Origin of the sequence: Lacibacter sp. H375 (assembly GCF_037892425.1) — a bacterium.
Taxonomy (GTDB): domain Bacteria; phylum Bacteroidota; class Bacteroidia; order Chitinophagales; family Chitinophagaceae; genus Lacibacter.
Window position 1 is genome coordinate 1,384,118 of the sequence record NZ_JBBKTT010000001.1, and the last position, 115,343, is coordinate 1,499,460.

Consider the following 115,343-nt stretch of genomic DNA (forward strand, 5'->3'; position numbering starts at 1 on the left):
ACATTCGAACCATGAAGAAACTGATCGTTACAGTTGTTGTATTAGCCTTTATGCTTGTTGCTTTATCATTCAGCAACAAACACAGCAATCCTTATTTTCAGTTTCATGAAAATCTCAGCGAATACAATTTCTTCAAAGGGAAACTAAAAGAATTACAGCCTGCCGATGGCATAATTCCTTATGATCTTAATACGCCGCTGTTCAGCGATTATGCAGAGAAGGCAAGATTTATAAAAGTCCCAGCAGGTAAAAAGATCAATTATAATGCTGCATCCGTATTCGAAATGCCGTTGGGTACAGTGCTAATCAAAAACTTTTATTACTATAATGATGTGCGTAAGCCTGCTCTTGGCAAACGCATTATTGAAACACGTTTACTGGCGAACATGGAGGATGGTTGGCATACCTATCAATACATTTGGAACGAAACACAAACAGAAGCGGTGTTTGAACCCATTGGTGATGTAACCACTGTTGAATACATTGATGCAGCAGGAAAGAAAATAAAAGCACGGTATGTCGTTCCCAGTCAACCGCAATGCAAAGGTTGTCATGGTCGTAAGGATACCATCATTCCGATTGGTATAGCTGCACGTCATCTTAATGGCGACTATGTTTATGCAAACGGGAAACAAAATCAATTGCAGTATTGGCAAAAAATTGGACTAATTGATCTGCCATCAACATCTATTCCTGCCAATGCAAAGTGGAACGATGAGCAAAGCGGAACACTCAACGAGCGTGCAAGAGCGTATCTTGATATTAACTGTGGAAATTGTCATAACCCCAATGGCCCGGCAAATACATCCGGGTTGTTCTTAGATATTCATACTACAAATTCAACTGCACTTGGCATCACCAAAACACCTGTGGCTGCAGGTAGAGGAAGTGGCAATCTGAAATATGCAATTGATCCCGGCAAGCCCAACCAATCATTTATGATTTTTCGAATGAACAGTATTGATCCTGGTATTGCGATGCCTGAACTTGGTCGCAACAGAATTCATAAAGAAGGGGTGGCGTTGATTTCGAAATGGATAAAGGAAATGAGGAACTAAGAGTTTAAAGAGGGAAAAAAGGAAAGGAAAACAATATCTAGACTATTTCTTCACGGCCTTTATTGTTGAAGACACGGTGGATTCCATCTTTCATAAGGGGCACTTTGAAATTAAGAAGCAAACCATGTTTCAGATTTGTCAGCACCAGATGTGTTTGTAATTGATTGAAGTAAACAGGAGGAAGTGGATTTACAGATTTTAATTCAACAATTAATTTATCTTCAATTAACAGGTCAAGTTTATACGCATTCTTTAAATATAAATTCTCATATTCAACAGGCAATAACAGTTGACGCTCTACTTTTACGTTAGCTTGAATTAATTCATAATAGAGAATTTCTTCATAAACTTTTTCAAAGCAACCGGGACCGATGCGTGTGTGCATTTTAATACATAGGTTAATCACGAGGTTAGTAAGATCATCGATATGCATAAAATAGAATTGGTGTTTCTCTTTCTTCTCTTTTCCCCCCCTTCAAACTCTTAGCTTCTAACTTCCATGCTCATGCGGATTTTCTACCGGATTCATTGATCCAAATTCGTTTGTATAAATTTTAAACAACAGCATAAAATAACTGATGAGTAGTGGACCAAAAATGAAACCCCAGAAACCAAACAAACTTAATCCCACAATAACACCTAATACCGTCACCAGCGGATGAACATCACCTAAACGTTTCATAAGTGTGACCCTTGCGAGGTAATCAACATTACCTGTTACAAGTAAACTGTAGATCAATAAGCCGATGCCTTGGCCGGTATTTCCTTGTGAAAACAGGAATACAACCAATGGTGCCCAAATCAACGTAGTTCCCACAATCGGGAAGAACGCAAACACACCGGTAATAAAACCCCACAGCACAAATTCATTGATGCCAAAGATCCAGTAACCAACGAGTGCAAAAATCCCTTGTATCAACGAGATCAGGGGAATGCCGATAGCATTTGCTCTTACCACGCTGATGGTTTCTTTGGCAAGGATATCAATGTTCTCTTCATGCAAGGGTAAAAAATAATCGAACGATCTTTCCATTTCTTTACCGTTGGTGAGCATAAAGAAATAAACAAACAACATCATCGCCAGGTTAGAAAGGATCATGGCTGTGCTGTTAAGAAACGCAGGAAAAAAATTAGCAACCCGCTTCTGTAGTTCAGCTACGTTCTCATCTGTAAATAATTCCTGACCAGTCCATTCTTTTATTTGGGCCGAAACAGATTTTAAACCCTGTACTACTTCATCTGAATGGCTGAATACTTCCGTAATTTTTGGGGATAATAAATTGATGATATAATAAACGGGCAAGCCAAACAGCACCAGGAAGCCGAGCATAAAAGCTGTTGCTGCTAAACCTTTGTTCCATTTTTTCTTAATGGTAAGATAGCGGTACCAGCCTCTGCTGAGAATATAAAGTGTAATAGCGCCAAGAAAACCCGGCAGAAAAATATAAAGCTCCTTTACAAGTAGTAAGCCAAGTGCAATTAAAACAACTAAGAGAATGATTTGCCGTAAACGGCTGCTGAATGATGCCATGAAATGAAATTACAAATAAAAACAGCAAATGATTTCAGGCATAAAAAAACCGGGCAAAGCCCGGCTTTTTTTATAAGAATTTTTGTTATCGAATTTGCCCCCTTACAACTCCACCCGTGAAAATAGTAGAATGTGCATTTACATACAAAGGACCTGTGCCATCGATTGCTGTTTTTTGTACATCGGTTAATTGTAATTGTTTATCGACGTCAAAATCAGCTAAGGAACCTGCTAATAAGATCAACACTGATCCATTTGCCCCCGCTGCACCATTATGAATGTGGGCAGCACTAAGAGTTCCATCACCTGCCGTTAACCCGGTAACAGTTACTCTGTAAAATAACTTACCATCGGAAGTTAAACGAAAACGTGCAATACCCGTTGCCGTTGTTGTTACTGCAGGAACCTCATTGGCACCGGAAAGAACAACATCCTGTGCCCACTGAACAGTACTGTTTAACTGTGCTCTTACCAAGCCGCTTCCCACTTGTGTTGAGTGAACGTTTACATATAACTCAGCAACACCATTTTTCATACTGTCTAGTAATGTTGGGCGCACATTTGCAACAGAACCAGCTGCAGTGCTGCCAGTAAATGTAGGTGCGAAATTTAAAATAACTCCTCCGTTTACACCCGGGTTGCCTGTATGAATATGTGCCGCAGTTAATGCATCACCACCCGTAAGACCAGTAACACTGATATTATACTGTACAGAGTTATCGCTCATAATGCGTAACACAAACGTTCCTGTTTCGTTGCGACCTGCAGGTGCAGGGTTTTCATTTTTTGCACTCAGATTAAGCGTCCACTCCTTTACAGTTGTTACTGTTGGGCCATCATCTTTATTTTTTTTACAAGAAATAATAAATGCTGTGCAAGTAAGCAGCATTACCGATTTTAATACCAGTGTTCTCATGCCAATATTTTTTTTAATGATGAAATAACTGACCTAAAGAGGTATAAACGGAGAAAGTAAGATATTAGTTGCCTCTTATTCGATTAAGATAAGTATTAGATTAGAAACCGGGCGATAAAATGAATTGATAGAAACTTAGGAGACCTATTCTTCCCACACTTTTAATCCTTCGCTGCAATTGGCGCAGATGTCGATATTCTTTCGACTGGTCATGAGTTCCCTGCGGAACTGTTTGTAGTTATCGTTATGCCAAACTTCTTTGAATGATTGCATTTTTAAGTTACCGAGCTGATGCATGGCATCTTTATCAAAACAACAGGGAACTACCAATCCATCCCAAGTGATCACATTGGCATGCCACAGTTTCCAGCAATGATTCTGCAATTTGTTTTTGGGTTCATATGAACCGTCAGCGTTCTTTTTATACCTGCTGTATTTATTTAAAGTAGGGATGAGTTTGTTTGGATCATTCTCATAATCGTATACCTGTGCAGTTTTAAACCACACATCATCAACACCCACTTCCTTTGCTAACTGTTTTACCTCTTCCATTTGATGTTCGTTCGGCTTCACCACCAGGAACTGAAACACAACAAATGGTTTTTTGCTGTTGAGTTCTTTCTTCCACTTAACAATATTCTTTGCACCTTCCAAAACTTTTTCAAGCTTGCCTCCAACTCTGTATTGCTGATACACATCCTGAGTGGTGCCATCAATAGAAATGATCAAGCGGTCCAAACCACTTTCAACAGTTTGCTTTGCTTTTTCGCTTGTTAAGTAATGAGCATTGGTGGATGTAGCTGTATAGATCTTTTTCTGGGCAGCGTATTTCACCATCGGCAAAAACTCAGGATTGAGATAGGGTTCGCCTTGAAAATAAAAGATGAGATAAAGAAGGTCTCTATGAATATCGTCGATGGTTTGTTCAAAAAAACTTTTCTGCAACATACCTGTTGGTCGTGTGAACTCACGTAAACCACTTGGGCATTCGGGACAACGCAGATTACAACTTGTTGTAGGCTCAAACGATATAGAAATTGGATAACCCCACTGTACAGGCTTCTTTAAAAAGCGGCTCAACTGGTAACTGCTCCACACCTTCGTCATATTCCAGGCACGACGGGGTGTGATCTTTGAGAAAAGGTTGAGTATATCGTTTCGGTGTAATTGCGGCATTGAGGGGTCAAAGATAGCCCGCAAAAAGAGTATTTGCATTACTAGTTCAAAAGAACAAAGCCTGTTGTGTGATCATACAACAGGCTTTGAAAATTATTTTACAAACGGCTGCCTCTTCCAATACGTTAAGCTTCGCCAGCACCACTCCAGCGGTCCGAAGCGGAAGAACCGTAACCAGATATGGCTCCATATAATTTGTAATAACCAGGTTGCCCCAACAACATAGTACATTTCAAAACGACTGAGTTTGCCATACATGCCAAAGCCAACACCATAAAAGAACAGTCCAACTAAAAGCGATTGCATGAGGTAATTGGTAAAAGCCATTTGTCCAACAGGACGAAGTAATGCAAAGAACCATTTGAACCAGCCCGATTTATAGAGCAGCATGATCAACCCAAAAATACCAATGGCACGAAAGGTCCTTGAAATTTCATAAAACTCAAAGAGAACATTTTTCTTGTAGTCAAATTCGTTGAACTTATAATCAATGTATGGTTGCAAACGGAAATAAGAAAACACCAGGCCGATGCCGAGTCCGCCAATAAACAGAACCCAATAAACTTTTGTTGAAGCCAGCCCGGTTAAAATGCCTGATTTAAAAAAAGCCATGCCTAAAAACATAAAGAGCAGAATATCCCAGATGCCGAAGTAAGTATAAAAAATTTCGCCCCGTAAACTTCTTGCACTTTGATAATCATAAAAACCCGAATAGTTGCCTCTTACAATTGCAAGATTTTTATTCGTTTCTTTCAACTTCGCTTTCTCTGTTGTTTTTTCTTTAAAAGAAATCATTTCCCCGAGATCTTCTTTTTGCTGATCATTTAGTTTGATCGATGTTGTATCCATCTTAGCGATCAACTCGCCTTTAGCAATCATTTTCCGATCACGGTAAGCATCTACATTCTCTCTTGCTGTTTGCAGAACAAGACAAACAATTGCAGCAATAATCAGCGCTTTAGGGGTCATTCTGCGAAACGCAAATGCGATCATACCAATACATGCATAATGAAACAGGATATCCCAAAACCACAACAACACAAAGGCGTTAAACAATCCAAATACAAGTAGCCATAGCTGACGACGGAAAAAATAATCGGCAGGCCAGAGTCCATCATTCTTCTTTTCCTGCCTGCTGATAAATAAGATAATACCTGCGCCAAATAACATGGAGAATAAAGCACGCTGACTTCCTTCCATAAACCAATCGATAAAATACCATGCTTGAAAGTTGATGGTTCCCCACTCGTTTAACACCGATGGGTCGTGATAAACCGGGTCGGGCAATGCAAAACCCGGAATGTTCATTAATAAAATACCAAGGATGGCGATACCTCGTAAAGAGTCGAGTAATACAATTCGTTCTTCCTGCGACACAGGCGCAGCCAGTTGAGTGCTCATGCTGATTGGTTTTGGTTTGTGAAAAATGGGAAAGCTTTCGCAGGGAAAGAAAAATGATTTGAGAAGGTACTCATTTTAGCAAAAAAAGTTGCGCATTTTCCAAAAACTATTATTACATTTGAGTAGTTGCATAAACAACTATATGCCAAACAACCAATTTAAAAAAGGGGAATTATACAGCTTCATGACGGGTAAAGCCAGCACGGCTATCGCACGGCGTTTACAAAAAAATATGAAGCAGGGCGGAATCGAGATTACCGTTGAACAATGGAGCGTGCTCTATCATCTGTGGAAGAACGATGGGTTGAGTCAGCAAGATTTGTGCAATGCCACTTTTCGTGATAAGCCCAGCATTACACGTTTAGTGGACAATCTCGAAAAGCTGAAACTCGTGAAACGGGTAGCGAGTAAAAACGATCGTCGTATCAACCAGGTGTTCTTAACTGATCAGGGTCGTAAGCTGGAAGAAGAAACGATGAATGTTGCCAACAACACATTGAACGAAGCATTGCTCGGAGTACCTGCTGATAAAATTGATATCTGTAAAGAAGTGTTACAGATAGTATATGATAATCTGAAATAAGAATCATTTCAAAAAAATAATTCTACACACTTTAAATACTATTGATATGAGCACCGCAACGATTGCAACAAAACTGAAAGGTGGCGAATGGTTAATTAAAACAAGCACACCCCAGGATACTTTTACTCCTGAAAATTTTAATGAGGAACAAGTGATGGTAAAAGAAATGTGTGCAACGTTTCTTGATACCGAGGTTTTGCCGGTTGTAGCACGGCTGGATAAAATGGAAGAAGGGTTGATGCCTGCACTGATGGATAAAGCCGGTGAACAAGGTTTACTTGGTACATCTGCTCCGGAAGAATTTGGCGGACTTGGTAAAGATTTTATCACGGCTACATTGGTGAATGAAGGATTAGGTGGAGGCTATTCTTTTTCTGTGGCCATTGCTGCACACACGGGTATCGGAACATTGCCTATTCTATATTTTGGCACACCCGAACAAAAAGCAAAATACATTCCCAAATTAGCAACGGGTGAATGGAAAGGTGCTTACGGTTTAACCGAACCCAACAGCGGTAGTGATGCATTAGGTGCAAAAACAACAGCTGTGTTAAGTGAAGATGGTAAGCATTACATATTGAACGGACAAAAATGCTGGATCACCAATGGTGGTTTTGCAGATATCTATACTGTGTTTGCAAAAATTGATGGTAAAGATTTTACCGGCTTTATTGTAGAGCGAGGCATGGAAGGCTTTACACAAGGATCGGAAGAACATAAGATGGGCATTAAAGGCTCATCAACTGTGCAACTCTATTTTCAGGATTGTAAAGTGCCGGTTGAAAATCTGCTGGGTGAAAGAGGCAAAGGTCACATCATCGCTTTCAACATATTAAACATTGGTCGTTTGAAGTTGGCAGCGGCTGCATTAGGTGGTTCAAAACGTTCATTGAATATTGCATTGACCTATGCAATGACACGTGAGCAATTCAAGACACCCATCGTCAATTTCGGCGCAATCCAATACAAGCTGGCAGAAATGGCAACCCGAATCTGGGTTTGTGAAAGTGCATTGTACCGCACCAGTAAGTGGATCGATGATATGGAACATGATCTCTTAGCAGCCGGCAAACCTTTCAACGAAGCATTGCTTGGTGCCGCTGAAGAATATGCCATTGAGTGTGCGATGTTGAAAGTAGATGGCAGTGAAGTGTTGGATTATGTGGTGGATGAAGGCGTACAGATACATGGTGGAAACGGATTCAGTGATGAGTATGATATTTCAAGAGCTTATCGAGATAGTCGCATCAATCGTATTTACGAAGGAACAAACGAGATCAATCGTTTATTAACCGTTGATATGGTGTTGAAGCGTGCCATGAAAGGTCGTTTGGATATTATGACCGCTGCCATGAACGTACAAAAAGAACTGATGAGCATTCCTGATTTTGGCAGCGAAGATGAAACGCCATTTGCAAAAGAATACAAAGCTATCGCCAATTTCAAAAAAGCCATCATGTTAACAGCGGGTGCTGCGGTACAAAAATTCATGATGAAAATTGAGCATGAACAGGAAGTATTGATGAATATTGCTGATATGGCCATACAAACCTTTAATGCTGAAAGTGCATTGTTGCGTGCTGCCAAAATGGTTGAAGAAAAAGGTGAAGCTGCTTGTCAGTTTGAACTGGATATGATGCATACGTATTTGTATGATGCGGCCGACCGTATCAACAAATATGGTAAAGATGCCATCAATGCATTTGCAGAAGGTGATGAACATCGCATGATGTTACTGGGCTTGAAACGTTTTACAAAAGTTGATCCTTACAATACTAAAGAGGCCAGAAGGCGAATCGTAGCAAAGCTGAGAAATGATGGGAAATATCCATTGTGATCATTTCCTTGACCGGTAGCTCCAACTACATAAGCGAGCAACCATTTAAAAATCCTTTGCCTAATTTGCAAAGGATTTTTTATTCAACTTACATTATGAAGGTTCTTTTTCTTTTCATTTTTTGGTTTCTGTTTCAAACAGCACAAGCACAACAGGTGTTTCTCCGGCTGAATACACCTGCAAAAAATCAGAACAGCGTTACATCTTCAAAACAATTTGTTACGGGGCTTACTTGTAAGACTTGTACCGTAACGATGAATGGAAACGAAATTAAAGTGTGGCCAACGGGTGCCTTTGCTGCTGAGTTGCAGTTGCAGTTAGGTGACACCAGTTTCCTGTTACAAGCCACGAATGCAAGTGGAGCAAAAGAAACACAACGGATATTTTATAACTATCAATTGCCTCAGAAGGAAAAAACACTAACAACAAATACTGTTGCCTATTGGCGGGTAGAACCACAAGCCGATCTTTTATTGGTGAAGCCGGGTGATAAATTAAAGATGACAGTTAAAGCACTACCCGGTGATGTAGTGCAACTTGAAAACGGCACATCATTCAAAGAAATTTATGTGAAGGATTCGAACGGCGTAAAAGGCGTCTATCAAATGGAATATGTGGTAAAAGAAAAAGATGACCTGTTTGCTGATAAGCCCTCCAAACTAAAACTAATGGTATGGGCTAAAGGAACAGATGATCCTATTGAAGCCACGAGCAAAAGTAATTTCGCAATGATGCCCGCGAATGGTTTGTTACTTGAAACAAAAGGAAAGATACCTTACATTCTTGTGGGACTTGGTGAAGACAGATTGGGAGGAACAAAGTTGGGTTATGTTGATTCGCTTGTTCGGCTAAAAGCGGTTAGCAAGGTTGGGAATAAATATTGTGTGCAGTTGAGTAAAAACCGCCAGGCTTATATTGAAGATGAACATGTGAATGTGCTTGAACATAACTACACACCATCATCACTAACTGGCAATATGCGTGTATGGGGCGATAGCAGTTTTGATTATGTATCGCTTTCATTAACTGAGCGGTTGGCTTATCAAACATTTCAGCAGGTAAACCCATCAAAGATCGTGGTAGATGTATTTGGCGCTGCATCCAACACAAACTGGATCACACAAATGGGCAACACCAAAGAAATCAGCGACGTTTACTACAATCAAATCGACCAGGATATTTTCCGCATCAGTATTGATCTTAAAAACAAACAACACTGGGGTCATCGTATTTATTACAATGGCAACAATCTCGTCATTCGCATCAAGCGTCAACCACAACTACTTTCACTCAACAATCTGGTTATTGCAATTGATGCCGGACATGGCGGTGGTAATAAAGGTGCTTTTGGTTTGACTGGTGTGATGGAAAAAGATATGACACTGGCCATTGCGAAGGAACTTCAAGCTGCACTGGAAGCAGAAGGTGCAAAAGTGATTACCACCAGAACAAGGGATACCACCTACGATAACCACGATCGCTATACCGTGTTTCAACAGGCGAATCCTCATATGCTCCTTAGCATACACCTTAACAGCAGTGCCGATCCGGTAAATATCAAAGGCGTGAGCACCTATTACAAACACATTGGCTATAGACCGCTTACACAAACCATTCTTCAACGAATGCTCGATATGGGGTTGAAGGAATATGGTAATGTCGGAAATTTCAATTTTATATTAAATGGTTTCACCGAATTCCCGAACGTCTTGGTTGAAACGTTATTCATTAGTCATCCCGAAGATGAAGCAAACGTACTTGATCCAGCTTACCGTAAACAAATGGCCGATGCAATTGTAAAAGGCATAAACGATTGGTTGGAACAATGTAAAAAACAGTAAAGTCGTTTCCATTCATCCTTTGCGGTTTTACCATTCTTCAAGGCAGTCGGCATTTATCATTTCTTTAAGAGTATCTGAAACCCTTTCCTACAGGGTGTTTCATCATTTGCCAATGTCGATGTTACACATGTTGCATCCGTTCATCACTATGAAGGATGTGTTAACAGCCTTTTGTCAAGATTAGGTTGCACTACTATATACAGCAAACTACATTTGGCTCATCAATGATTTCTGTAAAAAGAGTCATTAATCATTAAACCTTAAAAATGTTAATTATGAAAAAAGTATTTGTAATGCTGTTTGCAGTTATCATCGCTGTATCAGCCTCGGCTAAAGTTGACCCTGCTCCAGTAGAAAATGAAAAAGTAATGGCTGCTTTCGAAAAGCAGTTTACAGAAGCAAAAGATGTTACGTGGACCGAAAAACAAGGTTACTATCTCGCATCTTTTAAATTGAATAATGATCGCATGCTGGCCTGGTATACAGCAGATGGTGAAGTGGAAGCTGTTCACCGTTCTATTCAACAAAAGCAAATGACATTCCTTGCATCGGAAGCTGTAACACAGCTCACGAAAGACAAACAAATATTGAACATCGCTGAAATAAGTAAGCAGGGCGAATTGTTTTACCTCGTAAAAACTGATGAAGAAAAATGCTTTTCTATTTACAAAGTTTCTGCATCAGGTGATTATACACGCATCAGTAAAACAAAAAAGAGAAAATAAATACACTACAGGTGTTGTTTTGGAATAGGGCTCCCCGGATTAAATCAGGGGGGCTTTTTTATTGATAAATTAATCATCCTAAACCACCATAATCTTTACTTTTGCAACTCTTTCGCAAAGTCTCCCGCCGCTACGGTTGGGATCTGAAGGCGGTCACTTTTAAAAATTAAAAAATGAACAAAGGACCCGTTTCACAATTCATTCAACATCATTACCGTCATTTCAACGCTGCTGCATTGATAGATGCTGCCAAAGGTTATGAAACACACCTGAACGAAGGTGGCAAGATGATGATTACGCTGGCTGGTGCCATGAGTACTGCTGAACTTGGCTTAAGCTTAGCAGAAATGATCCGCCAGGATAAAGTGCAGATCATCAGCTGCACAGGGGCCAATCTTGAAGAAGATGTGATGAACCTGGTGGCGCACAGCCATTACAAGCGTGTACCCAACTATCGTGATCTTACCCCGCAGGATGAGTGGGATCTGTTAGAGAACCACTACAACCGTGTAACTGATACCTGTATTCCTGAAGAAGAAGCTTTCCGTCGGCTGCAAAAACATTTGCACCGTCAATGGGTGGAAGCAGAAGCAAAAGGTGAACGTTATTTTCCACATGAATTTTTGTATAAAACTGTTTTAAGTGGTGATCTCAAACAATATTATGAGATCGATCCAAAGAACAGCTGGATCGTTGCCGCTGCTGAAAAAAATATTCCGATCGTAGTACCGGGTTGGGAAGACAGCACTACCGGTAATATCTTCGCCAGTTACGTGATCAAGAATGAACTGAAAGCAAGCACGGTAAAAAATGGTATTGAATACATGGTGTGGCTGGCCGATTGGTACCGCCAGAACAGTGGTGGCAAAGGTGTTGGCTTTTTCCAGATTGGTGGTGGTATTGCAGGTGATTTCCCGATCTGCGTTGTACCGATGATGTACCAGGATCTTGAATGGCATGATGTTCCTTTCTGGAGTTATTTCTGCCAGATCAGCGATTCAACCACATCGTTCGGTTCTTACAGCGGTGCAGTACCAAACGAAAAAATTACCTGGGGTAAGCTCGACATCAACACGCCAAAGTTTATCGTAGAGAGTGATGCTACTATTGTGGCTCCGTTGATATTTGCATGGATACTTGGTTTGTAATTACGATCATTTAATTTGATTAAGGCGGCACATTCAAAAAGTGTCGCCTTATTTTTTATCTTGTAAGCAAATGGATAGTTATGAAAAAACTTGCATTGTTTGCTTTTCTTTTATCAATAGCTCTCAGTTCATCAGCACAAACTGATACTTCTAATAAAAAACCTGGTTATAAGCCTCTGCTTAAACAACAGGTAAAACTGAAAGCAATCCCGGCTTCAAGAGCTGTGTTGGTTCGTAAAGATGTTGGTAAACTGCAATTGCAAATGAGTCAATTCAAAGATTCGCTTGTTGTAACAAGAGCGGAGATCGATAAGTTATTGAGCGAGATGAACCAGAAAAAAGATGATATGAGTGAGATGGGCGAAATGGAGAGCTTGCGTTTGCAGATGGCGATGGACAGAATGAGTAAAATGATGAGTACCTTAAGCAACCTCATGAAAAAGATGAGTGAAACTCAGAGCAGCATAGCACAAAATCTAAAATAGCTGCGCTGTTGAAATGACAGTTTTAGAAATATACTGCTTATAAAAAGCCTGGATACTGATTTTGGTTGGTTGAACAACTTATAACCCGCTACTACTTTTACTGCATTATGAATTGGTTTATAAAACTTCTCACGGAAGAAAGTATTCCTCAAACCGTGATCATCTATGGAATTGTCATCGCTATCGGTATCTGGCTGGGCCGCTTGAAAATTTTCGGCATTTCGTTGGGCGTCACCTGGATATTATTTATGGGGTTGGCCGTATCTTATTTCGGTATACACATTAATAAGGAAACAGAGCATTTCTTAAAAGAGTTCGGCTTAATTCTATTTGTTTACTCAATAGGCCTGCAGGTGGGGCCGGGTTTCTTTTCGTCACTTAAAAAGAATGCAGCTGTTACTAATGGATTAGCAGCAATGGTAGTTTTTTTGGGTGTACTCATTGTAGTTGCCTTTTATTTCCTGTTGCAGCAACCAATCACCACACTTACCGGTGTAATGAGTGGTGCAGTTACTAATACACCTGGTCTTGGTGCGGCACAGGCTGCTGCAAAAGATCTGCATCTTGCTGCAAACGACACTTCATTTATCACATTAGCATACGCAGTAGTTTATCCCTTTGGTGTATTTGGCATCATTGGAGCAATCCTGATTTTGAAAGCGGTGTTTCGGGTGAACCTCGATAAAGAACGGGAATTGCACCGTAAGCTTGACGTGATCAAATCAAACAAACCTGTCTCCATTCATTTGGTAATGCAGAATAAACAACTGATCGGCAAACCGCTTCGTACAATTTTTGAGTTGTTGAAAGAGCCCATTGTTGTTTCAAGATTATTTCACAACGGAACAGTTGTTACGCCAACACCACAAACACATTTAGGGGAGAATGATGTATTGCTGATTGTTGCACATAAAGATCAGCTGGATGTGTTGAAGATGATCATTGGCGAAGAAAGTAAAATGAATCTGAAAGAGATTCCGCAAAACGAATTGATCTCACGCATCGTTGTGGTAACACAGGCCGATGTTACGCATAGAAGGTTGGGTGATATTGCTGCATTGCATCAACACGATTTTACATTAACACGTTTAAGTCGTGCAGGGGTGGAGATGGTGGCACACGGCGATATTGTGTTACAACTCGGAGATCAACTGAAAGTAGTTGGTACAAAAGAAGGTGTTGATCTTGTTACGAAAACGATCGGTAATCAGTTGAAGCGCCTTGATGTGCCTGATCTGGCACCCATCTTTATTGGTATTGTAGCTGGTGTATTGCTGGGCAGTATTCCCATGTTCTTCTTTAATATGCCGGTACCGGTGAAGATCGGTTTGGCAGGGGGGCCGCTGATCATTGCTTTATTGTTGAGCCGTTACGGCGGTAAGCTTTATTTGAATCAATATACTACCTACAGTGCCAACTTAATGCTGCGTGAATTAGGCATCAGTTTATTCCTTGCCAGCGTAGGCTTAAGCAGCGGAGCTAATTTGCAAACAGCATTATCCGGTAACAATGCGTGGTTATGGATCGTGATGGGACTTACTATTACGATTGTTCCACTGTTGATCGTTGGCATGATCGCTCACTACGTATTTCGTAAAACATTTTTTGAAGTGTGTGGATTGCTTTCAGGTGCAAGTACCGATCCGCCTGCATTGGCATTCTCAGCACAGTTAGCAAAAAATGAAGTGGCCTCTGTTACGTATGCAACAGTTTATCCGTTAACAATGATCTTACGGATCATTGCAGCGCAATTGCTGATCTTGTTCTTGTCCTGAAAAACAGAAAATAAAACCGTCTACTATTGATGATGTATAGGTTTAAAAACCAAAAACCCCGACATTTCTGTCGGGGTTTTGTTTTTATCTCAATTCAATGAATTATCTCGGAGGAACATTCAACGGAATATCTCTTACAAACATGTTATTTCTGTTAGCTGCATCCCATGCAAGGAAGAACACCAAACGTGTGCGTTTCTCATGCAGATCGTAATTGATCTTATCAGGTGTATCGCTTGGTTTGTGATAATCTTTATGAATGCCATCAAAGAAAAATACAATCGGAACTCCCTTCGCTGCAAAGTTGTAATGATCGCTGCGGTAGTATAAGCGATTCGGATCTTTTGGATCATTGTATTTTCTGTCGGTAATAATTTTGATGTACATATTGTTGATGCTGTCAACAAAACGTGGCAACTCACTGCTGAGTTTATCATCACCAATTAAGTAAACATGATTGTTTGTATCGAGTGATTTGATATTATCATCTTTACGTCCGATCATATCAATATTGATATCGATGCTTGTTTTTTCTAATGGAAACACAGGATGATCTGCGTAGTAAGCACTTCCCCACAAACCTTTTTCTTCGCCACTTACGGCTAAAAATAAAATGCTACGGCGTGGTCCTTTGCCTGCTGCTTTTGCTTTTGCAAATGCTTCAGCAACTTCCAACACACCAACAGTACCACTGCCATCATCATCAGCACCCGGATGAAGTTTGCCATTGATAATACCCACATGATCGTAGTGTGCAGAAATAATGATCCACTCATCTTTCTTATCTGTTCCTTCGATCATACCTAACACATTTGATGCCTGTGTGATCTCTGTTTCTTTACGGAAATCAAGCATCAGTTCTGTGGCCACTGTTTTTGTTTCAAGTGTTTGTGATTTCGCATTTGCGAAATCGCCTTTTAATAAAGTTTCGCCTACAGCTTCAGAAACACGAACTACCAATGGGGTTTGACGGCTGCGGTATAAACTGAATGTTAAACGACCAGCACGTGGTGAAGGTTGTTTGTCAATATTGTTCACCACAAATAAAATAGCAGCCGGTTGACGGCTGTACAGTTTATTGATATCATTAAATGCAGGAAGTTGTGTGCCGTTCTTTGCAACGATCACCACTGCTTTACCACGGATATCAGTTGTTGTATCAACCTTGCTCATATAAACCACTTCACTGAAGAACTGTTGTGAAGTGATAACGCTGTTCAGAGTTGCTGAAAAGTCTTTTCCAAATTCAAATTTCTTTCCATCTACTGCTACAGTTGCATCTTTCAATGTGTCTTTGTACAAAGGATAGAACTGTTCATAGTTGCCATTGTTGGCCGGTGCAATACCAATACGCTGAAACTGTTGTTTCAAATATTCGGCTGCTTTGCGTTGACCTGCAGTACCAGTTTCTCTTCCTTCCATTTCCGGTCCGGCAAGGATGTAGAGATGGGTTTTAAGATCATTTTCAGTAATGGTTTTCGAAAACTGTTCAGCCGTTTTGTTTTTCTTTTGGGCCGATACGGAGAAGGCAAGCAAACTAAGTGCTGCCAGTAAGAATGTCCTCATGCTTTATTTTTTTAGAATGCCGAATATAAAAGAAAATCCCGCCATTGGCGGGATAGATATATGAGCGGTTGCGTAAGTAGTCAATTATCAGGCACAGGCAATTTTACCAACTCTCAGTCCATGACGGCCACCTTCAAATTCAGTCGTCATAAAGGTATCCACCATTTTTTCAGCATCACCCTCACGAACAAAACGTGCAGGAATACAAATGATATTTGCGTTGTTGTGTGCACGAACCAATTGAGCAATTTCTTCGCCCCAGCAAAGACCGGCACGAATACCCTGGTGTTTGTTTGCTGTGATGGCAACACCGTTAGCACTGCCGCACAACAAAATACCAAAGGCAGCCTCGCCATTCTCAACAGCTGAAGCAACAGGATGAGCAAAGTCTGGATAATCAACACTGTCTTTTGAGTAAGTGCCGAAATCTTTGAAAGCAATGCCCTTACCTTCAAGATAAGAAATCAGGTCTTCTTTGTAATCGAACCCTGCATGATCGCAACCAATAGCAACGGGCTTACTCATATCGAAAATTTGCATATCGAATAGTTTAAAATTGATGATCTTTTACAAAGGTAGCACCTCTGTTTAAGTTGTAGACAATATCAATTATTCATTTTAAAATTATCCATTAAGAACTAACTCCACTCTTCAATATCTTCTTGCTTGATCTGGCGTCTGTAAATACGCATACTCAGCATAATGCTGAATTCATACAAACCATACAAAGGAATGGTCACCAATGCAAGACTGAATGGATCGGTTGATGGCGTGATGATGGCCGCCATAATAATGATCACTACGAATGCATACTTGCGGATCTTGCGAAGAGTAATAGGCGTAAGCATGCCCACTTTTGTAAGCAGCATCACTACTACCGGCAACTGGAATAACAAACCCACACCAACAGTTAAGTATATCAGGTTTTCAAAATAATCGCTGATGGTTGGACGAAACTCGATTAATGGACTGAGTGAATAGTTTGAATAAAAATTTACCATGAACGGTGTGAGAACAAAATAACCAAACGCCACTCCAAGGAAAAACAAAGAAGATATCCAGAAGATAGCACCGGTTGTGCCGCTGCGTTCTTTATCGTTCAACGCCGGACGAACGAATTTCCAGATCTCCCAAAAGATATAAGGGAAGGCTAAAATGAAACCTGAAGTAAAACCAACTGTGAACGTAGTAAGGAATTGTTCCGTCATGGCATTACTCTGGAACTTAATGCTGAAATCAGAAAGGCAAAGAGCATCAACATGCATCCATTTCCCAAGATCACACAACCAACGGTAGGTGATAAAATCTTTATGTGCCGGTCCCATAAAAATATTATTCACCACATAATCGATATTGAACAATACAATAAGGGAAGCAATAATAATGGCAATAACGGCACGCACCACGTGCCAACGCAGTTCTTCGAGGTGATCAATAAAACTCATTTCAGCTTTTTCTTCGCCTCTTGCACCACGGATGCGTTGTATAATTGATCTGCGTTCTGATTTTGTTTCGGCCACGGTTAATGATTTCAGTTGCAAATGTAACCCGAAATGGATGAGCAAAAAAAGGGTTGCCAACCTTTCAACAATTCCTCTGCACCTGCGGGAATAAATCCAGGTTGGCAACCCTGATACGACCACAAAAAAAGCGGTCCACAAGGACCGCTTTCAATCATCAGATAAAGTCTGTTTATTTTACAGCCAATGCTTTATCAATCAAAAATGTGAGCATGCTGCGGTGAGCACGTGTTTGCTCGTTCGGCGAAACGGCTGTAGCAAGCATGGTTCTTACCTTACGTAAAGTGTTGTAAGCAGCACTTTTTGAAGGGTTATCGAAACCGGCTGGAGCTGCCACAATTGCTGCCGCACCCTTAACAAATTCTGTCTGCAGGTTTTGGCGGTACACATTTACTGCACCCGCTGCATCTGCTTTAAAGATGGCATTCATAATGTCATTCATTACATCAGCCACGCTGTAAGTATTACCATACAATGCACTGTTGTTGATACGACGCAACGTAGTTGGGTGCAACAGTTGTGCAAGAATATTCGTTTGGAAATTCTGCACAAGTGAAGTGTGCTTAGGATCTTCAGGCGCACCGAAGAAATTATAACCACGACGCTGAACCTGCAGGTAAGGCAATAATTGCTGATCTGCTTCAAATGCATTTGGTGCAAATACATAAGTTGCCAGGAAGTTCATTGCTTTTTTCTGATAAGCAACCGGCGTGATCACAAATGGTTTGCTGCCATTGTTCTGGCCGGGGAAACTTCTGTCAACCTGAACACCACCAATATAACGGCTGATGGCATTGGCCATTGAGAAACGTTGGCCGTTCAAAACATTGTAGCGGATCAATACTTCCTGGTAGCTCTTGTCGCCTTTCGCATATTTGCTTACCAGTTTACTCATAGCACTGTTCACAAATTTGATACGGTCTTCGCCATAAGCAACCATATCATTACTCATGTCATTGATCATAACACGTGGATCAATACCATTACCGGGGCTACGCATATCATCAGCATCATTACCAAACGTAAGATTTGGTTCATGACTGCGACGGAGAATTTTATTCAGCTCTGTTTGCTCCTGGCTGGCAGGAAACTCACGGTAACCAAATTCAATTGCCCACAGATCGTATGGTCCGGGTTTCATAGTGTAATAATCACCCTGCTTGCTTCTGTCGCTATTTATATTGATGGAAGGATAATCCATTACAGAACCCTGCAATCCTAATTTTTGTGTGATAGCAGTGTTATGTACTTCTGCCGGGCTCAGCATCTGGCTGGCTTTCATGTTATGGTTCAAACCAAGGGTATGACCCATTTCATGCAGAATGAGATAATACAAAAACTGTTCGTGTGCTTTTCTCACTTCTCCGGGAGGAGCATCAGCAGTTGTAATAAGTGTTGAGCCTGCCATGTATTGTTTTGCCAACTCACTGCCAATAGTGCAGGTAGCCCAATGCTTGCGCATGTGCGATGGCATGTTCTCCATCATTTGCTGTTGCAGATTGAGCGTTACAGCAGCTGCATTGTTCTCTTCTGTTACATCGAGGAAAGGAGTTTCAGCACCGCTTGCCCACTCAATGGTAATATCGCTGCCAAGAATCTGACCTGTTTTTGGATTTACAAAACTGGGTCCGATGGCTCCATAAGGAGGATAAGGAGACGATACCCAACGGATCACATTGTAACGGATATCTGAAGGATCCCAAGTAGCATCATCAGGCATGATCTTCATCACCACTGCGTTTTTGAAACCTGCTTTTTCAAACGCTTCGTTCCAGCGTTCGCCTGCTGCTTTTACAATTTCACGGTATTCAACAGGGGTTGTGTTTTCTACCCAGAATGTGATCGGTTCAACCGGTTCGCTCAATGCCGCAGAAGGATCTTTCTTCTTCAAATGCCAGCGGTTGATCATATCACGATAGTTGATGATCTCGTTCGAAGTAAGATCATCCACTTCCTGTGTAAAGAAACCAACACGAGGATCATCGAAACGTGGTTTGTAATCGTTCACCGGCATTTCAATAAATGTGTGCTGGAGTTTGATGCGCACAAAACGGGCATCAGTAATATCTTTTCCACCCTGGTTGAAAGGCATCGGGTTATCGTAAGCCAAGTCAACAACTACATCGCTGTTGTTGGGATAAGAACGGATATTGCTGTACTTGCTTTTTGTTGGATTGTAACCGCCAAGATTAAAAACAGCTCCCGGAGGAATGGTGGGAGGGAAAATCGGTTTCACCGGATCGAGTTTATCACTCAGGAATAATTGATCAACACTTACCAGGTAACCGCTTGAATCTTCTGCACCTACTTTATCAGCATAAAAAACCGCATCGGCCACATCTACATTAGCAGCTTTGCTTACTGCGTTTTTTGAATCGTAGTAGAAGTTGGTGTTTACGGTAGAGAATTCAATCTTGTCATAGGCCTTTTTCATTTTAAACACCAGTGTTGCACGGTGCATACCCTGATGAAGGAATAAACTGGTTGGGCCGCTGAGGGAGAAACTCTGGTAAATAAAATCTTTGTTCAACTGATCTTTCCTGATGTACATCTGTACACTGCCAGTTACGGTATCCTGGTAAAGAGTAAACAGGCCGGAATGTTTTTTACTTGCTTTTACTTTGTCGGTAATACCGGCAGGTTTTGGGGGAGCCTTTTTTGTTGTGTCAGCGGGAGCGGGTGCTCCGGGTTTTGCTTGGGCTGAAATTTCGGTGCCCAGTAACAAACAAACAGCTGATAAGGCTAATGCGAAACGCTTGTTCATAATTCTTGTTTTGTTGTTAACTGATAAGAAAAGGTAAAATAAAGTTTTCGTAGATGGGCGGGGTTTGTATAAGCGGACAAAGCTTCCTGTAACTGGTTATTACGAATGAAATCAGCGTAGGACTTTCATTTTTACAGTCTCAATTCTTGTTTCGCTTACGGAGAGGATATCAAACTCGTAGTCGTCAATAATGATACGGTCTTTTGCAACAGGTATGGTTTCATGGTGTTCAACAATATAGCCCGATAAGGTTTCGGCATCGCTTTCTTCCTTAAACTCGAGATTGTATTTTTCGGCGAGATAATCTGTTTCCAGGCGGCCACTGAAAATAAATTCATTGTCGGAAAGTTGTTTTTCAACAAACTCTTCAATGTCGTACTCGTCCTGAATTTCCCCAAAAATTTCTTCCAGCAAATCTTCCATGGTTACAATACCGCTGGTGCCGCCAAACTCATCAACCACCCACGCAATACTTTTGCGTTCACGGGTAAATTGGCTGATTAGATCGGTAAGCCCCATGCTTTCAGGTACGGCAGGGATCGGTAATAAAATTGATTTGATGTCTTCCGGTTTTCGAAACAGATCGAGCTGGTGAACGTAACCAAGAATATTGTCGATGTTACCTTCGTACACAATGAGTTTGCTGAGTTTAGTTTCTACAAACTTTTGTTTTACTTCTTCAACACTGGCCGACGATTCGACACCAATGATCTCTTTACGTGGAATTAAACACTCACGCACTTTTACACCGGGCAACGATAATGCATTTTCAAATAATTCCGTATTGATGTCTTGTGATTCCTCGTTATCGTCTTTTCCCTGTTGAATAAAATGTTCAAGGTCAACTTTTGTGAATGCTTCTTTCTTATCACTGATCCGCACATCAAATAAGTATTTCAGTATCCATTCGGCCAAACCAACAAATAAGGAAGCCACAGGAGAAAATATGCTGTAAAGTAAACTAACGATGCGTGCAAAAAACGAAAGAACAGAGTTGCTTTTTTTACGGAAGACGGATTTAAATACAACCTGTATCAACAAGGCAAGCAAACCCGAAGTAAATAACTCGATGGTAATGCGCAAAAAAGCCGAATTGCGGATAGGTGTTGGCATCTGTTTCCATAACGGATCAAAGAAACGGTTCACCAACAATACAAATACCACCAATGATAATGTTACTGCAACGAGTAAAGCACCAATAAAACGGCTTTGATTTTCGATAAAGAAACTAAGGATGCGGCCACTTGCAACACCTTGTTTTTTCTTAAGCTCCACGGAGAAACGATTGAGCGAACCAAATGCTGTTTGCAATCCGGCAAAAAAGCCAACAAACAACATACTTACCCCGATCCATATCAATAACACCCAATTCATAGTAATTAAAAATAGTGTTTTTGCAGGAATTACAAAGGCCGATTACTCAGCCTTGATGAATGCCCCTACAATGGCCGTTGCTTCTGCAATAGCTTTTTCAAGATTGTCGTTAACGATCACGTGTTGAAACGAATGTTTAAAAGATATTTCGTAAGATGCTTTACTTACACGTGCCTGGAGTGAATCGGATGTTTCTGTACCACGACTTTCTAACCTTCGCTTCAACTCTTCAATGGATGGCGGTTCAATGAAAATAGTGAGTATTTGTTTGGGATACAGGTCCTGAATATGAATAGCACCTTTTACATCAATATCAAGAACAGGAATTTGCCCATTGCTCCAGATACGTTTCATTTCCGATTTCAGTGTGCCGTAATAGTTTCCTTCATAAACCATTTCCCATTCCATAAATGCATCTTCATGAATTTTTTGCTGAAAAGCTTCGGTGCTCATGAAATGATAATCAACACCATCTTTTTCGTGGGCTCTCGGTTTACGGGTAGCTGCTGATATAGAGAACGCCAGTTGCGGGAAATTTTTCATCAATTGCCTTGTAATGGAAGTTTTTCCTGCACCTGAAGGAGCTGTAATGATGATGATCTTGTGGTATTCCTGTTCCATAAAGCTTCAAAAATAAATGAATAGCTGTAATGTTAACAGAAACATTATCGGCATTGCGCCTGCTGAAATAAAACTGAGCTAATTAAGAAAAGATATTCCGGCCTTAAACAACATCACGCCAGTCCCAGTGACCTGCGTATATTATTGTGGAATTCACGGATGGCTTTGGTGTGGAAGAAGGGATAAATTATTCTATCTCTCAGCCATGAACCGCTTTTGTAAATCGTATGATGTGAAATTTCAGTGAAACCATCCTTACAGGTTTTTAACTGAATGCGCTGGCTGCCCAACGATTTTCCTTTCACGAGATAGCTCGTTTCAAGACACATTTCTTTTTCATGCACCGCTGTAATTTCGTGACCCACGGCCACTTTTGCCAAACCACCCAATGCTTTTACACGAATAAGAACGATCTGCCCGGCTTTTGCGCCAGCATATTCATCATCAATATAAGATATGGAATTATTCTTGCGGCAGTACTGCATACCAAACTGTAGCATGTTGCCACACCAGGCTTGTTTTGGATGAATGTTTTTATAAGCCTCCCATACTTTTTCGATCCGCTCACGGATGTGAAATGTTTTATGGTGCGTATAAAATGCCTTGGTACAATTTGATTTAGGACAGAACGATTCCAATGCTGCAAAATCATTCAGCTGGTACAACCGGTTATCATGTATAAAAGAAACAACCTGTTTACTGGAAATTCGATCAAGATTTACGTCCTGTGTGTGTAGCAAGCTCAAGATATAGGAATTGGCTTTTATAATTATTACGAATATAAACAGTTTCAACGGTCAGACAAGAACCTGTGCACGTATAACGCTCATTTTCATAAACAGTACTACAAAAAGCATGTTAAAGATGACGGATATGACCAGAAAAGGCATAATTGCGACCTGTGGTTGGCTTTGCATCTTCCTTTCCCAATGCTTCAAAGAATCAGCGAGGCCCTCTTTGTTTGGCGTTAAATTGAAATGAGGTTAACCGAAATCCTTTAACTTGCAACCCTTGAATTGAAAATTATGGAATACGGAAAATTAATTGCAGTTACCGGAATGCCCGGCTTGTTTGAACTCGTTAGCAGCAAAAGCGATGGTGCAATAGTGCGTTCGCTCGATGATAACTCAACAAAGTTTGCATCTACTCGTCAACACCAGTTCTCACACCTGGAAAGTATTGAAGTTTACACTGTTCGTGACAATGTAAACCTTACAGATATTTTTAAAGCCATGGAAAGTGCAGGTGGCAAGTTGCCCGATGAAAAAGATGCAAAAGCCATTAAAGCTTATTTCGAAAAAGTATACCCCGATCTGGATTTTGAACGTGTATATACCAGTGATATGAAGAAAATGGTGAAGTGGTATGGCATCATCAGTGCAAAAGGAATTGAAATTAAATTAACAGAGGTGGCTGAGGAAGAAACACCGGTTGAAGAAGCAGTAGTTGAAGAAGAAGCGAAGCCTGCAAAGAAAGCAGCGAAGAAAAAAGCTGAACCCAAAGCAGAAGAAGTTGCTACTGAAGAAGCACCCAAAAAGAAGGCAGCTGCAAAAAAGAAGAAAGAAGATTAATTTATACTCATCACATTTGTGCCGGTAAGACGGGGAGCGGGAAGTTAAACTTCTTATCTGCTTACCGGTTTACCGGCATCATTTTTTAAACAGTTTTTGATTATGACGTTGACAGCAGATATTAAACCTATTGAGCGGAAATTCTTACCGAAAGATTTCACCATTACAACTTGGGAAACTCTTGAGCCTTATTTTAAACAGCTGCTTGAGCAACCCATTAACAGTAAGGCAGAGCTTGAGCAATGGTTGCAGAACAGCAGCGAACTGGAAGCAGTGATCAGTGAAGATGCCTGCTGGCGCCAGGTACGTATGACCTGCGACACGGAGAATAAACAACTGGAAGAAGCCTTCAACTATTTCTACATTGAGATCGCACCAAAGATGCAACCTTATGCAGATAAGCTTAACCGCAAACTGGTTGAATGTGCGTTCACCAAAGAACTGGATGCAGATAAATATTTTACTTATCTGCGTTCAATTAAAAAGAGCATTGATCTTTTTCGTGAAGCGAATATCCCGATCATGAGCGAACTGAATGTAATGCAACAACAGTTTGGACAGATTGCCGGTAAGATGACGGTGGAAGTAAATGGCAAGGAATACACCTTGCAACAGGCAGGTAAGTTCTTAGAAAATCCTGATCGTAAGTTGCGTGAAGAAGTGTACATGAAAATACAGAACCGTCGTTACCAGGATCGTGATGCATTGAATGCATTGTTTGATAAACTTGTAGAAAAACGTCATCAATTAGCATTGAATGCCGATTTTAAAAATTATCGTGATTATAAGTTTAAAGAACTTGGTCGTTTTGATTACACGCCACAAGATTGTTTCAATTTCCATGAAGCAGTAAAGCAACATGTGATACCGCTGGTAAAAATTATTTACGAAGAACAACGCAAAGCGATTGGTGTTGATCAGTTACGTCCATGGGATATGGATGCAGAGCCGGAAGGCATTGTTCCGTTACAACCGTTTACTAATGGAACAGAGTTGACAGAAAAAACAATTGAATGTTTCGAACAACTCAATCCTTTCTTTGCTGATTGCTTGCGCAAGATGAATGAATTGAAACGCTTTGATCTCGACAGCCGCAAAGGAAAAGCCCCCGGCGGTTACAATATGCCGTTAGCTGAAACAGGTGCACCGTTTATTTTTATGAATGCTGCCGGTACGTTGGATGATGTTACCACAATGGTACACGAAGGTGGTCATGCTGTACATTCATTCCTTACACATGATCTTGAACTCACAGGCTTTAAAGAATATGGTGCGGAGATTGCTGAGGTGGCGAGTATGGCCATGGAACTCTTCAGCATGGAGCATTGGGATATTTTCTTTAAGGATAAGGAAGAGTTGCGCCGAGCAAAATTCAAACAATTGGAACGTGTGCTCACCATTTTACCCTGGATTGCTCGCATTGATGCATTTCAGCATTGGCTCTATGAAAACCCAACACACACTGCTGAAGAGCGTGGTGCAAAATGGATGGCGCTGGCAAATGAATACAGTACGGGACTGATCGATTATAGTGGTCTTGAACAATTCCGCCCATACGAATGGCAGCGTCAATTGCATTTGTTTGAAGTGCCGTTCTATTATATTGAATATGGAATTGCCCAGTTAGGCGCCATTGGTTTGTGGATGCAGTTCAAACAGAACCAACAGGAAGCATTGCAGAATTATATCAATGCATTGAGCCTGGGTGGTACGAAAACATTGCCCCAATTGTATGAAGCAGCAGGACTCAAGTTCGATTTTTCACCGAACCACATTAAAACCCTCATGGATTTTACAAAAACAGAAATGGATAATCTTAACTAATTAATACCGATATTTGCACTGCTAAATCAGAACATTAATCATGTCCTGCCGTTTCTACGGGAGGGCATTTTTATTTTTAGCTAAGAGAATGAAAGAGTGGAAGGAGGGAAAGAGGAAATGATAGGTTACGATATATGACAATTAGTATTAATAAAAAAGAGAACCATTGGTACACTTCTCTTTCAAGTCTTTTCTCTTCTTTAAACTCTTAGTCTAGCTTCTGCAGTCACTGCAAAAACCATTCACCACCATATTGCTTTGCTGTGGTTGAAAACCCGTTGGCAATTTTACTTCCGGCACTAATACATCATCAAGACAAATAGTTTTACCACATTGATCACATACAAAATGTACGTGGTTATCGTGATGATGACCTTCGGCACATTGATCCTTACACAATGCATATTTCACTGAGTTGTCGGCGGTTGGTATTGTATGAATGATGCCTTTTTCTTCAAAGGTTTGTAAGGTGCGGTAAATGGTAACACGGTCAATTTTGTCGCTGGCTTTCTTTTCAATATCGGCATGCGCCAATGCACCGGGCGCATGATAAAACATGTCGAGTATCTGCAACCGGCTGTCGGTTACACTCATGTGATTTTTTTTCAGCAACTCTTTGATCGCTTCGCTCATGTATGAAAATTACTTAATTCGGGTTATTTTGAAAAATTCCGTTCACAAAACGTGGGCCATCGTAACCTTCTTTTAAAATGAGACTGATGTCTTCATTCAGCTTTGTCAATTCCTGTTTTTTTAGTCCGTCATAAATACCTCGCAGCTTACCGCTTTTATCCACTAATGCAAAAAGCTGGGTATGAATAAACTGATCAGCTATTGGATCAAGACCGTTCTTCTGATCATCCAGCAAATAACTTTTGCGGGCTGCTTCGTATAATTTTTCTTTGGTGCCTGTGAGGAGCATCCATTTTTTTGGATCGATCTTCATCGAATCGGCATATTGCTTCAAACGGGCAACAGAATCTTTGTCGGGATCAACCGTGTGGCTCAGAATGATGAAATCTTCTTCATCAGCAAAATCTTTGGCAATCACGGCCATGTTGGTGTTCATCTTTGGGCAAATACCGGTGCAGGTCGTAAAGAAAAATTCCACTACCTGTACTTTGCCCGCCACATTATTGTTAGTGATGGTGTCGCCCAATTGGTTTACAAACGCAAAGTCTTTTACCTCGTTCATTGTGGGCAATTTTTTACGCCACAGGTCTGTACCCCAGAAAATAGCGAGAAAGAAAACACCCGTTAACAGCACGAAGAAACCCAGGTAGAACCACAACTTTTTGGACATATCATTAAAATGAACCGCAAAGGTACGGAGCGAACCGAGGCGAATTTCAATTCAAAATAAAATTTGCAACATAATTGCAAATATGTATTTTTGCTGTCCTTTATGAATATGCGTATTAATTGGGAAGCCTTGGGAATCGCCGCATCTGTAGCCTGTGCCATCCACTGTGCTGTTGTGCCGTTATTTATCACCAGCCTTCCTCTCTTCGGAATCAACATCATCCACAATGTGTTTGTGGAAATACTTTTACTAGGAACCGCCTTTGTGATCGGTTTCTCAACCTTGTGGCATGGTTATAAAAAACACCATCACCATTGGGGAACGCTCGTTCCTTTCTCTATTGGTATGTTACTGTTTACGCTCAACCAGTTTATAAAGTTTCCTTACTCTTCATTTGTATTTGTGATACCGGCGGTTGCATTGGTTATTACTGCGCATATTCTCAATCATCGTTTTTGCAGAAAAGCAAATCATTGTCATACGACAGATTGTAATCACTGATCTGTTTATTTCTTTGTAACATGAATCTGAAACCGATCCAACTTTTACGCAAAACAGGAATTGCAGAAGGTATTTCTTTTCTGGTGCTGTTGTTAATTGCTATGCCCTTGAAATACATATTCGATCTTCCCTTGGCCGTTAAGTATGTTGGCTGGGCACATGGTTTATTGTTTGTAGTGTATGTTGCACTGGCTTTTTATGTGAAAGAGGTTTATAACTGGCCCTTCAAAAAGTTTGTCTTTGCCTTTATTGCTGCCTGGTTACCACTAGGCACATTTGTTTATGATAAGCAATTGAAGAAAGAAGAGCAGTTGCTTGCATCAAACAAATAATTCTTGTTTATAGTTGTTCTTACTGCTTAAACATTTCCGGATGTACATCATCCCAACCTGTTGCCAACTGAAACGCCTTTCCCAATTGTAACAATGTTGCTTCATCATACAACTTGCCAACTAAGGTAATACTTGTTGGAAGTTTGCGTTGGTTAAAACCTGTCGGCATCACCAATGCAGGATGACCTGTAAGATTGGTGATAGCCAATTGACGGCCGCCATAAGTTGGTGTGATGACAATATCAACTGTTTCAAAAAATGTTTTCATGTGTTGCATCAACAAATAGCGATGCCGGTTTGCATTGATATATTCTACTGCCGGAATTAACCGTGCGATACGGAAAGAGTTCGGCCAATCATTTTTGTTTTGACGTGTCAGCAGATCATCCATATCTGTTCTTGTTAATTCGTCGAATGCAGCAGCACTTTCTGCACTAATCGTGATCCCAACTATATCAAAAGGATAAGCTGCACTGTCAGGGAAATTAACAGGAATAAGTTTGATGCCCATTTGTTCAAATGCCTTTAACACTTTCCATTCATTAGCACTTGTATCACGGATACGATCAAAAAAATTCTTTGCATAACCGATGCGGAGTTTTTTGATATCTTTTTTTACACTGTAATTGAACGGCATATTCACTGCACCGGGATCTTTACCATCTGTTCCATGAACATAGTTGAACACAACAGCGGCGTCTTCTGCACTTCGACAAATCGGTCCTGCTTTATCAAGACTCCATGAAAGCGTCATTGCGCCGCTTCTGCTGATGCTGCCGAATGTTGGTCGTAAGCCTGTTGCGCCACAAACAGTAGAGGGTGAAATAATTGAACCCAGAGTTTCTGTTCCAATAGCAAAAGGTACAAGCCCTGCTACTGTTGCAGAAGCCGAACCTGCAGATGAACCTGATGAACCGAAGTTGAGATTCCATGGATTTTTTGTACGACCACCAAACCACCAATCGCCCATTGCTAAAGCGCCGAGCGTAAACTTGGCAATTAATACTGCACCTGCATCTTTCAGCCTTGTGTACACATAACTGTCTTCGTCAATTGTTTGGTCTTTGTAAGGTGTAGCACCCCATGTAGTTTTAGTTCCTTTTACAGCAAACAGATCTTTTAATCCGTATGGGATACCATGCAATGGTCCACGGTATTTTCCTTTTGCTATTTCTGCATCAGCGGATTTCGCTTGCTGCATGGCGATGTCTTCAGTAACAGAAATAACACATTGTAACGTGTCGCCATACTTGCGGATACGTTCAATAAAAAATTTTGTCAGCTCAACAGATGTGATCTTTTTGTTTTTGATGAGTGAGGCTAAATGCAGTATATCATAAAAAGCAAGATCGGCTTTGTTTATGGGCATGTTTACATTAACAGGAATGTTCCATTGTACAGGCAATTGCTTTGTATCGAACTGCATACCCGGCAGCACCGGACTTTGCCAAAGACTCATGGGCACATTGTTATTGAGCGGAAGGCTACGCATCCTTGCATACTCCGAATAATTATCCCTCACATCACGCAACATACTGTCACGTTCAGGTTCTGTAAAATCAAGTCCAATCACTTTTGCAGCGATCTTCAAATCTTCTTTGCTGATGGTATCTTTTTGTTGTGCTGAAAGTGTAAGTGATAATATACTGGTAAGAAAAAAGAACAATGATTTTCTCATGCGTTGTGGTTTAAGAAGTGGAAACTACTAAAACTACAAATGCAACCAACAGATTGTTGATTGCATTTGACGAATGGAAAGACTTTATGTTTAACTCTTGATTAAGCGAGCTCCTAAAACCTGGTTTCAAGATAATGCGGCAATAAAGCACGCCAGGTATTCCAATCGTGTGGCCACTCTTCGCCCCAAATATCCAGTTCGTAGTTAATGCCTTTATCGTACAGAATTTTTGCAAAACGTCCGCTGCTCGATGGGTCCTCATATGCACCACTTCCACTGAAAATATGAATATGATTGCTTTGGCGAATCTGTTCCAATACTGCATGATCAGTTAAGTTGGGCATATAATGCATGGGGCTGTTGTAATACACCTGTTCATCATAATGTCCTTTACTGTATTCCATCAGATCATACACACCACTCATGGCAATGACACCATTGATCAAATCAGGACGTTTCAAAAATAAGTTCATACTGTGCAATGCACCGAATGATGCACCGCAGGTGATAATTGGCGTATCGAATGATGTGCTTGTTTTGATGAACGGCACCACTTCGTTAAAAATATATTCATTGAACTGGTTATGTCGGATGGCCTTATGTGCGCCTTCCATTTCATTGTGCATCCAGCTTTCTGTATTGATGCTGTTTACAGAAAATATTTTCACCTTACCAGCTTCCACCCACGGACGCAACGTGTCCATCAATTGAAAGCGTTCATACTCTAAATAATCAGCTGCTGCAGTGGGCACTAACAATAACGCAAAACCATAATGTCCATAAGTGGCAATAGGCATTTCTTTATTCAATGCGGGGCTATACCATCCGGATAATTCTCTATGCATATAATCAGTTTTGTTTCGGGAATAAAATATCATTCGCTCACCTTAATGAAGTTAAACGATAAGCATGTAAACACAAATAGAAGTGTTGAAAGATCAATGCCTGCCACCGCCGGTAGCTGCTGGCCCACCCATCGTTGATACATCACGATCGAACATGTACAAACCACTCTTATCAGCACCAATCAATTTCAGTTTATCCATGATATGTCTTGCAAGTGATTCTTCTTCGATCTGTTCACTTACATACCATTGCAGAAAATTATGCGTAGTGTAATCTTTTTCTTTCAAACAAATATCAACCAGTTTGTTGATCTCTCCACTCACCAGTATTTCATGATCGTGCACCTGCTGAAATAATTCCCGCACGCCTTTGTATTTGGTTGCAGGCGCTTTTAATTGTGGAATGACACCGTGGCCTCCCCGTTCATTAATAAATTTCACCAGTTTTAACATGTGAAGACGTTCCTCGTCGCTATGTTTATAAAGAAAGGCCGCAATACCGCTGTACCCCTCTACTTCTGCCCAACTGGCCATGGCTAAATAGATCTGAGATGACTCTGCTTCGAGCAAAACCTGCTCGTTAAGCGCCTTTTCAATTTTTGGGGATAGCATATTTGTATGTTTTAATTACTCTAATTTACGATTACGGGAGCTTTTTGGCTATGATTCGTCATAAATGTGCTAAAATGGGAAAACCTCAACCAAAACCCGCCGTTTGTTGCTAAATTTGCTGCTTAAAGTTTCACCAACATGATACAAACAGGTAATCCCGTTATCAGCATCTATACAGAAATGACGCCAAACCCGGAAACAATGAAGTTTGTGGCAAACAAACTCTTGTATCCCGGCAAAAGCATTGACTTTCCTGAAGTAGCAGCAGCAGATGCCTCTCCACTTGCGCAGGAACTCTTTGGTTTTCCGTTTGTGAAAGCCGTGTTCATTGCCAGCAATTTTGTGACGCTCACCCGTTCTACACCCGATACTGATTGGCAGGAGTTGATCCCTACCATCCGCCAGTTTTTGAAAGATTACCTGGAAGAAGGCAAACCAGTTATTGACGAATCGAAAATAGTTGAGCCGGTGAAGGACGAAGTTGTATTGAGTGGCGATGAAAGCGATGTGGTAAAGCGCATTCAGGAAATACTCGAGAACTATGTGAAGCCTGCGGTTGAAATGGACGGTGGTGCTATCCAGTTCAAAAGTTTTAAAGATGGTAAAGTAAATCTTGCATTGCAGGGAAGCTGCAGCGGATGTCCTTCGTCAATGATTACGTTGAAAGCAGGTATTGAAGGAATGATGAAACGTATGATTCCTGAAGTGGAAGAAGTAGTTGCAGAGGCAGAATAAGACCGATGATGAAATGAATTAAATGATTTGAATGATAGAAAGCGTTGCAGTAATTGCAACGCTTTTTTGTTTTTATTAAGGTTTGAAAAAGTAGTTTAGTAAACATGAAACAGCTTTCAATTTTATTTCTTCTGTTTTTCTGTACTGATGTTTTTGCACAAACACAGAACGATTATACTATTCGTCAGCTAAAGAACGGCGAATTCACCAACGATGAAACATATGTTTATGCTCTGCCGTTTGAACAAGGCAAGAAAGTTTATTTGGTACAAGCTTATGATAGCAAACTAAGTCATAAAGGAGAGTTTGCTCTTGATTTTAAAGTGAAAGAAGGAACAACAATCTGTGCAGCAAGAGAAGGAACTGTCATTGCAGTAAGAAGTGACAGTGATAAAGGCGGATTAAATCCTGATAATTTATCAGATGGGAATTATATCAGTATTCAGCACGGCGATGGTTCAGTTGCACATTATTGGCACTTGCAGAAAAATGGAGTGAAGGTCAATGTCGGAGATACAGTTTCGAAAGGTCAGCAAATTGGCAACAGCGGTAATACAGGTTATTCTGCTTTTGCGCATCTTCATTTTGAAGTCGTACAAAATGGGAAACAACAACCAACAAGATTTCAAACAAAAAAGGGAATAAAGTATTTAAGGCCATCAAGATTTTATAGAGCAAATTAGTGTTACGTCAAAACCTTCCCAACTCCTTCTTCGTAAACTCATTCTCTACATTACCTGTATTCAATGTAGTGGCTGGTTCAAATAACAACACATGCACTTCTTCTTTTGCATTGGGCCGGTGTTCAACACCTTTTGGAACAATGATGAATTCACCTTCGTTAATGGTAATCGTTTTATCGCCTAGCTCCATATCAAAACTTCCTTTCACTACATAAAACAGTTCATCTTCATGATCGTGATGGTGCCAGGTAAACGGTCCTTTGAACTTTACAAGTTTAACATGTTGTCCGTTTAACTCACCGGCAATCTGCGGACTCCAGTGTTCAGTAAAAAGGTTGAATTTTTCTGCAAGATTTATCTTTTCCATACTGTAAAATAAAACAGCCGGCCTTCAATTGAAAACCGGCTGTATAAATAATGATCAATAATTTATGCAACCAGTGTTGCTGTGCTGCTGATCTCTAAACCCTTTCCTAATAATTTTGAAATAGGACAGTTTTGTTCTGCATCTTTTACACACTCCTGGAATTTCGCATCATCAATACCCGGCACAGAAGCAGATACAATGAGGTGAGATTTAGACAATGTTCCATCAACAAAGGTGATCTCACATTTAGTATCTATTTTTTCAGGAGTAAATCCTGCAGCACCCAATACAAAACTCAACTTCATGCTAAAACAACCTGCATGTGCCGCTGCTACCAATTCTTCTGGGTTGGTACCGACACCGCTTTCAAAACGGGAGAGATAAGAATATTGTGTATCAGTTAAAACGGTGCTTTGTGTAGTTAGGTGTCCGTTACCTTCTTTACCCGAGCCATTCCAAACGGCAGATGCGTGACGTATCATAATGTTTAAGTTTTTATTTTTTGTAAAAAGTAAAACTAAGGCAAAAACGGGTTCATCACAAACGATAAATCTGAAAGTTTTTTATACTTTCTTCACCCAGCAAACACCCCTGTCTTGCAAATAGCTCAACACAAAATCAAAACATCTTTTATCATCACCCAATAGCTCGGGCGGAAATACCCCTTTCTTCGTAACCATGTTTTTAGCTAACAAATGAACAGCTGCAGTGCAAGTGTAACCTGTTGTGCGAGCCATGGAGGATGTTTGTGTGGCTGTATCATATTTATCGAGCAGGTTGTATTCAATTGTTTTTCCTTCGCCGTGAAGAATTACTTTCATCACAGTCAACTCTTCTTCTGTTTCACCCAACTTCCATTCGTTGATCAATAGTTTTGAAGTGAATTGTAATGGTGATAGTTCTTTTCCATCCACCATTATTTTTTCTTCGCTGAAAAAACCACTTTGTTTTAATGCAATGATTAGATCGATATGCCCCGGGTAACGAAGTGTTTGTTCAATTTGTGTAGTAATATGCGGCATGGTGAATAAGAGTGAACGTAAACCATCGGTGTTAAATGCTTCCAATATTCCTATACCATCAAAACTCATCATCTTTCTGTCTGTTAATGCAGGCTTGGTAACAATCTTACCGTTTTCTTTCAAACGTGCAGGTCTTGTATATTCTTCAATTACATCAACAGGAGAGAACGGAGCTTTATAAAAGAATGGAGGTTTTGGATACAAGGGTAGCCCTCCAACATAAATTTCAAATCCATCGATCTTCATTTCTGCATTGTAGCGGCCGATGATCCAGTTGCTCATGCCGGGCGCAACCCCACAATCAACAATGGCGGTTACATTTTTTTCTTTGGCTAAAGCATCTAATTGCAATGCATCTTCAGGAAAGAAAGAAATGTCTGCAACATTCTTTCCCGCATTGATCACCGCTTTTAACGTTTCAAAACCCATAAAACCGGGAACAGCAGTCACTACAAGATCAAAAGGTTGAAGTAGTGATGAATAGGCTGCTGTATTTTTCAGGTCAGCAACAACTGTTTTTATTTTGGTTGATTTACGTTGTAAGTGCTGAAGGTTCTGTTCACTTACATCAAAGGAAGTAACATTAAATTCTGCAGAAAGATCAAGTGCAATAGCACGGCCCACCATACCGGCACCAAGGACAGCAATCGACATACGGCAAACATTTTTGCAAAGATGACCGAAAATTTTTTAGCACTCAATCTGAAAATTTCAATGCATTTTTGAAACATGATCGAATCTATCTGGCAACAGTTTGTAACAGGGATGAAGGCAACTACGGCCCTTGAATACACTGGTGTTGTGTGTGGAATTGCGAGTGTTTGGTTCAGCAGAAAGGAAAACATTCTTGTTTACCCGGTAGGCCTTGTAAACACGGTTATTTATATTTATTTGAGTTACAAAGGGCATTTGTTAGGCGAAGCAGCAGTAAATATTTATTATACAGTCATGAGTATTTATGGCTGGTGGCTATGGGCAAAAAAGGACAAAGAACATCAGCAGGTTTTACACATCAGTTATTCTAATACCAGGTGGATCATTTATCAGCTTTTATTCTTCGCCGGTTTTTACCTTGCATTATACATTTCGTTATATTATCTTAAACAGAGCTTTGCGCCGGGTGCAATTCCCTGGGCCGATTCCTTTGCAGCAGCCACAGCGTTTACAGGTATGTGGTTGATGGCAAAAAAGAAAGTAGAAAGTTGGTATTGGTGGATCGCTACCAATATTGCTTCAATTCCCTTGTACTTTGTGAAACAATATGTGTTTACCAGTGTTTATTATGTGGTGTTATTGATCATGGCTTTTTTTGGATTGGCAGAATGGATGAGAAGAGTAAAATTACGATAGCAGAATTACCCTTGTTTTGTATTGCATCACCCGTTATTTTGCAACCTTTATGAATTTCCCGAAGAAAGTTGTTCTACTCGGCCCGGAATCTACAGGTAAATCTTTTTTAAGCGAACGTTTGGCGAAACACTACCAATCGGTATGGTGTCCTGAATATGCAAGAGAATATTTACTGATGTTGGGAAGGCCATATAATGCGGATGATTTATTAGTGATCGCCAAAAATCAAACCGAGCTGGCAGAGCAATACACGGTTGACGCCCTTACAAAACAAGTAAATACGATCTTTTTTGATACAGATATGCATGTGATGAAAGTATGGAGCGAAGTAGTATTTGGCTCCTGTGATCCGTGGATACTCCAGCAGCTTAAACATCAGAAATACGATCTTTATCTTCTCTGCAAACCCGATATTCCCTGGGTGGAAGATGAATTAAGAGAATATCCCGAACAAAAAGTACGCAATGATCTGTTTGCGGTGTACAAGGAATTGTTGCATCAACAAACTACAGCATGGACGATTTTGAGCGGAGATTTTGAAGAACGTTTCAACAAAGCAGTGAAAGCTGTTGATGCCTTACTTCGCTGATACTTTTTTCCTCTTGTCTTTTTTGGGCTGAATATCATCATGGATCAGCTGCTGAATATCCTCATCACCTTCAAGATTATTCATTTGACGAACTACCCAACCTGTGCGGATTGCAACTGCTTTTGATAAAGGCTTTACAGTATATTTTTTGGGGTTCCGTAATGATGACGCAATTTGTGCGGCCTCCACCCGTGAAAGTTGTATGGCCGGTTTTGAATAAAATTTTCTTGCAGCAGCTTCAATGCCGTAAACACCCTTTCCCATTTCCACTACGTTGAGATACACTTCAAGGATGCGCTTCTTTCCCCAAATCCACTCGATCATTTTTGTAAAATACATTTCCAGTCCTTTGCGGAACCAGCTGCGGCCCTGCCATAAAAAAACATTCTTAGCTGTTTGCTGCGAAAGTGTGGAAGCTCCACGGATACGTGTTGGTTTTTTTTCATTATGATCAATGGCTTTTTCAATCAGCTTCCAGTCGAAACCACTATGATCGGGAAACAGTTGGTCTTCTTCTGCAATAACTGCCAACCTCGCATTGCTGCTCATTTGTTCGATGTCAATATAATCACGTTTTAAGCCTTCGCCTTTAAGTACACTTACAAGTTGCGTAACAGTAATAGGAGGATCGACCCACTTAAGTAAAATAATATAAATAAACTGAGCAATAAACAGAACGATAAATAAGCGTTTCAGGAAACGAAACGTTTTTTGAAGAAATGTCCTGTTGGAGGAATTGGATTTCTTTGCGGCCATGGTTGCAATATACGTTACAGCTTTTTTTCTGGAAGTTTTTCTGATGGATAAAGATCAAGAACCTGCAGATCATATTTATTCCCGATCCTGTATTTTTTATTGCCGTTGAAAATAAGTTGTTGAGCATTGTACAACAGCACGGGAACGTAAACCAATGCCACACCTGAAATAGCAGAGTTTAAGAAAGGCTCTCCGCTGATGACCAAACCGGCAGTAAATAACGGAATACCAAGATTGCTGTATAAAAACGCCTGGCCATTAAACGGAATAAAGCGGTGCTTTTTCTTTTGTTTCTTAAACACAATGGCAATGTCACGTTTGTGAATACCGCCACCAAGAAAATAAATGCTGTCGTTCTGGATCAAATAGATAGTGCCGGTGTACCGCAAACCAAGTTTTGTTTGCAGCGTAATAGTTGCACCTTCTGCATATCGTTTTTTAGCGATGCCGTTTTTGCGCAACACCAATTCATTGAATTGTGCGTTGGCAACAGACGCAACTAATAAAAGCAGTACAAGAATGGCTGGTTTCATCTGTCTATTTATGATTGTTTTTATTGCCAGATGTTTTTCGCCATAAAGATTGTGACCGCCTGTATATAATTTGCTCTATAATTTTTATGGCTCATTTCATAACAAGCCTCAAAAGAACATCAGAAAAATGAAATTGTATGTTAAGAAGGTACAGCTTATTTATTTCCTGTAAAATAAAAGCCCAACGATCAGGATAATTCCGAACACGATCAGAATAGTGCCTGATATTTTATTGATCAATGTGATGGTTTTTAATGTGAGCCTGCTCCGGAGTTTGTTTGCAAGGAATACTTTCAACAGATCGAAAATAAATACAACAGAAAGACAAACAGCGAAGGTGGCAATACGTTCATTCACCGGAATGGTGATGAAAGCAGTGGCCCAGGTAAACCAGAATGCAATCACACTTGGGTTAAGTGTATTCATGAAATAACCGGCAAAAAAGATCTTTACATAATCGCCGGCACTGCGTTTCATTTCAATACCATCGCCCAGCTCATTCATTTTTATTTTTTTGAAAAAGAGAAAATACACACCGATACCAATAAGCAAAGCGCTGCCACCGAGACCAATCACTTTTTCAAACTTCAACAGCCGGTTAAATAGTTCAGTGAAGATATTGCTCACAAGAACCAGCGTAAGATCACTGGCCGATACACCAAACACAAATGCCAACCCACCTTTGTGACCGTTACTGATGCTTTGTTTAATGATGGAGAAAATAACCGGGCCCATACTGATGGCCAGCAATAAACCTAACGCCAAACCTTTGATGATTGCTTCGGTCATGTCTGATGATGGATTGATAGAAACACCGATCACAAGGATCAATTGCTTACAACTTACCTGTTGTTAAAAACTGTTGCCAATCGGCCAGCATTTTACCTTTCAACACACGGGGAAATTTATGCTGGGCACCGATCTTTCCTTTCAGCTTCATAAATTCCATGAAGGTTGACTCGGGCATAATATCAAGAAAAACATCTTTTAATGCACTGCCACGTTCAACTGCATAATCATCATTAATTTCTTTCAACGCATTATCTAGGGCAACACGCAACTCTTCCGTGTTAACACGATCATCGCAGGCAACATACCAATGGTGCGCAAAGAAATTGCCGTGAGGTTCACCAACAACTGTGTATTCAGGAATCGAAATATTCATGTCTTCACTAACCACCTGAATAGCTTTGTTCATATTATCAACACTCAGATGTTCACCTACAAGGCTTAAGAAATGTTTGGTGCGACCGGTGATAACGATTTCACATTTTTCTTTATCGGTAAAACGAATGGTATCGCCAATTAAGTAACGCCATGTACCGGCACTTGTACTGATCAGTAATGCATAATCCTTTCCTTCTTCCACTTCATGGATCATCAAAGCTTCCGGCTTTGCCACAATATTGCCATCGGCATCAAAATTTTTATCTTCAAACGGAACAAACTCAAGAAAGATGTGCTCGTTCATAACTAAACGCATACCCACAGCGTCTTGCCTGTTTTGGTAAGCGATAAATCCTTCACTTGCCAGGTATGTTTCAATATTAATAAGCGGTTTTCCTAACAATTTTTCAAACCCATGCTTATATGGTTCAAACGATACGCCACCGTGTACAAAAAATGCCAGATTGGGCCATATCTCATGAATATTTTTGAGCTGGTAACGTTCAATGATCATTTCCATGCACATCTGTATCCAGGCAGGTACGCCCACCACAAAACCAATATCCCAATTGGGCGCTTCATTTACAATATAATCGAGCTTAATATTCCAGTCTTTGGTTTTGGCGATCTTCTTTCCAGGTTTATAAAACGGGCTGAACCAGAAAGGCATTTTCTTGGCAGTGATACCACTGAGATCGCCGGCATAATAACCCGGTCCTTTTTGCAGATCGGTACTGCCACCCAACATGAGCCAACCTTTTCCTAAACTACGCACCGGCAGGTTTTCATAAGTGCGTAAAGAAATCAACTGTTTGATCATGGCAATGCGGTTGCCTTTCATCAGATCGTTGGTAATGGGAATATATTTGCTGGCAGCTTCGCTGGTGCCTGAGCTCAGCGCAAAATATTTGATCTTGCCCGGCCAGCACACATCAGTATTGCCTTCCAGTGTTTTATGCCACCAATCTTTGTAGATCTTATTATAATCATGAACCGGCACCAGTTCCTGGAAACGTTTTCCGGGATGACGGCTATTCAATACTTCGTCGAAATGATATTTCTGACCAAATTCGGTATGCTTCGCTTTCTTCAACAGCTTTTTAAGCACTTTGATTTGCTGGCGTTTAGGAGAATTGACCGGCAAATTGAGCGCCTTACTGATTGACTTGGGGAGATTGATTTCAATTAATGACATGCTTACCGTTCAGTGTTGACAAATGTAACAACTCAAGGCTTTACTTACTGCCTAATTTTTGATAATTCGCAAAGATGGTTTTGAGATCGTAAACGGCTTCATACTCCCGGGCATACCATTCGTCGGCCAATAAAAGACCCTCTTCTTTCAGGTGTGATAAATGATGGGGTTGCCCGGCAGGTCCTAATACAGATGCAGGAATTGAAGGCAGATGTTTACGTGAAGTTGAAAAACCAACCCATGTTTTTCGACCAGTGAAGACAGCAACGCTCTGTTGCAATAAACCCAATGCATGTCTGTTGATGATAAAATGCAATGGAAAGCTGAGTAAAAAGAGTGCTGATGTACTCACATCGATCAGTCGTTTCAAACGAAGATTTACTTCTTCACTCAACTGCAGTTTCTCCCGATGTAAAACTTCACCTGCTTCATTCTTTGAATCGCTGCCGATAATGCTTTCACTATGTTGAGCATGTAAACGCAATTTTACACGTTTGCCCGTTTGCTCATATAGAGTAATGATCTGTGAGAAGGAAAGGTCTTTGCTTTGGCACAGGATCAATTCATTCGCCGGCGTGTTTTGCAAAAGTTGTTGCAGTTCATCGACACGGCCAAGTGATTTTGGTTCGTTCAACGGACTTACAAATCCCTGTATAGTTTGACTACGACCATGATGGTGTAAGAGGTTGTTTACTTTTATCAAATCGGCTTCAGTGCCTGCCACCAAAGAAAAATAATCATCTTCATCAATCGCTTTCTCCAGTATATCTGCATATAACAAAATCCTTCGCCATAAGTAAAGGAAAAAGTAACTGTACATTGCCCCAAGTAATACAAGACCTCTTGAAAAACGATATTCTTCAGGCAATAATGAATAAACAGCCAGAATAATAAGAATGGAAACCAAGGATGATTGCCACAGATTTTTATAGCGGAACTTTTGCTCGTATAAACCAGTGTAATAACTCACCAGCAAAAACAGGAACGAAAAAACGACAAACGAGATCCACAACAATTTATTCATGTAAACGATCTCTGGTCTTATATAACTTGTCCATACAAATTTTGCAAGCATGTAACTGAAGAAGATGAGCACGGCATCGAGTAAAGGCAAACCAACACGCTGTATAAAACGCTTCATCAAACTCATTAGAGCTCTTACCCAAATAGCTGCATTGATCAGTGAGCTGAAAACACCTGCACGTGATGAGGAATAATGCTTGCGCACAAACAAACTCATAGCATCGTAAAACATCCGTACATAATTCACGGATGATTTTTTTGTGCTTTCACCTTTGAAGTGAAGAATGGAACGATCACTGAAATAATAATTCTTAAATCCAAGCTTTTGTATGCGGTAACTAAGGTCCACATCTTCGCCATACATAAAAAAACTTTCATCGAAACCGCCTGTTTGCGCAAGGACATCTTTTCTGATCATCATGAAAGCTCCTGCCAATACATCTACTGCGTGGTTCTTATGCTCATCAAGATAGCCAAGATGATAACGGCCAAATGTTTTTGAATGTGGGAAAAGGAATGACAAACCGCTCAGCTTATAGAATGAGGTAAGTGGCGATGGGAATGACCGTTTGCTTTCCGGCAAAAACTTTCCGCTGCCATCAAGCATTCGGATGCCGATAGCACCTGCATCGGGTGTTTGCTGAAAAAAATTGAAGCAGGCAGTAAAACAATCTTCCGGAACAACAGTATCGGGGTTCAGGAACAGTACAAAATCGCCACTTGCCTGTTTAAGTGCCTGGTTACAGGCTTTGCCAAAACCAATATTCTCTTTATTCCATGCAAAATGAATGTTCGTGAACTTTGGTTCGAGGTATTCACGGCTACCATCAGACGAAGCATTATCAACCACAAACGCTTCCGCATCTATCCCCTCGACAGCCTTTTGCACCGACAGCAAGCATTGCTCCAGGAAAAACTTCACATTATAATTGACGATGATAACCGAAAGCTGCATAGGCTGTAAAAGCTCAAATCTAAAATCTTAAATCTGCAATCTCAAATCTGTGTTGCGGGGTTATCTTTGCGCATGCTTAAACAAACCCTAATTGCTGCTACCAAGGCAGGCGCAGAACAACTGACGCATTTTTTTCATGGTGATTTTATTGTTCATAACAAGGAAGGCGTGAACAATCTTGTAACGGAAGCTGATCATGCAGCGGAGAAAGCCATTTTTGAAGTCATAAAGAAAGAATTTCCTGATCATTATATTTTAAGTGAAGAAGCGGGAGAGATGGCACAGGATTCAAATTACAAATGGATCATCGACCCGATCGATGGTACAGTGAATTTTGCAAATGGCATCCCTATATGCTGTGTAAGTATCGGTATTGAGAAAGATGGGAAGATGATAATGGGAGCTGTGTTCAATCCGCTCATGAATGAATTCTTTTTTGCTGAACGTGGTGAAGGTGCATATTTGAATGATAAACCCATTCATGTGAGTGAACAGAGCGAATTGATCAAAGCATGTATGGTTACGGGTTTCCCCTATACTTATCTTGATATGCCGAACGGTCCATTGCAGGTGTTTGAACGTTTTATTCGCAAGGGTATTCCTGTTCGTCGCTTAGGTAGTGCCGCAATTGACCTGTGTTGGGTGGCTGCTGGTCGCTTTGATGGCTTTTATGAACACAAGTTAAATGCATGGGATAGCGCAGCTGGTTTTCTGTTGGTAGAAGAAGCAGGCGGTAAGGTTACCGATTTTAAAGGCGATCATTATTCACCTTATCAACCACATATTGTTGCAACCAACGGAAAAATTCATGATGATCTGGTGGAAGTGATTAATGACAGGAAGAAACTATAACATGTACGATGTTCGTTGTACGATGTACATGGGCGTGTTATTTTTGAAACATCTTAATTTGCTGACATATGGATGCCGAAGAAATGAAAAGGCGAACAAAAATGTTTGCCATTAACGTTGCAAGACTAACACAAAAAATACCTGATAGCCCAATTAACAGGGCGTATAAAAACCAGATCATTCGTTCTTCAAGCTCAGTAGGTGCAAATTACCGGGCAGCAAGGAGAGCGAAATCGAAACCCGATTTTATTAATAAACTAAAAATAGTTGAAGAAGAATTGGATGAAAGCTTGTTCTTTTTAGAGTTATTGCAAGAGTTTAACAAAGATTTTGAAAAAGAAATAACACAGCACTTTCACGAAGGAGAAACTTTATTAAAGATTATTGTTAGCTCGATTGTGTCGTCCCGTTGAGAGAGGCGTACATCGTACATCTAACATCAAACATTCTAAAATTATGAGCGAAGAACGTACAGAACTATCCTCCCTTGGTGAATTTGGTCTTATCGATCATCTCACAAAAAATATTGAGCATCAGAATGCATCAACAATTCTTGGCGTGGGAGATGATGCAGCAGTGATCGATCATTTCGGAAAACAGACTGTTGTTACAACTGATCTGTTGATCGAGGGTGTGCATTTTGATCTGATGTATACACCACTTAAACACCTTGGTTATAAAAGTGTGGTGGTAAATGTGAGTGATATTTATGCTATGAATGCAACACCAACACAGATCACTTTAAGCTTGGCTGTGAGCAATCGTTTCAGTCTTGAAGCGTTAGAAGAATTTTATGATGGTGTATATGTGGCTTGCGAAGAATATGGTGTTGATCTGGTTGGCGGCGATACCACTTCTACTACCAAAGGTTTTGTAATAAGTGTAACAGCTATTGGAGAGGTGGCGCCTGATAAATTTGTAAAACGGAGCACAGCAAAACCAAACGATCTGATATGTGTAACCGGTTATCTTGGTGGCGCATATCTTGGCTTGTTATTACTTGAAAGGGAGAAGAAAATTTTTCTTGAAACAAAAGGAGTACAACCTGATCTGGAGAACAGGGATTATATCGTTGGCCGATTACTGAAACCAGAAGCGAGAAAAGATATCATCGATTTTTTAGAGAAGGAGAAAATTGTCCCAACGGCAATGATGGATATCAGCGATGGACTCAGCAGTGAAATATTACACATCTGCAAACAAAGCGAAGTGGGTGCATTGATCTACGAAGACAAGATACCTGTACATCCGGATGCAAAGGAGTTTGCGTATAAATTAGAATTGGATCCAACTGCTTGTGCATTGAGTGGAGGTGAAGATTATGAACTGGTCTTTACCATTGCACAAAGTGATTATGATAAGATAAAAGATGTGAACGGCATCAGGATCGTAGGGCATATTACAACAGCTGCAGAAGGTGCTCACATCATAACAAGAGGTGGCAATAAGCATCAGCTGACAGCTCAGGGCTGGAATGCATTTGGTAAATAGTTTTATGAAGAAAAACATCTTTTTTATAGTTGCAGTAGTAATGCTGTATGCACTAAGTTCCTGTTCCGCAACAGGAAGTGTTGCTTATACACCTGAACGTAAGTACAGCCCGGAGCAGTTGAAAGAAGATGTGCAGGTGATGGAAGAAACATTCAAAAAAAATCATCCTTCACTTTACTGGTATAGTTCAAAAGAAGAAATTGAATCATCATTCAAACTTGCATATGAACAACTCAATGATTCTTTGAATGAGATACAGTTCAGGAATATAGTTGCAGAAACAATTTTTCCGATACGTTGCGGACACACCAGTGTGCGGTTTTCAAAAAAATACAATCAGTTTATAGCGGGAAAACGATTACCCACGTTCCCGTTTGTTGCAAAAGTAGTTGATGATTCAACATTGGTGGTAACTGCTAATCTCAACCGTCGTGATTCATTGATCAGAACAGGAACAACCATTCTTTCTATCAACGGATTAACGGCAAGACAGGTGATTGATTCGCTTTTGCCGCTTGTATCAATTGATGGTAATGCAAAAAACTTCAGCTACCAGAACATCAGCAACAACTTTACTACGTATTACAACATACGCTTTGGTTTGCAAAAGAATTATACCATCAACTATGTAAATACAAGAGGTGAAGTAAAACGAACCGTACTGCCGTTGTTTGATCCTGCAAGAGATACCACAAGACGGAGGCCGGTTTCCATCACTCCACAAACCCCACCACCCTCACAACCGGAAATTTCAGAAAGACAGCAACGTTTGCAACGTACACGTTCATTCAGTATTGATTCATCAAAGAAGTTTGCCACTTTGCGGATCAGCAGTTTTGGCCCTTCATTGCACAAGCATTTCCTGAAAAAAGCATTCAGGCAGTTAGAAATAAAAAATATTCCGCACCTCGTGATCGATGTGCGGAACAATGGGGGAGGGCTCATTAAAAAATCATTATACCTCACACGTTTCATCAGCAAGGAGTCGTTTGTATTTACTGATTCTATTTATTCTGTCCGGAGAAAAATTCACAGCGATGCAAAAGTGAGCCGAAGGTTTGTTTATAATCTTGGTCTATTCTTTTTAAACAAGAAGGAAAAGGATGGCATGTACAGGTTCAGGTTTTTCAATGATAGGATATACGAACCATTGTCACGACGTTATAATGGGCAGGTGTACCTTCTCACAGGTGGGTTTTCATTTTCTGCCACGACGTTGTTTGCAGCTGTTGTAAAAGGACAAGAGAATGTAACTGTTGTTGGCGAAGAAACAGGTGGTGGTTATTATGGCAATAATGGTGTGTTTATTCCGGAGATGATCTTGCCGAACAGTAAACTTCGTGTGCGGTTGCCGCTTTACCGCATTGTAAACAATAAGAATTACCCCAAAGATGGCCATGGCGTTTTGCCCGATGTAGAAGCAAAAGCCAGTGCTGAAAGCATCAGGCAGAACCGTGATCCGAAAATGGAAAAAGCAATTCAGCTCATCATGCAACGGAAAGGTTAGTACATCTGTCAGAAATAATATAAACAGGCCTTGGCTAGCATTAACGGCAAACAACAATGGTCATGGCGAATGTTAAGTGGCAAATTTCTAAGAATTAAAAAGTGTACATGAAACAGATTTTCCTGGTACTGATGACCTTCTTTCTTTTTACAGCATGTCAAAAAGAAAGAAACTGTAAGGATACTACTTGTATTGATGGAACAATTCAATGGGGCGGTGAGCCTGCTGTTGACGGGTTGGGCTGGTATCTTCAGTCGGATGAATTTACAAAACCGGTGAAACTGAAAAATCTCAGTTCAACTTACCAGGTAGATGACTTGGCTGTATCGGCTTGTTTGGTGAAAACAGATGAAAAGTATCAATGCTTTTGTGCAGAACCGCTGGATGTGTATGAGATCAAAAGCATCAATAAAAAATAACTACAGTAACTGTTTCCCGGAACGAAATACTGATCGCACTTCACGTGTTTTAGATAGCACAACAAAATCAGCAATATAACCTGTTTCAATTTTTGCTGATTGCGTTATGCCGGCTACTCTTGCAGGATAAAGCGAAGCCATCCGCAACGCTTCATCAAATTCAATACCTGCCTTGTTTACACAATTGTTCACCGCTTTTATCATGGTTAGTGCAGAACCCGACAATGTTCCATCGGGCAATACATATCGATCATCTTTTAATAAGTGCTGGTATGCTCCTTCCCGTGTTTCAGTTACTGCATCGGTGATCAGGAACAAACGTTCCTGCATCATTTTTTTGCTGATACGAATTGCAGCAAACGAAGTATGAAATCCATCACACACAATACTGCTGTGTGCGGTTGCATGATCATAAATTGCACCCACCATGCCCAACTCTCTTCCCTGCAATGGCGACATGGCATTAAATAAATGTGTTGCAGTTGTTATGCCTTTGTTGAAACCGGCTGTTGCCTGTTCATAAGTTGCGTTACTGTGACCAGCGGAAACAACTATATTATTATTAAGCAGGAGTTGAATCACCTCATCACTGCACTGCTCTGGTGCAAGCGTCATCATCTTTACAATGCCTTCACTTTTATCAAGCAATAACTTTACTTCATCAAGTGTGGGTTGTTTGATGTATTCCAGTAAATGTGCACCACGTTTTATTGGATTGATATACGGTCCTTCAAGATGTAAACCCAATAAACCACTATTTGCATTTTGTTGGAGGAATCTTTTTACAACATCAATTCCTTTCACAAAAACATCGATGCTGTTGGTAGCCATCGTTAAAAGAAAACGTGTACACCCACCACTTACACAATAAGCATCTGTTGCATGTATTGCCTCTTCATTCAACGCCTCTGAAAACAACAAACCATTGCCGCCATACAATTGCAGATCGATAAACGCAGGCACTAATAAATTTCCCTGCAGATCGTAACGATCAATATCAGCAGCAAGATCGGCGGCAGGTACTATGGCTTCGATTATCCCATTATTCACCAACACTGCATGACCGTTTATAAAACGATCACCGGTAAAAACTGTTCCGTTGTAAAATGCCAGCATATTGTATTATGGAAGAATGCTGAACGCATCTCCGTCTTTTAAGAAAGGAAGTTTATGACGTATCTCTTCAAGTTTTTCTTTGGAGAGTGTAACGGTGAATACATCTTCGTCATGTTCTTTTTCAAAAATCACTTCACCCATTGCATCAATGACCATACTGTTGCCACTATGATAAATGCTGTTACCATCATTACCTGTACGGTTCACGCCAATTACATAGCTTTGATTTTCGATGGCTCTTGCAGTAAGTAATGTTTTCCATGCATGCACTCTTCGTTCGGGCCAGTTCGCAACATAGATCAATACATCATACTCGGGTTCATCATCTTTTGATTGCTGCCTTGCCCAAACAGGGAACCGCAGATCATAACACACCATCAGGTTGATCTTCCAGCCATTCACAGATGCAATCAAACGTTTTGTTCCTGCTGTATAATGTTTGTCTTCATCTGCATAAGCAAACAAGTGACGTTTATCATACACGCCGTGTTGGCCATTTGGTAACATCCAGATAAGGCGGTTGTAATAATGAGTTGGCCCTGCTTCGCCGGTTTCACTTGTTTCAATTTCTTTCACCATCAAACTACCCGTTATAATCACACGTTTTTCTGCGGCGATCTTTTTCATCCATTCAACTGTTGGACCATTCATGTCTTCAGCCAGTTCTTCAGGCTTCATACTGAAACCGGTGTTGAACATTTCCGGAAGCACAATGATCTGCGTAGGATGTTGAATAGAATTGATCGTCTCTTCCAGCATCTGCAGGTTGGCTGCCTTATCTTCCCAATGAAGATTTGCTTGAATGAGTGTGAATGTAAGATGACTCATGCCACGAAGTTAACGAAAGCGGATGCTGATTGCAAAAGCACCGTACACTTCAAACGGTTCGATCATAGTTTTTGCTTCCCGTTGTTTGATATGATAGTAAGCTGAGAAGGAAGTCTGACGGTTTGAAAGTATGATCCCTGTCTTAACGATATAAATGAACGGATTCAGCTCTGACGTATAGTTCCCTTTATCCTCACGGAATAGACCGCCCTGCACAGTTGCATTATACGCCTGCGCCATAAGTGTTGGCTCTAGGAAAAAGATGAATTCAGTTTTATTACGCTGCTGTTGTTTGCTTTGCCCGAGTCGGCCAGTCCAGTATGCGCTGTACTGTTCATCTTCCAGCTTGCCAAGCTTTAATAACACACCGGCGGATGCATTGGTAAATGTATTTCCTAATGTTGCTTTACCAGCTGCATGAAGACTAAAGTTTTTTGTAGCAGCGATCAATGGTTGATAATAACGAACCGATGCGTTTACACCCATTTCGTTTTGCAACTGGTTTTCCCAGCCATAAAGTTTATACAGACCAATGATCTTATGATAGTTTGTTTGTACTTCTTTTCCTTTTGCACCGGGACCAAGAATACCAACTGTTCCATCGAATTGCAAGACACGCTCATCGTTAAACACATTTGTTTGTCCGTAGCTGGCGTACAACCAGCCTGCATAAGGACGGTCCTGTTGCTCAAGCACCTGTTCCAGAGAACGACGATTGAGATGAGGATTATAGATCATTTGTCCCGCTTCAATACGATGCAGTTTGCCAGCCAGTCTTGAGGATGAGCGATTTTTTGCCAACCACTGATAGCGTAGAAAAAGCCCATTGGAATAGTAACGATCCTTCTTAGTGAAATTGTAATTATCATTCTCGGTTATTAATGTAAACTCTTTTGTATAAACATTGGCTGAATCCTGAGCCCGAACAAAGGCAAAACAGGAAATAAGAAGGAGGGTTACAATGGCTGGTTTCAACATGCGGTTACAAGATTACAAAAAATCAGAACATGGAACTTAACGTAACAATTCGCTAATGATGTTTTGTTCATAGCCTTTTTGCATTAAATAATCGGTGAGCTTCTTTTTGCGGATGAAGATGTTAGTTTCGCCTTTCAGTTGTTTCAATTTCTGGTCAAACAGTTTTTGTGCTGTAGCCCAGTAATCTTCTTCATCAATAGCTTTCATAGCTTTTTTGATCAGGTACTCACTTACATACTTTTGTTTGAGTTCATACTTGATCTTTACCCGTCCCCATTGCTTCATGCGGAAACGGCCACCGGCAAACTGTGTGGCAAAACGTTCTTCGTTAAGGTAATCTTCCTCAATGAGTTTCGACAACAACTCCTCCACATCAGATTTACGCAATCCGAAGCCATATAGTTTTTCCTTTACCACACTGTGGCAACGCTCCTGGTAAGCACAGTAATGCTTTGCCTTCTGGTGTGCCTGTTCTTTGGTGAGCTGTTGTTTGTACATGCAGAACGAAAATAAAAAAGTTCCTGTGAAGGAACTTTTTTTAATCTCAGGATTGTTTGTTGTTAGCGGATATTACCGACACTGTTTTTAGCGGTATCATGTTTTGTTTTAAGCACGTTGGAAATACTTGTGTATGCTGCGCCAAGAGAATTTAGAGAGGTTTGTAAATCCATAAACTGTGTTTGCAGGGTTTGCATTTTTAATTGAGCCGCTGCTGTGTTTCCGTTTTGAAGATCGGTATTGATCGCAACAATGCTGTTACTCACCCGGCGAAGATTACTTCTTGATGTACTGATACCTGCTTTTGTTGAAACAGCGTCATTCTGCAATTGTGTATCCAGTTCTGTTAATGTGGTCAGCAAACTGTTGAAAGAGGATGTGGCCAGGCCGGCATTTACCTTTTCACCAAAAGTGGCACCTTGTGTTTGTTTTGGTGTGGTTGTTTTTAATGTTGTGTTGTTTTGTGTACCATCTCCATTACTGTCATCGTCATTCAAATCAATATCAGTTTCATCGCTGATGATATATCTAGCTTCAACAATGAATGTATAATTCCCCGGATCAAGATTTGTGAATTCAAATTCGCCCAATGAACTGGTACGCATACGGGCGGTATCACCCCCGGGATTTTTTCCGCCTTTGATGTTTAGCCCACCAATCGGGTTGCCAGGCTTCATCGCTGCACTGATAACAGCTCCACCCGGGAGAGCTCCTCCCAATAAAGAAGCGCTCTTATTTCCAACAACAAGTTCACTCACAGCATCTCCATCCACATCAGCAACTGTAACTGCAAGATTTTTGATATTTGAACGTGATGTATTGATGATGGCTGTTGGCAACTCATTTACATTGATGTTATTTGTTCTGGCATTTAGACCAATGTTACTGCGTGGGCTCCAGATTAAATCACTCATACCATCACCATCCACATCAGCTACTGCAATGCTGATCTGTATTACACCTGGTTGTTGTTTACTGTCGCAGTATTCAGTAATATCTTTTGTAGTTCCGTCACTAAACAAACCACGCACAGTAATATCAGCCACGCCATCAGCATTTACATCTGCACTTGTTATGGTGAAGTTTTTGATATTAGAGCGTGAAGTATTGACGCCTGTTTTTTGTTGATTGTTTTCTTCAAACGGAATTGTAATCACAGTTGCATTCGCACTAAGCGAACCTTCAGCAATTATTTTACTTGTGCCATCACTGTATGTAGCGATTGCACGGTAATAATCAGCAGTGCCATCTCCGTTTACATCACCTGATGCAACGGTAATACTGTTCCTGGTTCTGATATTACTCCGTGAAGTACTGATCCCTGCTTTTGTTTGTGGCGTGTTATTATTGTGCATGATATGCTGCCATGTTTCATCGGGCATCAACACTTCGCCGGCAATATCTGTTCTTGTATTCGACTGTGCCTGGTAATAATCATATCCTTTCTTGCTAAGGAATGTACCACTCACCTGCACACTGTAATTTCCATCGGGCACATTGGCAAACCAGTATTCACCACACTTGTTTGTTTTTGTTCTGGCTACTGAAGCGCCTGTGTTTCGATCGATCAAATAAATATCAAACCCCTCTGCTGCGCCATCACAATCATCATCAGCAGTTGTTTGTTTGCTTTTAAAAAGAGGATTATGTCCCTGTCCTTTTTCTTCATATAAAGGATTCTTTACTTCGGCCATGCAGGGATTACAAACTTCTCCCTGCGTCTGTCCATCAAAAAATAATGGTTGGTATTGTCTGCGGCCAGTTGCCATGCCACTGCCTCTTTCCCGTTTCCCGCTTGCCATTCCGCTACCGGCTTCTCTTGCAAAGAGATTCAAATGAGGACCGTTATTAACAACCATACCTGTTGCAGCATAACTCGCAGCAGCAGCCCCGCCGCCACTATGCGTTTTATTTGTAACAATGCCACCTGCACCACCACCGGCACTATTGCGTACAATTTTTCCTGAAACAAGATGTGATCCGGCTGCATGCAAGCCTTGGTTTACTTTTTCACCAAATGTTGCACCCTGCGTTTGTTTGGGAACTGTTACATTCATGGAAATACGGTTGGGCATGCCACCATCAATTTTTAATTTATAATTCACTGCATCATCGGGGCAACTGAAAGTTTGCTCTTCCACCGTACCATCAGGATGTGTTGTTTTAGTTGTAACCGGTCCACAACTTTTTGACACGCTGCGGTCATTACTCTGGTTACTTTTTGTTTTGGTTTTCACCACACGTTTATTTTCAGGATCAATAATACTGGTACCATCATCTACATGCGGATCACCATGTACACGATCATTACTTTGATTGCTTTTTGTTTTCGTTTTCAGCACACGGTTGTTATCGTTACCATCGGTAACGGGTTCGTACTGACGACGACCGGTTGCCAATCCGCTTCCTCTTTCCCTTTTTCCACTACTCTGTCCGCTGGCAGCATCACGTGGCGATTTAATACCAAATGTTTTGATGAATGTAATACCGGCGTTGATGGTTTGCATTTTCCGTTTTTGTTCAACTGGTATATCAATGCCTTGCTGCGGATCATATAATTGAATGGAAGAAGAAGAGTGTAAAAAATCAGTTGATAATAAAAGGGACGATGTTGCACCAACGGGATAAGAAAATGAAAGCGATCCATTTAAACCGGGGAACAATGATTTGGTTCCTGCATCGAAACGATACAAGGGACGTACTGCTCCCTGCTGACCAATGATCAATCCGCCGCTTTGATTAAAGAACATACCGCCTTTAACAGAAGCAATCAGTTGTGTCCGTTGCCCCAATCTTAATGAAGGCCCAACTAATAAGAATGCATTTTGTGAAGGAGTTGTGGTCACAAGGCTTGTTTGTGGAAACTTGCGATCAATCATAAATTGATTAATGGCAGCGGTACTGAGTTTGCTGTTCATGAAACCTCCGCTTACACCCAGGCCCAACGGACCAAAAAAGTATTGGCTGTTGAGACCAGTCACAAGCCCGTTACCACGAAACAGTGATGCTTCATTACTGTTGAGACCAAAGGAAGCTCCTGAACTAAGACCAAAATCCCAGTTGTCGTTTCCATTGAATAAACTGCGGTTGTTCTGGCTGCGTGTTGCTTGTGAGCATAGCAGTAACAGAAAGAAAATCATTTTCTTCATTGCTGGTTGCTTTAGTGGTTATTAACTGCTTTGGTTGTTGAACAGGAAGATTGCTACTGTTTATACAACGAAGGCAGTGGTCGGTTGATTGAACTGTCTTACTGATTTGTATATACAGATCAACCCGTTTTTGTTACCGTATAAGCCAATATATTTTTGAAAGGAAAATAGTAGCGTACGTGGAAGAGCTATAACATGTGGCATGCATTTCCTCATGAAGCAGAATTTAATGGTACTGTAAAATACAATTTAGTTGGGGGTATTGCAAAGAAGCTACTGTAAAAAAGGGTGAACATCTTCACCCTTACTTTTAATTGTTTAATTTCTGCATTGCTCAAGCATAAGCATGTTCAGTCTCACCGATGTACACATAATGAGCAGGATAAACCTTTGGTTTGCCTTCCTTGAAACCATTTTTCTCAAGAAGAGGGATTAATGTTTTACCAAACTCATCAAACGCTTGTTGCGATTCCCAAACATCAACAACGCACCAGTTCCCATCAGGTTTTGCAAAACCTACATGTGAAATGATTCCTCTGGGATGTTCATGTCCCGCAGCTTTGAGGTCTTCCCAAATTTGTTCATATTGCCTTGCTGTACCACCGGCAGTATTGAACTCAACTACGATCTGGTTCATGGTATTTGTTTTTAGTGAATAAATCTGAGAAATGAATTTCAGAGTTATCACAAAGCAGGATCTGCTTTCAGGGGGAAAGAGGCATAAAGTTAGAATGTTTTAGAGGAGAAATGCAAGTGAAAGTTTTGCACCGTGACAGCTTTTTTGTTGCAATTTTTGCGGCAGTGGCTAACCCAGGTATTCGTTCAAAGTGGATGTATGAGGGCTTGGTTTTCAACTCTACGAAACTCCTTTCTCCGGTGTTGATCCTGTGTTTGAATATGGCTTGCGGATAGATGGTTTGCCGAAAGGTATCTGCGGTACAGGCGATAGTTTTGAAATTAATCATGCTGTAACAGAATACAGCGTTGTGGACATGGAAGCTTATTCACTTGCACTCATTACATATAAAGAAAACACCCCCCTTCTCTGCTTAAAATATATTTCTGATGGTGCTGATGGTTCCGCTGCAGATGACTGGAACGAACTGGTCCATAATGCAGCCAGGGCGTTTCGCTTATTGTTGTTTGGTGTTTAAAAAACAGGTAGTAGTGAAGAAACAACCCCAAAACCTTTCGTATAATATATCACTCATCATGCCTGTAAACCAGTACAACTATTTTAGAAATTAGTATTTTAGCAGCCTTGTATCTTTTGAAAAGCCAGACAATGACAAAAAACTATCTCTTCTTTTTTCTTTTTGTTACGTTCTTCTCAGTAAACGTTTCATCTGCACAAACGGAAACTGAACCGAATAACAAGTTTGAGCAATGCAACCAGTTAACATTTGGTTCGTCTTTAACCGGCACTTTTAACAAAGCCAACGACAGTGATTTTTATTGTATACAGGTGCCCAACATCAGTGCACTTAATATTACTATCGACCAGGTAACTGGTAATGCACCGGTTACCATTCATGTGTTTAATCCCGATAAATCATATTTGGGTGTATCGAGTGTTTCGGCCGGCGGCACCATTAATTTTTCAGTTTTGGCTTGCGGAGCTGGTACTTATTATTTTATGGTTTTTGAATCAAGCAGAACCATGGCCGGACCAACCTATCGGTTAGGGCTTACAACCAACAGTGCGGATCAATACGAATGCAACAACACACTGAACACAGCAACATCCATTGGGAACTCGTCACCCATCAGTGCATCGATTGATTACGACAACGACGAAGACAATTTTACTTTTGATATTACACAAGAAGAGTTGCTGACAGTAACAGTAAACCCTGTTCCTTCTAATGTGCAGATAGGAGTGGCTTTATACGATAATACAAAAACCAAAATAGCGGAGACGATTGGTTCATCGAGCGGCAGCAACGTAAGCTTAAACAAACAAATACAACCGGGGAAATATTATATCCGCTTACGTAGTCAGAACATCAGCTGGAGTTCTTCACTCTACACATTTAACATGACACATTCGGTTATAACAAGTGTAGGTGAAAATGAACAGCGAACTGCAATCAAACTTTACCCTAACCCAACAAAATCAGATCTGTTTGTGCAGTTCAATAATGCTGAACTTTTTTCTTACCGTAGAATAAAGATTTACGATGCCAATGGAAAACTTGTGTATTCAGTTGATAAACCAATTGCAGTAAATTCATTTGCGATCAAAACAGCAATGTTGCCGGCAGGTGTTTATCTTTTGCAGGTGATTGGCGGAAAGAAAGTGGAGGTGAGGCAGTTTGTGATTGCGAAATAATTGTTCAATATGTCTTTTGATAAAATAAACTCTGCGCTCTTTAAACTTATGTGCGAGACGAATTGTTTACGCTGTTAAACAGAGAACGCAGAGTTAAGACCTTTACAGAACCTGATTCAAATATTCTTCCAGTTGATCAAGCGTACCTGTGAATCCTTGGTTCATACTTGCAAACATCGAATAGTAAGTTTGTTCTTCTTCTTCACTTGCATTGATAGGGTAACCTGTTAAGTGCAACGTAGTAAAACCGTTTTCTTCCGTGAGGGTCATGATGTTCATCACTTGTTTTGGAAAAACCAATCCCGGAAAAGGTGCCTGTATAATTTCACCGGCTTCGTTGGCGAATGAATTGATCCATTCAATGCGATTTGGTTCTTCAATTGCCACATAATGAAAAATCCCATAACCAATGTTATCGGCAACTTTCATGCTGTAATGGAAAATTCCTTTTGCACGAAAATCGAGTTGCAACACATCAACAGACATACCTTTTGGTCCCCACCATTTGGCTAATGCTTCTGCATTTGCAAATGCATCAAACACCTGTTGTTTACTTGCTTTGAATGTACGTGTAATTGAAAACTGTTCTTTAACTGTTGACATGATGATAGCTTTTATTGTTTATTGAGATATTGTTCAAGACTATTGAGGATAAGTTCGTTCCATCCGCTTACAAAATTGTCACGTACCAATGCAGATTCATTTGCATCAAATGCTTCAGCAAATTCAAAACGGAAATTGAGTTTGGTTGTCGCTGCATCTATTTCAGTAAGTTCCCAATAAGCAATGGCTTTGCCGCTGTACCCGGGATAGGTCCAAGTGTGTACTAATTTTTTATTGGGGATGATCTCCAGCATTTCACCACGATGCAGCCATTGTTTGTCTTTGAGATCACCGGCATACCAATCGAATAAATGTCCAACGTTTAAGTGAAACTGTCCTTTAAAATCGAAATACCAGTTACGCATGTGTTGCTCTTCAGTAATGGCCTGCCATACAATAGCAATGGGTGCTTTGTAAATTTTTTCGAGTACAATATTTTTTGCTGCCTGCATAAAATAGAGTTTAATCGTTAAGCATTTTATTTATCTCACTTCTGTTTCGGCAATCGCTTTTTTGATGGTTGCTGTTGAATTTTTTCGAGATAGGTTTCCAAAGCATCCAGCTTCTGTTCCCAGAATTGTTTGTACTGTTCGATCCATGCTGATACTTCGTTGAGTGCATCCAGTTTTGCTTCGCAATAACGCTCACGCCCCTTCTGCTTAATAATAATGAGGCCGCACTCGGTTAATATTTTTACATGCTGCGAAATTGCGGGCCGGCTTACATTAAAATTTTCGGCGAGGGCATTCAGGTTCTGCGGTTGTTTTACAACCAGCCCGATTATTTCCCTGCGTGTTGGGTCGGCAATTGCCTGGAACACATCTCTTCTTGCTTCGTATGCCATATTAATGCGTAAGTGTTTACTTACACAAATATATATGTAAGTATTTGCTTACGCAAATTTTGGAGAATATTTTTTTGATGGATTTAGGTATGCCCTCCTATATCTTATAGTATTGTTTGTCGGTTTCCAATAGGTATGGCATACCTATCGATGACTTGCGCCAGATGAACTATTTTTGCCGGATGCGTTTGTTACTCACCACCCTTAATGCAAAATACATTCACCTCAACCTGGCGATCCGGATCTTGTATGAGTTGAATAAGCACCACGAAGGTTTGTCGTGGAAGGAATTTACCATACGCATGAATGTGGATGAGATCGCTAAAGAATGTGCTGATAACGATGTAGTGGCGTTCAGTTGTTATATCTGGAATATTACGCAAACACTAAAGGTGGCAGAACGCATCAAAGCCATTAATCCCAACTGTAAAATTTTATTGGGCGGACCGGAAGTGAGTTACGAATGGGAAGAGATCATTGCACGTGATTGTATTGATTATATTATTTGTGGCGAAGGTGAAATTCCATTCCATGAATTTTTAACACATTACCCGAATGTAGAAGCAGTTCCAAATCTTGTTTATAAAGTTGATGGCGAAGTTCGTTACGAAGAAAAGTCTGTGACATATGATGTAAGTAATTTCATTGGCGTAAATCCCTACATCAACGATCCGATTGAAGACCTGTACAATAAGGTTTGTTATATTGAAACGAGTCGTGGTTGTCCGTACAAATGTGGATTCTGTTTAGCAAGCCTCGATAACAATGTGCGTTACCTGCCAATGGCTGATATAAAAAGCAACCTGCTTTATTTAATGAAGCATGGCCGTGTGATCAAGTTTCTTGACCGTACGTTTAACATGAAGCGTGACTTTACACTGGATGTGTTTCAATTTATTCTCGACAATCATAAGCCGGGCAATGTTTTCCAGTTTGAAATTACGGCTGATATTCTGCATGCAGATATTATCAAGTTCATTAATGAGAAAGTACCGAAAGGTTTGTTCCGCTTTGAAATAGGTATTCAAACAGTCAATCAAAAAGCAAACCTCGAAGTAAGCCGCAAACAGAATTTCGAAAAAACAAAAGGCATCATTAAGCAGGTGCAGGATGTGGTGGATCTGCATCTCGATCTTATCGTTGGTTTACCGCTCGATTATTTTGAAGATATCAAATACAGTTTCGAAGAAGTATTTAAACTCTTTGCACCCGAATTACAATTGGGCTTCCTGAAATTCTTAAAGGGAACACCAGTGCGTAAAACAGCAGCTGCACATGGTTATATCTACGATCCTGTTGCGCCTTACCAGATCATTGAAAGCAAATACATGAGCAGGGCCGAACTGGAGCAGGTAGTATTGGCAGAAGAAGCATTGGAAATGTATTGGAACAAGCCACGTGCCATCAACACATTGAAATATGTAACGTCTTATTACAGTGTGTTCGATTTCATGCAAGGTCTTGGCAATTACTTTACCGAGCATTGTGATCTTCATAAACATGATCTGAAAGATGTATACACGCAGTTGTTTGCTTATGCCAAAGAAGTCTATCCAGAAGATGCAGTGTTGCAACAACTCCTCAGCATTGATTATTATTTGCAGCACAAAATAAAACCGGTATCACTTTTATTGCCGGAAGTAGATGCGTCTGCAAAACAGCAGTTGATCGAAGAACATAAACTAAATCATCATAAACTTCGTTTTGCAATGCTGTCTCTGAGTTTTAACTGGGCTGAGTTTGTTGAGCATAACCATATTCTGCCTGCAGAAGCAACAATGGTGATTGCGTTTGATGGAAAAAGCAAGCCGCAAGTATTGGAAGCAATCGGTATTGGTCGGCAGCGTTAATAAAAAATTGTTTGATTTTCGTAATCAATCCTTTGAAACCGGTTAACTGAAGAACCCTTCATTTCTTTGTTTTGCATTTGTAAACAAGAGTCATGAAAAAAGTATCTTCTTGCCATTGTCTTACCGTTATTGCAGTTATACTGCTTCTGCTGAAAACCACAAACGCTGTTTGCCAGGAAAGCGACAGTGTACAAAAAGTGAAACATTTTGGCGGCACCATCACCGCAACACAAAACGGCATTTCACTCATTCCTTCTTTTTCATTAGGAAGACCTGCAGTCATGTTTGATATGAATATTGGCGGTAAGAAGTTAACGTTTGAACCTTTCTTCCGTTTCGGAACGGATGGTAAGCCATGGTCTTTTGTTTTTTGGTGGAGATATAAATTCGTGAACAACTCTAAATTCAGAATGAGCATGGGTGTTCATCCGTCGTATATATTCCGGACAGTACCTGTGAGCAACAATGGCACAAGTGTAAACATCAATCGTGCAGATCGTTATGCTGCAATGGATTTAACACCAAGTTTTGTTCTTTCAAAAAATATAACTGTTGGTGTGTATTATTTGTATTCACACGGATTGGATAAAACATCAGTGCAAAACACACATTTCATCACACTCAATGCCAACTTCAGTCATTTAAAAATTGCAGGGAACGTTTATGCAAAGTTTGTTCCGCAGGTTTATTATCTCAATATGACGGGCAGAGACGGCTTTTATGCTACACACAGTTTAACACTGGCACATGAAAAATTTCCGCTGAGCCTGCAAACCATTATGAACAAAGCGATCAAAACTGAAATTGCGGGTAACAGTTTTGTATGGAACCTCAGTCTCATCTACTCCTTTAATAAAAACTATATTCGGCACCTGTAAACAAAAACAAACTATAAGCTTGTGAGAAATGCTGCAGGCAGAGCCATAGTACAGTGTTTTGTGCTGATCATTTATATCTGATATTGCAACGGTTCACTTTTTGATGATCTTCAGGTCTTTAAAATATCCTTCTGTACCAACATCAACCCATAATGCAATACCACCCGATGAAGTTGATCCATGCTTCAGATCATTTACGATCAATGATGGTTGTTGATTGTTGTTAAGAAAAAGTTTTGCTTGCGTTCCGTTCACTTCAATGCGCATAGTGATCCATTTATTCAATTCCATATCGGCATAGGCTTCATAACGCTCAGGTGATTCCTTACGCAAACGATCAAACTTATAATCAGGATACGAATAATATTGAATGGAATGATTACGCCGAACCTGATCAATTGCCCTTCCATTTGTTGGGCGCAAGTAAATACACTCAAACTTTGTATTGTTATCGTTGATCCGGAAAGCAATACCAATAAATCCTCTTGCGAACTCCGACGCATTTTTCAACAACCTGCTTAATACTTTTACTTCAATAATGCCGTTGCTGAAATCAACGTCTTTGATCCTTACAAAGGTAGGCTCATCCACAGCTTTCACACTTGAATCTTTGATCACTTTTACCACCTGGCTTCCCATAAATTTTTCCATTGACATGAAAACCTGCACAGCTTCAAGTTTGTTACTTTCCAACTTGATCGTTTGTGCATTTGAATTGATTGATAGAAAAATTACAAGTGAGAGTACAAATCGATTCATATTACTAAGGTATTAAAAAACGGGACTAAGAATGCCAATACTCAATATGACCTCGAATGCATTTATGCTGGCATCATATTTTATATAAGACCTTAGTCACCCTTTCTTTATTTTTATACAAACATTCAGTTCATGCAGACTCACTTCATTGAATACGTTTATCTCATCCTCATCATTCTCGCATTGGTGATGATTGCCAACAAATTGAAGCTGGCATACCCGATCGTATTGGTGGTAGGTGGATTGCTGCTGAGTTTTACCAAACTGTTTTCCAATATCACCATCGATCCTGAACTCATCTTTCTTATTTTCCTTCCGCCTTTATTATACGAAGCAGCCTGGCAGGTATCATGGAAAGAATTCTGGAAGTGGAGAAGAGTGATCACTAGCTTTGCATTCCCGATCGTTATTCTTACTTCCTGTGTTATTGCATTTGTATCCAATGCATTCATTCCCGGTTTTACATTAGCATTGGGTTTTTTGTTGGGCGGCATCATTTCTCCTCCCGATGCTGTATCTGCCACCACCATCCTGCGTCATGTAAATGTGCCCAAATCAACGTTGAGCATTCTTGAAGGGGAGAGCCTGTTGAATGATGCTGCATCACTCATTGTGTTTCGCTTTGCGTTAGCAGCCATCATTACCGGGCAATTTCATTTGCAGCAAGCCGCCGGCAGTTTTGTATTGGTTATTGGAATGGGTGTAGCTATTGGTTTATTAGTTGGCCTCATCTTTTTTGTTATTCATCGTTATTTGCCTACCACACCCAGTATCGATATTGTGTTAACGCTCATCACACCATATTGCATGTATTACTGTGCGGAATATTTTCATTTCTCCGGCGTACTTGCGGTGGTAAGCGGAGGATTGTTCCTATCGGGCAAACGACATAGCATGCTCAGTTATGAAAGCCGCCTGCAAAGTGTGAATGTTTGGAGTAACCTTGTGTTTGTGTTGAATGGTATCATCTTTTTGCTCATTGGTCTGCAGTTACCTTATATCACAAAACAGCTTGGCGACATAAGTGTAACCAAGGCCATTGGTTACGGACTGCTTATTTCCCTGGTTCTTATTATCACCCGTTTGCTTTGCACATTAGGTGCTTCTGTTTTTACACGGTTGATGAGCCGGTTCATTACTGTTGCCGATAATAACCCGGGTTGGAAATCGCCTTTTATTATCGGGTGGGCAGGCATGCGTGGTGTGGTTTCGCTGGCGGCGGCACTATCCATACCGTTGTTCATTAATGGTAGTACCCCATTTCCTCATCGTAATCTTATTCTCTTTATTACATTCATCGTCATTATTGTTACACTGGTGTTGCAAGGCTTATCACTTCCCTGGATCATCAAAAAAATAAACCCGGAAGACAGGCATACGGTTATAACCGATGAAAGACAGGAGCTGATCATTCAAAAGAAATTAGCCTTTACTACACTGCATACATTAGAACAGAAATATGCTGATGAAATCAGAACAAACAAGCATGTAAGTAACATGCGCACAAGGTTGAAACTGGATCTTAATTTTTTTGAACACGAGCTTGATGAACTAAATGATACAAAAGACCATTCGTTGCAACAGTATCAAAACATCTATATCGATCTGCTGGAACACCAGCGTAACATACTAAGTAAAATAAATCACCGTGCAGAGTTTAATGAGGAGCTTATCAGGAAATATCTTGCCCTGGTTGATCTTGAAGAATTCAGAATGCGTGAAAAACTGACGGAAGAAACGGGAACTGAGTAATACATTGAAAAGAGCAATCCTTTCTGAGAATAAAGTATTTTAGTATCATGCTCCGCTTTCTGCAGAAATACAAACAGGTCTTCCTCTATGCTGCTTCGCTGGTAGCTATTCTGTTGTTGTTGCAGTTGTTGCAGTATAAGTTTGTACTCGTCAGTCATTCCTTTGAGATCTACGTTCTCAGCATTGCCCTGCTCTTTACCGGCTTGGGTATTTGGCTTGCATTAAAACTGGTAAAACCGAAGAAAGAAATTCAAACCATCATTGTTGAAAAAAATGTGTTTCAAAAAGAGTTAACAGCAGAGGAGCAGGAAGCAATTGAACGTGAAAAACAAAAACTGGGTTTAAGCAGTCGTGAAATGGAAGTACTGCAACTGATGGCCGAAGGATTGAGCAACCAGGAAATAGCCGACCGGTTATTTGTATCGTTGCCAACAGTGAAAACACATTCATCGAAGCTATTTGAAAAACTGGATGTGAAACGAAGAACCCAGGCGGTTGAAAAAGCCCGTCAGTTGAAATTGATCGATTGACCCTCAAACTTTCGTATGATTTACAGGCCGTTTCAATGATTTCATACTTTAGTATGAGGCATTTCGAAAATAGAACTCCCATTTTTGCAGCATAAAAAACTACACATGAAAAAGAATGTACTTGTCTTCGGTCTTATTGCCGGGTTGTTGGTATCAGTATTTATGGGCGCCAGCATGATCTATATGAGCAATAATTCCAATGCCGCTCATGGAACCAGTTCGATGGTTGTTGGTTACCTGAGCATGCTGATCGCTTTCTCTCTAATTTTTGTAGCAGTAAAAAATTATCGTGATAAACAGAATGGAGGCGTCATCAGTTTTGGAAAAGCATTCAAGATGGGTGTACTCATCGCATTGATCGCTTCCACTATGTATGTGATTATGTGGGCCTTGGTTTATAATTTCTATATGCCCGATTTTATGGATAAGTATTGTGCGCAGATGATCGAGAATGCAAGGGCTACTTCCACCCCCGCTGAACTGCAAAAAACAATTGATGAAATGAATAAAAACAAGGAATTGTACAAGCAGCCGATCTTCTTTGTACTCTTTACTTATGTAGAAATATTGCCGGTTGGTTTGCTGGTTGCATTGATTACCGCACTTATTTTAAAGAAAAAAAGTGATAGTCTTGCTTAAAGCACCAGATGCCGTAACGCAGCATCAGTTATGAACTTACCTGTTTATTAATGATCTTTAAAAATAGTGTTGGACTTATCCTGTATCCATAACGCAGCAGTTTACTGATGCCTATAGCAATTTCTGGTTTGTCTTGTTCTAATCCTTTCATACTTTCTGAAGCAACTATTGCAGCAGTTATTCCTTTGTTTGTTTGGCCCCTGCGTTCCCGTGCTCCTTTATCGAGATCAGTGTCAACAATAGGAGGAATAAGTTCATACACTTTTACAGATGTATTTTTCAATTGTTTTCTGAGTGAAATAGAAAATGAATGCATTGCAGCCTTTGTAGCAGAATAGACCGGAACAATTACCAGGGGCACTAATCCCAAGCCAGATGATACGTTGATTATAGCAGCAGAAGATTGCTTCATAAGATGTGGAGTGAACAAAGCTGTTAAATGAAATACAGCCTCAATATTGATAACAGTTTCATTGCCTCCATTAATATAAGCTTCCTCGCCCTTACGAAAATCGATCTCACGCTGAATCCCGGCATTGTTGATCAAAACATTCAGCTTGGGATATTCTGTAACACAGAAATTAAAAAGTGAACGTCGTTGTTCAATATCAGAAAGATCGCATTGCTGTGTTATAAGCTGAGGTAAAAGCTGTTTGGCCTCATCCAGTTTATCAGTTCGCCTGCCGCAAACAATTACGGTATTACCTCTTTGAATAAATAGTTTCGCCAGATCAAGACCTATACCCGTTGCGCCACCTGTAATAAGGATAGTGTTGTTGTTTAGGTTCATTGGTTATTTTTTTGAAATGCCATTACACAAAACATTTCTCATAAGTACGTTTGAATAATTATTTTACTTTATTAAATTATAAAAAGAGGGGCTGCTTCTTTTAGAAGCAACCCCTCTTTATCTTTTTTACTTTTCAACTCTTAACTTAATCTTTAAACAACTTCAACGGCGTACTTTCTGCCAATTTTCTGTAAGCTGCCCATTTGCCGTTAATAAATTCGTTGATCTTCGTTACACTTTCTGTTACTGCTGTTTCAGCCTCAGCTACTAAACGTTCTGTTTGTGCAGTAGGTGCTGCCAGTTTGCCGCCAATTTCCTGGCGTGCATTACCTAAAATACTTTGTGTAGTGATATCAGCAAAACGGGTAATGCCTTGGCGATCTGTTGCACTACGACCAAAAATACTTTCACGTATCTTCTTGATCTCATCACGGATCTTGGTTGTTTCTTTACGTAAACTGTCGATCTCTTTTCCTTCGCCACCACGTAACTGTGCATCAATTTTAGTAAGTGTTTCTTCAGCGTCAGTGATCTTATCAATTGCTGCAGTAAGTTTATCGGCACTAAGCTGCAAACGTTCAGTCATTTTCTTTTTTGCATCGTACACTGCACGTGTCACAGGCATGCGTGGATCATCTTTTACAACGATCATGGTAGAGTCGCTTGCTTTACCCAATGTAATAACAGCTTTATATGTACCAGGGTAAACAGCATAACCACCACCTTGCTCAGGAGCATTTGGTCTTGGTTTTGGACTACCGGGGAAACGACTTCCTTTCGTATCGAAATTCCAGTAGAAACGGTTGAAACCAGTATCGGCTTTTACACGTAATGTGCGGAGTTGTTTTCCTGCATCATCATAAATTTTTACCGTTGCACTATCCATTTTTGCTTTGCTTGTATCGGCAGCATGATTTACAAAGAATGAAACCATGGCACCTCTGCGTTTGTTCTCACCTTCATACAAACCCCAAGTGCTCCATTCGTAGCCGGGAGCATTACGGAAGTTAGCCTGGTAAGCAACAGGTGCTTCAAACATTTTTACTTTTGTTGTTTGAGATGCACCGTTAGCTTTTGCAGCAGCACGCAACGGGCGAATATCGTCCAACACCCAAACAGCACGACCGAATGTTGCGATCACAAGGTCAGCCTCACGTTCCTGGATAGCAAGATCATACGTTGATACACTTGGATATCCATTCTTCCACTGCTCAAATGTTTTGCCGTTATTATAGCTCACCCACAAGCCATGTTCTGTACCAACAAAAATTAAATTAGGTTCTGCAGGGTCTTGAATCATACAAAGTGCATAACCTTTCAGTCCTTTATTGGCTAACATGTTTTCCCATGTTTTTCCAAAATCTTTTGTGCGGAAGATCGTGATGGCAAAATCACCACGACGGTAATCGTTGCTCACAACAAATGCTTCACCTTCATTATAATTACTTGCACGAACCTGTGTAATCCATGCACCCGTATTCATGCCGCTAATTTTTCCACGGAAGTTGGTCCATGTTTTACCGCCATCTTGTGTTAATTGCACATTACCATCATCTGTACCAACCCAGATCACATTTCTGTTTTTGGGTGATGGTGCAATAGCCATAATGGTAGTGAAATTCTCAGCACCGGTAATATCCAATGTTAACCCACCTGTTTCTTCTTTCTGTTGTTCAGCATTGTTGGTCGTAAGATCAGGTGAAATGATGCTCCAGGTTGTTCCTTTATCAGTACTCTTGTTTAAGAACTGGCTGCCGAAGTAAACGGTATTTGGATCGAACGGATCAAGAGCAATTGCACTGTTCCAGTTGAAACGCATTTTTGTGCGTGCAGCAGGAGCAGGCGGACGAATAGATTCTGCTGCACCTGTTGTTACATTATAACGACCAACAGAACCGCCCTGGCTCATTGCATAAACCCACTTGCTATCGGTAGGATCGGGCACAACATCAAAGCCATCACCACCCCATAAACTTTCCCAATAGTAGTTACGGATACCACCATCAACCCATGTGTAAGCAGGTCCACGCCAGCTGCCATTATCCTGCAAACCACCCATTACATTATATGGAAGTTCATTGTCAACATTAATATGATAGAACTGTCCGAATGGTAATTGTTCATCGAAGCGCCATGTTTTACCACGGTCTTTGCTGATGCCGATACCGCCATCATTTCCTTCAATAATTAAATTCTCATTTGTTGGATGGATCCACCATGCATGATGATCGGGGTGAATACCATTGTAAGGAATCAATGTAGTGAAACTCTTACCGCCATCTTCACTCATTGTTACTGTTGAGTGAATGTCGTAAATGCGGTTTTCATTTTTCGGATCAACATAAATTTCATTGTAATAGAACGGACGATCGGTTACCTGTGCAGGATCACTATTCACCAGCTTCCAAGTAACGCCACCATCATCACTTTTATAAAAACCATTTTTTGTTGCTTCCACTTTTGCATACACAAAATTTGGACGACCGGGTGCAAAGGCCAAACCGCAACGTCCGATAGGATCTGCAGGCAAACCATCTTCCTTACCTAACTTCTTCCAGTTCTTACCGCCATCAACAGTAATATAAAGTCCGCCGCCCGGGCCGCCACTGTTAAAGTTCCAGGGTTTGCGTTGGTGCTGCCACATATTGGCAATAAGTTTATTAGGGTTCGATGGGTCCATCACCAACTCAGCACAACCACTTGTATCGTTCGTATAAAGAATACGTTCCCATGTTTCGCCGCCATTGGTTGTTTTGTAAACACCACGTTCGCTATGGATGCCGTAAGGATTCCCTATAGCTGCTGCATAAACTGTGTTAGGGTTTGTTGGATCGATCAGGATACGATGAATGTTTTTTGTTTTTTCAAGACCCATCCGCTTCCATGTTTTACCACCATCTAAGGTTTTGAAAATACCATCACCAAGATTGAGTGAGTTGCGGGGGTTACCTTCTCCCGTACCAACCCAAATCACCGATGGATTACTTTGCTGCACTTTAATAGCACCAATGTTCAGTAATGGCTGATCATCAAACAACGGAGCCCATGTGGCACCGCCATTGTCTGTTTTCCAAACACCGGCGCTGGCACCACCCACAAAAATTGTTTCGGGGTTGCTATGCAACGCATCAATAGCTGTAACCCGTCCACTCATACCGGCAGGGCCAATGTTGCGGGGTTTCAGGTTTTTAAACTGTTCATTTTTAATTTGTGCCGTAGCCGAAAAGCACAGCAAGGCCGTAGCGGCCAAAACGATTATTCTCATACAAGCTTGTTTTAGGAAAACTGAAATTGAGAAAACAATACTGCCCCTCCAAATGTTTTTGATAAACGGCACAAGAATGGAACAGTTTTAGCGACTAACCTCATTATCATTGTTTTATTCTGTTGAAAACTGAGTTTAGCACGCTTTTTTAACAGGACAACAAGGATTAAAACTTTATTTTTGATGTTCAAACACTAAAATTCCTAAACACAATCACAGTATGAAACATTTTTTTCTATCGGCAGTTGCCATTGGTTCTTTAGTTGTAATGGCGGCTTTTCTTCCTAAAGAAAACACAAACAACAGCCAACCATCTTCAGCGAATGTACAAACGCCAACAAAGTGGACGCTAGACAGATCACACTCAAACCTGAAGTTCACTGTAACACATATGGTGGTTTCTGAAACAGAAGGTTCTTTTAAAATCTTTGACGGCACTATCGAACATACAAAAGCCGACATGAGTGATGCGAAGATCAATTTTTCGGTTGATATGAACTCGATAAACACGGAAAACGAAAACCGTGACAAGCATTTGAAGAGCGATGATTTTTTCAATGCTGAGAAATTTCCAACGGCAACATTTGTTGGTAAATCATTCAAACCACTTGGTGATAACAAATATGAACTCGTAGGCGATCTTACCATCCGTGACGTAACAAAGAGTGTAAAGTTTGCTGTAAGATTTGGCGGTATTGCCACTAGCACACGTGGTGATAAAGCAGGTTTTAAAGCAACAACAACTATTAACCGTTTTGATTACAACCTTAAATGGGATCGTGCAACAGAAGCAGGTGGCCTGGTAGTAGGTAAAGATGTTGATATTACTGTTTTACTTGAAATGAATAAAGCAAAAGCACAATAATCAATTACGATTGTGATGAAAAAAGGAAGCCTCCCACAATAGCGGGAGGCTTCCTTGTTAATAGCACTCTTAATATTACATTTAAATAAACATGAAGCTAAGAGTTATCGTTTGCTATTATGTACATCTGTGATCTTCGCCAGTTTTATACTGCCATCTTCACTGATCTGGTATACTTTCTTTTGTCCATTTTCTTTAAATACAAACAAGTAGCTTGTTTCCCCCATCATTTGTATCTGTTCTATGGTTGCAAGTGCGCCCGAAGCGTTAACCTTGTAAAATGATCGCCTAACCTGTACCGGCAAATCTTCTTCCAAAAAGCTTTTCACAATTGCCAGATAGTTTCCTTCTTTGTCAAAGTAAGCCATCATTGCTTCACGGTCATATACAAAACGCACAGCATATACATCACTGTTGTCAATTTTTATCCATGTAACATGTGTTGCTCCCGGAAACTCTGACTGAAAGGAACGTTCTATGTTTGTTTCGACGTTGCCTGTGGCAAAAGCAGTAATAAAAAACAGCACTGCTGTAATTGTTACAATAATTTTTTTCATCATAATAAGGTTTAATGTTTTTGTGTTTTTTGTTTTGTCAGCAACGGGTCTCTAAAAAGGGGCAGCAAGAATCAACGCTGCCCCATAAAAAACCAGTGCCCGTTTTTAAGTTCTTTCAAGTGTTAGCAAGAAGTCATTAATCAAAAAATCTTTTCATGGCTAGCGTGCACTTTATTTTAAAAAGACAAGTTGATTGACACGGTTGCCTACTTTCATTCCTTGTTCCATGCCTGATACTGCTGTAAAATGATAATGAATACCACCAAGCACTCTTGACATGGCTGCTTCTTCAGCATATTTCTGAAATGATGCGTACACACGTGTTCCATATTCAACATCATAAGTGCTATCGGTAAACATGTAATTGTTTCCAAACCTTGCTGCAAGAATCTGTGCTGCCGCAGATGAAATGACTGCATGGTTAGATGCATATTCCGGATGTGGCGGTGTAGGAATAACCGGGTTCCAGTTCGTTTCTTCAAAAACTGCTCGTATGTAAGAAACCGGACGTAAAAGATTATACTGGTATTTCGCTTTGAATGACGAGATCAATGCATCACTGTAAGCAATACCATGTTTGCAATAAAGAATGGCGGCATCATGCAGCGATAAATTTTTACGAAGCACCAGCTGTGTTACAATATTGGTTGCATGTGTAGGTGCATTGTAGTTGCCTGGTATATCGCCCCAAAATTTTACTGTAACAGAATCGCTGCCGGATAATTGTTTCGACAGATCAAACAAATGTTTCACCTCATTAAAGAAAGCACTTCCGGGTTGTGTTGAAAATGCAACAGGCGGCGCAGGTTGTGTTTCTGTAACAATGTTTTTGATAAAACTCCTGTTGTTGCCCCAGTACGGATGTAATGGCTTTCCAAATGCAGGTGGCGTTGGCACCCACATTCCCGCACCTGTAGGAGGTACGTAAGAAGCTGATGTGGTATTGTTATACGCTTCATGTCCACCATCTGTTTTTGACCAATCGAAAATGATTGTTGCAACCTGTTTGCCAAATGCTGTTGCAAGTTGTACTTCTTCAGCCGTTGCTTTGTTTTGAAAACGGTTGTTCCAATCATTTTCAAGAGAGTCAATTACTGTAACCATTGCTGCAGATGCGTTGCCAAATAATTTTTTGGTGATGCTTGCCATTGCTGCATTTGCACTAGCCGGCCAATAGTATTTCTTTTCATTTTGTATAGCAGGTATCGAAGGTGCATCGTTCAATTGCGGCATGATCGATTGTAAATTCTTGTTACCCTGTGCTACTGATTCATATAAAGCCAAACCGGCATATGCATAAGCACGTGTAGCTACAACAGAATTAAACCCGGGTGTTACTTTGGTCAAACGCAAATACAGGTTCATCCATGATGTGGCAACTTCTGAACTATATTGATTTTGCGTTTGAAAGGGGGTTGCTTTTTGACAGGCAACCAATACACTGAATATAGAAGTGTACAACAGGATGCCTTTAAAGATTGTTTTTTTCATGATTGTTTTTTTGATGTCAGGAAAGCGGTTACTTTTCTGCGATGAACAAGAGGAATCTGTTTTGAAGGAAAAAGATATCGTCAGTGATATGAAACGGTTTGAATGCCTGTTCAATCGTTTCTTCAACTGTTGCTTTGCTATGACTGTTCAATGCAATAGCTGCAGGACCTGTACCCATGAATGCTTCTACACCATGACGCAGATTACTGAACAGGAACGGACAAGGGATGTTTGATTTATACAGCGGCTTCAGATCTGCATTGATAAATGCCTCTTCAATTCTTCCATCTTCAGAAAGTGCAAAAGGGCCGGGTTTGCCGGGAGGCGGAGGCGGTAATAATGAACCAATCGCTTTCAATACTTGTGTTGCTTCACTGTACTGCGGTTGATCCCAGATACCGATCACAATTCTTCCACCAGGTTTCAATACACGTGTTGCTTCTGCTAGTGCTTTTTCAAAACTGCCTGCATACTGAAAGGAGTTGAAGGCGGCTACTACATCAAAACTACTATCTTCAAAAGGGAGTGCTTCCAGATCTTCTTCTAAAAAATTGTTGTTTGGGTTACGTTGTCTTGCTACTTCAAGCAAGCCGGGTGCCGCATCTATGCCAATTACTTCGGCGCCTTCGTTCACAGCCATAGCCGTAAACATACCGGAGCCGCAGCCTGCATCAAGCAATAAATGATCTTCATTTAATTGCAATTGACGAAGTGCAGTTTTGTACATGGGCAGAAACCATGGTTCAAAATGTTGCGACCATTTCTGTGGAGCTACACTCCAAAGTTGTCCTTGAGTTGTTTTTGTACTCATTGTTGTAAGGTTTAAAGATGAATATGTAATGATTAATTTTTCTTGGTGAAACGATAGATAGCAGTGTAATAAACAACGGCTGTATCTGATAAACCTTGAGGCGCCGTTGCAGGTGCTTTGCCACCTTTTGTAGCAATGCGTTGTATGTATGCAATATTGCTGAAAACGCCGGTAGGAGTTGTGCCTGTTTTTGGCATCAACAAAAGCCAGGGAATACTATTAGCATCAGGACTTGCTGTTTTAGCCGGAGTAAACTGTTGTGCAAAAATTGAATCGGCAGCACTAAGCGCCCAGTATGGCCCTGCACCATGTGTGCCGACTTTTTTATTTGTTACATCAAACAGGTCTGCTTGCGGTGCAACAAATACCCATTCATAAATACCAGTCTCACTACCTGCTTTTTGCTGGGCCTTATACTTCTGTACACCCGTTGCATAATAAGTAGCGATCCGTGCATTTCCAAAAGGAGAATTAATAGGTAACTCTATTTCAGCGGGGATGGATAGTTTTTCACTTGCTTTAATTTGATAAGCCGGTGTAGTGCTGTTGATGGGTTCGTTTTTTTCACAAGCCAACATTGTGAAGATGAACAGCAGGGGCAACAGCATTGCTGTTGTGTTTTTTTTCTTTTTCATTTTTAAGGTTTAATGGTTAATGCTGCTTTATTGCAACATGTAATTTCTAAATCGGGTACAAACATAGATCAGTAAATAAGTGCTGTTGAGCAGGAATGAATAAACGGCGCTGTAAAAACAATAGAAGAGCAGAAGCAACTGTGTAAATGGTTTTCTACAGTTGAAAGCTGTTTTGTTGATGATTTTGAGTGGCTGAATTTTATTTTACTGTATTGTTTGAACCAACGGTTTGGCTATTGATACGAATGACGATGGCTGCTGAACAAACGGCGGCGATTGTAATTCATCACGCTTAACCCCTTTCAATTTTCAGAATATGGATTTACCTTAGAATATGCGTTGGCTCTCCCTTACTGTACGATATTTCTTCTTCGTTTTCTTACTACTGCTTTACTCGGTTACAGCGGCACAATACCGTTCTTCTGATTTTACCCTTTATTCAATTGAAAACGGTCTTAGCAGTAACCTGCTTACAAGTATTGTACAGGATGAACAAGGTTATTTATGGATCGGCAGTGCAAACGGATTAAATCGTTTTGACGGCAACCAGTTTGTTCAATATCATCCAGGGAAAGAAAAGAATTCTATCCCCGATGAAAATGTAAGGATGCTGAAATGGTTAGAACCCGGTAAAATGGCTGTTGCAACAAATACAGGTTTGCAGATAATTAATACACGAAACAGGCAGTCAAGAAATTTGTTTATTCCCACAACATTCAAAGAATATGCGTTTAAATACAATGATGTGTTTGATGTTGCTGCTGATGATAAAAAACATGTTTTTATAGTTACCCGTTCCGGGTTTTATCATTTTGATAATAACGATAAATTGATCTTCCGATTTGATAATTATAAAACAGAGCAGGAGCAATCACAATATTTCATCTTCGGTCAGCTGTTATTATATTATTCGAAGAATGAATTGTTACTGTCAACAAGTGAAGGCATTTTTCTCTACAACATCAGCAAAAAACAATTAAAGAAAGCACAGAAGGGAAATGATCATGCTGTGCCTTTTGTGGCCGATATGCACCGTGATATTGCTACCGTAAGACAAGCAGATCATAAAGGGTATATGATCTTCAAAACAAATTCAGATAGCATTATTTATGTCAACACTTCTTCAAAAGATGGAATTGTTTCAAAAGCACCAAACAAAAACATCAACAGTGAATTTAACTGGCGCACAAGTCTTTTCCGCTATAACGATTCTACTTATTTTGTTACTTCCAGTACAAATGGTTTTTATAAAATAATCCATCAGCCAAAAACGGGAAAGCTTACGTTGTATACTGAAAAATATTTGGCTGATTATTTCTGCGCCGGTTTTTTAAAAGATAAAGAAGGAAGATTGTGGGTCACCACAAGTTCGGGCTTGTTAAAGCAAAACATGATCAACAACTCTGTGACATTTAAATTGCTACCGCAGGAAATTTTGCAGCAAGCACCTGCCGCTACCATCAGTTATGTGTTTGTTTCCGGAGACAAAATATTTATCGGATGCAGGAGAGAGGGCGGGTTGTTGGTGTTTGAGAAAAGCACGCTCAACTTTATTCGTAGAATAAGGTTCAAAAAACACGGAACTATTTCTGACGATATTATCAATGTATCATATCCAGGCGGGGATACATTATTCATTGGCACAAATGGTCCGTTGTGTTGGCTCAACATGAAAACCTATGAAACAGGTGTGTGCAAGTTGGAGAAATGGGTAAATACAAATTGGGTTTCTTCACAGTTTAAAGATCGTGCCGGCAACATCTGGGTTACAAGTAACGCTAACAGGGTTTATTATTACAACAGCAGGCAAAAGAAGTTTTATTTAAAGGATATGGCTCATCCATATATGACTAAGCTTCTCATAACAAATATGATCACAGAAGATACAGCAGGTCACATATGGTTTGCAGGACAGGGACTTTGTCGCATTAACCGGCTAACTCATCGACCGGATTTTTTTATTGACACGTTCCCGGAAATTCTTTTTCCACGCAAAGCAGTATTGGGTTTGTATTGCGACGATAAGAATAGATTATGGTTTGGTAATGTCAGTAACGGATTGGTGAGTTATTCCATTAGCGAAAAGAAATTTGAACACTACACTACAGAAAACAAACTTCCTTCCAATAATATTTATACAACAGGCATCTACAATAACATGTTGTGGATGGGTTCTGAAACAGGCATTGCAGGCCTTGATCTCGTTACAAAACAAATCTCTTCCTTTGATAAAGATGATGGTTTCCCTTTGCAGGCTGTTACATCTGTAAATTTTTATCATGATAAAGAGGCCAACTATCTCTATTCAGGTTTTGGTACTGCTATTGTAAAATTTTGTGCAGATAGCTTGTTGTACACCACCGCACCACCGAAAGTATTTATTGAAAGTATCCGTTTTAATAATGATTCAAGCGTTTATTTACCGGGCTCATCATTAATAACTGATTACAATCATAACGACTTTACGGTTAAGATCGGCAGCGTTTATTTTTATAAGAAGGTTAGCAACTATTTGCTCAGCTACCGGATAGTAAATTCGCATGACAGCAGTTGGAAAACCATCACCGGCTCTGAAGTAAATTTCAACAACCTGCCTCCCGGTACTTACAAGTTTGAAATAAGAATGACAGCAAAAAATGAACGCTGGCCAGCGCAGGTAAAGCAATTCAATTTAACGGTGAAACCTCCTTTTTGGAAAACAGGTTGGTTTATTACAATCATAACCGTACTCATCTTGTTCCTGGGTTACCTTTTCTATCGCTGGAGAATTTATTATATCCGTAAAGCTGAAAGTGAAAAAGCACGAGTGCAGGAGCTGCGTGCTGAAAAGTATAAAACCCAGTATGAGCTGGAGCAGATCAGTAATTATTTTTCATTATCTCTTACTGATAAGAAGACTACTGACGATGTGTTGTGGGATGTTGCAAAAAACCTGATCGGCCGAATGGGTTGCGAAGACTGTATGATCTATTTATGGAACAAAGACAAAACAAAAATGCAGCAACGTGCGGGTTATGGAAATAAAAATTCACCTGAGAAGCTTACTGAACATTTGTTTGAAGTGGAAATGGGTCAGGGTGTGGTTGGTTATGTAATGCAAACAAAAGAACCGGTGATCATTGCTGATACAAGAACCGACAAACGTTACAGGGTAGATGATATGCATCGCCTCAGTGAAATTTGTGTTCCCATTATCCATGAAGGCGAGTTGATGGGCATTATTGATTCAGAAAACAGCAAACTAAATTATTTTCAGGAACGTGATCTTCAAATAATGACCACTATCGCCACACTCACAGGTAATAAAATAAAACAGGTAGAAAGTGAGCAGGTATTGAATGTGAAGAAAAAAGAACTTGCTGCAACGAACGAACATTTAGCAGAAGCACAACTCTCAGCATTGCAGGCGCAAATGAATCCGCATTTTGTATTTAATGCACTCAATAGCATTAAGCGTTTGATATTGGATGATGAGAAAGATAAAGCATCCCGTTACCTCAGCAAGTTTGCGCAACTCATTCGCTTAACATTGAATCACTCACGTGAAACGTTTGTAACACTTCGTGAAAATGTGGAGTATCTCAACACATACCTTGAAATGGAGCAGTTGCGTTTTAAAGATTCGTTTAATGCCACAGTTAAAGTTGATGCTGCCATTGATGATGAGGAAGTAGTTGTTCCGTCACTTATGATACAACCATTGGTGGAGAATGCTGTGTGGCATGGCCTGCTTCACAAAGAAGGAAAGAAAAAAATTACGGTTCGCTTCTCAGCCAACGGGCCATACATTATTTGTTCTATTGAAGATAATGGAATTGGAATACGTCGTTCCGAAGCCAATAAAAACGTACAGCATGCAACGCACAAATCAGTTGGGCTTGATAACCTGCGCAACCGTATTGCTATTATGAATGAAAAATTTGATATGGACTGCAGTCTCACCATTACTGATCTAAATGAAACAGATGCAACAATTACCGGCACGCTGGCGGTATTAAAATTTAAAAACAGAGATCTTGTATGAAACAGTTACGTGTAATATTAGTAGACGATGAGGCAGACGGCGTTGCCACGTTAAGCCAATTGCTTCGGTTGAATTGTCCCGAAGTGGAGATCATTGCCACTTGCAACAATGCAGAAACAGCCACACAACAGATACTGGCATTGCAACCCGATGTTGTGTTCTTAGATATTCAAATGCCCGGCAAAAGCGGTATTGAAATGTTGGCCGATATGCAGGAACGAAAGTTTGAAATCATTTTTGTAACAGCACACAATGAATACATGTTGCAGGCGCTGCAGTTCAGTGCTGCAGATTATTTATTGAAGCCGGTTGATGAAGACCGTTTAATTGAAGCGGTGAATCGTGTGAAAGAGCGTATTGAACAAAAAACAGAACCAGATAATATTGATGTGTTGCTGCACAACCTGCAAAAAAATAATCGTCAGCAGGAAATGAAACTCGCTGTTCCCACACTCAAAGGTTTTTCTGTACTAAAGCTGGAAGAAATCGTAGTGTGTGAAGCGGAAAAAAATTACACCATCTTTCATTTGCAGAATAAAAAAACAATTACTGTATCACGCACATTACTGGAATATGAAAAAATTCTTCAGAATACTTCATTCTTCAGGGTGCATAAAACATTTATGATAAATCTTGAGCATGTAGTGGAATATCAGCGTGGAGAAGGGGGAGTGGTGGTAATGGCTAATGGAATGGAAGTGGAAGTGAGTCGCAGAAAAAAGGAAGAGTTTATGAATAAGATAAAAGAGGTGTTTAAGTATTAAAAAAGCGGGCTCTGATCAGAGCCCGCTTTTTTAATATAGATAATGTTGTTGAGTATTATAATACCAATACACCCTTCGCAACAAACTGCACTTCTTTCTTTGCTTCTTTGATCTTGTTTATTTCTTCTTTGCTTTTGCCTGCATCTTCAGCATAATGCTTTTGCTGTTTTACACTTACTTCTTTTACCGTTGCATCACCTTCAAGCACCACGGTTTGGCCAGCAAGATTCTTTGGCATAAAGAAAGCATAGTCCTTAAACTTCACCATAATGGTTTCGCCATTTCCTTTGTCAACTTTCATCCAGCAGCCTTTTTCCTGGCATACTTCAGTTACTTTACCCGTGATCTTTCCACTGAATTTACCGGCACTTTGCACCTGTTCTTCCATGTTGGCAATTGTAACCACATCTTTATTTTCTGTTCCAGCTCCGTAGGTTGCGCCTTTTTCTGCAGGCTTCGGGCTGTTTTGGGCAAGGGCAGCTAAGCTCATGAACGCTGCCATCAATAAAAAAGAAAGTTTTTTCATAATCAAAAATTTGAAAAGCAAAGGTAGCTAGTAAAATGAAGGATGCAAGTGTCACCTGTTAAAATTCAATAGACGGTAGTTGCATCTTTTGAAAGAGTACTAAAATATTCGCTGTATTAAACCGTTTAAACTTGCGTCGGTCTGATACTTTGTAATAAAACCAACCGAAACCAATACGAACATGAAAACCTGTTTACTCCGTTTCTTCACCTTCATTTGTATCATCAGTGTTTTTCTCGCATGTAGAAAAGGGAAGTCTTCGGCAAAAACCTATCGATTCAACGAAACAATTACTGTAGATGGATTGTCACGAAGCTATGTACTGAACCTTCCCCCCGATTATTACGATAACACTGGCTTTGCATTGGTGATTGCAATGCATGGCGGAGGCGGTAGTGCCACACAGTTCGAAAGCACATCGAAACTTACTGAGAAAGCCAACGCTTCCGGTTTTATAGTTGTTTACCCCGAAGGCACTGGTGTCATCAATACCTGGAATGCCGGTACTTGCTGCGGATCATCAGTCAGCAATAATATTAACGATGTAAAATTCATCAGTATGCTCATCGATAAGCTGGTGGCTGCATACAAGATAAACCCAAAGAAAGTATATGCAACAGGCCATTCAAACGGAGGTATGATGAGCTACCGTCTTGCATGCGAACTATCAAACAAAATTGCAGCCATTGCACCTAATGGTTCTACCATGGTGGTTACGCAGGCATGTAATCCTGCAAGAGCAGTTCCTGTCTTGCATATGCATTCAAAACTCGATCAGCATGTTGTTTATACCGGAGGTTATGGAAATGGTGTAAGCGGAGTTTATTGCCCGCCGCTCGATTCGGTGTTGAATGTTTGGTCGTTGAAGAACAGTTGTGCAATACAGGCACAGGTTATCGTGAACAACAGCAACTATACGCACAAACGATGGCTCAACTGCACCAATAATGTTACCATCGATTATTACTTAACCAATGATGGTGGCCATGGTTGGCCGGGTGGTTTACCGGGCGGCCCTAATTCCGATATTCCTTCTACATCTATTAATGCCAATGATTTGTTGTGGAGTTTTTTCCAGCAATACCAATTACCATAGTTTCTGTTTTCCGAAGGGTTAAACGCCGAGCAAAATCTTTTTGCTAAAATATTTGGCTTCTAAAATAATTAGTTTTACGTTTGCTAAACAAATTAGTGTGAACAAACAAAACAAACCCGTTATGGAAGAGACTTTAATTTTGGAGAAACCAAAAAAGGAAAAAATGAGTAAAGAGAGCATCAATGTTAATACCGAGAAGCTCAAAGCGTTAAAGCTCACCATCGACAAGATTGACAAGGATTACGGAAAAGGCAGTGTAATGATGATGAATGAAAAAGGTGTCAACGAAATTGAAGCCATTTCAACGGGCTCAATAGGACTTGATACTGCCTTAGGCATTGGTGGAGTACCAAGAGGAAGGGTGATCGAGATCTACGGACCTGAAAGTAGTGGTAAAACAACCATCGCCACACATATTATTGCGGAAGCACAAAAGAAAGGTGGCATTTGTGCCATTATTGATGCGGAACATGCATTTGACAGTGCCTATGCACAGAAACTGGGCGTTGATGTAGATAACCTATTAATCTCTCAACCGGATTATGGCGAGCAGGCCTTGGAAATTGCTGATCGTTTAATTCTTTCAGGCGCATTGGATGTAGTAGTGATCGATTCTGTTGCAGCGTTGGTTCCTAAAAGTGAACTGGAGGGTGAAATGGGTGATAGCAAAATGGGCTTGCAGGCACGTTTAATGAGCCAGGCTTTGCGTAAGCTCACAGCTACTATTCATAAAACAAATACTATTTGCATATTCATTAACCAGTTGCGTGAAAAAATTGGTGTGATGTTCGGTAACCCCGAAACAACCACTGGTGGTAATGCCTTGAAGTTCTATGCATCGGTTCGTTTAGATATCCGTCGTATGAGCCAGATCAAAGATGGTGATGAAGCAATTGGGAACCGTGTAAAAGTGAAAGTGGTTAAGAATAAAGTAGCTCCTCCGTTCAAAGCTGCTGAGTTCGATATCATTTTTGGTGAAGGTGTAAGTAAAACAGGTGAGATCATTGATATGGGTGTTGATCTTGCTATTATTCAGAAAAGCGGTAGCTGGTACAGCTACAATGGCGACAAACTGGGACAAGGTAGAGATGCGGTAAAAAATCTCCTGCTTGATAACCCGGGTATGGCCAATGAAATTGAAGCGAAGATTCGTGAAAAGATAAAAGAAATTCAAAGCGGAGCAGCAGCTTCGTAAACTTCGGGTTTGTTTGTAAGTACCGGCCTTTCGTGAGCAGCAATGCGAAGCGAGGGGCCTTTTCATTTGTCGTTATACTTACGGGAAACATTGTTTGAAAGAATGAATACATATACTTTCGTTTAGCAAGAATTAAATAGCCGAGTGAATCACTATGAGTGATCGGAACAGTTTATTAACCTTAAAATAATTCATATGAACAAGTTGATGCAGTTGTTTGCTTTCGTAACGGTTTGTTGCCTGTTAATGGGATGTCCTTATGAAACAGAAGTGCCAATCAGTGAGCCATCAGTAAAATTTCCTTCTGAACTTCTGGGCAAGTGGGAACCGAAAAGTTCAAGTGATGAGGTCATGACCATTAAAAAGAAAACTGATTATATCGTCAGTATCAGCAAAACAAAAAAAGAACCAAAGGAAGATGATAAGCCGGAAGAATATGAAGCTTATCTTTCAGAAGTTGATGCGGTTAAATTTCTGAATATTTCTGAGCCAGGTGAACAAGGAGCAGGCGCAAAGTTTTATCTCTATAAAATGGAAGTATCTGCAAATGGTTCACGCATTACACTCAATGCAGTTACAGAAAACATCGATGAACAATTCAGTAACTCGGCGGAATTAAAATCATTTATTCAGAAGAATATGCATCTTTCTTTCTTTTACGAAAAAGAAGAGGAGATATACCAGCGCATTAAATAGTTATTATCGAATAGCTGTTCGGCAGCTCTAATCGTGTATAGTGCCAATAGAACCATTATCTGTTTTCAGCAGCTCAAAAACTTTTTGCGGCTGTAAACCTTTTTCTGTTTGATGTGATACATATAACACAGCAGTACTTGTTTCAGCAGCAAGTTTGTTGATTAGCAGAATAATTTTTTCTGTATTTATATCATCAAGTCCCATCAACGGTTCATCGAGAATTAATAGGGGCGGATGTTTTACCATTGCTCTTGCAACAAGTGCTAAACGTTGCTCACCCTGTGTGAGTTTTGGAAAAGGAGTATTTGCTTTGTGTTGTAATTGTAATAGCTGTAACCATTCGTAAGCAGAACGTAGTTGCATATCGCTTGGAATTGTGTATAACCCGATAGAGTCAACAAAGCCTGAAACGATCATGTGCAACAATGTATGCCTGGTACTAAACAGATCTGTCATGGAAGGGGTGAGATAGCCGATCTTATCTTTAATATCCCATACACTTTCACCGCTTCCTTTCTTTCGTCCAAAAATAAATAGCTGTTGACCGTATCCTTTTACATTATCACCGGTGATCATGGTGAGTAATGTTGTTTTGCCTGAACCGTTCGGCCCTTTTAATTGCCAGAATTCACCGGCATTGATGGTCCAGTTGATCTGTTGCAACACTTGTCTTCCATCATAACTTACATGTACATCAGTAAAGCGAACCAATTCAGTTGTTGAAAGCTGATAGTTGTGTAATGCTGATGGTACGGGTACATCATCAACATGAATTTCATCATCTGTATTGCCTTCAAGTGGAACAAATTCACCTGAGCTAACCGTTAACCTGTTTTCAATAAAAGGTAGAAGATCACGCTTTCGATGTGAAAGCTGTATAAGTTGTGTGTGTGCGGCAGCAAGTTGAAGATCTTCTTTGAACGATACTTGCGCTGCCGTATCTAAATTGTCAAATACGTTATCGAGAATCAGCAGACCCGGTTTCAACGATAATAAATGCTGCAGCAATACTTTTTTTTGCTCACCACTCGACATGGAACGTAGTGTTTGCTTCCTCGTTGCTTCAATACCGCTGTAACCATGAATTTCTTCTTCCAATAAAAATTGCTGAACTGTGTAAGCAGAAAAAAGAACAGCATCGTAACTGTTGAAAGAAGCGAATAGCCCGATTGCTTTTTTATCCAACAGGTGCTGAATAAAACTTTGTTTGTTGAATGTGTTGGAAAGAAAAATAGCATAGTGCTGCATTGCACGAAGATAAATTACCGGGTGTTATGGTTTACAATTTCACCGGTTTCACTTTATAACCTTGTTTGCGCAGCAATGCAATTACACCAATATCGCCACCCAAATGTGCAGCACCAACAGCAAAGAAGCAAGATGTTTTTTGCATATTGGTTTTCATGAGGGGGATCCATTTGCTGTTGCGTTTAACCAGCAATTCATTTTCTGCTTCCATCAGCTCTGGCGATTGGTTAGTAAGCCTATATATAGAATCTACATCCTGCGTTTTGTAAACAGCAACCAGTTTTTTAAACTCTTCCACACCTTTATCAAAATCAACTACCATGTTTTTCAGATTGGCAATTTCTGTGCTGTCAGGAATCGAATCAAATACTGCCACCTGGTCTTCAATAGTTTCTAAACCTTTGATATTCTTTTTCTGTTTAGCGGCCATTGCAATGAATGTTTGCTCATACGATTCTCGTGCGGGACAGCTCAACGATTTTTCTGTGAGCATACTCATGAGCATAAAGGGCTTGAATGTATTAAACATCATAGCAGAACTACCAGTAATTTCTTTGTACTTTTTATCAAACTCTTTAAAGGCGCTATCGCCAAACAATTGTTTGATGGTTTGTCCTTTTGGTAGCTGCAGCAACTGCATCATTTTTAGAACCATCATCGGGTCATCCATATCCAGTTCAAGAAAAACCTGCTCTGCGTTGGTAAATTTTTCTGTAACGCTCGATGGCAGAAAAAAATCTTCTTTACAGATGATATGTATCGTGCCAAATAAATAAGATGGTTGTTTAAGATCGTTGCCGGTAATTTCCCAAAGCAAACTGCTTTTCGGTTCTGCCTGACCGTAACTCATCAAAACAAAAAGAAAAGAAGTAAACAGGCTGATCATAAGTTTTTTCATAGTTACAAATTTAATCTTCTTCATCACTCATTTCGTTTACGATCTTTCTCAGCTTTTCAGCATGCTGTCCATAAAGCTTACGCACATACCATTTGTTTAGAAAATACATTGGGATTGTAAGTATAGCAGTAATAGAAACAAGAACAAGAAAAAAAGGCCAAAAAGATAAAGAGGCCGATGTTGCCTGTATTTTAGGGTCGTACAGAAAAATTATTACTCCGGACGTTAGCATTACAAACGGGAATAACAACGTTCCAACTATAAGATAAAACCGGATATATTTTTGAAGTGTACGAACCTGAAGCTGAAGATTCGACCTGACTTCGCAAGTAACACACTCCATTTCACGAAGCAGTTTTCGTTTACGTACATAATAGATCATGTATAGGATTCCCGATATCAACATCAGCCATGCGAGACTTAAGATCGCTCCTTTGAATTTTACAAAATAATGAACAATGCTGTATGAGTATAATACAACCACAATCAACATCTCTACAAAGAGGTTGCGTTTCATTTTGGCAATGGGACTCTTTGATTTTTTTTGCAAAATGGCCTGCAACTCCTGTTCAGAAGTTGAGGTTTTGCTTTGCCCCACATCGCTCCACATTTCTTTTAACTGATCAAGCTCCATAAGCTTCTGCTTTTGTGAGTGTACGTAATTTGTCTTTTATTCGATTCATTTTTACACGCAGTGTGCCATTACTGATACCCAGAATGTCTTCCATCTCTTCGTAACTCTTGTCTTCGAGATACAGCATCACAATTGCTTTCTCCACTTCTGATAAGCGGGTGATGGCTGCATACATTTTCCGGAGATTTTCTTCTTTGATCCTTTCTTCGTTTGTATCTGCTTCTTCTTTTGGAATAAACTCAGGGAAACTGAGTGCTACTTTTCTCGATTGTTTCCGAAGGTTGCTGATGGCAGTGTTCAATGCAATTCTGTACATCCAGGTACTGATCTTCGCATCGCCACGAAAACTGCCAAACGCTTTCCATAGCTGAATAACGATTTCCTGGTACAGGTCGTCCCTGTCCGCATCATTGCGGCCATAGAGATGGCATACTTTTCTGATGATGCCCTGGTGCTCTTGCACCAGTAGCAGGAAATTCTGTTCAGCGTTGGTGGTCATTCAACCAAATGGTTTGCGTAAATGTATATGTAGCGGAAATTTCATTTAAGTTACATGCAAATTTGTTTTTTTACACATGAAGAAGAAAATGTATCACCTGGCCCACTGTACTACATGCCAGGCAATTATTAAAGAAACGGGTGCAGATAAAGCCAAACTTGAATTTCAAAATATCCGTGAAGAAAAGATTACCGCCAAACAGCTGGAAGAAATGAAGAAACTTGCAGGCAGCTACGAAGCATTGTTCAGCAGGAGGGCACTTAAATACAAAGAGCTTGGGTTGAAGGATAAAAAACTTACAGAAGAGGATTACAAGAACTACATTTTGGAAGAAGACACTTTTCTTAAGCGACCTGTAACCATTTTAAACGACAAGATTTATGTAGGCAATGATAAAAAAACAGTGGAAGCCTTGAAAAAGGCGCTGCAATAAAGTAATTTGTTAGTTCTCTGTCATATTTGGAAACAGGACCGTTGCAGGATTGCTAAAAATCAACTGAGTTAGTAGACTAAATAAAAGAAGCCCTATTTTCGCATGTTGGCTTGTTGCGAAAGTGAGTGACCGTTCGTTTGCCTGCCATTTCAGAGGACGTTTAAATTTTTTATCATGAGTGCTTTTCCCGGCTATCTGCTTAGCAGCAATTTCCCGTCGAGGAATACAGTGGTTTCTTTTACGGAAGATTTGATCAGTTGCCTTTTCCCGATGGTGGTTGATGCAGAGGCTTACATAGACCAACAATGCAACGCAAATATTTCGCTTAGAAAGCAGTTGACTGAAATACTTACTCCTCTGTCGAAAGGATATGAATTAGATGTGCCCGCCATCACAAATGCCTATCTGAATGAGTTGGCAAACATTAAAGCAGACCTGATAAAAGATGCGGAGCTGATACTTGAGTTTGATCCGGCTGCCTATTCTGTTGAAGAAGTGATTCTGTCGTATCCTGGTTTTTATGCAATTGTTGTGTACAGGCTTACACATCCTTTATACAAACTAAACGTTCCCATTCTTCCTCGCATGATGAGCGAGTTGGCGCATAGCAGAACAGGGATTGATATAAACGCCGGTGCACAGATTGGGTGCCCGTTTTTTATCGATCACGGTACGGGTGTTGTTATTGGCGAAACATCAGTTATCGGAAAGAATGTAAAAATTTACCAAGGTGTAACATTGGGTGCCTTGGCAGTACGCAAAGAAGATGCGCAAACAAAACGTCACCCCACTATTGAAGATAATGTGGTAATTTATGCCAACAGCACTATCCTTGGTGGCAAAACGGTCATCGGTCATGATAGTATTGTTGGTGGCAATACGTGGGTTACAGAAACTGTAATACCGCATAGTGTTGTGTACACAAAAAACCAAATCGTAGTGGCCGATAAGAAAGATTTTACTGAACCTCTCAATTTTATCATATAAAAATATAAGCGACAATGAAAGCGAACAGCATTTTAGAAACGATAGGAAATACGCCACATGTACGCATTAACCGTTTGTTCTCTTCCGATGTGGAAGTGTGGAGTAAACTGGAACGTGCAAACCCCGGCGGAAGCATTAAAGACCGTATTGCATTAAGCATGATTGAAGATGCGGAAGCAAAAGGTATTTTGAAAGAAGGCAGTGTGATCATTGAACCAACAAGTGGCAACACTGGTATTGGGTTGGCAATGGTTGCTGCGGTGAAAGGATACAAACTTATTCTAGTGATGCCTGAAAGTATGAGTATCGAGCGTCGCAAGCTGATGAGTGTTTATGGCGCTACGTTTGAATTAACTCCACGTGAAAAAGGAATGAAAGGTGCAATTGCAAAAGCAACTGAACTTGTTGAAGCAACACCTAACAGCTGGATGCCGCAACAGTTTGACAATCCTGCAAATATTGACGTGCATGTAAAAACAACAGCACAGGAAATATTGAATGATTTTCCTGAAGGTTTAGATTATTTAATTACGGGTGTTGGTACCGGTGGACATATTACAGGTGTCGGTCGTGAATTGAAAAAGAAATTCCCCAATCTGAAAGTGTTTGCGGTTGAACCTGAACTTTCTCCGGTGATCGGTGGTGGCGAACCTTCTCCGCATCCTATTCAAGGAATTGGTGCAGGCTTTATTCCTACTAATCTCCATAGAGATGTGTTAGATGGCGTGATACAAGTGAGCAAGGAGGATGCGTTTACATATACACAACGTGCAGCGAAAGAGGAAGCAATTTTCCAGGGTATTTCAAGTGGTGCAACTATGGCTGCACTCGCTAAAAAATTACCTGAGATTCCGAAAGGAAGTCGTGTGTTGATCTTCAACTACGATACTGGCGAGCGCTACTTTAGTGTAGATGGATTGTTTTAATTGGTCGACCCCCAATAGTAAAAATAAAGCCTCCCTTGTGGAGGCTTTGTTATTTTTTGTCTGTTTCCTATTTAATTTATGCATTCACAATTCTAAGTTTTGCATAATTCAACATGATCTTTTTTTCGCCATTCAATTCAAACTTTACAGTTGCAATTGGATTATGAGCGCTGCCTTCCATCTTTACCACTTCACCAAAGCCGAACTTCTGATGTTCAACACGCTGACCTTCCTGCAGGTTGCTTGTATCGCTTGCAACAAAATCAGTGGCTGGTTTATGTTCTATTGTTTGCGGCCTTGGAGGCGTTGTTACATAAGATGGTTTTGATGACGCTGTTTTTGGCGGAGCTCCGTAACGTTTCTCAGCTTTTGCTGCATCATCATAATCACTACTCTTATTACCAAATCCACCTTTTAACCGATCGAAAGCTGAACCACTACCAAATGATGACCCCTGGTTTCTTGAACCGCCACCTGCATAACTCTTATCAATAAATTGTTCGGGTAATTCATCTAAGAAACGGCTTGGTTCGTTTTGTACGATCTGTCCAAACTTATAACGGGTATTGGCATAAGAGATCCATAACTTTTTCTTTGCTCTTGTGATCACCACATAAAACAACCGTCGCTCTTCTTCCAGTTCTTCTCTTGTATTTATGGAGAGTGCGCTGGGGAAAAGTTGTTCTTCCAACCCTGCAGCAAACACACATTCAAATTCCAAACCTTTTGCAGCATGTATGGTCATGAGTTTTACATTATCTGCATTTGGATCTTTATCATCAGCATCGGTTAACAATGTGATCTGTTGCAGGTAAGCTCCTAATGTAACAGCACCGGTTTTCTTTTCTTCATCTGTTGCTGCAACAACATCGAAAGAAAGTTCCTGTTGCGGCTTCTCTGTTTCTGCAAATGGATCAGCTTCTTCGATCATTACACCGTCGTCATCGATCTGTTGACGGTTTGCTGTATCATCGACCCATTCTTTAATGGAGTTGAGTAATTCCTGTGTGTTCTCGTAACGCTGTAAGCCTTCAGTACTCTTATCGTTAAAAAGTTCTTTTACAAGATTGGTTTGTTTACCTACATGCACCGCTACATCATACGCATTGTGTTTCTGCAGCATGCTCGCAAAGCTTTTGATCATGGTTACAAAATCATCAATAGCTTCAAGGGTACCTGCTTTGAAACCAAATTGCTGTGCACGAGTAAGTACATCCCACATGCTTACGTTTTGTTCATTAGCAAATAACACACATTTGTCGATAGTTGTTTTGCCAATGCCTCTTGTGGGATAATTAATAACACGTTTCAGTGCTTCTTCATCTTTGGGGTTTACAATTAAACGCAGGTAAGCAATATAATCTTTGATCTCTTTTCGTTGATAAAAGCTGACACCACCGTAAATAATATATGGAATACTCATGCGGCGTAAACTTTCTTCAAATGCACGGCTTTGTGCATTGGTACGATAGAGAATAGCAAAGTCTTTATTACGATAATGATTCCGGAGTTTCTGTTCCTGAATGGTGTCAGCTACATACTTCCCTTCATCATTATCCGTCATGGTGCGAACTAAACGAATCTTCTCACCATCACTGTTATCTGTAAATAATGTTTTTTCGATCTGTCCTTTATTGTTGGCAATAACTTCGTTTGCCACATTCAGGATATTCTTAGTACTGCGGTAGTTTTGCTCAAGTTTTACCACATGCACATTGTCGTAATCTTTCTGGAACTGTAAAATATTTTCAATGGTTGCACCACGGAAGCTGTAGATACTTTGTGCATCATCACCCACGACACACACATTTTCATGCATAGCTCCAAGTAGTTTAATGATCTCGTACTGTGCAGGGTTTGTATCCTGGTACTCATCAATCATGATATACTTAAACCTGCGCTGGTATTTGCTTAAACTTTCAGGAACAGTTTTCAGCAGTTCGTAAAATTTAATGAGCAAGTCATCAAAATCCATTGCCCCATTTTTGAAACAACGTTTGGCATAACTATCATAGATCTGTGCAATGGCAGGACGGTTGGCACGCATATCTTCCTGTTGAATATGCCAATCAGTTTTATATTCCTCTGCATTCACCAAAGCATTCTTGGCAGATGAAATTCGATTATAAACAGTAGAGGGTTTGTAATGCTTATCATCCAGGTTCATTTCGTTGATCACTGTTTTGATCACACTCTTTGCATCATCCGTATCGTAAATCGTAAAGTTTGATGGATAGCCTATCTTGGTTGCTTCGCTTCTTAGGATGCGTGCAAACACACTGTGGAAAGTGCCGATATACAGATTCCTTGCTTCGTGGTTACCAAGAATATGCTCCACACGCTCCTTCATCTCCTTGGCAGCTTTGTTGGTAAAAGTTAGCGCCAATATGTTGAAAGCATCCACACCTCTTGCCATCAGGTGGGCGATACGAGTAGTCAATACTTTTGTTTTGCCACTGCCTGCGCCTGCTACTATCATCAGCGGTCCTTCAATAGTAGTTACCGCTTCCTTCTGCCGTTCGTTCAGCCCATTTAAATAATCAATCATAAATCGAAATAAGCCTGCAATTTACAAGAAGCAAACGGGACATGGGGTGCTGTGGAGAAAGAAATTGCAGCTCCGTTGGAGAACAACAAAAGGAAAAATGAATTCTGAATCAGGCTTCAGCTTCTTCATTCATAAATACATCAATCATTGGCTTCCCAGCCTGCATCAATAACAGGTTGCATGTGTACAACAAATCCTGTGGCACTCCTGCTGTGTAATAATTTCCACTGTACCAGTACTGCATTAATTGCGTGGTAACATTGCCGTTGTTCTGTTTGAGCAATAAACATTGCATACGTGAAATACTAGCGTCGGAAAGATGGTTAAACACTCCGTTGCTGAGAAGGTTTCGGGTGATGGTCATTACTTCCTTTTGCATAAATTTTGATTTTAGGTGAATTACAATTAGTAATGTAAAAAGGATGCCAACATTTTCTTATCAAATTGTTACGGGCCCGTAATGTGCATTGCCTGTGCATAAGGGCTTTAAAAGAGGCAGAACCTTCCGAATTCATATCTGCTCCATAACCAAACATTAACCGTCTTTTCCCTTGCCACCCCGCTTAAATGCCGTACCTTTGCCGCCTTAAAAAAGGCAAGAACACCAACCGTTTCGGCCTAACACATTGAGTATGAATATTCGCAACATAGCAATCATTGCACACGTAGACCATGGAAAAACAACCTTGGTGGATAAAATTTTACACGCAACCAAGGTGTTTCGTGACAACCAGGACACTGGTGAATTGATCATGGACAGCAACGATCTTGAAAGGGAGCGTGGTATTACCATTTTCTCTAAGAACGCCGCTGTAATTTATAACGACGTAAAAATTAACGTAATTGATACTCCGGGCCACGCCGATTTTGGTGGTGAAGTAGAACGTGTATTGAAAATGGCTGATGGTGTAATTCTGTTGGTTGATGCGTTTGAAGGCCCGATGCCACAAACACGTTTTGTGTTGCAGAAAGCACTTCAGTTAAATTTGAAACCTATTGTGGTGATCAACAAAGTTGATAAACCAAACTGTCGTCCTGATGAAGTGCATGATTCAGTGTTCGATCTTTTCTTTAACCTCGATGCAACAGAAGAACAATTAGATTTTCCTACTTACTATGGTAGCGGAAAGAATGGTTGGTTCAACGATTCATTAACTGAGATCGATAATATTTTCCCGTTGCTTGATGGTATTATTAAATATGTACCTGCACCAAAGGTGGCAGAAGGTCCGTTGCAAATGCAGATCACTTCATTGGATTATTCTTCTTTCCTTGGCCGTATTGCCATTGGTAAAGTAAGTCGTGGTTCAATTAAAGAAAGTCAGCAAGTTGCTTTGATGCAGGCCGATGGTACAGTTCGCAAACTGAAAGTGAAAGAACTGTATGTGTTTGAAGGAATGGGTAAGAAAAAAGTAGCTGAAGTAATTGCAGGTGACCTTTGTGCAGTTGTTGGTGTTGATGATTTTAATATAGGTGATACATTGGCTGATGCTGAAAATCCTGAAGCATTACCGGTGATCAGCGTAGATGAACCAACAATGAACATGTTGTTCAGCGTAAATAACTCACCATTCTTTGGTAAAGACGGTAAGTTTGTTACAAGCCGTCACTTGCGTGACAGGTTAATGAAAGAAACAGAAAAAAATCTTGCGCTTCGTGTTTCAGATAGCGAAGATGGTGATAGCTTAATTGTTTATGGTCGTGGTATTCTTCACCTTGGTATCTTAATTGAAACAATGCGTCGTGAAGGATATGAATTAACTGTTGGTCAACCACAGGTAATTACCAAAGAGATAAATGGTAAAAAACACGAACCATACGAAACGCTGGTAGTAGATGTGCCGCAGGAATTTGCAAGTAAAGTGATTGACCTTGTTACACGTCGTAAAGGTGAAATGCTGATCATGGAAACCAAAGGTGAAATGCAGCATCTGGAATTTGAAATTCCATCAAGAGGATTGATTGGTTTGCGTACACAAATGTTGACAGCTACAACAGGTGAAGCAGTTATGGCACACCGTTTTAGTGAATATAAACCTTGGAAAGGCGCTATCCCCGGCCGTAACAATGGTGTATTACTTTCGAAATTCCAGGATAAAACAACCGGTTATTCAATTGATAAATTACAGGATCGTGGTACTTTCTTTGTTGATCCGGGTGAAGAAGTTTATGCTGGACAGATCATTGCAGAACACATTAAACCAGGTGATCTTGTTGTGAATGCAACAGAGGGAAAGAAATTGACCAACCACCGTGCAAGTGGAAGTGATGATGCAACACGCATTGCCCCAAAAACATTACTTACGTTGGAAGAGTGTATGGAATACATTCAGTTTGATGAGTGTATTGAAGTAACACCTAATTACATTCGTATGCGTAAAGTGATACTTGATGAAGAGGAAAGAAAGAAACAATCGAAATCAATGAACGCACAGATGGCGTAAAAGATAAAAGCAAAGACCCCGATCATTTGATCGGGGTCTTTTTTATTTAGCTCATTTTAGTTTTTATAAAATCAAAATATCAACCTTCAATACGTTTGATGTCTGCACCAAGTTTACGCAACCGTTCATCAATGTATTGATAGCCCCGGTCGATCTGTTCAATATTCTGAATAATACTTTTTCCTTCAGCACTTAATGCTGCAATTAGCAATGCTTGCCCAGCACGTATATCGGGGCTGCTCATTGTAATACCCCTTAACTTTTGTTCACGTTCCAAGCCAATAACAACAGCTCGATGTGGGTCACATAAAATAATTTGTGCACCCATATCAATGAGTTTATCTACAAAGAACAAACGGCTTTCAAACATTTTCTGATGTATGAGTACACTTCCTTTTGCCTGGATGGCAGTAACAAGAACAATGCTCAACAGGTCAGGCGTAAAGCCCGGCCATGGATGATCATAGATCGTTAGCACACCACCATCAAAGTATCGTTGTATTTCATACAACTCCTGTTCGGGTATATGAATATCATCACCGTCAATTTTTAAATCAATACCTAATTGTCTGAATTTTTCCGGGATAATACCAAGTTGATCAATACCTGCTCCTTTAATAACAATATCGCTTTGTGTCATTGCAGCTAAGCCAATGAACGAGCCAACTTCAATCATATCGGGCAGAATGCGATGAGCAGTACCACCTAAATAATCAACACCTTCAATACTTAACAAATTACTTCCAACCCCACTGATCTTTGCACCCATACGATTAAGCATGGCACAGAGCTGTTGTATATAAGGCTCACATGCTGCATTGTAAATAGTGGTGGTTCCACTGGCCATACTTGCTGCCATTACAATGTTAGCAGTGCCTGTTACAGACGGCTCATCAAGCAACATGTTTACACCTTGCAGTTTGGTTGTTGTGAGATGAAAGAATCCATCTTCAGGATGATAATTAAAGTCGGCCCCCAGCTTTTCAAAACCAATAACGTGTGTATCTAATCTTCTCCGCCCAATTTTATCACCTCCGGGTTTTGGAATAAATGCTTTTTTGTAACGGGCAAGCATTGGTCCTGCGAGCATCACACTTCCACGTAGCTTGCCGCTTTTCTTCTTAAATTTTTCACTGTGCAGGTAATCAATATCTACATCATCGGCCTGGAAAATGCAGGTGTCCCGTTGTGGTCGTTCCACTTTCACGTTCATTTCGCCCAATAATTCAATAAGCAGATTCACATCAACTATGTCGGGAATGTTGGTTATAGTAACTTTCTCGGGTGTGAGTAATACCGCACTGATGATCTGTAGAGCTTCATTTTTCGCTCCTTGGGGAATAATTTCCCCATTAAGTTTTTTACCACCTCTTACTTCAAAAGAATGCATTGAGTATAATTAAATGTATTAAGTGTATGTGATGACAATCTCTTATTGCTACAAAGTACTGCGAAATAAAAAAGGTTAACAAGTACTTTTCTTATTAACCTTTCAATTTGTTTAGCTAGCAACGATCAATATCTCTTTTTAAACTTTCCGCCACCATTGCCGCCTCTGTTATCACGGCCGCCACCGCCGCCACCTCTGTTATCTCTTCCACCACCACCACTGCGTTGCTGGAAATGTTTTTTGAATTTACCTCCACCACCGCCACCACGGTTCTCTCTGAAATCATCACTTGGGCGATATTGACGAACAAAAGGCCTGTTGTTAAACTCCAGTTCACCTTTTGTAATAGCACTTAACTCCGCCTGGATAGCATCATCATGAATATTTTCTTTGTGCCAGTTGTTATAAGAGAGTTTCATGTAATAAGCTATAGCATTGGCAAAACCTTGTTTCTTTTCGGGGTTCTCTTCTTTCAACGCCTTATCAATGATCACTTCAATATTTTTACCTAGGTGATTATAACGTGGGTAACGCTTAGGATAAGGTAAACGTTCCGGCTTTGCTTTTAATGACTCTCTTGTAGGAATTGGATATGGACTGTCTACATCCAATTTAAAATCGGAGATAAGAAACAAGTGATCCCATAATTTATGACGGAAATCTTCTACATTCTTCAGGTGAGGATTTAAAAAGCCCATCAGTTCAATTGCTACCTGGGCTTGTTCCTGCCGCTTTTGGCGATCTTCAATAGTTATGATATGATCAACCATTTTCTGGATATGTCGTCCGTACTCACGAATGGTTAAATGATTTCTTGTAGTGTTATATTCCATAAACTTGATAATAGCAAATGTAAGCAAAGGGTTTATAAAAAAAGCTGCCCTTTTTAGGGGGCAGCAGGTTCCAGTGGTAAACTATGACTATCTAAAAACTTACTGCTTTACTATTTTTTCTGTTATGATGTCACCACCATCAATGATCTGTAACAGATACATACCACTGTTGAGTGTTCCGGGCTGTAACTGGTTAAAGCCGGTTGTTGTGCGGCCATTTGCCAGTGCACGACCACTCATGTCAATAATACGCCAATTGTAAGAACCGTTGCTGTTAAGCGCAATTTCATTTTTGCTGATAATATTGGTTACTACATCCACTTTAGATTTGCTACCAACTTCACGAAGAGCAACAACGTTAGAGTAGTATTTCAATTGTGAAGCTGTTGTTACCAATAAGCGGTAGTAGATTGTTTTCTTTTCTGAAGGTTGGTAACCGAAGCTGGTGCTGTTGCTGTTTACATTTTGCATGCTGCTGAAACTCATACCGTTTGTTGATGTTTCAATTGAGATCGATTCAATTGGCTCATCGGCAATAATGTTCCAGTTTAGCTCATGGTTATTGTTATTTGCTTTTCCGTTCAGTTTCATGCTTTGTACAGGAAGTGTTGAAGGAAGTGCGGCGCCACTCACTGTATAGTCGCCCAACATACCATAGTTTGATACGTTTGTATTTGATGCATTTGTTAAACGGAGGTAGTAAGTGCCTGCGTTTACAAAACTATCGATGGCTACATTTAATGTTGTAGGAGGGTTGTATGTATTAATGGTGTTGCCTCTTGAATCGAGCAAAGTCAATTGCAGATCAACATTTGGTTTTGTGGTTCCGTTTGTAGAAGGGTTAGCGTCAATTTGTAAGCGTGTTGCGCTTGTAATATCCACCCTGAAAATATCCACATCAGATGATGTGTTGATTTCACTGCTTACATTAAAGCCACTCGTAGGTTGGCTGTTGGCTGATAATGTTGTTGACATTGGCAACAGTGTTGCATCACGATGTGTATTACCAACCATATCTGTTTTATAACCAAATCCGTTGTCTGAGCCAGCAAGGATAGCCAGATCATCCTGTAATTTAGTGCAACCCTGTGTGCTTGTTCCCTTGTGCCAAAGTGTAAGTGTTTTGCCATAACTGTTGCCCATAATAGGTGCCCAGCTGGTTGCACTTCCATTGGTACCGGTACCAGGATTGTATTCATATTTAAAATTGCAATCGGCGTCGTATAACGTTTGGTGGTTCAAGCCTAATGTGTGACCGCTTTCATGCGAAGAAGCTTCTCCAACATTTTTTTCGTTATAATTCAGCAGGTTTGCAAACACGAACCCTGGGATTTCCATTCCCCAACGAAAAGTGTTAAGATAAGCTACACCACCTGCGCTACCGTACCAACTGCTATAAGCAGTAATAATAATGCGTTGTCGTTTGTTAATAGGAGCAGCAAAATATACTGTTGAGTCAGTTGTAATGTTTAGGTTAAAAGGATTGAAATCTTCTGCAACTTGATAAAAAACCGTTCTGATCTTTTCCTCTGTTAAACCTGATGGCGTGCAGTAGAAAGGATAGCCACCATTCCAGTAAGGAGTGCTTACTGTTTGTCCATCGAAGTCAAGAAAAATTGTCGCACTTGCAGTTGGGTTACTGCTCAGTTTAGGCACCTGAGCGAATGCTTTGAATGCGGTTGTTGCAAATAGAGCAACAAAGCATAGGATTAGACGTGTCATAGTATTGGATTTTAAAAGGGAATAAAAATACCTGCTGGAACAAGTAATTATTTTAGTCAGCTATCATGTGTGAAACCTGTTTTCTGTTCCAGTTATAAGAACCAGTAACAGCATCTTGCTCCATCATCAACATATCACTATGCTTTTGACTGATCATGATACCACGATAAACGATGCTTTGATCTGGCAAAGTGGTTCTTGAAATGGATAGAAGAAGACCAGGGCGATCTGTTGATTGAAGTGTAACAGTTGTAAGACCGGGAGCATCACTGCTGATTGCAGTTACTTCGCCTTTAAAACGAAAACCACTTGTTACAAAAAGATCAACTTTTTGATTCAGACGTGCATTCATAACATCGCTGATAAAATTTTGCGATGGAGCAAAGCGGGAAGCAACATTGCTAAACATTGTTGGCTTACCATCATGCTTTTGACGACCTGATTGAAATTCTTGCGAGAAAGAAAAAATAGATAGTGTACAAAATGCGAGTGCGAAGACTAGCTTTTTCATAGAATACGATTTAGGATATTGGAATACTGGATTACGAAACAAATGTAGACGGAAGAATTAAATCTGGCAATAGGTATTTATCTGTATTTTAAAAATAGACCCCGCTGGAAAGCGGGGTCGTTTACCCAAAATCCACATTGTAAAACCATCAATGTATCCTGACTCTTCCCTGTTGCGAAAGAATTATTTGTAAATTATAAACTGTTAACGTACATGTGTTTATAATATTATTTCATTTTAAAAGAACATGGAATTAATAGCAATTACTGTTCCAAACTTTTTCTATGCCAAGAATATTTTTTTTCATTCAAAAGTATTTTCAAATATTAAGGGAAACTGCTTAAAACCCACACCGTATTTTCTGCAATTCGAACCTTCTTTAGCTAAGTTTTAAAGCTGATGTAATCATATATCGTCTGTAAAAATAAAGGCGGGAACATTAACATCCTATCGTACTTCTTTTGAATAATTGCTTGGGAAATCAACGTTTTTGATTGCATAATTTCCTGATTTGTAGAACAATACTATTCAATTTCAATCTCATTGTTTCACACCTACCTTTGCAGTTCTTTTATGGTGATTGCAATTAATACAAAATCGTTGCTTCCGGGTAAAATGGAAGGCTATGGATATTATACTGAAGAGATATTTTCCAGAATAGCCCTTGATCACCCTGAGCATCAATTCTATTTTTTGTTTGACCGTCCTTTTGAACAGAAGTTTATCTATGGCGCCAACATCCACCCGGTAATCATCAAGCCACAGGCCAGGTTTTCATTGGCATGGGATATTTGGTATAACTGGATGTTGCCTGTCTTTTTACGAAAGATAAAGGCCGATGTATTTGTTAGCCCTGATGGCTTCTGCTCTTTAAGAACTAAAGTGCCGCAATGTCTTGTTTTACACGACCTTGCTTTTCATCATCACCCTGAATTTATCTCGAAATCGCATCTCAGTTATTATCAAAAAAATACGGGTAAGTTTTTAAAGAAGAGTAAAGTAATTGCTACAGTTTCTGAGTATTCGAAACAAGATATTATTGAGCAATACAAGATAGATCCGGCAAAAATCCATGTTACTTATAATGCTTCCAGTTCTCTTTTTCAACAGCTTTCCTATAAAGAAAAGGAACAGGTTAAGGAGAAATACAGCGCTGGTTGTGAATACTTTATTTACGCAGGATCCATTCACCCTCGCAAAAATCCTATCAACTTGTTGAAAGCTTTTTCGAGATTCAAGAAGCGGCAACAAAGCAATATGAAATTGATCTTTGCGGGCCGGCTTGCCTGGAAAACAGATGAATTTACAAAGCTGCTTTCCACTTTCAGATTCAGAAATGATGTAATTCTTGCCGGCTACCTGGAGAAAAATGAATTGGCGAAACTGGTTGCGTCAGCTTACGCTCTTGTTTACCCATCGTTTTTTGAAGGATTTGGTGTGCCACCGTTAGAAGCGCTTCAATGTGGAGTGCCTGCCATTGTTTCAAACAACAGCGCCATGCCGGAAATTGGGGGTGATGCATATCTATATATTGATCCTGAAAATCCAGATGATATTGCTGAAAAGCTAATGTTGATTTACAAAGATGAATCACTACGTAGCCGACTGATCGAAAATGGGAAAAAACGTCTACAGTTGTTTAGTTGGGATGAGTCAGCCAAAAAAATGTGGAGTTGTATTGAGCTGGCTGCCTCTACTGAATAACTTACCTTTGCCACACAAATTTTAGTATGCATAAAAGTAATATATCCATCGACGTTTATTTAGATGAACAAAAAGTGCCCGAGCAAATTAAGTGGAAGGCAAGTGACAGTAGCGCAGATATGGACCAAACTGCAAAAGCAATGATGCTGGCGTTTTGGGATGGTGCTGATAAATCGGCCCTACGTATTGACCTGTGGACAAAAGAAATGATGGTTGATGAAATGGCTGATTTTTATTATCAGTTACTCATGACTATGGCCGATACATTCAACCGTGCAACCAACCAACCCGAACTAAGTGCTGAAATGAAAGAGTTTGCAAAAGGATTCATGCAGAAATTCAAAAAAGAACAGCTTAATCAAAATCAGTAATAAACTATGAGCCTGGAACAAAACATAATGGCGCAAATGAAAGATGCCATGAAAGCAAAAGATGAAGCTGGATTACGTGGCCTGAGAGCCATAAAAGCAGCTATTCTGCTGGCAAAAACTGCAGGTGGTAGCGGAGAAATTACAGCCGATGATGAAATAAAACTTTTGCAGAAATTGGTGAAGCAACGAAAAGACTCACTCGATATTTTCCGCAAGCAGAACAGGGCTGACCTTGCTCAGAAAGAAGAAGAAGAAATTGCCATCATCGAAAAGTTTCTGCCTAAGCAAATGGATGCAGATGAATTGAAAACGATCATTGCAGGTATTATAAAAGAAACAGGTGCAACCTCACCTGCTGATATGGGGAAGGTGATGGGTGTTGCGAGCAAACAGTTAGCCGGTCAGGCCGATGGTAAAACAATCAGCGCTGTGGTAAAAGAACTCTTAAGCAAATAGCATGATCATTGATATTGTTGTATTGATCGCTATTGCTCTTGCTATAATAAAAGGTTTACGTAGCGGATTAATTGTCGCTGTGTTTTCAATTATAGCATTTGTAATAGGCCTGGCGGCCGCATTAAAGTTGAGCACAGTCGTGGCAGCATGGTTGGCGGAATCAACAAACATCAATACACAATGGTTGCCATTCATTGCTTTTGCAGCAGTCTTTTTCTTAACTGTATTTGCAATAAGAGCGGTGGCTAAACTCATTGAAAAAGCGGTTGATCTTGCGTGGATGGGTTGGGCAAATAAGCTGGGTGGTGTTTTAGGCTATGCAGTACTCTACTTGTTAATATTAAGTGTTTTATTTTTCTATGCTGAAAAAATGAATTTAATAACAGAGGAAACTATTGCAGCTTCCCGAACATATGAATTTATTCAGCCATTGGGGCCAAAAGTGATCAATGCAATTGGTATTGTATTGCCCATTTTCAGTAATATGTTTTCGCAGTTAGAAGACTTCTTTGAGAAGCTGGGCACACAAATGAAGCGGCAATAACGGCAATCTGCAACTGAATTACAATTTTTCACACAAATCAACTATTTTAGCAATTAACAACTGTTATTTGCTGCCAGTAATGAACTACGAAATAATACAGGAAGGAAAGTTTAAGTATATCGAAGTGGGTGAAGGCGAACCCCTCATGCTGTTGCATGGGTTGTTTGGTGCATTAAGTAACTTTAAAGATCTGCTTGATTATTTCAGCAAACGCAATAGAGTGGTTGTACCAATGTTGCCTTTGTTTGAACTTGATCTGTTGCATACAACAGTTGGCGGATTAGAAAAACATGTTCAGAAGTTCATTGAATTTAAAGGATACAAGAACATACACATGCTTGGCAACTCATTGGGTGGCCATGTAGCATTAGTACATGTGTTGAAACATCCGGAACACATCAAATCACTCATTCTTACCGGCAGTTCAGGATTGTTTGAGAACGGAATGGGTGATACATATCCTAAGCGTGGAGATTATGAGTACATCCGCAAAAAAACGGAAGTAACGTTTTACGATCCCGCAATGGCAACAAAAGAATTGGTTGATGAAGTATACGACATCGTAAATCAACGGTTGAAAGTAATTAAGGTAATTGCCCTGGCAAAAAGCGCCATTCGCAATAACCTTGGCGATGAATTGAAGGAAATAAAAACCCCAACCCTTCTAATTTGGGGAAATAACGACACAATTACACCACCGTTTGTAGGAAAAGAATTCAATAAGCTCATTCCAAATTCAGAACTGCATTTTATTGATAAATGTGGTCATGCGCCGATGATGGAACGACCGGATGAGTTTAACGAAATATTAAATGGGTTTCTTACCAAGTTAAATGCCCCGGTACCCGTCTAAGCAGAAAGAATATGACAATGACAGCAGCCGAACTTATATCAAATCACATACCCACACTTCAAACCACAGATACGGTTCGGCAGGCTTTGGATTGGATGAGCGAAAACAGAACTTCTGAGCTTCCGGTAGTAAATGATCAAAAGTATGTTGGGCTTGTTTACGAAGATGATATTGAAGAGGAAGATGAAGCTTCCAGCATAGAGCCGTTTCTTCATAATGGCAAACCTGTTAATATCAATCCAGCCGATTTTTTTCTTGTTCCATTAAAAATTATGCATCAGCAAAAGCTGAGTCTTCTACCCGTTGTAAAAGAAGATGGTGAATTGATGGGTATCATTACACGGGAAGATCTGTTGCAGGCAGCATCGCATTACAATGCAGCGGCTATTCCGGGGGGTATTGTTATTTTACAAATGCAGCCAAACAGTTTTTACATTTCTGAAATTGGCCGGATTGTTGAATCTAATAACGCAAAGATCATTCATCTTAACACCTGGACCGATAGTTCAACTGGTGAATTGATGGTGGCTATTAAAGTAAACAAGAACGACATACAAGATATACTTTCTTCGTTTGAACGTTACGAATACAATGTGATCCAGTATTTTGGCGAAAACCTTTCAGAAGAAGAGTTGCGCCTGAATTACGATCATCTCATGAACTATCTTAACATATAGTTACTACATCTAACCTGTTTTTTTCTACCTGAATCAAGTACATTTAAAATCTGTCTTTGACGGAAAACTAATTATGCTGCCAAAAAGGGTTCATAGTATTTGTCTGCTTGTTCTACTGCAGTTCGTTGTAGGGCAGATTTATGCACAACCCTCAGTTGCTATTCAAACAGCAAAAGAAAACTTGCGAAAAGTTATAAGTCAGCTTCCTGATTCCGTAGAGTTTATTGTGCGTTCTGTTACGGTAACTGGTCATAAAAAAACAAAAGATTATATCATCTTACGTGAAGTGCCGTTCAGCCAGGGATCAAAAATGTTCAAGAGCCAAATGGAAGAACTGATCGATCAGGCTAGGTTGAATGTTTCTAATACACAACTGTTTCTTGAAGTAATACCTAAGATAAATGCATGGGATGAAAAGTATGTAGATATTCTGTTTGAAGTAAAAGAGCGTTGGTATTTATTTCCCTTCCCTTATTTTAAATTAGTTGATCGTAATGTGAATCAATGGCTCACCGAACAAAACAGGAGTCTTGAACGTGTGAACTATGGATTGAAACTAAACTGGGATAATGTTTCCGGAAGAAGAGACAAACTCAACTTTAATTTTGTTAACGGTTACACACGTGAATATTCCATTTTTTATGAACAACCATATGCTGATAAAAAACTGGAGAGAGGTTTTTTAGGCAGCATTTACTATAAACAGTCGAGGCAAATGGCCTATGCAACAGACAGCAATAAACAAGCTTTCTTCCCTGCAAATAATGGACAAATCAATGAGTTCGTTCGAACGACTTTTAAAATGGAAGCTGGTTTCACTGTGAGGAAAGGTGTAAATCATCGTCATACTTTTCGTCTTAGTTATGCAAAGGAATCGGTCCCTGATACCATCAGCAAGTTGATCGCTGCAAATTCACTCAAAGGATACCTTCCTTATTTTAATGAGAACAGATCGAAGCAAGAGTTTGGTGAGTTTGTGTATTCGTATCAATATTACAACGCCAATAATATTGTATACCCATGGAAGGGGTTTCTTTTCAACGGTTCATTTATGCAAAGAGGTTTAGGTGCAAAAGGAATGAACCTATGGCAGTTTTCCGGTAAAGCAGGCAAGTTTTTTCAGTTAAATAAAAAAACTTCTGTTTCTGCTGTTGGATATTATATGGTGAAAGTGCCATTCAAACAACCAATGTATAATATTGCTGCATTAGGGTATGGCGATTGGTTTTTGCGTGGGCTTGAGTATTATGTTATAGATGGGGTACAGGCTGGTATTCTGAAAGGAACAATAAGGCAGGAAGTGCTGAATTTAAATGTGCCCACATTCCTCGTCAAAAACGAGAAGTATAAAAAAATACCGTTCAAAATCATTGCAAAGGTTTATGGGGATATTGGTGCAAGCCATTTGCCAGCTTATACAAACAGCATACTCAACAATCGTTTCCTGTATACTTATGGAGCAGGTATTGATGTGTTAAGCTACTACGATTTTATAGCACGCATTGAATATTCATTTAACCAATTGGGTGAAAAGGGATTATTTTTACATGTACGCAGAGATTTTTGATGATCACCTGCAGTCTTTGAATACAAAACAATTTTAAAGCTATTGTAACTGTTTCCAGTCAGGCAATAACAACTAAATACACATGAAGTTTCCTAAAAAAATCAGTGAGTTGGTTCGTGGTGAAGTCTATGATATTTTTTTTGAAACGACCCTGTGGCCAAAATCAAATTAAATTAAACACATGAAAGTAGCTATCTACAGCCGGGTGTTTGAATCTGACCAGAAAGAAGATATTCAACGTTTATTAAAAGAATTGCAGGCGAATAATATCCGTGCATATGTGTACAGGGGTTTTTATGAGCAGATAAAAGAGCAAATTCATTTTGATGAAGAACCACCGATCTTTCATTCGTCTGAAGAGCTGGATGATACATTCGAATGCATGATCAGCCTTGGTGGCGATGGTACATTACTCGACACCGTTACTATGGTGAGAGAGTTGCCTATCCCATTGCTTGGTATCAACTTTGGAAGGCTTGGTTTTTTAGCAAGCATCGGTAGGGAAGAAGTTGAAACGGTGGTGGCTTCATTAAAAAACCATACATATGTGGAAGATGAACGTACGCTGATTCATCTCGACAGCAACATGCCACTCTTTGGCGATACACCATACGCTCTCAATGAATTTGCTATCCACAAGCTCGATACATCTTCAATGATCAAAATACACGCTTATCTCAATGGCGAGTTTTTGAACAGTTACTGGGCCGATGGATTAATTGTAGCTACGCCAACCGGCTCAACCGGTTATTCATTAAGCTGTAATGGTCCTGTTGTTTTTCCTGATTCAGGAAGTTTTGTAATAACACCCGTTGCGCCTCATAACCTTAACGTTCGCCCCATTGTTGTGCCCGATAACAACATCATTTCCTTTGAAATTGAAGGCCGGGCCGATAGTTTTTTGTGTACCCTCGATTCAAGAAAAGAGATCGTTCACAAAACCATACAACTGGCGGTGAAAAAAGAAGAGTTTACTGTAAGCCTTATCCGCTTAAATGAAAACAACTTCCTGCAAACTTTGCGCAATAAACTCTCATGGGGCCTCGATCGCAGAAACTAAATACATCAAATAAGCCGGGGATATATGAAAACCCTGATATTTGCGTTATTACTTTTTTTGAGAACTGATGCTAATGAAAACATTGCTTTTTACCCTTTTTCTGCTCTCTTTGTGTGTTGCCCCTTTCGTTGTTCGTGCCCAGTATGATGGCTACAAGCATGAAGGGGAGTTTGGTGTTCAGCTTGGTGCTGCCCATTATTTCGGCGACCTAAATCCCGACAAAAAACTCAATCGTCCCAAACTTGCAGGGGGTGTTTTCTTCCGCAAACAGATAAATAATTATGTAGCTGTACGCATAGGTGTCAATTTTGCTCAATTAGGATATAGCGACATTTATGAAAAGAAGAATGAGTTCCGCATGCGTCGTAACCTTAGCTTTAATACCAATGTGTGGGAACTTATGTTACAGGGCGATTTTAATTTCTTCCGATTTAACCCAACAAACCCTGGCGAACGATTTACTCCCTACATCACATTCGGAGCTGGCGTGTTCAATTTCGATCCATATGCGTATTTGAATGATACCAAATATTTCCTTCGTCCATTAGGAACTGAAGGGCAAGGATCTGCTGCCTATCCTAACCGTAAACTTTATTCAACTACTGCTTTTGCCTTTCCGGTTGGTGTAGGTGTAAAGTTTGCACTCACAGATAGAACGAATCTCAACTTCGAAATTGCACACCGGTTTACCACAACTGATTTTATTGATGATGTTTCCGGAACATATGCTGGTCTTGCTACATTTCCGGTTGGTTCACCTGCCTCTTTTTTACAGGACAGAAGTTATGAAACAGGAACGCCTATTGGAGTTGCTGGCACTCAACGTGGGTTTAGCGGCCCACGTGATCAATATATAATGGCAACAGTAGGAATCACGTTCAGCATAACTTCTTATAAGTGCCCTACAGCAAATTAAATTTTTCTTCTTTTATTATAAGCGTATGCGGTAAATAGCTGAAACTCGAAACAGCACGTTGTCGTTTATCTTTTCTTCATAAACATATTGCTTAATCTTTCCGCTGTTACCCAATCTTATCCGGCGAAACAAACTATGCCCGGCTTCAATATTTAGTACCAGTTTTTTGGTGAAATAGAAATCGGAAAAAAGGCTGAGCTGGTTATCATTAAACTGAATATACTTTCCGTTAAATAACTGGTAACTGTTATTCACCGCTTTAAATGTAAGGCCGGCGAACCAACTTTTTTTCAACTTTTTTTCAATGAAGAATGAACCTGGTAATGCACCCCATATTTGTAGTGTGCTGTCGATTTTATATTCCAATCCTGCTATGGGCATAAAGAAATTGCCGAACGCTTCACGGTTATAATACAACCCCGCTTTTAATGTGAGTTTTGGGTTTACTTTATAGTTCAAAACAGCAAATCCTCCTGCCTGAAACGAACCCGGTAAACTTATTTTCTCAGCATTATTCCGCAGGATCATCGTTGTGTTGAGAAGAAATTTTGAATGCTTTATGGGAGTGAGAAGTGTTATTGGAAGCCCGACGCCTGTTGGGAAAAAATGTTCTCTTTCCACGATAAGTGAAGTCTGTTTATTTCTATCAGGAAGATTCACCTGCCAGTTTTCAACGTATGGGCTAATGATCAAAGCACCTCCCGTCTTTTTAAACCGGATAGGTAATATCAGCGAAGCGTTGAAATATTCAAAAGAATTTTTGTGGTTGTTCCTGCGGATGAATCCCTGATCCGGAGATTGAATCGTACGAACATTCAACACATCAATATAAGGTTGCGCATTGGAAGCTGTTACGGTAAATACAATGAACAGAAAGAGGAGTGCTTTTCGCATGGGAAAGATTTTTTCTGTTAAAGGATCTGGGTTGAACTTTCTCTTATTAAAGTACAAGATATTTCCGACGAAAGCGAATAATCCCTGAACATTACAGCTTCATTGATACAAATATGCCTGACACAAGAACCTAAAGCTGGAGACGAATTTGGCGTTTTGAATCTCCCCAAACCCTTTGTTTCAGGGCATTTCGGAAGCGATGAAAAAAAATGTGCAAAATTTTTACTGTAAATCAATTTGTTACAAAAGTGCTTGTAAAAATACTTTCCTCTTTCTTTGGCAGATTGCGTTGAGCAGCCCTACCTTTGCGACCCGTTCTAAAAAGCGGGATTTTTCTAAAAACTCCACGGGATGGCGTGGAAAAAATTAAATACAATGAGTAAACTACATTTCACTACGAAGCATGCGAACGAGGCTACTGTGCAACGTAACTGGTACGTTGTGGACGGCACCAATCAAACCGTTGGACGCATGAGTTCAAAAATCGCTGCAATCCTTCGTGGTAAGAACAAGGCCTATTACACTCCCCACGTTGACTGTGGTGATTATGTAATCGTAATTAACGCCGATAAGGTTGTTTTCACTGGTACAAAGATCGACTACAAAGAATACCACAACTTCAGTGGTTACCCGGGTGGTCAGAAAATTGAAATTGCAAAAGACCTTCTGCGTCGTCGTCCGGAAGTGGTTGTTGAGCGTGCTGTAAAAGGGATGCTTCCTAAAAACCGCCTCGGTCGTAAGATGTACAAGAAGTTGTTTGTATATGCTGGCGATAAACATTCACACATTGCACAACAACCAAAAGAACTGAAGTTCTAATCATTTTCAAATTTTCAAACTCCTTATAAATGGAAAAGCAAAAAAACGCAGTTGGTCGCCGTAAAGAAGCCATTACCCGTGTGTTTATCAGCAAGGGTACCGGCACAATTACCGTGAACGACAAAAACTACAAAGAATATTTCAGCTTGGTGTATTTACAAAACCAGGTAGAAGCTCCTTTAAGAACTGTTGAATCATTAGATAAGTTTGATGTAAAAGTTAACGCTAATGGTGGTGGTATTAAAGGTCAGGCAGAAGCAGTGAAACTGGGTATTGCCCGTGCTTTGCTTGAAGTGAATCCTGAGTATCGCCCTGTATTGAAAGCTGCAGGTTTACTGAAGCGTGATCCACGTGGTGTTGAACGTAAGAAATTTGGTCATAAGAAAGCCCGTAGAAGCTACCAGTTCTCTAAACGTTAACAAAACAGCTTCAGGCCCACAGCTTCGAGCTATGAGTTTTCTTCTCGTAGCTCGCTGCTCAAAGCTCAGAGCTTTCAAACTATTACATACAATAACAAAAAGTATACAATGGAAAATAACACTTCATTACAACAGCAATTACTCGAAGCGGGTGTACATTTTGGTCACCTGAAGAAGAAGTGGAATCCCAAGATGTTACCTTACATCTTTGCTGAAAAGAAAGGTATTCACATCATCGACCTCAACAAAACTGTTGAAGGTTTGCAGGAAACTGCAGCAGCTATGAAACAGCTGGCACGCAGCGGTAAAAAGATCATGTTTGTTGCTACCAAGAAGCAAGCAAAAGAAATTGTTACTGAGTGCGCACAAAAAGTAAACATGCCGTACGTAACTGACCGTTGGTTAGGTGGTATGTTAACAAACTTCAATACTGTTCGTAAGAGCGTAAAGAAAATGCAGAGCATTGAAAAAATGCTGAATGATGGTTCTTTCGACAGCATTACGAAAAAAGAGCGTCTCCAGTTAAGTCGTGATAAAGAGAAAATGGAAAAAGTATTGGGCGGTATCGCTAACATGAGCCGTGTTCCTGCTGCTTTGTTTTTAGTTGATATTGGTCACGAACATATTGGTTTGGCTGAAGCAAAGCGTTTAGGCATTACTACATTCGGTTTGGTTGATACAAACTGCGATCCTAATAAAGTAGACTACTTTATTCCGGGTAATGATGATGCAACAAAATCAATCGCTATCATCACTCAATTCCTCACTGCAGCAATTGCAGAAGGTTTAGCTGAGCGCCAGGTTGAAAAAGAAGAAGACGAAACTGAAGAAGTAGAAGATAAAGGTGCTAAGTTCGACGAAGGTGAAGAAGGCGGTCGTGACAGAGGTGGACGTGGTGGTCGTGGTCCTGGTCGTGGTCCTGGTGGTAACGCCGGCGGTCCTGGTGGAGCTCCTAAGCGTCGTGTACCAAGCACACAGAAGCGTACTTCAACCAGATAATAATGGGCAGGAAGTAAGATGTAGGATGAAAGAAGAGTAAGACTTCTAAAAAAATATAAAATGCTTTCTGCCTGAGTTAATTTATAAACTTTAGCAGAAAGCATTTTTCAAATTTTCAAATTTTCAAATTAATAGATATGTCAACTGTAACAATAAGTGCACAGGATATTAATAAGCTTCGCCAGGCTACTGGTGCAGGTATGATGGATTGTCGTAAAGCATTAACTGAAACAAATGGTGATTTTGAAGCAGCGATCGATTGGTTGCGCAAACAAGGTCAGAAAGTAGCAGCAAAGCGTAGCGACCGTGAAGCAAAAGAAGGTGTTGTGATTGCACAAACAAGTGCCGACAAAAAAGTGGGTTATGTTGTATGTATCAGTTGCGAAACTGATTTCGTAAGCAAGAATGCAGATTTTGTTGCTTTTGCACAATCAATTGCTGATGCTGCTGTAGCCAACGATGTAAAGAGTGTTGATGAACTGAATGCCGCTGAAGTAAATGGCGCAAAAGTTGCTGATCTTATTAATGATAAGCTTGCTTCAATTGGTGAAAAGATCGGTGTAAGCAAGTTTGAGCGTGTTGAAGCTCCTTATGTTGCTTCTTACATTCATGGTGCATACCGCATGGGTGTATTGGTGGGTTTAGATAAAGAAGCTGCTGAAGCTGGTAAAGATGTTGCAATGCAAATTGCGGCAATGAATCCTGTTGCAGTTGATGCTGACAGCGTACCTGCTGATGTAGTGGCACGTGAAAAAGATATCATCGTTGAATTGATGAAGCAAGATCCGAAAATGGCCGGCAAACCTGAAGAAATGATTGCTAAGATCGCTGATGGTAAAATGAATGCGTTCTTTAAAGAACAAACTTTGTTGGCTCAGGCTTTCGTGAAAGATGCTTCTAAGAGCGTAGGTGAATTCCTGAAAGCTTCAGGCGATGTAAAAGTAACAACCTTCAAACGTGTTGCTTTAGGATAAGATTAGAATGTAGTCCTGATAAAACGGTCCCGTGTACGAAAGTGCACGGGATTTTTTTTGACAGTGCCGCAGGCATAAACTCCTGTACATTTGAAAACGAAAAAAGATTGCTATGCACGAACAACTAAACTTTATAAAGAACGAATACATACCCATCATTCGTGAAGCCGATATTTCTGTTCAACCCAAATGGGGAAAAATGAATTTTCAGCAAATGGTGGAACATGTGGCTGCTTTCTTTAAAGTATCAACGCATAAATTAAAATTCGATCTTGTTTCACCTCCTGAACATATGCCTAAGCTCAAAGAATTTTTAATGAGCGATAAACAGTTCAGGGAAAACACAAAAGCTCCCTCAAGTATCATCGGTGAAGAACCTTTTCCTGTTCATTATTCATCAGCTGAAGAAGCGGTTGCCAAACTGGAAAAAGAAGTCAACCACTTCTTTCATTTTTACGAAACTAATCCAACAGCTACTGCAGTTCATCCTGTATTTGGCGAACTGAACTTTGAAGAATGGGTAAGGCTCCATTATAAGCATGTTACTCATCATTTGCGACAGTTTGGTTTGCTAAGTTAAAAATGACACAAGCCATTTACTGAACTATCTTCTGCTGTAACTTAGCAGCCTAACGATTATTAGCAAAATATGAATAAGCTCGGCAATTATATCACCGGCCATTGGATAAATGGCGATGGTGAAGGACAACTCCTATACAATGCTGTTACAGGCGAACCTGTTGCAACTGCATCAACAAAGGGATTAGACTTTCAATCCATTCTTCATTATGGAAGAACTGTTGGTAATCCTGCCTTGCGAAAAATGACGTTTCATGAGCGTGGGAATATGCTTAAAGCATTGGCTATTCATTTACGTAATCACCTCGATAAATTTTATGCTGTTTCTTATCAAACAGGTGCAACAAAAGCAGACAGCTGGGTAGATATTGAAGGTGGTATAGGTAATTTATTTGCGAACGCATCGCTTCGTCGCAAATTTCCTGACGAAGTATTTTGTATTGATGGTGAAAGTCATAACCTGAGCAAGAACAATACATTCATGGGCACACATATTCTTGTGCCGAAGGAAGGCGTGGCTGTACATATCAACGCATTTAATTTTCCTGTTTGGGGAATGTTGGAAAAAATAGCGGTTAACTTATTGGCAGGGGTGCCTGCTGTTGTGAAACCGGCAACAGTAACAGCTTACTTAACCGAAGCTGTTGTGCAAGAGATCATCGCCTCCGAAATATTACCTGAAGGTGCATTGCAATTGATCTGCGGTAGTGCAGGTGATATATTAAGTCATGTAAACAGCCAGGATATTATTACGTTCACCGGTAGTGCATCAACAGGATTGATGTTGAAGAGCCAGAAGAATATTCTGCAAGAAAACGTTCCGTTTAATATGGAAGCTGATTCACTCAACTGTATTGTGCTGGGCGACGATGTAAACCCGGGTATGCCTGAGTGGGACATTTTTATTAAAGAAGTAAGAAAGGAAATGACCTTGAAAGCCGGACAGCGTTGTACCGGAATCCGCCGAATATTTGTTCCGGAGAGTAAGATGGAAGATCTGTGGAAAGCAATATCAACGTCATTAGCGCAAACAACCATCGGTAATCCGCTCAATGAAAAAGTAAGAATGGGTTCATTGGCTGGTGAAACACAACGTAAAGAAGTAAGAGAACAAGTGCAGAAATTATTAGCGTCATCTCAAATTGTTTATGGCAGCCTAGATAGTGTTGATGTGGTTGATGCTGATGCAAGCAAGGGTGCATTTATTTCACCAATATTATTGAAGAATGAAAAGCCATGGACTTCAAACGAAGTACATGAAGTAGAAGCATTTGGTCCGGTGAGTACCATTATGCCCTACAAGACAATTGATGAAGCAATTGCATTGAGCAAACTTGGAAAGGGTAGTTTGTGTTCTTCCATTGTTACTGCGGATCATAAAATTGCAAAGCAATATGTAATTGGCGCAGCAACACATCATGGACGAATTCTTGTGTTGAATAATGAGTGCGCAAAAGAAAGTACCGGTCATGGTTCACCGTTACCCTTGTTGGTGCATGGTGGTCCTGGCCGTGCTGGCGGTGGCGAAGAAATGGGGGGCTTGCGTGGTGTAAAACATTACCTGCAACGAACAGCAATTCAAGGTTCGCCAACAACTATTACGGCAATTACAAATGTTTACCAGCCAAATGCTAAAGGGAAAGACCCCGGTAAGCATCCGTTTAAGAAATATTTCGAAGAATTGGAGATCGGCGATCAGATCATCACAGGAAAAAGAGTGATTACCAGTGAAGACATTGATCGCTTTGCTGATTTGAGTGGAGATCATTTCTATGCTCATATTAAAACAACTGATTTTTCGGGAACCATGTTTGAACAACAGGTGGCACATGGTTATTTTATCATGAGTATAGCTGCTGGTTTGTTTGTAGACAGTTATGACATAAACCCGGTATTGCTGAATTATGGTATTGATGAGTTGCGTTTTACCAAACCTGTTTATCCCGGTGCAGAAGTGTATATACGGTTTACATGCAAAGAGAAGTTGCCGAATGATAAACGTATTGTAGAAAAACCGGAAGATTTTAAACGGGGCGATGACATTGAAAAAGGAATTGTAAAGTGGCTGGTGGAGTTTTTGGATGAAACAGATGAACTAACCGGCGTTGCTACAATTTTAACAATGGTAAAAAAATTAAAGCAGTAGCAGGCATTGCATTTGTGCAAAGAGTGCTGTAATTTAATAAGACTAAATCAATGAATCATGGTTACGCAGATCAGTGAAGCATACGTAAAAAAGGAATTACATAAAGGAATTGCAACTGTTGAGTTTCATCACCCGCAAAGTAATTCGTTACCCGGCAGTTTATTAAGTGAACTGGCTCACACCATTTCGCACCTGGCGCACGATCCGAATGTATTAGTGATCATATTAAAATCATCAGGTGAAAAAGCTTTTTGTGCAGGCGCAAGTTTTGATGAACTGGTAGCAATAGAAAATGAAACAGAAGGATTAAAATTTTTCAGCGGCTTTGCTCATGTGATCAATGCCATGCGTAAATGTCCGAAACTGATCATTGGCCGCATTCATGGAAAATGTGTGGGCGGTGGTGTTGGTTTGGCAGCGGCTGTAGATTATGCTATTGCAGTTGAAGGTTCAGATATAAAACTGAGCGAACTGGCTGTAGGTATTGGTCCGTTTGTGGTAGGCCCGGCAGTAGAACGTAAGATCGGTACATCAGCTTTTACTCAATTGGCAATTGATGCAGCCAGCTGGCGTAATGCCGATTGGGCAAAACGTAAAGGATTGTTTTCTGAATTGCATCCTACCATTGAAGACATGGATGAATCAATTTCCAAACTTGCCAATACATTATCGCATTCTTCACCCGAAGCTATGCACGAAATGAAAAAGATATTCTGGAAAGGAACAGAGCATTGGGATGAACTATTGATCGAACGTGCAAAGATCAGCGGCAGATTAGTGTTGAGTGAGTTTACACGAAATGCAATTGCAAAATTTAAAGTGAAGAGTTGAAATGAGTAGAAAGAGAAAAAGAGTCTGATAAAAAATATCACGTTAGTTAAACAAGCGACAGTTTGCCTCTTTCTCTTTTTTATTTTTAGCACATGATTCAAACCTTCTCTGCAGATAATTTTCAAACATATTGCGATCTTCTTTCAAAAAAAGACAAACATCTCAAAGCCATCATCAAAGAGCATGGTTACCCACCTATGTGGACACGTAAGCAAGGTTTTGAAACACTTATTCTAACAATTCTTGAACAACAAGTTTCACTGGCAGCAGCATTTGCTGCGTATAAAAAATTAAAAGCACGAATAGGTGCTGTTACACCGGCAAAAATTCTTGCCATGAGCAATGAAGAATTGAGGGAATGTTATTTCACAAGACAAAAACAAGTGTATGCAAAAGAATTGGCAACAGCAATAACAACAAAAAAGATTCAGCTAAAAAAATTTTCAATGTTGACTGATGAAGAAGTAAGAACACAGCTTACTTCTATTAAAGGAATTGGCAACTGGACAACTGATGTGTATCTCATGCATGCATTGCAACGCACCGATCTTTTCCCGTTGGGCGATATTGCCTTGGTGAATAGTTTAAAAGAAAACAAGCAACTGCATCCGCAAATAACAAAAGAAGAAATGCTCACTATTGCCGAACCATGGCGACCTTATCGTACAATTGCCGCCATGATTCTTTGGCATTCTTATATCAAAAAGCGGAACATTAAGATTGAACATTGATGAAAGTCTGCGCTATTACAGATCATCATATTCATAAATTTCATCGATATGTGTACCAGCCTTCATATCAAACACAGGTTTGATGATGCCGTTTTCGAGACCATAAACCCACCCATGAAGATCTGGCCGTTGTTCATGTTTCCATGCTCGTTGAATGGTAGATGTTTTCGCTAAACTGAACACTTGTTCCTGCACATTCAGTTCAGTCAACCTGTTTGTTTTTTCTGTTTCGTCGGTCAGCAGATCTAATTCTGCTCTGTGAATACGATATACATCTTTGATATTACGTAGCCACATATTCAATACCGGTCTGAAATCGTGATTGGTAAGAGCTGCTTTAATGCCCCCGCATCCGTAATGACCACAAACAATTACATGTTTTACTTTCAAATGGTTCACGGCATAATCCAGCACACTCAATACGTTCACATCTGTATTGATCACGAGGTTGGCCACATTACGGTGAACAAAAATTTCGCCCGGCTCTGTGCCGGTGATCTCGTTGGCAGGAACACGGCTGTCGCTGCAACCGATCCATAAGAACTCAGGTGTTTGTAAATGCGCAAGCCGGTCAAAGTATTCAGGATCATCTGACACTTTTTTGGCGGCCCACTGTTTATTTTCATTTAATAATACTTCGTATGGTTTCATAAAGGCGTCTATTTTTTCCTCAAGCAAACAAACAGATGTTTGTATTACAGGAGAGTAAGTGTTAAATTTTTTTAAGATAAATATGACATTAAAAGTAAACAAACCAACTGATTCGTTCTTATTTTAGCCGTCGGTAAGTTATAAGTGGCTTGGATTCCAGTATTCAAAATCTTATCTTGCAACACATTCCATGAAGCGTAGTCGTATAACATATAGCATTATTCAAAAAACATCCACCATTTTTATGATGGCTGCTTTGCTATGGCTTACGATCAGTCTTCCATTTGTTTATGCTGGTCAGCAGGAAATTGCACAACAGCAGCAAAAAGATAATACCGATTCACCTTTCACGGGTAATGAAGAGGAAAGTGCTAATCCATTCGGCAACTCAACCGAGGAAAAAGCCCCTAGTAATAACTCCTTTTCAGAAGAATATCTTCACGACCATCACAAAGAGGATGGTTTATTAGCAGTGTCTAAACAATATCGTTCTTGTGAAAACGCAAGAAACTATATTGCTTTTCATGGCGAACTTTTGGTTCCCCCTCCAAACTGTGCCTAATTTTTTCCTTTATTGACATTGGCTTAAAACGCCTGTTTTACTGTTACATTAATTATACAATTATGTTGTCATATACGTATGACAATAACTTAAAAACTTAAAATGATGAGAAAGCATTCGAAAGAATACTTAGAAAACCTGACGCCCTACCAAGGATATGAGATCTTAGTTGAGGGCAACCAGCGCTTTGTAGAAAATTTATCAGTTAATCATGACCACTTAGAGTTGATCAATCAGACAAGAGAAGGTCAGTATCCATTTGCGGTGATATTAAGCTGCATGGATTCACGCACATCAGTTGAATTGATTTTCGACCAAGGTCTCGGTGATCTGTTCAGTATCAGGATCGCTGGAAATATTGTTAACAACGACATCATTGCAAGTATTGAATACGCTGTGAAGTACGTTGGTTCAAAAGTATTAATGGTGTTGGGCCACACAGAATGTGGTGCAATTAAAAGTGCAAAGGCAGGTGTAGAAGATGGTCATATCACCGATCTGTTGAAACGCATAAAACCCTCTATCAGCAAGGCAATGCTGAAACATGAACACGACCATCTGTATACGGACAATGTAGCATATGCAAACGTTGAAAATAGTCTTGAAGAAATACTTACACGCAGCCAAATTGTAAAAGACATGTTTGCAAAAGGAGAGATTGGTCTTGTAGGTGGGGTATATGATATTGAAACCGGAAGGGTTGATTTCTTTAAGAATCTTACAAAGAACAGTAAAAAGCAGCAGGTGGCTGAAAAAGTTTAAATGCTGAGTTGCTCAAGATTTAAAATCCATAATAAAGTGTTTGTAAAATGAAGATTACTACTAAATATTTAAAGACCGATCTGCTCTCAGGTATGGTTGTTTTCCTGGTGGCCTTGCCCCTTTGTTTGGGTATTGCCGTTGCCAGTGGTGCACCTCCGTTTGCAGGAATTATCTGCGGTGTTATTGCAGGTATTGTTGTAGGCTCGCTCAGTAGTTCGAACGTAAGTGTATCAGGGCCTGCAGCTGGTCTTATTGCAATTGTGCTGGTGGCCATTAATGATCTGGGTTATGAAGCGTTTTTAGTAGCTGTCATGGCTGCGGGATTAATACAGCTTATACTCGGTTTTATTAAGGCAGGTACCATCTCTACTTATTTTCCAACTGCAGTTATTGAAGGGATGTTAGTGGCAATCGGTATCATCATCATTAAAAAAGAATTGCCACACGCTATTGGTTATGATAAAGCACACGAAGGTGATTGGTTTAATTTGGAAAAAGGATCAGAGACTGGTTTTTTTACCGAGATCATCAACTCCATTAACTATGCGCATTTGGGTGCTATCATAGTTACTGTTGTTTCGTTAGGGATTCTGATAGCTTTCAATAAGCTCTCGTTTCTTAAAAAGATCAAGGCATTGCCAGGGGCTTTAGTAGTAGTAGTGGTTGGTATTGTTATCAATGAAATATTCAAAGCAACAGGATCAAACCTTGCTATTTCACAAGATCACCTGGTAACATTACCTACAGCATCATCGGTAAGCGAATTTTTCGGCCAATTTATTACGCCTGATTTTTCGGCGGTCACCAACAGCAAAGTATGGATTGTTGGTGTTACTATTGCTATAGTAGCCAGTATCGAAACTCTTTTGTGTTTGGAAGCGGGCGATAAAATGGATCCGTTAAAACGTTATTCAAGCGCTAACACAGAATTAAAAGCGCAGGGAATAGGTAATCTTCTTTCAGGATTGGCAGGTGGTTTGCCAATGACGTCGGTAATTGTAAGAACAACAGCAAACATAAATTCAGGAGCTAAAACAAAACTTTCGGCTATCGCCCATGGTGTATTTCTATTGCTCACTGTGGTTACCATACCGTTCCTTTTGAATAAAATACCGATGGCTTGTTTGGCAGCTATCTTAATTATGATCGGTTTGCGTCTCGCAAGTGCAAAGGTGTTTAAACACATGTGGCATAACGGAAAGCATCAGTTTATTCCGTTTATTGTAACTGTTCTTGCTGTTGTACTTACAGATCTTTTACGAGGTGTGGGAATTGGGTTGGCAGTAAGTGTCATTTTCATCCTTCGTGGTAATATGAAACTTGCTTACTTCTTTAAAAAGGAGAAACACAAAGAAGGTGAAACAATTTATATTGATCTTGCACAGGAAGTGTCTTTCTTAAACAAAGCAGCTATAAAGCAAACATTGGCCCATTTGCCAGAAAACAGTAACGTAGTTATTGATGCAGCCAACACAGTTTATATCGATTTTGATGTGTTGGAACTTATCCGTGATTTTTTAGACTTTGGCTCAAAGGACAAAAATATTACGGTGACACTTAGAAACTTTAAAGAAGCTTATAGAATGGCAGATGCGGTGCATGTACATTCGGAAAAGAATGGCACACCGGTAGGAATTGGTACAACAGAACCTGAAAAAGTGCTTGAAACACAAACCACATAAGATGGATACAAACCACGAAGCCATCTTGTCAATAAAAAATGAAACACATCTAAGTTTTCGGGAAGAGCACGTTCTGCACGAACTGAAACATTTTCTTCCATCGCAACAGGCGTTGAAAGATTTTATTCATCACAATTCGTTGCATGCTTTTCAACACATGAAATTTTATGATGCCATTTTTAAAGCATCAAAGATCTTCGGATTTCAGGTTAGTTTACAGTTAAGTGAGTATCGCCAGTTATACCAAACAGGAAGAATAAGAGAAGACATTGTTGATATGATCCTTGCCAATAAAAAAGGCAAGGATCATTTTTTTGAATGGAAGCAGAAATTAATTGAAGATAAATACGATACAATCAACCATCCAAGAATTGGAGAGTTAAGAAAGTATTGGAAAGCGATTTATGCCTTTGATCTTGATAACAAAGTTCATCCTTTGTTGTTCCGTATCCTTTGCGGCTTCTTAGACCAGGGAATTGCTATTTCAGCATTTCCGTTTGCAAACAAGAGCTTTACTGAAAGTGTAAAAGAACTTGAACAAAACAGCCTCGTCAGTTTTTTTAAAACAAAAACAGTCAGAAATAAATTTCTGGCAGGTGATTATTCAATCTCAGAACTCCTGAAAACAATTGTTGGCAAAGAAGAGTATTTTGAACAGTATCTCTTCGATCAGCAATTTGCACACCATGGATGGAGTGGTTTCATCTCGGCAGTAGAAGATAATCCGCACACATTACTCGACAATAAAAAAATCTCATTTAAGGAATTAGTTGAATTTGAATTGCTGATGGAGCTGGATGCATTGAACCATTCATTTGGTTCAGGCTGGCAACCATTAACAAATCTTGTAACAGTGCCTCCTCTCGATCTGTTTGCCGACGTGCCCAAAACAGAATTGGCTGAAGTTATTGAACTCTGGCAGGATGCATTTGAGTGGAGTTATTATGATTCAGTACTGAAAGGGATATTAA

The 115,343-nt window shown here is 40.1% G+C and carries 113 protein-coding genes (1 of these 113 cut by a window edge); 59 read left to right on the plus strand and 54 right to left on the minus strand.

Going from position 1 to position 115,343, the window contains the following annotated elements; all coding sequences use genetic code 11:
• The first annotated feature begins 11 nt into the window (after positions 1 to 11).
• Positions 12 to 1,058, plus strand: a complete 1,047-nt coding sequence (locus WG954_RS06030) for an SO2930 family diheme c-type cytochrome (protein ID WP_340434587.1) — start codon at positions 12 to 14, stop codon at positions 1,056 to 1,058.
• Positions 1,059 to 1,095: 37 nt separating this feature from the next.
• Here the strand turns inward: WG954_RS06030 and WG954_RS06035 are convergent, their stop codons facing one another.
• From WG954_RS06035 to WG954_RS06055, 5 genes are all read right to left on the minus strand, one after another.
• The gene (locus tag WG954_RS06035; protein ID WP_340434588.1) at positions 1,096 to 1,491 is read right to left on the minus strand and encodes a GxxExxY protein; all 396 of its coding nucleotides are present in this window, start codon (positions 1,489 to 1,491) and stop codon (positions 1,096 to 1,098) included.
• A 57-nt stretch (positions 1,492 to 1,548) separates the two neighbouring features.
• Positions 1,549 to 2,589, minus strand: coding sequence for an AI-2E family transporter (locus WG954_RS06040; protein WP_340434590.1), 1,041 nt, complete (start codon positions 2,587 to 2,589; stop codon positions 1,549 to 1,551).
• An 85-nt stretch (positions 2,590 to 2,674) separates the two neighbouring features.
• On the minus strand, positions 2,675 to 3,505 hold the full coding sequence (locus WG954_RS06045) for a CHRD domain-containing protein (protein WP_340434591.1): 831 nt from the start codon (positions 3,503 to 3,505) through the stop codon (positions 2,675 to 2,677).
• Between the two features lie 144 nt (positions 3,506 to 3,649).
• Positions 3,650 to 4,681, minus strand: coding sequence for a radical SAM/SPASM domain-containing protein (locus tag WG954_RS06050; protein WP_340434593.1), 1,032 nt, complete (start codon positions 4,679 to 4,681; stop codon positions 3,650 to 3,652).
• A 93-nt stretch (positions 4,682 to 4,774) separates the two neighbouring features.
• Positions 4,775 to 6,082 (minus strand): DUF418 domain-containing protein, encoded by a 1,308-nt coding sequence (locus WG954_RS06055; RefSeq protein WP_340434594.1) that lies wholly within the window; start codon positions 6,080 to 6,082, stop codon positions 4,775 to 4,777.
• A gap of 142 nt (positions 6,083 to 6,224) precedes the next feature.
• Here WG954_RS06055 and WG954_RS06060 point away from each other — a divergent pair, with 142 nt between their 5' ends.
• The 7 genes from WG954_RS06060 to WG954_RS06090 all read left to right on the plus strand — a co-directional run bounded on the left by WG954_RS06060 (position 6,225) and on the right by WG954_RS06090 (position 14,476).
• Positions 6,225 to 6,665 carry a MarR family winged helix-turn-helix transcriptional regulator gene (locus WG954_RS06060; protein ID WP_340434596.1) on the plus strand — a complete coding sequence of 147 codons (441 nt, stop codon included), beginning with the start codon at positions 6,225 to 6,227 and terminating at the stop codon, positions 6,663 to 6,665.
• Positions 6,666 to 6,711: 46 nt separating this feature from the next.
• Entirely contained in the window at positions 6,712 to 8,502 is a 1,791-nt protein-coding gene (locus WG954_RS06065; protein ID WP_340434599.1) for an acyl-CoA dehydrogenase FadE, read from the plus strand.
• A 95-nt stretch (positions 8,503 to 8,597) separates the two neighbouring features.
• On the plus strand, positions 8,598 to 10,343 hold the full coding sequence (locus tag WG954_RS06070) for an N-acetylmuramoyl-L-alanine amidase (RefSeq protein WP_340434601.1): 1,746 nt from the start codon (positions 8,598 to 8,600) through the stop codon (positions 10,341 to 10,343).
• A gap of 275 nt (positions 10,344 to 10,618) precedes the next feature.
• Positions 10,619 to 11,068 (plus strand): hypothetical protein, encoded by a 450-nt coding sequence (locus tag WG954_RS06075; RefSeq protein ID WP_340434604.1) that lies wholly within the window; start codon positions 10,619 to 10,621, stop codon positions 11,066 to 11,068.
• 173 nt (positions 11,069 to 11,241) lie between these two features.
• Positions 11,242 to 12,216, plus strand: coding sequence for a deoxyhypusine synthase family protein (locus WG954_RS06080; protein ID WP_182803145.1), 975 nt, complete (start codon positions 11,242 to 11,244; stop codon positions 12,214 to 12,216).
• Positions 12,217 to 12,296: 80 nt separating this feature from the next.
• Positions 12,297 to 12,701, plus strand: a complete 405-nt coding sequence (locus WG954_RS06085; protein WP_340434608.1) for a hypothetical protein — start codon at positions 12,297 to 12,299, stop codon at positions 12,699 to 12,701.
• 107 nt (positions 12,702 to 12,808) lie between these two features.
• Positions 12,809 to 14,476: a putative transporter gene (locus WG954_RS06090; RefSeq protein ID WP_340434610.1), complete on the plus strand. Its 1,668-nt coding sequence runs from the start codon at positions 12,809 to 12,811 to the stop codon at positions 14,474 to 14,476.
• Positions 14,477 to 14,578: 102 nt separating this feature from the next.
• Here WG954_RS06090 and WG954_RS06095 read toward each other — a convergent pair whose 3' ends face one another.
• The 7 genes from WG954_RS06095 to WG954_RS06125 form a co-directional block, all read right to left on the minus strand.
• Complete coding sequence (locus WG954_RS06095; protein ID WP_340434612.1) at positions 14,579 to 16,042, minus strand: M28 family metallopeptidase; 1,464 nt, start codon at positions 16,040 to 16,042, stop codon at positions 14,579 to 14,581.
• Between the two features lie 87 nt (positions 16,043 to 16,129).
• The gene (gene rpiB / locus WG954_RS06100) at positions 16,130 to 16,582 is read right to left on the minus strand and encodes a ribose 5-phosphate isomerase B (protein WP_324231223.1); all 453 of its coding nucleotides are present in this window, start codon (positions 16,580 to 16,582) and stop codon (positions 16,130 to 16,132) included.
• A 98-nt stretch (positions 16,583 to 16,680) separates the two neighbouring features.
• Positions 16,681 to 17,562, minus strand: coding sequence for a twin-arginine translocase subunit TatC (gene tatC, locus WG954_RS06105; protein WP_255460266.1), 882 nt, complete (start codon positions 17,560 to 17,562; stop codon positions 16,681 to 16,683).
• Positions 17,563 to 17,734: 172 nt separating this feature from the next.
• A complete protein-coding gene (locus WG954_RS06110) occupies positions 17,735 to 20,326 on the minus strand; it encodes a zinc-dependent metalloprotease (RefSeq protein ID WP_340434614.1) in 2,592 nt (863 codons plus the stop codon).
• A gap of 111 nt (positions 20,327 to 20,437) precedes the next feature.
• Positions 20,438 to 21,700 (minus strand): hemolysin family protein, encoded by a 1,263-nt coding sequence (locus WG954_RS06115; protein ID WP_340434615.1) that lies wholly within the window; start codon positions 21,698 to 21,700, stop codon positions 20,438 to 20,440.
• A gap of 42 nt (positions 21,701 to 21,742) precedes the next feature.
• Positions 21,743 to 22,321 carry a guanylate kinase gene (gene gmk, locus WG954_RS06120; RefSeq protein WP_340434617.1) on the minus strand — a complete coding sequence of 193 codons (579 nt, stop codon included), beginning with the start codon at positions 22,319 to 22,321 and terminating at the stop codon, positions 21,743 to 21,745.
• Between the two features lie 113 nt (positions 22,322 to 22,434).
• Positions 22,435 to 23,067 (minus strand): hypothetical protein, encoded by a 633-nt coding sequence (locus WG954_RS06125; protein ID WP_340434618.1) that lies wholly within the window; start codon positions 23,065 to 23,067, stop codon positions 22,435 to 22,437.
• Positions 23,068 to 23,346: 279 nt separating this feature from the next.
• Here WG954_RS06125 and WG954_RS06130 point away from each other — a divergent pair, with 279 nt between their 5' ends.
• Together WG954_RS06130 and WG954_RS06135 are read left to right on the plus strand one after the other, a co-directional pair.
• Positions 23,347 to 23,892, plus strand: a complete 546-nt coding sequence (locus WG954_RS06130; RefSeq protein WP_340434620.1) for a DUF5606 family protein — start codon at positions 23,347 to 23,349, stop codon at positions 23,890 to 23,892.
• Between the two features lie 102 nt (positions 23,893 to 23,994).
• Positions 23,995 to 25,716 (plus strand): M3 family oligoendopeptidase, encoded by a 1,722-nt coding sequence (locus WG954_RS06135; protein ID WP_340434622.1) that lies wholly within the window; start codon positions 23,995 to 23,997, stop codon positions 25,714 to 25,716.
• Positions 25,717 to 25,929: 213 nt separating this feature from the next.
• On the opposite strand, the gene WG954_RS06140 is transcribed toward WG954_RS06135, so the two are convergent.
• The gene (locus tag WG954_RS06140; RefSeq protein ID WP_324231231.1) at positions 25,930 to 26,349 is read right to left on the minus strand and encodes a Fur family transcriptional regulator; all 420 of its coding nucleotides are present in this window, start codon (positions 26,347 to 26,349) and stop codon (positions 25,930 to 25,932) included.
• A gap of 13 nt (positions 26,350 to 26,362) precedes the next feature.
• Positions 26,363 to 27,019 (minus strand): SCO family protein, encoded by a 657-nt coding sequence (locus WG954_RS06145; protein ID WP_182803172.1) that lies wholly within the window; start codon positions 27,017 to 27,019, stop codon positions 26,363 to 26,365.
• 90 nt (positions 27,020 to 27,109) lie between these two features.
• Between WG954_RS06145 and WG954_RS06150 the strand changes: the two genes are divergently transcribed.
• Together WG954_RS06150 and WG954_RS06155 are read left to right on the plus strand one after the other, a co-directional pair.
• A complete protein-coding gene (locus tag WG954_RS06150) occupies positions 27,110 to 27,520 on the plus strand; it encodes a MerC domain-containing protein (protein WP_340434625.1) in 411 nt (136 codons plus the stop codon).
• 20 nt (positions 27,521 to 27,540) lie between these two features.
• Positions 27,541 to 27,852, plus strand: coding sequence for a DUF3817 domain-containing protein (locus WG954_RS06155; protein ID WP_340434627.1), 312 nt, complete (start codon positions 27,541 to 27,543; stop codon positions 27,850 to 27,852).
• A 19-nt stretch (positions 27,853 to 27,871) separates the two neighbouring features.
• Here the strand turns inward: WG954_RS06155 and WG954_RS06160 are convergent, their stop codons facing one another.
• The 3 genes from WG954_RS06160 to WG954_RS06170 all read right to left on the minus strand — a co-directional run bounded on the left by WG954_RS06160 (position 27,872) and on the right by WG954_RS06170 (position 30,987).
• Positions 27,872 to 29,530 (minus strand): amidase, encoded by a 1,659-nt coding sequence (locus WG954_RS06160; RefSeq protein ID WP_340434628.1) that lies wholly within the window; start codon positions 29,528 to 29,530, stop codon positions 27,872 to 27,874.
• A gap of 113 nt (positions 29,531 to 29,643) precedes the next feature.
• Positions 29,644 to 30,375 carry an esterase family protein gene (locus WG954_RS06165; RefSeq protein WP_340434630.1) on the minus strand — a complete coding sequence of 244 codons (732 nt, stop codon included), beginning with the start codon at positions 30,373 to 30,375 and terminating at the stop codon, positions 29,644 to 29,646.
• 93 nt (positions 30,376 to 30,468) lie between these two features.
• A complete protein-coding gene (locus WG954_RS06170) occupies positions 30,469 to 30,987 on the minus strand; it encodes a ferritin (RefSeq protein ID WP_340434633.1) in 519 nt (172 codons plus the stop codon).
• Positions 30,988 to 31,125: 138 nt separating this feature from the next.
• Here WG954_RS06170 and WG954_RS06175 point away from each other — a divergent pair, with 138 nt between their 5' ends.
• Entirely contained in the window at positions 31,126 to 31,722 is a 597-nt protein-coding gene (locus tag WG954_RS06175) for a NifU family protein (RefSeq protein WP_340434635.1), read from the plus strand.
• A gap of 104 nt (positions 31,723 to 31,826) precedes the next feature.
• Positions 31,827 to 32,405, plus strand: coding sequence for a M23 family metallopeptidase (locus WG954_RS06180; protein ID WP_340434636.1), 579 nt, complete (start codon positions 31,827 to 31,829; stop codon positions 32,403 to 32,405).
• A gap of 7 nt (positions 32,406 to 32,412) precedes the next feature.
• Here the strand turns inward: WG954_RS06180 and WG954_RS06185 are convergent, their stop codons facing one another.
• From WG954_RS06185 to WG954_RS06195, 3 genes are all read right to left on the minus strand, one after another.
• Positions 32,413 to 32,772, minus strand: a complete 360-nt coding sequence (locus tag WG954_RS06185) for a cupin domain-containing protein (RefSeq protein ID WP_340434638.1) — start codon at positions 32,770 to 32,772, stop codon at positions 32,413 to 32,415.
• Between the two features lie 62 nt (positions 32,773 to 32,834).
• On the minus strand, positions 32,835 to 33,254 hold the full coding sequence (locus tag WG954_RS06190; RefSeq protein WP_340434639.1) for an OsmC family protein: 420 nt from the start codon (positions 33,252 to 33,254) through the stop codon (positions 32,835 to 32,837).
• An 81-nt stretch (positions 33,255 to 33,335) separates the two neighbouring features.
• Positions 33,336 to 34,448: a saccharopine dehydrogenase family protein gene (locus tag WG954_RS06195; RefSeq protein WP_340434641.1), complete on the minus strand. Its 1,113-nt coding sequence runs from the start codon at positions 34,446 to 34,448 to the stop codon at positions 33,336 to 33,338.
• Positions 34,449 to 34,523: 75 nt separating this feature from the next.
• On the opposite strand from WG954_RS06195, the gene pnuC reads away from it, so the two are divergent.
• Positions 34,524 to 35,144 (plus strand): nicotinamide riboside transporter PnuC, encoded by a 621-nt coding sequence (gene pnuC, locus WG954_RS06200; protein WP_340434643.1) that lies wholly within the window; start codon positions 34,524 to 34,526, stop codon positions 35,142 to 35,144.
• 49 nt (positions 35,145 to 35,193) lie between these two features.
• The gene (locus WG954_RS06205) at positions 35,194 to 35,733 is read left to right on the plus strand and encodes an AAA family ATPase (RefSeq protein ID WP_340434645.1); all 540 of its coding nucleotides are present in this window, start codon (positions 35,194 to 35,196) and stop codon (positions 35,731 to 35,733) included.
• On the opposite strand, the gene mtgA is transcribed toward WG954_RS06205, so the two are convergent.
• The 5 genes from mtgA to WG954_RS06230 all read right to left on the minus strand — a co-directional run bounded on the left by mtgA (position 35,722) and on the right by WG954_RS06230 (position 41,362).
• The gene (gene mtgA / locus WG954_RS06210; protein WP_340434649.1) at positions 35,722 to 36,489 is read right to left on the minus strand and encodes a monofunctional biosynthetic peptidoglycan transglycosylase; all 768 of its coding nucleotides are present in this window, start codon (positions 36,487 to 36,489) and stop codon (positions 35,722 to 35,724) included. The two genes, WG954_RS06205 and mtgA, sit on opposite strands and share 12 nt — an antisense overlap.
• 14 nt (positions 36,490 to 36,503) lie before the next feature.
• The gene (locus tag WG954_RS06215; protein WP_340434652.1) at positions 36,504 to 37,022 is read right to left on the minus strand and encodes a hypothetical protein; all 519 of its coding nucleotides are present in this window, start codon (positions 37,020 to 37,022) and stop codon (positions 36,504 to 36,506) included.
• Positions 37,023 to 37,181: 159 nt separating this feature from the next.
• Positions 37,182 to 37,811: a LysE family translocator gene (locus WG954_RS06220; RefSeq protein WP_340434654.1), complete on the minus strand. Its 630-nt coding sequence runs from the start codon at positions 37,809 to 37,811 to the stop codon at positions 37,182 to 37,184.
• A 46-nt stretch (positions 37,812 to 37,857) separates the two neighbouring features.
• Complete coding sequence (locus WG954_RS06225; protein WP_340434656.1) at positions 37,858 to 39,384, minus strand: GH3 family acyl-acid amido synthetase; 1,527 nt, start codon at positions 39,382 to 39,384, stop codon at positions 37,858 to 37,860.
• Between the two features lie 40 nt (positions 39,385 to 39,424).
• The gene (locus tag WG954_RS06230; protein WP_340434658.1) at positions 39,425 to 41,362 is read right to left on the minus strand and encodes a glycosyltransferase family 2 protein; all 1,938 of its coding nucleotides are present in this window, start codon (positions 41,360 to 41,362) and stop codon (positions 39,425 to 39,427) included.
• Positions 41,363 to 41,434: 72 nt separating this feature from the next.
• Here WG954_RS06230 and WG954_RS06235 point away from each other — a divergent pair, with 72 nt between their 5' ends.
• The 5 genes from WG954_RS06235 to WG954_RS06255 all read left to right on the plus strand — a co-directional run bounded on the left by WG954_RS06235 (position 41,435) and on the right by WG954_RS06255 (position 45,631).
• Positions 41,435 to 42,214: an inositol monophosphatase family protein gene (locus tag WG954_RS06235; RefSeq protein ID WP_340434660.1), complete on the plus strand. Its 780-nt coding sequence runs from the start codon at positions 41,435 to 41,437 to the stop codon at positions 42,212 to 42,214.
• Positions 42,215 to 42,282: 68 nt separating this feature from the next.
• Complete coding sequence (locus WG954_RS06240; protein WP_340434661.1) at positions 42,283 to 42,627, plus strand: four helix bundle protein; 345 nt, start codon at positions 42,283 to 42,285, stop codon at positions 42,625 to 42,627.
• A 43-nt stretch (positions 42,628 to 42,670) separates the two neighbouring features.
• Positions 42,671 to 43,705, plus strand: coding sequence for a thiamine-phosphate kinase (gene thiL, locus WG954_RS06245; RefSeq protein WP_340434663.1), 1,035 nt, complete (start codon positions 42,671 to 42,673; stop codon positions 43,703 to 43,705).
• A 4-nt stretch (positions 43,706 to 43,709) separates the two neighbouring features.
• A complete protein-coding gene (locus tag WG954_RS06250) occupies positions 43,710 to 45,212 on the plus strand; it encodes a S41 family peptidase (protein ID WP_340434665.1) in 1,503 nt (500 codons plus the stop codon).
• 107 nt (positions 45,213 to 45,319) lie between these two features.
• Positions 45,320 to 45,631: a hypothetical protein gene (locus tag WG954_RS06255; protein ID WP_340434667.1), complete on the plus strand. Its 312-nt coding sequence runs from the start codon at positions 45,320 to 45,322 to the stop codon at positions 45,629 to 45,631.
• On the opposite strand, the gene nagA is transcribed toward WG954_RS06255, so the two are convergent.
• The 6 genes from nagA to WG954_RS06285 form a co-directional block, all read right to left on the minus strand.
• A complete protein-coding gene (nagA, locus tag WG954_RS06260; protein WP_340434669.1) occupies positions 45,632 to 46,747 on the minus strand; it encodes an N-acetylglucosamine-6-phosphate deacetylase in 1,116 nt (371 codons plus the stop codon).
• 6 nt (positions 46,748 to 46,753) lie between these two features.
• On the minus strand, positions 46,754 to 47,575 hold the full coding sequence (locus tag WG954_RS06265; RefSeq protein WP_340434671.1) for a nitrilase family protein: 822 nt from the start codon (positions 47,573 to 47,575) through the stop codon (positions 46,754 to 46,756).
• Between the two features lie 9 nt (positions 47,576 to 47,584).
• The gene (locus WG954_RS06270; protein WP_340434673.1) at positions 47,585 to 48,553 is read right to left on the minus strand and encodes a lipid A-modifier LpxR family protein; all 969 of its coding nucleotides are present in this window, start codon (positions 48,551 to 48,553) and stop codon (positions 47,585 to 47,587) included.
• Positions 48,554 to 48,589: 36 nt separating this feature from the next.
• Positions 48,590 to 49,051: a regulatory protein RecX gene (locus WG954_RS06275; RefSeq protein ID WP_340434675.1), complete on the minus strand. Its 462-nt coding sequence runs from the start codon at positions 49,049 to 49,051 to the stop codon at positions 48,590 to 48,592.
• Between the two features lie 62 nt (positions 49,052 to 49,113).
• The gene (locus WG954_RS06280) at positions 49,114 to 52,200 is read right to left on the minus strand and encodes a hypothetical protein (RefSeq protein WP_340434677.1); all 3,087 of its coding nucleotides are present in this window, start codon (positions 52,198 to 52,200) and stop codon (positions 49,114 to 49,116) included.
• Positions 52,201 to 52,534: 334 nt separating this feature from the next.
• Positions 52,535 to 52,837 (minus strand): antibiotic biosynthesis monooxygenase, encoded by a 303-nt coding sequence (locus tag WG954_RS06285; protein WP_340434679.1) that lies wholly within the window; start codon positions 52,835 to 52,837, stop codon positions 52,535 to 52,537.
• Positions 52,838 to 53,087: 250 nt separating this feature from the next.
• On the opposite strand from WG954_RS06285, the gene WG954_RS06290 reads away from it, so the two are divergent.
• Positions 53,088 to 53,354 (plus strand): hypothetical protein, encoded by a 267-nt coding sequence (locus tag WG954_RS06290; protein ID WP_340434681.1) that lies wholly within the window; start codon positions 53,088 to 53,090, stop codon positions 53,352 to 53,354.
• A gap of 131 nt (positions 53,355 to 53,485) precedes the next feature.
• On the plus strand, positions 53,486 to 54,532 hold the full coding sequence (locus WG954_RS06295) for a T9SS type A sorting domain-containing protein (protein ID WP_340434683.1): 1,047 nt from the start codon (positions 53,486 to 53,488) through the stop codon (positions 54,530 to 54,532).
• Between the two features lie 102 nt (positions 54,533 to 54,634).
• Here the strand turns inward: WG954_RS06295 and WG954_RS06300 are convergent, their stop codons facing one another.
• Genes WG954_RS06300 through WG954_RS06310 form a run of 3 tightly spaced genes read right to left on the minus strand, consistent with a single transcriptional unit; the run spans position 54,635 to position 55,979 of the window.
• Positions 54,635 to 55,135, minus strand: a complete 501-nt coding sequence (locus WG954_RS06300) for an SRPBCC family protein (RefSeq protein WP_340434685.1) — start codon at positions 55,133 to 55,135, stop codon at positions 54,635 to 54,637.
• An 11-nt stretch (positions 55,136 to 55,146) separates the two neighbouring features.
• On the minus strand, positions 55,147 to 55,587 hold the full coding sequence (locus WG954_RS06305) for an SRPBCC family protein (RefSeq protein WP_340434686.1): 441 nt from the start codon (positions 55,585 to 55,587) through the stop codon (positions 55,147 to 55,149).
• Positions 55,588 to 55,622: 35 nt separating this feature from the next.
• Complete coding sequence (locus WG954_RS06310; protein ID WP_340434688.1) at positions 55,623 to 55,979, minus strand: ArsR/SmtB family transcription factor; 357 nt, start codon at positions 55,977 to 55,979, stop codon at positions 55,623 to 55,625.
• A 182-nt stretch (positions 55,980 to 56,161) separates the two neighbouring features.
• Between WG954_RS06310 and WG954_RS06315 the strand changes: the two genes are divergently transcribed.
• A complete protein-coding gene (locus tag WG954_RS06315; protein WP_340434690.1) occupies positions 56,162 to 57,829 on the plus strand; it encodes a B12-binding domain-containing radical SAM protein in 1,668 nt (555 codons plus the stop codon).
• Between the two features lie 92 nt (positions 57,830 to 57,921).
• Positions 57,922 to 58,707 (plus strand): hypothetical protein, encoded by a 786-nt coding sequence (locus tag WG954_RS06320; RefSeq protein ID WP_340434691.1) that lies wholly within the window; start codon positions 57,922 to 57,924, stop codon positions 58,705 to 58,707.
• 93 nt (positions 58,708 to 58,800) lie between these two features.
• On the opposite strand, the gene WG954_RS06325 is transcribed toward WG954_RS06320, so the two are convergent.
• Positions 58,801 to 59,466 (minus strand): 3-keto-alpha-glucoside-1,2-lyase-like domain-containing protein, encoded by a 666-nt coding sequence (locus WG954_RS06325; protein WP_340434694.1) that lies wholly within the window; start codon positions 59,464 to 59,466, stop codon positions 58,801 to 58,803.
• A 132-nt stretch (positions 59,467 to 59,598) separates the two neighbouring features.
• Between WG954_RS06325 and WG954_RS06330 the strand changes: the two genes are divergently transcribed.
• The 3 genes from WG954_RS06330 to WG954_RS06340 all read left to right on the plus strand — a co-directional run bounded on the left by WG954_RS06330 (position 59,599) and on the right by WG954_RS06340 (position 62,387).
• The gene (locus tag WG954_RS06330) at positions 59,599 to 61,218 is read left to right on the plus strand and encodes a Na+/H+ antiporter (RefSeq protein ID WP_340434696.1); all 1,620 of its coding nucleotides are present in this window, start codon (positions 59,599 to 59,601) and stop codon (positions 61,216 to 61,218) included.
• A gap of 47 nt (positions 61,219 to 61,265) precedes the next feature.
• Positions 61,266 to 61,748, plus strand: coding sequence for a helix-turn-helix transcriptional regulator (locus WG954_RS06335; RefSeq protein WP_340434699.1), 483 nt, complete (start codon positions 61,266 to 61,268; stop codon positions 61,746 to 61,748).
• 105 nt (positions 61,749 to 61,853) lie between these two features.
• Complete coding sequence (locus WG954_RS06340) at positions 61,854 to 62,387, plus strand: DUF4199 domain-containing protein (RefSeq protein WP_340434701.1); 534 nt, start codon at positions 61,854 to 61,856, stop codon at positions 62,385 to 62,387.
• 28 nt (positions 62,388 to 62,415) lie between these two features.
• Here the strand turns inward: WG954_RS06340 and WG954_RS06345 are convergent, their stop codons facing one another.
• Positions 62,416 to 63,177, minus strand: coding sequence for an SDR family oxidoreductase (locus WG954_RS06345; RefSeq protein ID WP_340434702.1), 762 nt, complete (start codon positions 63,175 to 63,177; stop codon positions 62,416 to 62,418).
• A 145-nt stretch (positions 63,178 to 63,322) separates the two neighbouring features.
• Entirely contained in the window at positions 63,323 to 66,442 is a 3,120-nt protein-coding gene (locus tag WG954_RS06350; RefSeq protein WP_340434704.1) for a WD40/YVTN/BNR-like repeat-containing protein, read from the minus strand.
• Positions 66,443 to 66,662: 220 nt separating this feature from the next.
• On the opposite strand from WG954_RS06350, the gene WG954_RS06355 reads away from it, so the two are divergent.
• Complete coding sequence (locus WG954_RS06355) at positions 66,663 to 67,307, plus strand: YceI family protein (protein ID WP_340434706.1); 645 nt, start codon at positions 66,663 to 66,665, stop codon at positions 67,305 to 67,307.
• A gap of 104 nt (positions 67,308 to 67,411) precedes the next feature.
• On the opposite strand, the gene WG954_RS06360 is transcribed toward WG954_RS06355, so the two are convergent.
• The 4 genes from WG954_RS06360 to WG954_RS06375 all read right to left on the minus strand — a co-directional run bounded on the left by WG954_RS06360 (position 67,412) and on the right by WG954_RS06375 (position 70,801).
• On the minus strand, positions 67,412 to 67,867 hold the full coding sequence (locus WG954_RS06360) for a hypothetical protein (RefSeq protein ID WP_340434708.1): 456 nt from the start codon (positions 67,865 to 67,867) through the stop codon (positions 67,412 to 67,414).
• A 168-nt stretch (positions 67,868 to 68,035) separates the two neighbouring features.
• On the minus strand, positions 68,036 to 69,355 hold the full coding sequence (locus tag WG954_RS06365) for a vanadium-dependent haloperoxidase (RefSeq protein WP_340434710.1): 1,320 nt from the start codon (positions 69,353 to 69,355) through the stop codon (positions 68,036 to 68,038).
• Between the two features lie 28 nt (positions 69,356 to 69,383).
• A complete protein-coding gene (locus tag WG954_RS06370) occupies positions 69,384 to 70,166 on the minus strand; it encodes a class I SAM-dependent methyltransferase (protein ID WP_340434712.1) in 783 nt (260 codons plus the stop codon).
• Between the two features lie 32 nt (positions 70,167 to 70,198).
• The gene (locus WG954_RS06375; protein ID WP_340434714.1) at positions 70,199 to 70,801 is read right to left on the minus strand and encodes a DUF3455 domain-containing protein; all 603 of its coding nucleotides are present in this window, start codon (positions 70,799 to 70,801) and stop codon (positions 70,199 to 70,201) included.
• A 334-nt stretch (positions 70,802 to 71,135) separates the two neighbouring features.
• Here WG954_RS06375 and WG954_RS06380 point away from each other — a divergent pair, with 334 nt between their 5' ends.
• Together WG954_RS06380 and WG954_RS06385 are read left to right on the plus strand one after the other, a co-directional pair.
• Positions 71,136 to 74,825: a sensor histidine kinase gene (locus tag WG954_RS06380; RefSeq protein ID WP_340434716.1), complete on the plus strand. Its 3,690-nt coding sequence runs from the start codon at positions 71,136 to 71,138 to the stop codon at positions 74,823 to 74,825.
• Positions 74,822 to 75,589 (plus strand): LytR/AlgR family response regulator transcription factor, encoded by a 768-nt coding sequence (locus tag WG954_RS06385; protein ID WP_340434718.1) that lies wholly within the window; start codon positions 74,822 to 74,824, stop codon positions 75,587 to 75,589. Before WG954_RS06380 ends, WG954_RS06385 begins: the two co-directional genes overlap by 4 nt.
• Positions 75,590 to 75,644: 55 nt before the next feature.
• On the opposite strand, the gene WG954_RS06390 is transcribed toward WG954_RS06385, so the two are convergent.
• Positions 75,645 to 76,115 (minus strand): DUF4920 domain-containing protein, encoded by a 471-nt coding sequence (locus tag WG954_RS06390; protein WP_340434719.1) that lies wholly within the window; start codon positions 76,113 to 76,115, stop codon positions 75,645 to 75,647.
• 181 nt (positions 76,116 to 76,296) lie between these two features.
• Here WG954_RS06390 and WG954_RS06395 point away from each other — a divergent pair, with 181 nt between their 5' ends.
• The 3 genes from WG954_RS06395 to WG954_RS06405 all read left to right on the plus strand — a co-directional run bounded on the left by WG954_RS06395 (position 76,297) and on the right by WG954_RS06405 (position 79,102).
• Positions 76,297 to 77,211, plus strand: coding sequence for a CE1 family esterase (locus tag WG954_RS06395; RefSeq protein WP_340434722.1), 915 nt, complete (start codon positions 76,297 to 76,299; stop codon positions 77,209 to 77,211).
• A 121-nt stretch (positions 77,212 to 77,332) separates the two neighbouring features.
• Positions 77,333 to 78,406 (plus strand): recombinase RecA, encoded by a 1,074-nt coding sequence (gene recA / locus WG954_RS06400; protein ID WP_445298450.1) that lies wholly within the window; start codon positions 77,333 to 77,335, stop codon positions 78,404 to 78,406.
• A 195-nt stretch (positions 78,407 to 78,601) separates the two neighbouring features.
• Positions 78,602 to 79,102 carry a hypothetical protein gene (locus WG954_RS06405; protein WP_340434724.1) on the plus strand — a complete coding sequence of 167 codons (501 nt, stop codon included), beginning with the start codon at positions 78,602 to 78,604 and terminating at the stop codon, positions 79,100 to 79,102.
• Between the two features lie 27 nt (positions 79,103 to 79,129).
• On the opposite strand, the gene WG954_RS06410 is transcribed toward WG954_RS06405, so the two are convergent.
• The 4 genes from WG954_RS06410 to WG954_RS06425 are packed head-to-tail and all read right to left on the minus strand — an operon-like array spanning position 79,130 to position 82,381.
• On the minus strand, positions 79,130 to 80,350 hold the full coding sequence (locus tag WG954_RS06410) for an ATP-binding cassette domain-containing protein (protein ID WP_340434725.1): 1,221 nt from the start codon (positions 80,348 to 80,350) through the stop codon (positions 79,130 to 79,132).
• A 31-nt stretch (positions 80,351 to 80,381) separates the two neighbouring features.
• The gene (locus WG954_RS06415; protein ID WP_340434727.1) at positions 80,382 to 81,248 is read right to left on the minus strand and encodes a TraB/GumN family protein; all 867 of its coding nucleotides are present in this window, start codon (positions 81,246 to 81,248) and stop codon (positions 80,382 to 80,384) included.
• Positions 81,249 to 81,258: 10 nt separating this feature from the next.
• A complete protein-coding gene (locus WG954_RS06420; protein WP_340434729.1) occupies positions 81,259 to 81,882 on the minus strand; it encodes a hypothetical protein in 624 nt (207 codons plus the stop codon).
• Positions 81,872 to 82,381, minus strand: coding sequence for an RNA polymerase sigma factor (locus tag WG954_RS06425; RefSeq protein ID WP_340434731.1), 510 nt, complete (start codon positions 82,379 to 82,381; stop codon positions 81,872 to 81,874). Before WG954_RS06425 ends, WG954_RS06420 begins: the two co-directional genes overlap by 11 nt.
• A 76-nt stretch (positions 82,382 to 82,457) precedes the next feature.
• On the opposite strand from WG954_RS06425, the gene WG954_RS06430 reads away from it, so the two are divergent.
• The 3 genes from WG954_RS06430 to cysK all read left to right on the plus strand — a co-directional run bounded on the left by WG954_RS06430 (position 82,458) and on the right by cysK (position 84,727).
• The gene (locus tag WG954_RS06430) at positions 82,458 to 82,814 is read left to right on the plus strand and encodes an arsenate reductase family protein (RefSeq protein ID WP_340434732.1); all 357 of its coding nucleotides are present in this window, start codon (positions 82,458 to 82,460) and stop codon (positions 82,812 to 82,814) included.
• A gap of 174 nt (positions 82,815 to 82,988) precedes the next feature.
• Positions 82,989 to 83,801: a serine O-acetyltransferase EpsC gene (gene epsC / locus WG954_RS06435; RefSeq protein ID WP_340434733.1), complete on the plus strand. Its 813-nt coding sequence runs from the start codon at positions 82,989 to 82,991 to the stop codon at positions 83,799 to 83,801.
• 14 nt (positions 83,802 to 83,815) lie between these two features.
• Positions 83,816 to 84,727: a cysteine synthase A gene (cysK, locus tag WG954_RS06440; RefSeq protein WP_340434735.1), complete on the plus strand. Its 912-nt coding sequence runs from the start codon at positions 83,816 to 83,818 to the stop codon at positions 84,725 to 84,727.
• A gap of 76 nt (positions 84,728 to 84,803) precedes the next feature.
• Here cysK and WG954_RS06445 read toward each other — a convergent pair whose 3' ends face one another.
• A complete protein-coding gene (locus tag WG954_RS06445; RefSeq protein ID WP_340434737.1) occupies positions 84,804 to 87,275 on the minus strand; it encodes an ATP-dependent helicase in 2,472 nt (823 codons plus the stop codon).
• 109 nt (positions 87,276 to 87,384) lie between these two features.
• On the minus strand, positions 87,385 to 87,654 hold the full coding sequence (locus WG954_RS06450; RefSeq protein WP_340434739.1) for a hypothetical protein: 270 nt from the start codon (positions 87,652 to 87,654) through the stop codon (positions 87,385 to 87,387).
• 253 nt (positions 87,655 to 87,907) lie between these two features.
• Here WG954_RS06450 and typA point away from each other — a divergent pair, with 253 nt between their 5' ends.
• Entirely contained in the window at positions 87,908 to 89,719 is a 1,812-nt protein-coding gene (typA, locus tag WG954_RS06455; protein ID WP_324231302.1) for a translational GTPase TypA, read from the plus strand.
• Positions 89,720 to 89,798: 79 nt separating this feature from the next.
• On the opposite strand, the gene murA is transcribed toward typA, so the two are convergent.
• From murA to WG954_RS06475, 4 genes are all read right to left on the minus strand, one after another.
• Entirely contained in the window at positions 89,799 to 91,109 is a 1,311-nt protein-coding gene (gene murA / locus WG954_RS06460; protein ID WP_340434742.1) for a UDP-N-acetylglucosamine 1-carboxyvinyltransferase, read from the minus strand.
• Positions 91,110 to 91,234: 125 nt separating this feature from the next.
• Complete coding sequence (locus WG954_RS06465) at positions 91,235 to 91,942, minus strand: DUF4290 domain-containing protein (protein WP_340434744.1); 708 nt, start codon at positions 91,940 to 91,942, stop codon at positions 91,235 to 91,237.
• A gap of 99 nt (positions 91,943 to 92,041) precedes the next feature.
• The gene (locus WG954_RS06470) at positions 92,042 to 93,664 is read right to left on the minus strand and encodes a T9SS type A sorting domain-containing protein (RefSeq protein WP_340434746.1); all 1,623 of its coding nucleotides are present in this window, start codon (positions 93,662 to 93,664) and stop codon (positions 92,042 to 92,044) included.
• Between the two features lie 52 nt (positions 93,665 to 93,716).
• A complete protein-coding gene (locus WG954_RS06475) occupies positions 93,717 to 94,175 on the minus strand; it encodes a hypothetical protein (RefSeq protein ID WP_340434748.1) in 459 nt (152 codons plus the stop codon).
• Positions 94,176 to 94,748: 573 nt separating this feature from the next.
• Between WG954_RS06475 and WG954_RS06480 the strand changes: the two genes are divergently transcribed.
• From WG954_RS06480 to porG, 9 genes are all read left to right on the plus strand, one after another.
• Complete coding sequence (locus WG954_RS06480) at positions 94,749 to 95,879, plus strand: glycosyltransferase family 4 protein (RefSeq protein ID WP_340434750.1); 1,131 nt, start codon at positions 94,749 to 94,751, stop codon at positions 95,877 to 95,879.
• A gap of 26 nt (positions 95,880 to 95,905) precedes the next feature.
• Entirely contained in the window at positions 95,906 to 96,250 is a 345-nt protein-coding gene (gldC, locus tag WG954_RS06485; protein WP_340434752.1) for a gliding motility protein GldC, read from the plus strand.
• Between the two features lie 6 nt (positions 96,251 to 96,256).
• Positions 96,257 to 96,706 (plus strand): GatB/YqeY domain-containing protein, encoded by a 450-nt coding sequence (locus tag WG954_RS06490; RefSeq protein ID WP_340434755.1) that lies wholly within the window; start codon positions 96,257 to 96,259, stop codon positions 96,704 to 96,706.
• A gap of 1 nt (position 96,707) precedes the next feature.
• Positions 96,708 to 97,250, plus strand: a complete 543-nt coding sequence (locus WG954_RS06495; protein ID WP_340434757.1) for a CvpA family protein — start codon at positions 96,708 to 96,710, stop codon at positions 97,248 to 97,250.
• A 79-nt stretch (positions 97,251 to 97,329) separates the two neighbouring features.
• Positions 97,330 to 98,103, plus strand: a complete 774-nt coding sequence (locus tag WG954_RS06500) for an alpha/beta fold hydrolase (RefSeq protein WP_340434759.1) — start codon at positions 97,330 to 97,332, stop codon at positions 98,101 to 98,103.
• 17 nt (positions 98,104 to 98,120) lie between these two features.
• Entirely contained in the window at positions 98,121 to 98,780 is a 660-nt protein-coding gene (locus tag WG954_RS06505; RefSeq protein ID WP_340434761.1) for a CBS domain-containing protein, read from the plus strand.
• 181 nt (positions 98,781 to 98,961) lie between these two features.
• On the plus strand, positions 98,962 to 100,347 hold the full coding sequence (locus tag WG954_RS06510) for a POTRA domain-containing protein (protein WP_340434764.1): 1,386 nt from the start codon (positions 98,962 to 98,964) through the stop codon (positions 100,345 to 100,347).
• 181 nt (positions 100,348 to 100,528) lie between these two features.
• On the plus strand, positions 100,529 to 101,407 hold the full coding sequence (locus WG954_RS06515; RefSeq protein WP_340434766.1) for an NAD kinase: 879 nt from the start codon (positions 100,529 to 100,531) through the stop codon (positions 101,405 to 101,407).
• 73 nt (positions 101,408 to 101,480) lie between these two features.
• A complete protein-coding gene (porG, locus tag WG954_RS06520; RefSeq protein ID WP_340434768.1) occupies positions 101,481 to 102,323 on the plus strand; it encodes a type IX secretion system protein PorG in 843 nt (280 codons plus the stop codon).
• 15 nt (positions 102,324 to 102,338) lie between these two features.
• On the opposite strand, the gene WG954_RS06525 is transcribed toward porG, so the two are convergent.
• A complete protein-coding gene (locus tag WG954_RS06525; RefSeq protein WP_340434770.1) occupies positions 102,339 to 103,217 on the minus strand; it encodes a DUF6268 family outer membrane beta-barrel protein in 879 nt (292 codons plus the stop codon).
• A 375-nt stretch (positions 103,218 to 103,592) separates the two neighbouring features.
• On the opposite strand from WG954_RS06525, the gene rplM reads away from it, so the two are divergent.
• From rplM to WG954_RS06565, 8 genes are all read left to right on the plus strand, one after another.
• Positions 103,593 to 104,036: a 50S ribosomal protein L13 gene (gene rplM / locus WG954_RS06530; protein WP_182803332.1), complete on the plus strand. Its 444-nt coding sequence runs from the start codon at positions 103,593 to 103,595 to the stop codon at positions 104,034 to 104,036.
• Positions 104,037 to 104,065: 29 nt separating this feature from the next.
• On the plus strand, positions 104,066 to 104,455 hold the full coding sequence (gene rpsI / locus WG954_RS06535) for a 30S ribosomal protein S9 (RefSeq protein WP_324231317.1): 390 nt from the start codon (positions 104,066 to 104,068) through the stop codon (positions 104,453 to 104,455).
• A 108-nt stretch (positions 104,456 to 104,563) separates the two neighbouring features.
• Positions 104,564 to 105,454 carry a 30S ribosomal protein S2 gene (gene rpsB / locus WG954_RS06540; protein WP_340434773.1) on the plus strand — a complete coding sequence of 297 codons (891 nt, stop codon included), beginning with the start codon at positions 104,564 to 104,566 and terminating at the stop codon, positions 105,452 to 105,454.
• 137 nt (positions 105,455 to 105,591) lie between these two features.
• Positions 105,592 to 106,428: a translation elongation factor Ts gene (gene tsf, locus WG954_RS06545; RefSeq protein WP_340434775.1), complete on the plus strand. Its 837-nt coding sequence runs from the start codon at positions 105,592 to 105,594 to the stop codon at positions 106,426 to 106,428.
• A gap of 112 nt (positions 106,429 to 106,540) precedes the next feature.
• Positions 106,541 to 107,008 (plus strand): DinB family protein, encoded by a 468-nt coding sequence (locus WG954_RS06550; RefSeq protein ID WP_340434776.1) that lies wholly within the window; start codon positions 106,541 to 106,543, stop codon positions 107,006 to 107,008.
• A 69-nt stretch (positions 107,009 to 107,077) separates the two neighbouring features.
• Positions 107,078 to 109,153, plus strand: coding sequence for a phenylacetic acid degradation bifunctional protein PaaZ (paaZ, locus tag WG954_RS06555; protein ID WP_340434778.1), 2,076 nt, complete (start codon positions 107,078 to 107,080; stop codon positions 109,151 to 109,153).
• 57 nt (positions 109,154 to 109,210) lie between these two features.
• Positions 109,211 to 109,984: an enoyl-CoA hydratase/isomerase family protein gene (locus WG954_RS06560; protein ID WP_340434780.1), complete on the plus strand. Its 774-nt coding sequence runs from the start codon at positions 109,211 to 109,213 to the stop codon at positions 109,982 to 109,984.
• 92 nt (positions 109,985 to 110,076) lie between these two features.
• Positions 110,077 to 110,715 carry a DNA-3-methyladenine glycosylase family protein gene (locus WG954_RS06565; protein WP_340434782.1) on the plus strand — a complete coding sequence of 213 codons (639 nt, stop codon included), beginning with the start codon at positions 110,077 to 110,079 and terminating at the stop codon, positions 110,713 to 110,715.
• Between the two features lie 15 nt (positions 110,716 to 110,730).
• Here the strand turns inward: WG954_RS06565 and WG954_RS06570 are convergent, their stop codons facing one another.
• Entirely contained in the window at positions 110,731 to 111,366 is a 636-nt protein-coding gene (locus WG954_RS06570) for a carbonic anhydrase (protein ID WP_340434784.1), read from the minus strand.
• Between the two features lie 190 nt (positions 111,367 to 111,556).
• Here WG954_RS06570 and WG954_RS06575 point away from each other — a divergent pair, with 190 nt between their 5' ends.
• From WG954_RS06575 to WG954_RS06590, 4 genes are all read left to right on the plus strand, one after another.
• The gene (locus WG954_RS06575; RefSeq protein WP_340434786.1) at positions 111,557 to 111,928 is read left to right on the plus strand and encodes a hypothetical protein; all 372 of its coding nucleotides are present in this window, start codon (positions 111,557 to 111,559) and stop codon (positions 111,926 to 111,928) included.
• A 102-nt stretch (positions 111,929 to 112,030) separates the two neighbouring features.
• The gene (locus WG954_RS06580; RefSeq protein ID WP_340434788.1) at positions 112,031 to 112,690 is read left to right on the plus strand and encodes a carbonic anhydrase; all 660 of its coding nucleotides are present in this window, start codon (positions 112,031 to 112,033) and stop codon (positions 112,688 to 112,690) included.
• Positions 112,691 to 112,737: 47 nt separating this feature from the next.
• Positions 112,738 to 114,372 (plus strand): SulP family inorganic anion transporter, encoded by a 1,635-nt coding sequence (locus WG954_RS06585; RefSeq protein ID WP_340434790.1) that lies wholly within the window; start codon positions 112,738 to 112,740, stop codon positions 114,370 to 114,372.
• 1 nt (position 114,373) lies between these two features.
• Positions 114,374 to 115,343, plus strand: partial view of a YbcC family protein gene (locus WG954_RS06590; RefSeq protein ID WP_340434792.1) — the 5' end (the start) only. The gene runs 1,634 nt beyond the window's last position; only the first 970 of its 2,604 coding nucleotides appear in the window; the start codon lies at positions 114,374 to 114,376; the stop codon falls past the right edge of the window.

What these genes read in the sequence shown, in the direction of transcription:
- epsC (WP_340434733.1), top strand. Translation starts at nt 82,989, where the DNA reads ATGAGTGCTTTTCCCGGCTATCTGCTTAGCAGCAATTTCCCGTCGAGG.
- WG954_RS06340 (WP_340434701.1), top strand. Translation starts at nt 61,854, where the DNA reads ATGAAAAAGAATGTACTTGTCTTCGGTCTTATTGCCGGGTTGTTGGTA.
- pnuC (WP_340434643.1), top strand. Translation starts at nt 34,524, where the DNA reads ATGATCGAATCTATCTGGCAACAGTTTGTAACAGGGATGAAGGCAACT.
- rplM (WP_182803332.1), top strand. Translation starts at nt 103,593, where the DNA reads ATGAGTAAACTACATTTCACTACGAAGCATGCGAACGAGGCTACTGTG.
- WG954_RS06405 (WP_340434724.1), top strand. Translation starts at nt 78,602, where the DNA reads ATGAACAAGTTGATGCAGTTGTTTGCTTTCGTAACGGTTTGTTGCCTG.
- WG954_RS06145 (WP_182803172.1), bottom strand. Translation starts at nt 27,019, where the DNA reads ATGTCCAAAAAGTTGTGGTTCTACCTGGGTTTCTTCGTGCTGTTAACG.
- WG954_RS06230 (WP_340434658.1), bottom strand. Translation starts at nt 41,362, where the DNA reads ATGCAGCTTTCGGTTATCATCGTCAATTATAATGTGAAGTTTTTCCTG.
- WG954_RS06050 (WP_340434593.1), bottom strand. Translation starts at nt 4,681, where the DNA reads ATGCCGCAATTACACCGAAACGATATACTCAACCTTTTCTCAAAGATC.
- WG954_RS06180 (WP_340434636.1), top strand. Translation starts at nt 31,827, where the DNA reads ATGAAACAGCTTTCAATTTTATTTCTTCTGTTTTTCTGTACTGATGTT.
- WG954_RS06445 (WP_340434737.1), bottom strand. Translation starts at nt 87,275, where the DNA reads ATGATTGATTATTTAAATGGGCTGAACGAACGGCAGAAGGAAGCGGTA.
- WG954_RS06090 (WP_340434610.1), top strand. Translation starts at nt 12,809, where the DNA reads ATGAATTGGTTTATAAAACTTCTCACGGAAGAAAGTATTCCTCAAACC.
- WG954_RS06375 (WP_340434714.1), bottom strand. Translation starts at nt 70,801, where the DNA reads ATGAAAAAGAAAAAAAACACAACAGCAATGCTGTTGCCCCTGCTGTTC.
- WG954_RS06030 (WP_340434587.1), top strand. Translation starts at nt 12, where the DNA reads ATGAAGAAACTGATCGTTACAGTTGTTGTATTAGCCTTTATGCTTGTT.
- WG954_RS06470 (WP_340434746.1), bottom strand. Translation starts at nt 93,664, where the DNA reads ATGACACGTCTAATCCTATGCTTTGTTGCTCTATTTGCAACAACCGCA.
- WG954_RS06415 (WP_340434727.1), bottom strand. Translation starts at nt 81,248, where the DNA reads ATGAAAAAACTTATGATCAGCCTGTTTACTTCTTTTCTTTTTGTTTTG.
- WG954_RS06240 (WP_340434661.1), top strand. Translation starts at nt 42,283, where the DNA reads ATGGATGCCGAAGAAATGAAAAGGCGAACAAAAATGTTTGCCATTAAC.
- WG954_RS06410 (WP_340434725.1), bottom strand. Translation starts at nt 80,350, where the DNA reads ATGCAGCACTATGCTATTTTTCTTTCCAACACATTCAACAAACAAAGT.
- WG954_RS06490 (WP_340434755.1), top strand. Translation starts at nt 96,257, where the DNA reads ATGAGCCTGGAACAAAACATAATGGCGCAAATGAAAGATGCCATGAAA.
- WG954_RS06040 (WP_340434590.1), bottom strand. Translation starts at nt 2,589, where the DNA reads ATGGCATCATTCAGCAGCCGTTTACGGCAAATCATTCTCTTAGTTGTT.
- WG954_RS06220 (WP_340434654.1), bottom strand. Translation starts at nt 37,811, where the DNA reads ATGACCGAAGCAATCATCAAAGGTTTGGCGTTAGGTTTATTGCTGGCC.
- WG954_RS06110 (WP_340434614.1), bottom strand. Translation starts at nt 20,326, where the DNA reads ATGAACAAGCGTTTCGCATTAGCCTTATCAGCTGTTTGTTTGTTACTG.
- WG954_RS06465 (WP_340434744.1), bottom strand. Translation starts at nt 91,942, where the DNA reads ATGGAATATAACACTACAAGAAATCATTTAACCATTCGTGAGTACGGA.
- gldC (WP_340434752.1), top strand. Translation starts at nt 95,906, where the DNA reads ATGCATAAAAGTAATATATCCATCGACGTTTATTTAGATGAACAAAAA.
- WG954_RS06065 (WP_340434599.1), top strand. Translation starts at nt 6,712, where the DNA reads ATGAGCACCGCAACGATTGCAACAAAACTGAAAGGTGGCGAATGGTTA.
- WG954_RS06155 (WP_340434627.1), top strand. Translation starts at nt 27,541, where the DNA reads ATGAATCTGAAACCGATCCAACTTTTACGCAAAACAGGAATTGCAGAA.
- WG954_RS06335 (WP_340434699.1), top strand. Translation starts at nt 61,266, where the DNA reads ATGCTCCGCTTTCTGCAGAAATACAAACAGGTCTTCCTCTATGCTGCT.
- WG954_RS06265 (WP_340434671.1), bottom strand. Translation starts at nt 47,575, where the DNA reads ATGAGTCATCTTACATTCACACTCATTCAAGCAAATCTTCATTGGGAA.
- WG954_RS06115 (WP_340434615.1), bottom strand. Translation starts at nt 21,700, where the DNA reads ATGAATTGGGTGTTATTGATATGGATCGGGGTAAGTATGTTGTTTGTT.
- recA (WP_445298450.1), top strand. Translation starts at nt 77,333, where the DNA reads ATGGAAGAGACTTTAATTTTGGAGAAACCAAAAAAGGAAAAAATGAGT.
- WG954_RS06560 (WP_340434780.1), top strand. Translation starts at nt 109,211, where the DNA reads ATGGTTACGCAGATCAGTGAAGCATACGTAAAAAAGGAATTACATAAA.
- WG954_RS06365 (WP_340434710.1), bottom strand. Translation starts at nt 69,355, where the DNA reads ATGAAAAAAACAATCTTTAAAGGCATCCTGTTGTACACTTCTATATTC.
- WG954_RS06300 (WP_340434685.1), bottom strand. Translation starts at nt 55,135, where the DNA reads ATGTCAACAGTTAAAGAACAGTTTTCAATTACACGTACATTCAAAGCA.
- WG954_RS06385 (WP_340434718.1), top strand. Translation starts at nt 74,822, where the DNA reads ATGAAACAGTTACGTGTAATATTAGTAGACGATGAGGCAGACGGCGTT.
- paaZ (WP_340434778.1), top strand. Translation starts at nt 107,078, where the DNA reads ATGAATAAGCTCGGCAATTATATCACCGGCCATTGGATAAATGGCGAT.
- WG954_RS06580 (WP_340434788.1), top strand. Translation starts at nt 112,031, where the DNA reads ATGATGAGAAAGCATTCGAAAGAATACTTAGAAAACCTGACGCCCTAC.
- WG954_RS06570 (WP_340434784.1), bottom strand. Translation starts at nt 111,366, where the DNA reads ATGAAACCATACGAAGTATTATTAAATGAAAATAAACAGTGGGCCGCC.
- WG954_RS06130 (WP_340434620.1), top strand. Translation starts at nt 23,347, where the DNA reads ATGGAATACGGAAAATTAATTGCAGTTACCGGAATGCCCGGCTTGTTT.
- WG954_RS06080 (WP_182803145.1), top strand. Translation starts at nt 11,242, where the DNA reads ATGAACAAAGGACCCGTTTCACAATTCATTCAACATCATTACCGTCAT.
- WG954_RS06170 (WP_340434633.1), bottom strand. Translation starts at nt 30,987, where the DNA reads ATGCTATCCCCAAAAATTGAAAAGGCGCTTAACGAGCAGGTTTTGCTC.
- WG954_RS06565 (WP_340434782.1), top strand. Translation starts at nt 110,077, where the DNA reads ATGATTCAAACCTTCTCTGCAGATAATTTTCAAACATATTGCGATCTT.
- WG954_RS06395 (WP_340434722.1), top strand. Translation starts at nt 76,297, where the DNA reads ATGAAAACCTGTTTACTCCGTTTCTTCACCTTCATTTGTATCATCAGT.
- WG954_RS06070 (WP_340434601.1), top strand. Translation starts at nt 8,598, where the DNA reads ATGAAGGTTCTTTTTCTTTTCATTTTTTGGTTTCTGTTTCAAACAGCA.
- WG954_RS06275 (WP_340434675.1), bottom strand. Translation starts at nt 49,051, where the DNA reads ATGTACAAACAACAGCTCACCAAAGAACAGGCACACCAGAAGGCAAAG.
- WG954_RS06315 (WP_340434690.1), top strand. Translation starts at nt 56,162, where the DNA reads ATGCGTTTGTTACTCACCACCCTTAATGCAAAATACATTCACCTCAAC.
- rpsI (WP_324231317.1), top strand. Translation starts at nt 104,066, where the DNA reads ATGGAAAAGCAAAAAAACGCAGTTGGTCGCCGTAAAGAAGCCATTACC.
- WG954_RS06270 (WP_340434673.1), bottom strand. Translation starts at nt 48,553, where the DNA reads ATGTTGAAACCAGCCATTGTAACCCTCCTTCTTATTTCCTGTTTTGCC.
- WG954_RS06525 (WP_340434770.1), bottom strand. Translation starts at nt 103,217, where the DNA reads ATGCGAAAAGCACTCCTCTTTCTGTTCATTGTATTTACCGTAACAGCT.
- nagA (WP_340434669.1), bottom strand. Translation starts at nt 46,747, where the DNA reads ATGCTGGCATTTTACAACGGAACAGTTTTTACCGGTGATCGTTTTATA.
- WG954_RS06390 (WP_340434719.1), bottom strand. Translation starts at nt 76,115, where the DNA reads ATGAAAAAACTTTCTTTTTTATTGATGGCAGCGTTCATGAGCTTAGCT.
- WG954_RS06310 (WP_340434688.1), bottom strand. Translation starts at nt 55,979, where the DNA reads ATGGCATACGAAGCAAGAAGAGATGTGTTCCAGGCAATTGCCGACCCA.
- gmk (WP_340434617.1), bottom strand. Translation starts at nt 22,321, where the DNA reads ATGGAACAGGAATACCACAAGATCATCATCATTACAGCTCCTTCAGGT.
- WG954_RS06420 (WP_340434729.1), bottom strand. Translation starts at nt 81,882, where the DNA reads ATGGAGCTTGATCAGTTAAAAGAAATGTGGAGCGATGTGGGGCAAAGC.
- porG (WP_340434768.1), top strand. Translation starts at nt 101,481, where the DNA reads ATGAAAACATTGCTTTTTACCCTTTTTCTGCTCTCTTTGTGTGTTGCC.
- thiL (WP_340434663.1), top strand. Translation starts at nt 42,671, where the DNA reads ATGAGCGAAGAACGTACAGAACTATCCTCCCTTGGTGAATTTGGTCTT.
- WG954_RS06295 (WP_340434683.1), top strand. Translation starts at nt 53,486, where the DNA reads ATGACAAAAAACTATCTCTTCTTTTTTCTTTTTGTTACGTTCTTCTCA.
- WG954_RS06215 (WP_340434652.1), bottom strand. Translation starts at nt 37,022, where the DNA reads ATGAAACCAGCCATTCTTGTACTGCTTTTATTAGTTGCGTCTGTTGCC.
- WG954_RS06355 (WP_340434706.1), top strand. Translation starts at nt 66,663, where the DNA reads ATGAAACATTTTTTTCTATCGGCAGTTGCCATTGGTTCTTTAGTTGTA.
- WG954_RS06350 (WP_340434704.1), bottom strand. Translation starts at nt 66,442, where the DNA reads ATGAGAATAATCGTTTTGGCCGCTACGGCCTTGCTGTGCTTTTCGGCT.
- WG954_RS06095 (WP_340434612.1), bottom strand. Translation starts at nt 16,042, where the DNA reads ATGAGGACATTCTTACTGGCAGCACTTAGTTTGCTTGCCTTCTCCGTA.
- WG954_RS06515 (WP_340434766.1), top strand. Translation starts at nt 100,529, where the DNA reads ATGAAAGTAGCTATCTACAGCCGGGTGTTTGAATCTGACCAGAAAGAA.
- WG954_RS06235 (WP_340434660.1), top strand. Translation starts at nt 41,435, where the DNA reads ATGCTTAAACAAACCCTAATTGCTGCTACCAAGGCAGGCGCAGAACAA.
- WG954_RS06190 (WP_340434639.1), bottom strand. Translation starts at nt 33,254, where the DNA reads ATGATACGTCACGCATCTGCCGTTTGGAATGGCTCGGGTAAAGAAGGT.
- cysK (WP_340434735.1), top strand. Translation starts at nt 83,816, where the DNA reads ATGAAAGCGAACAGCATTTTAGAAACGATAGGAAATACGCCACATGTA.
- tsf (WP_340434775.1), top strand. Translation starts at nt 105,592, where the DNA reads ATGTCAACTGTAACAATAAGTGCACAGGATATTAATAAGCTTCGCCAG.
- WG954_RS06225 (WP_340434656.1), bottom strand. Translation starts at nt 39,384, where the DNA reads ATGTCATTAATTGAAATCAATCTCCCCAAGTCAATCAGTAAGGCGCTC.
- murA (WP_340434742.1), bottom strand. Translation starts at nt 91,109, where the DNA reads ATGCATTCTTTTGAAGTAAGAGGTGGTAAAAAACTTAATGGGGAAATT.
- WG954_RS06450 (WP_340434739.1), bottom strand. Translation starts at nt 87,654, where the DNA reads ATGCAAAAGGAAGTAATGACCATCACCCGAAACCTTCTCAGCAACGGA.
- WG954_RS06060 (WP_340434596.1), top strand. Translation starts at nt 6,225, where the DNA reads ATGCCAAACAACCAATTTAAAAAAGGGGAATTATACAGCTTCATGACG.
- WG954_RS06380 (WP_340434716.1), top strand. Translation starts at nt 71,136, where the DNA reads ATGCGTTGGCTCTCCCTTACTGTACGATATTTCTTCTTCGTTTTCTTA.
- WG954_RS06305 (WP_340434686.1), bottom strand. Translation starts at nt 55,587, where the DNA reads ATGCAGGCAGCAAAAAATATTGTACTCGAAAAAATTTACAAAGCACCC.
- WG954_RS06585 (WP_340434790.1), top strand. Translation starts at nt 112,738, where the DNA reads ATGAAGATTACTACTAAATATTTAAAGACCGATCTGCTCTCAGGTATG.
- WG954_RS06575 (WP_340434786.1), top strand. Translation starts at nt 111,557, where the DNA reads ATGAAGCGTAGTCGTATAACATATAGCATTATTCAAAAAACATCCACC.
- rpsB (WP_340434773.1), top strand. Translation starts at nt 104,564, where the DNA reads ATGGAAAATAACACTTCATTACAACAGCAATTACTCGAAGCGGGTGTA.
- WG954_RS06045 (WP_340434591.1), bottom strand. Translation starts at nt 3,505, where the DNA reads ATGAGAACACTGGTATTAAAATCGGTAATGCTGCTTACTTGCACAGCA.
- WG954_RS06425 (WP_340434731.1), bottom strand. Translation starts at nt 82,381, where the DNA reads ATGACCACCAACGCTGAACAGAATTTCCTGCTACTGGTGCAAGAGCAC.
- WG954_RS06140 (WP_324231231.1), bottom strand. Translation starts at nt 26,349, where the DNA reads ATGAGCGAAGCGATCAAAGAGTTGCTGAAAAAAAATCACATGAGTGTA.
- WG954_RS06035 (WP_340434588.1), bottom strand. Translation starts at nt 1,491, where the DNA reads ATGCATATCGATGATCTTACTAACCTCGTGATTAACCTATGTATTAAA.
- WG954_RS06205 (WP_340434645.1), top strand. Translation starts at nt 35,194, where the DNA reads ATGAATTTCCCGAAGAAAGTTGTTCTACTCGGCCCGGAATCTACAGGT.
- WG954_RS06055 (WP_340434594.1), bottom strand. Translation starts at nt 6,082, where the DNA reads ATGAGCACTCAACTGGCTGCGCCTGTGTCGCAGGAAGAACGAATTGTA.
- WG954_RS06370 (WP_340434712.1), bottom strand. Translation starts at nt 70,166, where the DNA reads ATGAGTACAAAAACAACTCAAGGACAACTTTGGAGTGTAGCTCCACAG.
- WG954_RS06430 (WP_340434732.1), top strand. Translation starts at nt 82,458, where the DNA reads ATGAAGAAGAAAATGTATCACCTGGCCCACTGTACTACATGCCAGGCA.
- WG954_RS06175 (WP_340434635.1), top strand. Translation starts at nt 31,126, where the DNA reads ATGATACAAACAGGTAATCCCGTTATCAGCATCTATACAGAAATGACG.
- WG954_RS06475 (WP_340434748.1), bottom strand. Translation starts at nt 94,175, where the DNA reads ATGAAAAAGCTAGTCTTCGCACTCGCATTTTGTACACTATCTATTTTT.
- WG954_RS06500 (WP_340434759.1), top strand. Translation starts at nt 97,330, where the DNA reads ATGAACTACGAAATAATACAGGAAGGAAAGTTTAAGTATATCGAAGTG.
- WG954_RS06195 (WP_340434641.1), bottom strand. Translation starts at nt 34,448, where the DNA reads ATGTCGATTGCTGTCCTTGGTGCCGGTATGGTGGGCCGTGCTATTGCA.
- WG954_RS06495 (WP_340434757.1), top strand. Translation starts at nt 96,708, where the DNA reads ATGATCATTGATATTGTTGTATTGATCGCTATTGCTCTTGCTATAATA.
- WG954_RS06345 (WP_340434702.1), bottom strand. Translation starts at nt 63,177, where the DNA reads ATGAACCTAAACAACAACACTATCCTTATTACAGGTGGCGCAACGGGT.
- WG954_RS06075 (WP_340434604.1), top strand. Translation starts at nt 10,619, where the DNA reads ATGAAAAAAGTATTTGTAATGCTGTTTGCAGTTATCATCGCTGTATCA.
- WG954_RS06135 (WP_340434622.1), top strand. Translation starts at nt 23,995, where the DNA reads ATGACGTTGACAGCAGATATTAAACCTATTGAGCGGAAATTCTTACCG.
- WG954_RS06285 (WP_340434679.1), bottom strand. Translation starts at nt 52,837, where the DNA reads ATGAACCAGATCGTAGTTGAGTTCAATACTGCCGGTGGTACAGCAAGG.
- WG954_RS06505 (WP_340434761.1), top strand. Translation starts at nt 98,121, where the DNA reads ATGACAGCAGCCGAACTTATATCAAATCACATACCCACACTTCAAACC.
- rpiB (WP_324231223.1), bottom strand. Translation starts at nt 16,582, where the DNA reads ATGCAAATTTTCGATATGAGTAAGCCCGTTGCTATTGGTTGCGATCAT.
- mtgA (WP_340434649.1), bottom strand. Translation starts at nt 36,489, where the DNA reads ATGGCCGCAAAGAAATCCAATTCCTCCAACAGGACATTTCTTCAAAAA.
- WG954_RS06360 (WP_340434708.1), bottom strand. Translation starts at nt 67,867, where the DNA reads ATGATGAAAAAAATTATTGTAACAATTACAGCAGTGCTGTTTTTTATT.
- WG954_RS06480 (WP_340434750.1), top strand. Translation starts at nt 94,749, where the DNA reads ATGGTGATTGCAATTAATACAAAATCGTTGCTTCCGGGTAAAATGGAA.
- WG954_RS06165 (WP_340434630.1), bottom strand. Translation starts at nt 30,375, where the DNA reads ATGCATAGAGAATTATCCGGATGGTATAGCCCCGCATTGAATAAAGAA.
- typA (WP_324231302.1), top strand. Translation starts at nt 87,908, where the DNA reads ATGAATATTCGCAACATAGCAATCATTGCACACGTAGACCATGGAAAA.
- WG954_RS06280 (WP_340434677.1), bottom strand. Translation starts at nt 52,200, where the DNA reads ATGAAGAAAATGATTTTCTTTCTGTTACTGCTATGCTCACAAGCAACA.
- WG954_RS06185 (WP_340434638.1), bottom strand. Translation starts at nt 32,772, where the DNA reads ATGGAAAAGATAAATCTTGCAGAAAAATTCAACCTTTTTACTGAACAC.
- WG954_RS06320 (WP_340434691.1), top strand. Translation starts at nt 57,922, where the DNA reads ATGAAAAAAGTATCTTCTTGCCATTGTCTTACCGTTATTGCAGTTATA.
- WG954_RS06250 (WP_340434665.1), top strand. Translation starts at nt 43,710, where the DNA reads ATGAAGAAAAACATCTTTTTTATAGTTGCAGTAGTAATGCTGTATGCA.
- WG954_RS06325 (WP_340434694.1), bottom strand. Translation starts at nt 59,466, where the DNA reads ATGAATCGATTTGTACTCTCACTTGTAATTTTTCTATCAATCAATTCA.
- WG954_RS06160 (WP_340434628.1), bottom strand. Translation starts at nt 29,530, where the DNA reads ATGAGAAAATCATTGTTCTTTTTTCTTACCAGTATATTATCACTTACA.
- WG954_RS06255 (WP_340434667.1), top strand. Translation starts at nt 45,320, where the DNA reads ATGAAACAGATTTTCCTGGTACTGATGACCTTCTTTCTTTTTACAGCA.
- WG954_RS06330 (WP_340434696.1), top strand. Translation starts at nt 59,599, where the DNA reads ATGCAGACTCACTTCATTGAATACGTTTATCTCATCCTCATCATTCTC.
- WG954_RS06550 (WP_340434776.1), top strand. Translation starts at nt 106,541, where the DNA reads ATGCACGAACAACTAAACTTTATAAAGAACGAATACATACCCATCATT.
- WG954_RS06085 (WP_340434608.1), top strand. Translation starts at nt 12,297, where the DNA reads ATGAAAAAACTTGCATTGTTTGCTTTTCTTTTATCAATAGCTCTCAGT.